General features: G+C 71.9%; 88 protein-coding genes and 4 pseudogenes (2 of these 92 only partly in view). 42 read left to right on the top strand and 50 right to left on the bottom strand.

Translation table 11 applies throughout. The features are described 5' to 3' along the window. The 5 genes and pseudogenes from F9278_RS03205 to F9278_RS03185 form a co-directional block, all read right to left on the bottom strand. Positions 1 to 2454, bottom strand: partial view of a DNA-binding protein gene (locus tag F9278_RS03205; protein WP_193241347.1) — the beginning only. 2511 nt of this gene lie to the left of the window's left edge; only the first 2454 of its 4965 coding nucleotides appear in the window; the start codon lies at positions 2452 to 2454; its stop codon lies off the left edge, out of view. Beyond that, complete coding sequence (locus F9278_RS03200; RefSeq protein WP_152166894.1) at positions 2451 to 3317, bottom strand: DUF4132 domain-containing protein; 867 nt, start codon at positions 3315 to 3317, stop codon at positions 2451 to 2453. Before F9278_RS03200 ends, F9278_RS03205 begins: the two co-directional genes overlap by 4 nt. A gap of 325 nt (positions 3318 to 3642) precedes the next feature. Then, positions 3643 to 5162, bottom strand: a pseudogene (locus F9278_RS03195) (aldehyde dehydrogenase family protein). A 108-nt stretch (positions 5163 to 5270) separates the two neighbouring features. Then, entirely contained in the window at positions 5271 to 6797 is a 1527-nt protein-coding gene (locus F9278_RS03190) for a carotenoid oxygenase family protein (protein WP_152166893.1), read from the bottom strand. A 220-nt stretch (positions 6798 to 7017) separates the two neighbouring features. Further along, entirely contained in the window at positions 7018 to 8376 is a 1359-nt protein-coding gene (locus F9278_RS03185) for a PucR family transcriptional regulator (protein ID WP_152166892.1), read from the bottom strand. A gap of 325 nt (positions 8377 to 8701) precedes the next feature. Here F9278_RS03185 and F9278_RS46805 point away from each other — a divergent pair. Continuing rightward, positions 8702 to 8920, top strand: a pseudogene (locus F9278_RS46805) (MFS transporter); the annotation flags it as partial. Here F9278_RS46805 and F9278_RS03175 read toward each other — a convergent pair. Next, entirely contained in the window at positions 8829 to 9296 is a 468-nt protein-coding gene (locus F9278_RS03175; protein WP_226966610.1) for a hypothetical protein, read from the bottom strand. The pseudogene F9278_RS46805 and the gene F9278_RS03175 sit on opposite strands and share 92 nt — an antisense overlap. A 536-nt stretch (positions 9297 to 9832) precedes the next feature. Between F9278_RS03175 and F9278_RS03170 the strand changes: the two genes are divergently transcribed. The 11 genes from F9278_RS03170 to F9278_RS03115 all read left to right on the top strand — a co-directional run bounded on the left by F9278_RS03170 (position 9833) and on the right by F9278_RS03115 (position 22460). Further along, complete coding sequence (locus F9278_RS03170) at positions 9833 to 10360, top strand: hypothetical protein (protein ID WP_152166890.1); 528 nt, start codon at positions 9833 to 9835, stop codon at positions 10358 to 10360. A gap of 613 nt (positions 10361 to 10973) precedes the next feature. Beyond that, a complete protein-coding gene (locus F9278_RS03160; RefSeq protein ID WP_152166889.1) occupies positions 10974 to 13127 on the top strand; it encodes a hypothetical protein in 2154 nt (717 codons plus the stop codon). A 106-nt stretch (positions 13128 to 13233) separates the two neighbouring features. Further along, positions 13234 to 14760 (top strand): GT4 family glycosyltransferase PelF, encoded by a 1527-nt coding sequence (gene pelF, locus F9278_RS03155; RefSeq protein ID WP_152166888.1) that lies wholly within the window; start codon positions 13234 to 13236, stop codon positions 14758 to 14760. Continuing rightward, positions 14757 to 16175, top strand: coding sequence for a hypothetical protein (locus F9278_RS03150; protein WP_152166887.1), 1419 nt, complete (start codon positions 14757 to 14759; stop codon positions 16173 to 16175). The genes pelF and F9278_RS03150 overlap by 4 nt, the downstream gene beginning before the upstream one ends. A gap of 70 nt (positions 16176 to 16245) precedes the next feature. Next, a complete protein-coding gene (locus F9278_RS03145; protein ID WP_152166886.1) occupies positions 16246 to 17247 on the top strand; it encodes a GDP-mannose 4,6-dehydratase in 1002 nt (333 codons plus the stop codon). A 59-nt stretch (positions 17248 to 17306) separates the two neighbouring features. After that, positions 17307 to 18020, top strand: coding sequence for a nucleotidyltransferase family protein (locus tag F9278_RS03140; RefSeq protein ID WP_152166885.1), 714 nt, complete (start codon positions 17307 to 17309; stop codon positions 18018 to 18020). Positions 18021 to 18027: 7 nt separating this feature from the next. Beyond that, positions 18028 to 19008: an NAD-dependent epimerase/dehydratase family protein gene (locus F9278_RS03135; RefSeq protein ID WP_152166884.1), complete on the top strand. Its 981-nt coding sequence runs from the start codon at positions 18028 to 18030 to the stop codon at positions 19006 to 19008. Then, positions 19005 to 19691 (top strand): spherulation-specific family 4 protein, encoded by a 687-nt coding sequence (locus F9278_RS03130; RefSeq protein WP_152166883.1) that lies wholly within the window; start codon positions 19005 to 19007, stop codon positions 19689 to 19691. Before F9278_RS03135 ends, F9278_RS03130 begins: the two co-directional genes overlap by 4 nt. Then, complete coding sequence (locus F9278_RS03125) at positions 19688 to 20500, top strand: endo alpha-1,4 polygalactosaminidase (protein WP_152166882.1); 813 nt, start codon at positions 19688 to 19690, stop codon at positions 20498 to 20500. The genes F9278_RS03130 and F9278_RS03125 overlap by 4 nt, the downstream gene beginning before the upstream one ends. Before the next feature lie 56 nt (positions 20501 to 20556). Then, a complete protein-coding gene (locus F9278_RS03120; RefSeq protein WP_226966609.1) occupies positions 20557 to 21075 on the top strand; it encodes a hypothetical protein in 519 nt (172 codons plus the stop codon). Between the two features lie 155 nt (positions 21076 to 21230). Further along, on the top strand, positions 21231 to 22460 hold the full coding sequence (locus F9278_RS03115) for a PP2C family protein-serine/threonine phosphatase (RefSeq protein WP_152166881.1): 1230 nt from the start codon (positions 21231 to 21233) through the stop codon (positions 22458 to 22460). Between the two features lie 27 nt (positions 22461 to 22487). Here the strand turns inward: F9278_RS03115 and ligA are convergent, their stop codons facing one another. Together ligA and F9278_RS03105 are read right to left on the bottom strand one after the other, a co-directional pair. Beyond that, positions 22488 to 24689: an NAD-dependent DNA ligase LigA gene (gene ligA / locus F9278_RS03110; RefSeq protein WP_152166880.1), complete on the bottom strand. Its 2202-nt coding sequence runs from the start codon at positions 24687 to 24689 to the stop codon at positions 22488 to 22490. A 173-nt stretch (positions 24690 to 24862) separates the two neighbouring features. Continuing rightward, complete coding sequence (locus F9278_RS03105; RefSeq protein ID WP_152166879.1) at positions 24863 to 26317, bottom strand: glyceraldehyde-3-phosphate dehydrogenase; 1455 nt, start codon at positions 26315 to 26317, stop codon at positions 24863 to 24865. 208 nt (positions 26318 to 26525) lie between these two features. Here F9278_RS03105 and F9278_RS03100 point away from each other — a divergent pair, with 208 nt between their 5' ends. After that, positions 26526 to 29174, top strand: coding sequence for a glycoside hydrolase family 2 TIM barrel-domain containing protein (locus F9278_RS03100; RefSeq protein ID WP_152166878.1), 2649 nt, complete (start codon positions 26526 to 26528; stop codon positions 29172 to 29174). Between the two features lie 56 nt (positions 29175 to 29230). Here F9278_RS03100 and F9278_RS03095 read toward each other — a convergent pair whose 3' ends face one another. Further along, positions 29231 to 32137, bottom strand: coding sequence for a helix-turn-helix transcriptional regulator (locus tag F9278_RS03095; RefSeq protein ID WP_226966608.1), 2907 nt, complete (start codon positions 32135 to 32137; stop codon positions 29231 to 29233). Between the two features lie 234 nt (positions 32138 to 32371). Here F9278_RS03095 and F9278_RS03090 point away from each other — a divergent pair, with 234 nt between their 5' ends. Both F9278_RS03090 and F9278_RS03085 read left to right on the top strand, forming a co-directional pair. Continuing rightward, the gene (locus F9278_RS03090) at positions 32372 to 33868 is read left to right on the top strand and encodes a purine-cytosine permease family protein (protein WP_226966607.1); all 1497 of its coding nucleotides are present in this window, start codon (positions 32372 to 32374) and stop codon (positions 33866 to 33868) included. Then, entirely contained in the window at positions 33865 to 34440 is a 576-nt protein-coding gene (locus F9278_RS03085; RefSeq protein WP_152166877.1) for a cysteine hydrolase family protein, read from the top strand. The genes F9278_RS03090 and F9278_RS03085 overlap by 4 nt, the downstream gene beginning before the upstream one ends. A gap of 61 nt (positions 34441 to 34501) precedes the next feature. On the opposite strand, the gene F9278_RS03080 is transcribed toward F9278_RS03085, so the two are convergent. After that, positions 34502 to 35791 carry an alpha-L-fucosidase gene (locus tag F9278_RS03080; protein WP_152166876.1) on the bottom strand — a complete coding sequence of 430 codons (1290 nt, stop codon included), beginning with the start codon at positions 35789 to 35791 and terminating at the stop codon, positions 34502 to 34504. Between the two features lie 250 nt (positions 35792 to 36041). Between F9278_RS03080 and F9278_RS03075 the strand changes: the two genes are divergently transcribed. Then, positions 36042 to 38990, top strand: a complete 2949-nt coding sequence (locus F9278_RS03075; protein WP_152166875.1) for a carbohydrate binding domain-containing protein — start codon at positions 36042 to 36044, stop codon at positions 38988 to 38990. A 148-nt stretch (positions 38991 to 39138) separates the two neighbouring features. Further along, complete coding sequence (locus F9278_RS03070) at positions 39139 to 39561, top strand: SseB family protein (protein ID WP_152166874.1); 423 nt, start codon at positions 39139 to 39141, stop codon at positions 39559 to 39561. Between the two features lie 39 nt (positions 39562 to 39600). Here the strand turns inward: F9278_RS03070 and F9278_RS03065 are convergent, their stop codons facing one another. The 9 genes from F9278_RS03065 to F9278_RS03025 form a co-directional block, all read right to left on the bottom strand. Next, positions 39601 to 40977 carry an FAD-binding oxidoreductase gene (locus F9278_RS03065; protein WP_152166873.1) on the bottom strand — a complete coding sequence of 459 codons (1377 nt, stop codon included), beginning with the start codon at positions 40975 to 40977 and terminating at the stop codon, positions 39601 to 39603. Continuing rightward, complete coding sequence (locus F9278_RS03060; RefSeq protein ID WP_226966606.1) at positions 40974 to 42098, bottom strand: acyl-CoA dehydrogenase family protein; 1125 nt, start codon at positions 42096 to 42098, stop codon at positions 40974 to 40976. Before F9278_RS03060 ends, F9278_RS03065 begins: the two co-directional genes overlap by 4 nt. Beyond that, a complete protein-coding gene (locus F9278_RS03055; RefSeq protein WP_152166872.1) occupies positions 42095 to 43114 on the bottom strand; it encodes an ABC transporter substrate-binding protein in 1020 nt (339 codons plus the stop codon). The genes F9278_RS03060 and F9278_RS03055 overlap by 4 nt, the downstream gene beginning before the upstream one ends. Positions 43115 to 43290: 176 nt before the next feature. Beyond that, entirely contained in the window at positions 43291 to 44439 is a 1149-nt protein-coding gene (locus F9278_RS03050; RefSeq protein WP_152166871.1) for an LLM class flavin-dependent oxidoreductase, read from the bottom strand. 47 nt (positions 44440 to 44486) lie between these two features. Continuing rightward, positions 44487 to 45470: an ABC transporter substrate-binding protein gene (locus tag F9278_RS03045; RefSeq protein WP_152166870.1), complete on the bottom strand. Its 984-nt coding sequence runs from the start codon at positions 45468 to 45470 to the stop codon at positions 44487 to 44489. After that, positions 45467 to 46219 carry an ABC transporter ATP-binding protein gene (locus tag F9278_RS03040; protein ID WP_152173660.1) on the bottom strand — a complete coding sequence of 251 codons (753 nt, stop codon included), beginning with the start codon at positions 46217 to 46219 and terminating at the stop codon, positions 45467 to 45469. Before F9278_RS03040 ends, F9278_RS03045 begins: the two co-directional genes overlap by 4 nt. Positions 46220 to 46224: 5 nt before the next feature. Next, positions 46225 to 47097 (bottom strand): ABC transporter permease, encoded by an 873-nt coding sequence (locus tag F9278_RS03035; protein WP_152166869.1) that lies wholly within the window; start codon positions 47095 to 47097, stop codon positions 46225 to 46227. Further along, entirely contained in the window at positions 47094 to 47999 is a 906-nt protein-coding gene (locus F9278_RS03030) for a sulfurtransferase (RefSeq protein WP_152166868.1), read from the bottom strand. The genes F9278_RS03035 and F9278_RS03030 overlap by 4 nt, the downstream gene beginning before the upstream one ends. After that, positions 47996 to 48742 carry an alpha/beta hydrolase gene (locus F9278_RS03025; protein WP_152166867.1) on the bottom strand — a complete coding sequence of 249 codons (747 nt, stop codon included), beginning with the start codon at positions 48740 to 48742 and terminating at the stop codon, positions 47996 to 47998. Before F9278_RS03025 ends, F9278_RS03030 begins: the two co-directional genes overlap by 4 nt. 330 nt (positions 48743 to 49072) lie before the next feature. Between F9278_RS03025 and F9278_RS03020 the strand changes: the two genes are divergently transcribed. Next, on the top strand, positions 49073 to 49921 hold the full coding sequence (locus F9278_RS03020; protein ID WP_152166866.1) for a LysR family transcriptional regulator: 849 nt from the start codon (positions 49073 to 49075) through the stop codon (positions 49919 to 49921). A gap of 21 nt (positions 49922 to 49942) precedes the next feature. Here the strand turns inward: F9278_RS03020 and F9278_RS03015 are convergent, their stop codons facing one another. The 7 genes from F9278_RS03015 to F9278_RS02985 all read right to left on the bottom strand — a co-directional run bounded on the left by F9278_RS03015 (position 49943) and on the right by F9278_RS02985 (position 58982). Beyond that, a complete protein-coding gene (locus F9278_RS03015; RefSeq protein ID WP_152166865.1) occupies positions 49943 to 50344 on the bottom strand; it encodes a MarR family winged helix-turn-helix transcriptional regulator in 402 nt (133 codons plus the stop codon). Positions 50345 to 50416: 72 nt separating this feature from the next. Continuing rightward, positions 50417 to 50770, bottom strand: coding sequence for a VOC family protein (locus F9278_RS03010; RefSeq protein WP_152166864.1), 354 nt, complete (start codon positions 50768 to 50770; stop codon positions 50417 to 50419). A 351-nt stretch (positions 50771 to 51121) separates the two neighbouring features. Then, a complete protein-coding gene (gene glgB / locus F9278_RS03005; protein WP_152166863.1) occupies positions 51122 to 53359 on the bottom strand; it encodes a 1,4-alpha-glucan branching enzyme in 2238 nt (745 codons plus the stop codon). A 15-nt stretch (positions 53360 to 53374) separates the two neighbouring features. Further along, positions 53375 to 54760, bottom strand: a complete 1386-nt coding sequence (locus F9278_RS03000; RefSeq protein WP_152166862.1) for a maltokinase N-terminal cap-like domain-containing protein — start codon at positions 54758 to 54760, stop codon at positions 53375 to 53377. 29 nt (positions 54761 to 54789) lie between these two features. Next, positions 54790 to 56526 (bottom strand): maltose alpha-D-glucosyltransferase, encoded by a 1737-nt coding sequence (gene treS, locus F9278_RS02995; RefSeq protein ID WP_152166861.1) that lies wholly within the window; start codon positions 56524 to 56526, stop codon positions 54790 to 54792. Next, complete coding sequence (locus tag F9278_RS02990; protein WP_152166860.1) at positions 56523 to 58550, bottom strand: alpha-1,4-glucan--maltose-1-phosphate maltosyltransferase; 2028 nt, start codon at positions 58548 to 58550, stop codon at positions 56523 to 56525. The genes treS and F9278_RS02990 overlap by 4 nt, the downstream gene beginning before the upstream one ends. Before the next feature lie 66 nt (positions 58551 to 58616). Then, on the bottom strand, positions 58617 to 58982 hold the full coding sequence (locus F9278_RS02985; RefSeq protein ID WP_152166859.1) for a DUF5133 domain-containing protein: 366 nt from the start codon (positions 58980 to 58982) through the stop codon (positions 58617 to 58619). Between the two features lie 268 nt (positions 58983 to 59250). Between F9278_RS02985 and F9278_RS02980 the strand changes: the two genes are divergently transcribed. Together F9278_RS02980 and glgX are read left to right on the top strand one after the other, a co-directional pair. Beyond that, the gene (locus F9278_RS02980; RefSeq protein ID WP_152166858.1) at positions 59251 to 59766 is read left to right on the top strand and encodes a pep a2; all 516 of its coding nucleotides are present in this window, start codon (positions 59251 to 59253) and stop codon (positions 59764 to 59766) included. After that, positions 59763 to 61889, top strand: coding sequence for a glycogen debranching protein GlgX (gene glgX / locus F9278_RS02975; protein WP_152166857.1), 2127 nt, complete (start codon positions 59763 to 59765; stop codon positions 61887 to 61889). Before F9278_RS02980 ends, glgX begins: the two co-directional genes overlap by 4 nt. Before the next feature lie 30 nt (positions 61890 to 61919). Here the strand turns inward: glgX and F9278_RS02970 are convergent, their stop codons facing one another. Continuing rightward, on the bottom strand, positions 61920 to 62744 hold the full coding sequence (locus tag F9278_RS02970; RefSeq protein WP_152166856.1) for a VOC family protein: 825 nt from the start codon (positions 62742 to 62744) through the stop codon (positions 61920 to 61922). A gap of 237 nt (positions 62745 to 62981) precedes the next feature. Here F9278_RS02970 and F9278_RS02965 point away from each other — a divergent pair, with 237 nt between their 5' ends. Next, positions 62982 to 64595, top strand: a complete 1614-nt coding sequence (locus tag F9278_RS02965; RefSeq protein ID WP_152166855.1) for an MFS transporter — start codon at positions 62982 to 62984, stop codon at positions 64593 to 64595. A 237-nt stretch (positions 64596 to 64832) separates the two neighbouring features. Here the strand turns inward: F9278_RS02965 and F9278_RS02960 are convergent, their stop codons facing one another. Genes F9278_RS02960 through F9278_RS02945 form a run of 4 tightly spaced genes read right to left on the bottom strand, consistent with a single transcriptional unit; the run spans position 64833 to position 69056 of the window. After that, on the bottom strand, positions 64833 to 65864 hold the full coding sequence (locus F9278_RS02960; protein ID WP_152166854.1) for a LacI family DNA-binding transcriptional regulator: 1032 nt from the start codon (positions 65862 to 65864) through the stop codon (positions 64833 to 64835). Beyond that, positions 65861 to 66766 carry a carbohydrate ABC transporter permease gene (locus F9278_RS02955; protein WP_152166853.1) on the bottom strand — a complete coding sequence of 302 codons (906 nt, stop codon included), beginning with the start codon at positions 66764 to 66766 and terminating at the stop codon, positions 65861 to 65863. Before F9278_RS02955 ends, F9278_RS02960 begins: the two co-directional genes overlap by 4 nt. Beyond that, positions 66763 to 67737 carry a carbohydrate ABC transporter permease gene (locus F9278_RS02950; RefSeq protein WP_152166852.1) on the bottom strand — a complete coding sequence of 325 codons (975 nt, stop codon included), beginning with the start codon at positions 67735 to 67737 and terminating at the stop codon, positions 66763 to 66765. The genes F9278_RS02955 and F9278_RS02950 overlap by 4 nt, the downstream gene beginning before the upstream one ends. After that, positions 67734 to 69056: an extracellular solute-binding protein gene (locus F9278_RS02945; protein ID WP_152166851.1), complete on the bottom strand. Its 1323-nt coding sequence runs from the start codon at positions 69054 to 69056 to the stop codon at positions 67734 to 67736. Before F9278_RS02945 ends, F9278_RS02950 begins: the two co-directional genes overlap by 4 nt. A gap of 185 nt (positions 69057 to 69241) precedes the next feature. Between F9278_RS02945 and F9278_RS02940 the strand changes: the two genes are divergently transcribed. Next, positions 69242 to 71263: a beta-galactosidase gene (locus tag F9278_RS02940; RefSeq protein ID WP_152166850.1), complete on the top strand. Its 2022-nt coding sequence runs from the start codon at positions 69242 to 69244 to the stop codon at positions 71261 to 71263. Between the two features lie 140 nt (positions 71264 to 71403). Further along, positions 71404 to 72972, top strand: coding sequence for a glycoside hydrolase family 53 protein (locus F9278_RS02935; RefSeq protein ID WP_152173659.1), 1569 nt, complete (start codon positions 71404 to 71406; stop codon positions 72970 to 72972). A 59-nt stretch (positions 72973 to 73031) separates the two neighbouring features. Here F9278_RS02935 and F9278_RS02930 read toward each other — a convergent pair whose 3' ends face one another. Beyond that, positions 73032 to 73859: an ATP-grasp domain-containing protein gene (locus F9278_RS02930; RefSeq protein ID WP_152166849.1), complete on the bottom strand. Its 828-nt coding sequence runs from the start codon at positions 73857 to 73859 to the stop codon at positions 73032 to 73034. Between the two features lie 113 nt (positions 73860 to 73972). On the opposite strand from F9278_RS02930, the gene F9278_RS02925 reads away from it, so the two are divergent. From F9278_RS02925 to F9278_RS46800, 11 genes and pseudogenes are all read left to right on the top strand, one after another. Further along, positions 73973 to 74962 (top strand): SMP-30/gluconolactonase/LRE family protein, encoded by a 990-nt coding sequence (locus F9278_RS02925; protein WP_152166848.1) that lies wholly within the window; start codon positions 73973 to 73975, stop codon positions 74960 to 74962. Between the two features lie 240 nt (positions 74963 to 75202). After that, on the top strand, positions 75203 to 75682 hold the full coding sequence (gene crcB, locus F9278_RS02920; protein ID WP_152173658.1) for a fluoride efflux transporter CrcB: 480 nt from the start codon (positions 75203 to 75205) through the stop codon (positions 75680 to 75682). Further along, positions 75679 to 76053 (top strand): fluoride efflux transporter CrcB, encoded by a 375-nt coding sequence (crcB, locus tag F9278_RS02915; protein WP_152166847.1) that lies wholly within the window; start codon positions 75679 to 75681, stop codon positions 76051 to 76053. Before crcB (F9278_RS02920) ends, crcB (F9278_RS02915) begins: the two co-directional genes overlap by 4 nt. A 65-nt stretch (positions 76054 to 76118) precedes the next feature. Continuing rightward, a complete protein-coding gene (locus F9278_RS02910) occupies positions 76119 to 76952 on the top strand; it encodes an undecaprenyl-diphosphate phosphatase (protein ID WP_152166846.1) in 834 nt (277 codons plus the stop codon). Positions 76953 to 77017: 65 nt separating this feature from the next. Next, positions 77018 to 77749, top strand: a complete 732-nt coding sequence (locus F9278_RS02905; protein ID WP_152166845.1) for a FadR/GntR family transcriptional regulator — start codon at positions 77018 to 77020, stop codon at positions 77747 to 77749. Beyond that, positions 77746 to 79194, top strand: coding sequence for an amino acid permease (locus F9278_RS02900; protein ID WP_152166844.1), 1449 nt, complete (start codon positions 77746 to 77748; stop codon positions 79192 to 79194). The genes F9278_RS02905 and F9278_RS02900 overlap by 4 nt, the downstream gene beginning before the upstream one ends. An 11-nt stretch (positions 79195 to 79205) precedes the next feature. Further along, positions 79206 to 80249 (top strand): asparaginase, encoded by a 1044-nt coding sequence (locus F9278_RS02895; RefSeq protein ID WP_193241956.1) that lies wholly within the window; start codon positions 79206 to 79208, stop codon positions 80247 to 80249. A gap of 236 nt (positions 80250 to 80485) precedes the next feature. Then, positions 80486 to 81898 (top strand): aspartate ammonia-lyase, encoded by a 1413-nt coding sequence (gene aspA, locus F9278_RS02885; protein WP_152166842.1) that lies wholly within the window; start codon positions 80486 to 80488, stop codon positions 81896 to 81898. Then, a complete protein-coding gene (locus tag F9278_RS02880) occupies positions 81898 to 82818 on the top strand; it encodes a glutaminase (RefSeq protein WP_152166841.1) in 921 nt (306 codons plus the stop codon). Before aspA ends, F9278_RS02880 begins: the two co-directional genes overlap by 1 nt. Positions 82819 to 82938: 120 nt before the next feature. Continuing rightward, entirely contained in the window at positions 82939 to 84327 is a 1389-nt protein-coding gene (mptB, locus tag F9278_RS02875; RefSeq protein ID WP_152173656.1) for a polyprenol phosphomannose-dependent alpha 1,6 mannosyltransferase MptB, read from the top strand. Next, positions 84324 to 85229, top strand: a pseudogene (locus F9278_RS46800) (glycosyltransferase 87 family protein); the annotation flags it as partial. The gene mptB and the pseudogene F9278_RS46800, both read left to right, overlap by 4 nt. 227 nt (positions 85230 to 85456) lie before the next feature. Here the strand turns inward: F9278_RS46800 and F9278_RS02865 are convergent. Both F9278_RS02865 and rho read right to left on the bottom strand, forming a co-directional pair. Then, complete coding sequence (locus F9278_RS02865) at positions 85457 to 86644, bottom strand: D-alanyl-D-alanine carboxypeptidase family protein (RefSeq protein WP_152166839.1); 1188 nt, start codon at positions 86642 to 86644, stop codon at positions 85457 to 85459. Between the two features lie 95 nt (positions 86645 to 86739). Then, the gene (rho, locus tag F9278_RS02860) at positions 86740 to 87882 is read right to left on the bottom strand and encodes a transcription termination factor Rho (protein ID WP_152166838.1); all 1143 of its coding nucleotides are present in this window, start codon (positions 87880 to 87882) and stop codon (positions 86740 to 86742) included. Positions 87883 to 88249: 367 nt separating this feature from the next. On the opposite strand from rho, the gene F9278_RS02855 reads away from it, so the two are divergent. After that, positions 88250 to 90067 carry a sulfatase-like hydrolase/transferase gene (locus tag F9278_RS02855; protein WP_152166837.1) on the top strand — a complete coding sequence of 606 codons (1818 nt, stop codon included), beginning with the start codon at positions 88250 to 88252 and terminating at the stop codon, positions 90065 to 90067. Here F9278_RS02855 and F9278_RS02850 read toward each other — a convergent pair. Continuing rightward, a complete protein-coding gene (locus F9278_RS02850) occupies positions 90056 to 91954 on the bottom strand; it encodes an ATP-binding SpoIIE family protein phosphatase (RefSeq protein ID WP_226967255.1) in 1899 nt (632 codons plus the stop codon). The two genes, F9278_RS02855 and F9278_RS02850, sit on opposite strands and share 12 nt — an antisense overlap. 1369 nt (positions 91955 to 93323) lie before the next feature. Then, positions 93324 to 94907 (bottom strand): annotated as a pseudogene (locus F9278_RS02840) (alpha-amylase family glycosyl hydrolase); the annotation flags it as partial. 203 nt (positions 94908 to 95110) lie between these two features. Here F9278_RS02840 and F9278_RS02835 point away from each other — a divergent pair. Then, entirely contained in the window at positions 95111 to 95854 is a 744-nt protein-coding gene (locus tag F9278_RS02835; protein ID WP_152166836.1) for a class I SAM-dependent methyltransferase, read from the top strand. Between the two features lie 104 nt (positions 95855 to 95958). Here F9278_RS02835 and F9278_RS02830 read toward each other — a convergent pair whose 3' ends face one another. From F9278_RS02830 to F9278_RS02790, 8 genes are all read right to left on the bottom strand, one after another. Further along, the gene (locus F9278_RS02830; RefSeq protein ID WP_152166835.1) at positions 95959 to 96765 is read right to left on the bottom strand and encodes an alpha/beta fold hydrolase; all 807 of its coding nucleotides are present in this window, start codon (positions 96763 to 96765) and stop codon (positions 95959 to 95961) included. A gap of 115 nt (positions 96766 to 96880) precedes the next feature. Continuing rightward, the gene (locus F9278_RS02825) at positions 96881 to 98041 is read right to left on the bottom strand and encodes a serine hydrolase domain-containing protein (protein ID WP_152166834.1); all 1161 of its coding nucleotides are present in this window, start codon (positions 98039 to 98041) and stop codon (positions 96881 to 96883) included. A 459-nt stretch (positions 98042 to 98500) separates the two neighbouring features. Continuing rightward, positions 98501 to 99469: an acetylxylan esterase gene (locus F9278_RS02815; protein WP_152166833.1), complete on the bottom strand. Its 969-nt coding sequence runs from the start codon at positions 99467 to 99469 to the stop codon at positions 98501 to 98503. A 160-nt stretch (positions 99470 to 99629) separates the two neighbouring features. Continuing rightward, entirely contained in the window at positions 99630 to 101228 is a 1599-nt protein-coding gene (locus tag F9278_RS02810) for a solute symporter family protein (RefSeq protein WP_152166832.1), read from the bottom strand. After that, positions 101222 to 101794: a DUF485 domain-containing protein gene (locus tag F9278_RS02805; protein ID WP_152166831.1), complete on the bottom strand. Its 573-nt coding sequence runs from the start codon at positions 101792 to 101794 to the stop codon at positions 101222 to 101224. The genes F9278_RS02810 and F9278_RS02805 overlap by 7 nt, the downstream gene beginning before the upstream one ends. After that, positions 101740 to 102324, bottom strand: coding sequence for an Rv1733c family protein (locus F9278_RS02800; protein ID WP_152166830.1), 585 nt, complete (start codon positions 102322 to 102324; stop codon positions 101740 to 101742). The genes F9278_RS02805 and F9278_RS02800 overlap by 55 nt, the downstream gene beginning before the upstream one ends. A gap of 190 nt (positions 102325 to 102514) precedes the next feature. Continuing rightward, on the bottom strand, positions 102515 to 103312 hold the full coding sequence (locus tag F9278_RS02795) for a ferredoxin reductase (RefSeq protein ID WP_152173653.1): 798 nt from the start codon (positions 103310 to 103312) through the stop codon (positions 102515 to 102517). A gap of 7 nt (positions 103313 to 103319) precedes the next feature. Then, entirely contained in the window at positions 103320 to 103925 is a 606-nt protein-coding gene (locus tag F9278_RS02790; protein WP_152166829.1) for a sulfite oxidase-like oxidoreductase, read from the bottom strand. A gap of 296 nt (positions 103926 to 104221) precedes the next feature. Between F9278_RS02790 and F9278_RS02785 the strand changes: the two genes are divergently transcribed. The 4 genes from F9278_RS02785 (at position 104222) to F9278_RS02765 (ending at position 109333) form a co-directional block, all read left to right on the top strand. Further along, on the top strand, positions 104222 to 104968 hold the full coding sequence (locus F9278_RS02785; protein WP_152166828.1) for a GNAT family N-acetyltransferase: 747 nt from the start codon (positions 104222 to 104224) through the stop codon (positions 104966 to 104968). Positions 104969 to 105738: 770 nt separating this feature from the next. Further along, a complete protein-coding gene (locus tag F9278_RS02775) occupies positions 105739 to 106515 on the top strand; it encodes a putative protein N(5)-glutamine methyltransferase (protein WP_152166827.1) in 777 nt (258 codons plus the stop codon). A 131-nt stretch (positions 106516 to 106646) separates the two neighbouring features. Next, a complete protein-coding gene (locus F9278_RS02770; protein ID WP_152166826.1) occupies positions 106647 to 108677 on the top strand; it encodes an NADPH-dependent 2,4-dienoyl-CoA reductase in 2031 nt (676 codons plus the stop codon). An 80-nt stretch (positions 108678 to 108757) separates the two neighbouring features. Beyond that, complete coding sequence (locus F9278_RS02765) at positions 108758 to 109333, top strand: PadR family transcriptional regulator (protein WP_152166825.1); 576 nt, start codon at positions 108758 to 108760, stop codon at positions 109331 to 109333. A gap of 6 nt (positions 109334 to 109339) precedes the next feature. Here the strand turns inward: F9278_RS02765 and F9278_RS02760 are convergent, their stop codons facing one another. Beyond that, complete coding sequence (locus F9278_RS02760; RefSeq protein WP_152166824.1) at positions 109340 to 109876, bottom strand: hypothetical protein; 537 nt, start codon at positions 109874 to 109876, stop codon at positions 109340 to 109342. 207 nt (positions 109877 to 110083) lie between these two features. Beyond that, positions 110084 to 111064, bottom strand: a complete 981-nt coding sequence (locus F9278_RS02755; RefSeq protein WP_152166823.1) for a fibronectin type III domain-containing protein — start codon at positions 111062 to 111064, stop codon at positions 110084 to 110086. Positions 111065 to 111547: 483 nt separating this feature from the next. On the opposite strand from F9278_RS02755, the gene F9278_RS02750 reads away from it, so the two are divergent. Continuing rightward, positions 111548 to 112276 carry a glycoside hydrolase family 75 protein gene (locus F9278_RS02750; RefSeq protein ID WP_193241346.1) on the top strand — a complete coding sequence of 243 codons (729 nt, stop codon included), beginning with the start codon at positions 111548 to 111550 and terminating at the stop codon, positions 112274 to 112276. Positions 112277 to 112361: 85 nt separating this feature from the next. On the opposite strand, the gene F9278_RS02745 is transcribed toward F9278_RS02750, so the two are convergent. The 3 genes from F9278_RS02745 to dhaK are packed head-to-tail and all read right to left on the bottom strand — an operon-like array spanning position 112362 to position 114435. Continuing rightward, positions 112362 to 112772, bottom strand: a complete 411-nt coding sequence (locus F9278_RS02745) for a PTS-dependent dihydroxyacetone kinase phosphotransferase subunit DhaM (RefSeq protein WP_152166822.1) — start codon at positions 112770 to 112772, stop codon at positions 112362 to 112364. Beyond that, entirely contained in the window at positions 112765 to 113382 is a 618-nt protein-coding gene (gene dhaL, locus F9278_RS02740; protein WP_152166821.1) for a dihydroxyacetone kinase subunit DhaL, read from the bottom strand. Before dhaL ends, F9278_RS02745 begins: the two co-directional genes overlap by 8 nt. A 60-nt stretch (positions 113383 to 113442) precedes the next feature. Beyond that, positions 113443 to 114435: a dihydroxyacetone kinase subunit DhaK gene (gene dhaK, locus F9278_RS02735; RefSeq protein WP_152166820.1), complete on the bottom strand. Its 993-nt coding sequence runs from the start codon at positions 114433 to 114435 to the stop codon at positions 113443 to 113445. 249 nt (positions 114436 to 114684) lie between these two features. Here dhaK and F9278_RS02730 point away from each other — a divergent pair, with 249 nt between their 5' ends. Then, on the top strand, positions 114685 to 115143 hold the full coding sequence (locus F9278_RS02730) for a response regulator transcription factor (protein ID WP_404818849.1): 459 nt from the start codon (positions 114685 to 114687) through the stop codon (positions 115141 to 115143). Between the two features lie 78 nt (positions 115144 to 115221). Here F9278_RS02730 and F9278_RS02725 read toward each other — a convergent pair whose 3' ends face one another. Further along, positions 115222 to 115343 carry the 3' portion of a hypothetical protein gene (locus F9278_RS02725; protein WP_152173651.1) on the bottom strand. The gene runs 739 nt beyond the window's last position, so 122 of the gene's 861 nt are visible here — the last part of the coding sequence; the start codon falls outside the window, past its right edge; it ends in the stop codon at positions 115222 to 115224.

The raw sequence follows: 115343 nt of genomic DNA, 5'->3' as shown, positions 1-115343 counted from the left end.
CCGGTCGTCACCGGGGAACACCACGAGCGCGGCCGGCCTGCCCCGCTCGGCGGGCAGGGTGACGGTGTGTCCGGCGAGGTCCTCGCTGTGCCAGGAGCCGTCGGGCAGCCGGATCGTGCGGACGCCGACCACACCGTCCACGGGCGCGGAGGCCGGCGCGCGGCCGACGGTCGGGGAGGGGCCGATCCGGCCGCCCGCGTAGGTGCTGCCCTCGGGCGCGTCGCGCAGCGCGTCGGCCAGGAAACCGGGCAGGCTCCGGCGCCCGTGCCGGTGCGTGGCCGGGTCGTACTCGTGGAAGCCGTGGGTGTCGGAGTCGTCGTCCTCCGTGTGCCACACCCAGTACGAGGCGCCGTCGAACAGCAGCCGCCGCTCGTCGGGGATCGTGGTGTCCCCGGGGTGCAGCACCCCCGCGCCGGTGGTCCGGCCGCCGCCCGGCAGGGGCAGGGTCCTGCGCAGGTTGCCCCGGTACCAGTCCATCTGTGTGCCCCGGGTACCGCCCGGACCCTCCATGGCCTGGGGCTGGTCGGCGCGGGTGTGCCAGTAGCCGCGCAGGCCGTCGCCCCGCGACCGCCAGTAGACGAGCAGTTCGCCGTCCACGTGGTGGAAGCCGGGGTCGCCCCACTTGTCGTTCGCCGGGATGCGCAGGTCGTGGGTGAGGAGGGTGCCCTCCGCGCCGATCACCCGGGCCTGCGCCTCGCCCGCGACGATGAGATGCGGCCAGGCGTCGGCGACGACGATGTCCTCGACGTCGTCCTTCGGGACGAGGGTGGCGGTCGCGTCCTCCCAGGCGGGCCAGCCCAGTTCGTCGAAGAGCCCGGCGCGCAGGGTGCGTGCCAGCACCGGCGCCAGGTCGGTGGAGACGGCCGCGCGGACCTCGTCCTCGGCGAGCGCCAGCGCCTCGGCGGGCAGCCACCTCAGCCGGCTCAGCGCCTCGGGCAGCTGCGGCAGGCCGACGGCGGCGAACCGCTGGACGACCCCGCGCACCCACTCCGCCAGCAGCGGGCGTCCGCCCGGTGACGCGGCCAGCACCCGGATCGCGCACAACCCGTCCTGGTCGTTGCCGAACCGGTCCGCGCCCCGCCCGAACGCCTCGTGGAAACGGGCGTCGGCGGACAGCGACAGCAGCTCGCGCCGCCCCTCGCCCCGGGCCCACTGCTCCAGCGGCAGCGAGGTGTTCCTCGCCGGGGCGGCCACGGGTACGTCCAGGGACAGCAGCAGGTCCATCAGGTCGATGTCGTGGGTGACCGGCAACTCGCGTCCGGCCGTGGTCAGTTCGGCGCGCAACACGTCCACCGCGCGCTCCGCCAGCGGGTACAGCTCCGGCATCCGGGTGGGGCCGTTCCAGGACCGGGCGCGCTCCCGGAAGGCAAGGAAACGCTCCAGCCAGCCCGCCGTGCCGTCGTGCGGACGCCGATCGGCGGGCAGCGAGGTGTCCCACAACCCGGCCGTGGCACCGCAGACCTCCAGCATGTCCAGCCACATCGCGGGCATGTCGTCGTCGTGGGCCGAGGGCAGCGTGTCCAGCAGGGTGCCCCGGACCTTCGGCTCACGCGTGGCGAGCGCCACCAGCGCCGTACGGTGGCTCTTCCACCAGCCCGCCGCCGCGCGCAGCGTGGACGGCAGGACCAGCAGCTCGGCCAGATAGTCCTGTTCGGTGAGGTCCGCGTCCCGGCCCGCGGCCCGTGCCAGCCGGCGCAGGTCGTTCGCCATCTGCGCCGACGGCGGCAGACCGCCCGCCGTGCGGCGCAGGCACAGCTTGGTGAAGCGCCGCAGCGCCTCCTCGGCCGGGACCCGCGCGGCCAGTTCCTTCGCGTACGCCGACAGCACCTTCACCGGGAGCGCGCCGGCCAGCGCGAACTCCAGGAACACGGCGTCGAGCCGGTCCTCCTCGACGATCAGGCCGTGCTCCGCCTCGGCCTTGCGGGCGCGGGTGAACAACTGGGCCGCGTAGGTGGCGTTCTCCTCGGCGAGGAACACCCGCCCGGCCTGCTCGAAGAAGGTCGGCAGGAAGTGCGGCACCGACGCCGCCAGCCGCGCGCCCAGCTCCAGATAGGCGTCCATGGCCGTCTTCGGCTTGGACTTCACCTGCCGGGCGGCCCGCTCCAGGTCCGGCACGATCCCCAGCGCGTGATGCCCGTCCGCCGGGTGGTGCACGAGCACCCACTCGGGGAAGCCCAGCGACTGCCGCAGCCCCAGCCCCACGACCGCGGGCTCCGCGTCCTGCTCCAGTCCCAGGTACCCGGCGGCGAGATCCTCCGCCGCGCCCAGCTCCCCGGCGACCAGCCGCACCACCACCCGGTCCTCCAGGCCCGGATGACGGTACGTCCGCGCGGTCAGCGGCACCGCACGCTCCCCGGCCCCCTCGGTGTCCGGTGGCAGCACCCCGCCCGCCGCCAGCAGTTCCCCGTACGACACCTCGGTCGCCCCGCTCGACACCTCTGTCCCCCCGCTCATGCGTCCTTGCCCTCCTCGATCACGCGCCCGGCGTACAGTGCCGCCGCCATCCGCATCCCCTCCGACCAGGCCACCGGTCCCACCTCGCCCAGTGGCAGGGCGTGGCCGTCCGGGTCCTGCCAGGTGAGGCTGCCGGTCTCCACCTCGTCGTCGTAGTACGGCTCCCCGATCCACACGGAGGCCTCGACGGTGCGCTCGCCGTCCCGGATCCGGGCGGTGGCGTACCCGCCGGAGACGCGGTACCCGAGGGAGGTGGCGCGGGCGGCGAGGGCGAAGCGGGAGCGGTACTGGCCGCCGGTGAAGTCCCGTACCTGGGTGGCCTTGGCGACGAGATCGTCCGGCCGTCGCCAGGTGGCCCGGTGTATCTGCTCGACGCGCTGGACGATGCCCAGCTCCGCCGCGAACTCCCGGATGTCGTCGAGGTCCGGCAGCAGCACCGGGTGCGGCAGGGTCACCGTGCGCGGGGAGAGGCGGACCGTCTCACCGTCCAGGTTGACGATCCGCAGTTCGCCGGAGTCGGTGGCGCCGCGCAGGAAGCCGACCTCGTCCGGGTCGTCGCCGACCACCGCGAGGTCGCGCAGCGCGGTCTGCCATGCCTCGTCCGGCCAGACCCGGGCCAGCAGTCCGGTGGGTACGGGCAGTGACGACACCATCCACGCGTCCACCTGGGTCACGCACGCCGTGGCGTGCCGATCCAGCCATTCGGCGAACCGGCGCAGCCGGTCCACCTCCGGGTGGTCCTTGAGCGCCTTCGGCAGTGATTTCAACTGCCGTCCCGCCGCCCGGCCCGAGGTGGCCCGCGCGGCCACCCGCCCCTCCACAAGAGCGACTTCATATCCGTCGCCCGCCGACAGCCAACCCACGAACCCCAGCCCTCCGCGTCAATTGCACAAGAAGAAAGCACAGTTCAGCCGGGGAATCCCGGCCCAAGTGCGACCTTGTGCGGAACGCTAGCGGCAGCCACTGACATTCGGTCCGGGCGCCTCCCCGTAAGCCCCCGTGACGCGCCGGGACACCCCGACGGCGGGCGGGCACGCGGGAGAGACCCCTCCGGCGTCCGGCAAGCCAATCGAAGCGGGAACCCCGGCGCATCCGTAGACCTACGTAACCCGAGTACGTACTACCGGCCAGTCACCGACGCCGGACGCCGTAGGGCCGATGTGCTCACCCTCCGCAGCGGCGCGCGGTTCAGAACGGGTGGCGCTCGATCCTCGACTGCGCGGTCACCCACTGGACCTCGGTGAAGGTGTCGAGGTTGGCGCCGCCGCCGAAGCGGCCCCCGGCGGCCGAGGACTTGACGCCGCCGAAGGGGGCCACGGCCTCGTCGTCGACGGTCTGGTCGTTGATGTGGACGGCGCCGGACTCGATGCGTCCGGCGAGTTCCAGGGCGCCGAAGACGTCCTGGGTGAGGAGGGCCACGGACAGGCCGTACTCGGAGGAGTTGACGAGGTCCACGGCCTCGTCGACGGTCTCGCAGACGGTGACGGGGGCGACCGGGCCGAAGATCTCCTCGGTGAACGCGGCGGAGTCGTGGGGCACGTCGGCGAGGACGGTGGGCCGGTAGAAGAGCCCGTCGTGGGTGCCGCCGGTCACCAGGGTGGCGCCCTGGACCACGCTGCGGGTGACGATGTCGTGAACCCGGTCGCGCTGCTGTGCGTCGATCAGGGGGCCGAGGGCGTGGTGCGGGTCGGTGGGGTCGCCGACGGTGATCGCGGCGGCCTTCTCGGCCAGCCTCGCCACATACCGCTCGGCCAGGGAGGCGTGCACGAGGTGCCGGCCGGTGGTCATGCGGATCTGCCCCTGGTGCAGGAACGATCCCCACGCCCCGGCGGAGGCCGCCGCGTCCGGGTCGGCGTCGGGCGGCACCACCAGGGCGTTGTTGCCGCCGAGTTCCAGATGCGGCTTCTTCAGCAGGGGACCGGCCGCCGCCGCGATCGCGCGTCCGGCGGCGGTGGAGCCCGTGAAGGAGACACAGGGCACGGCGGGGTGGGTGACGAGGGCGTGGCCGACGTCGGCGCCGCCGGGCAGTGCGTGCGGGAGTCCTTCCGGCAGCCCGGCCTCGGCGAGCAGTTCGGCGAGGGCGAACCCGCCCGAGACGGGGGTGCGCGGGTCGGGTTCGAGGACGACCGCGTTGCCGAGGGCGAGCGCGGGTGCCACCGAGCGGATGGACAGGATGGCGGGGAAGTTGAACGGCGAGACGACACCGACCACGCCGACCGGGACCCGGCGGGCGAGGGAGAGGCGTTGGGCGGGAGGTGCGCAGGAGTTCGCCGTAGGGCGCGGCGGCGAGCGCGGCGGCCTGGGCGAGTTCGGAGACCACCACACCGGTCTCGAAGGCGGCCTTGCCCCTGCCGGAGCCGGCCTCGGGGACGAGCCGGCGGGTCAGCCGGCCCGGGTCAGCCGGCCCGGGTCGGCTGACCCGGGCCGGCCTCCAGCAGGGCCGCCGCCCTGCGGAACACGTCCGCCCGTCGGTCGTAGGGCAGCCGGGCCCAGTCCCGCTGGGCCCGCGCCGCGCTCTCCACGGCCTGCCCGACATCGGCCGGGGAGGCGGCGCCGACCGTGGCGATCACCTCTCCGGTGGCCGGCGCGGTCACCTCCGGGGTCCCGCCGCGGCCCGGCCGCCAGGCGCCGTCGAAGAGGAGCCCGTGCCACGCGGCGAGGGCGTCGCCGGACGCGGGCACGGCTGTCGTGGGTGTGGTGGTGGTCATGGGGTTCTCCGGTGTTCGTGGGCGGCTCCGGGCGTACGCGATCGGGGCGTACGTGATCGGCGCGCGCCGGAGGAGGAGACCGGCGCGCGAAGGAATGGGGCGAGGAGGTCAGCGCGCGTCGCGCAGCGCGGCCACGCTCCGGTCGAGGACGGACTGGTCGGCCCAGCTGCCGTGGAAGCCGAACGGCACCCGCACGGGCAGCCGGACACGGGCCAGCGGCTGGGTGACGAGGTCGGAGGCGTCGTGGACCAGCAGCTCGCTCAGTCCCGTCTCCGGGTTCCACCACAGGGTCAGCAGATAGCCGTCGTCCTCGGCGCGCGCGTCGGCCCGGGGGACGAACACCGGTTCGCTGGGGCTGGTCAGCGGGTGCGGCCCCTCCAGGACGGTCGTGACGTCCTTGACGTAATCGTGGCGGGCCAGACCGTCGGACATCGTCTCCGGTGCCAGATCACGGGTGGTGACGAAGTAGCCGTACCGGTTCCGCACGCCCGTGTACACGTCGTTGATCTTCGGGAACTCGCCCGCGATGCCGGAGACCCGCCGGTCGGAGACCTTTCCCGTCGCCGTGTCGATCCGCCACTGCCAGGCGTAGCCCGGCGGGAACCACTCGTGGGAGCCGAGCGGGGTGAGGCTGTCGGCGGGGGTCCCGATGCGGGAGACCCGGTGCATGTCGATGACGACCTCGTCACCGATCTCGTAGGCGTTGTAGAAGTGCGTCGGCGCGAACATGCCGCCCGCCTCGTACCACTTCACCTCGTGCGTACGGCGATCCATCAGCACGATCTGGGTGCCGTGCGGCAGCGCGGACTCGTCCCAGACCACGCCGGGCCTGCCCTGGGCGATCAGGTCGAGGCGGAGCAGGTTGGGCGCGACGAAGAAGATCGCGTAGTTCTCGCTGACGACGAAGTCGTGCATGAGGACCGGGACGCCGACGTCGATGGTGTGCGAGTCGACGACCCGGCCGGTCTTCACCTCGGCGCGGTACCAGGTGATGACCGGCCCGGTCGCGGCGAAGAACAGCATGTCGCCCGTCACCGGGTCGATCTTGTGGTGGGCGGTGCACAGCACGTCGATGCCGCCGTGGAAGTCGTACGTGCCGAACGTCTCCAGGGTCTCCGGGTGCATCGCCGTGGGCAGACCGCCCTCGAAGTAGACCAGCAGATGGTCGTCGAAGACACCGACGTTGGTGTTGGCCACGTTCTTGGCCCGCGGGGCGCCCTTCGGCAGTCGGCCGGGTGTGCCGCCGTTGACGAATCCGCTGTAGACGGCCTCGCCCTGCTCCACCTCGAACCTCATCGAGTCGGTCGCCACCCAGCCGGTGCGGAAGGCGGCCCGGCCGTCGCGCAGATAGAGCGCGGCGACCATGCCGTCGCCCTCCCACCAGTGGTAGCGGTCCATGTTCCGGGGCTGGAAACGGGGGTTGGAGGAGATACGGAACAGGGCGCCCGCGAGATCCTCCGGGATCGCGCCCTCCACCGGCAGGTCGTAGCCCGCGCTCTCCTCGGCCCATGGGGCGAACGGTCCCCGCAGCCATTTGTTGCCGGTCGGCCAGCTCTGGTCGGGATCGACGGGCCGGGCCTGCGACGACACGGACAGGGGGGTGGTCGCGACGACCGGGGTGGGCGGCGTGTTCATGCGGGGCGCCTTTCGCGTACTGGGCGGCGGACGAGCGGCGCCGGGCGTACGGCGGCGGGCGTCGTCGGTCCCGCGACGCGTATGCCGCGTCCGGCGTCCCGCTGAGCACCGCCCTGTGCCCGGCCCGCTCATCGTCGGGCGCCGGTCGGCGGACGTCCTCGGCGCCGGACGACAGATTCATGGCGGGGTGTTGTCGTCCCGGCGCAAGGCCCGGCACCGCTCAGGGGGTGACGACCCGGCTGATCTCCAGCGCCAGCCGCAGCGGCAGATGGTCCTGCGGAAGGGTCCGGCCCAGCAGCTGTTCGGCCCGCTTGACGCGGTACGCGACGGTGTTGGGGGCGACGAACAGTTCCTCGGCGGCGAGGGTACGGCTGCGGCCGTGGGCCAGATACAGCCGCAGGGTCTCGCGCAGCTCGGCGGTCTTGGCGTCGGCCCCGGCCAGCGGGCCCAGCACCTCCCGCATATAGCGCTCGGCGTGGTCGGGCACGGCGGTCAGCAGCGACAGCACGGCCAGGTCGGCGTAGCTGTGGACGCCGGGCCGGCCGAGGGCCTGGGCGATGCGTTCCGTCTCCCGGGCGGCGAGATGGCTGCTCCGGAACCCCTCTCGGCCCGGCGCCGGGGGCCCCAGCGCCACGTACACACCGACGGGGGAGCGCGCGATCGTGCCCCGCAACTCCTCGCCGACCAGGGACGCGAGGTCGTCCGGCGGCCGGTGCGGCCACCCCGCCCACACCCACACCTCGCACGCCCCCGCCGGCAGCACGAGCGATCGGACGGCCCCCGAGGCCGCCACCAGATCGGCGGCCAGCCGGTGCGGCGGCGGCAAGAGGCCCTCCTCGTCGCGCTCGGCCGGGTCCGACCACAGCACGGCGGCGATGTGGTGGTGGTCCGGATCGAGACCCAGCGTGCGTTCCACGGCGGCCGGTGGGACACGCCGGCCGGCGACGAGATCGTCGACGAGCTGCCGGCGCGCGGCGAGCAGGCCCCCGGCCCAGTGCTCGCGCTCCGCCGCGTACTGGGAGGTGAACAGGGCGGTCAGCTCCTCGACATAGGCGAAGGAGAGCCGGGTGACCCGCTCGCTCTCCGCACCCCACCGCTCCGGCTCGACGAAGGTCCTGAGCGCGGCCAGCAGCCGCTCGTACGTATGGACGTGCGAGGTCCACACGGACCGCAGGATCAGGTCCAGCGCGACGCCCCGGTGCACCAGATCGCGGTTGCCGTCGACCGCCTCGGCCGGAGCCACGATGCGGTCGGCCGGTGTGTCGTGGAGCAGCCCCCGCAGGATCGCCAGGCAGCAGGCCTCCGCCGACCGGCGCGCCATCCGCAGCCCGACGGGGCCGTCCGCCACCTCGGGCGACTGCCGTGCCGCCCGCCCGGCCGCCCCGGCCGCCGTCTCCACCGCCCAGGCGACGGGCTCGGCCCCCAGATCGGCCACGGCCTCGGCGACCGTCGCGGGGGAGGAGGCCGGGACCGGCCGGTCCACGCCCTCGTCCGGCCGCAGCCGCAGCAGCCATGCGCCGCCGCCCGCCCCGGCCCGTACCTCGCCACCACTCACCGGCTCGTCCTCGCCACCACTCACCGGCCCGTCCTCTCCTCGACCACGGCCACGTCACGGAACGTTCGCGCGAAGCGTCGCGATCGCCCCTGCTCGGAGACCGCGACGACCTTCTCACAGGCGGACGGACATCGGTCCCCACCCGTCCCGCCCCCAGGCCGACCCCCGCCGCCCAAAACCGGTTGAGGCCCGAGCCGGGCCACGACTACCGTGCCCCGGGTGACGAGCCCCGAGTCGGACAGAGCGGAGCCGCCGGCCGGCGGCGGAGCGTCCCTGCCCGGGTGACCCCGTTCGACGGCCGGCGCCGCGGAAGTCCCTGCCCGCGTCCGTCACCTTCGGAGCCGATCCCGTGCCCCTGTTCCTCCATGTCCTGGGCCTTGCCGTGTTCGCGCAAGGCACCTCCGAGTTCATGCTGTCCGGCCTCGTACCGGGCATCGCCCGTGAGCTGTCCGTGTCGGTGGGAGCCGCCGCGAGCCTCACATCGGCGTACGCCGTCGGAATGATCGTCGGCGCGCCCGTGATGGCCGCGCTGAGCGCCCGCTGGCCACGCCGTCGCGCGCTTGCCGTTCGCCGTCCCGTCTCTCCATACGGACGACGTACTGCCCGCCGAGCACGGGCACACCCCGGTGCTCCTGCCGCAGCCGTACGACCTCGTGGCCGTCACCCGTGGTGAGCGTCCCCGCCGGCTCCAGGTCGCGCAGCGGGTGGGTGATCCGGTAGCGGTCGTCCCGTTCGGCGAGGTGGGCGCGGGCCGCGGACGCCGCGTCCGGGGCGTCCGGGGCGGGCTCGCCGATCCCCTCGACCAGTGCGGGAGTCGCCGTCCGCTGTCCCGGTATCAGCTCTCCCGGGCTCGGCGGCGGCGCGGTTCCCCCGGTCGCCGCGCCGGCGGGGACCGCCGGGACGACGAGTGCGGCGACGCCCAGCAGCGCCGCCGCACCGGACACACCGTGTCGCCGTACCCCCGACCACCCCGCCCGTCCTGTCCGTGCTGTTCGTCTCTCCGAACGCGCTCTGGACCGACCCACAGTCCCCCATTTCCCCGAGATCCCGAAGAACCGGCGGCGGTCGACCGCCGGGCAGGGCCATGCAACAGCTGATGTTCCGACTCATCAACGGGGCGCGGGTTTCCACAGATGACTTCCGGCCCCGCGACCCTGGGAGAAGAGACAGGGGCGCGGGGCGGGGCCGGAAATCGGCGGATGGCCGAGAAGCCGTGCCCCGCGCGGCGGCCCGGGAGCGCCCCGCGCGGTGCGATACGCGCCAATGCCGTCCCGTTCGCCGCGGAGACCGCCCCGGCGTCACCGACCCCCTTCGCACACCCCGTCACATCGCCGTTACGGTGCGCCAACGCGGGGACCCGGCGGTTCGTCACGAATCCCCCGCGTGGGCCGCACCCGACGCACACTTCCGGCCGGGCGGCGTCCGGCCGGTGTCCGCCGGGGCAGACGGCGCGCTCGCCGGATGCCTAGCCTCCCGGCCCATGCGATCACCACTGATGAGACGTTTCGGCCTCGGCGCCGTCCTGGCCCTCGCCCTCGCCGTGTTCGGTATGGCCCCCAGCGCGAGCGCGGTCGCCGCGGCACCCGCGGAGCTGACGTTCACCACCAGCAGTGCCACCACCACACCCGGCGGCACGGTCGACCTGTCGATGACGATCACGAACAACCACACCTACGACGTCTGGTTCGTCTACCAGACCATCGAGCCCACCTGGCTGACCAACCAGCGCCCCGACCTGAAGTACTCCTTCACCGGCTGCAGCCTCGCCACGGCCGCCGGCGCCACCCCCTGCTCCGGGACCGGCCCCGCCGACCTCGGCACCAACTACGGAGCCACCATCCCGCCCGGCCAGAGCCGTACGGTCACGCTGACGCTCCAGGTCGCCGCCGACTCCGGCTGCAACGGCAACATCGGCTTCTACTCGTACTTCTACACCGAGTTCAGCGACAGCACGAGCGTCAGCGGCGGCCCGGTGTTCACGCCCGAGACCCGGGTGCTCTGCGCCTGAGGGCAGCCGTTCCGCGTCCGAAGGAAGCCGTTGCGCGCCTGACGGCCGCCGAGAAAGTGGACCGCCGTGACGGGAGTGACCTGAAATGATCTGCGATCAGGCTTCCGTGAGGGTCTGGACCACTGGCGAACGATTTAGCGGGCCCCTGCGGTCCGCCGACGCGCCCCGCAGGGCCCGGACCAGCGCGCCGGGCCCTCGCGGTCGTCGGACGTCATGCTCACGGGCTGATGAGAAAGCGTCCAATTCGGTTCCGGATTCGCCCAGTTGGACACCTGCGCTTTTCCGTCATGTTTCGCGGCATGACCACGAAAGCCACACACAGACACCACTATGTGACGCGACGGATGCGTCGACGACTGGGTTCTGAGGGGGACGCCGGCGTCACGCAAGGGGGTGCGTCCGCTCTAGGGGGTGTTTCGAGGGTCCCGCACAGCACCCGCGGCGCCCGGCACGCGCTCTCGCCGCACCGGCCGAAAGCCCAAGTACGTCCAGTACGAGGACTTTCGTCCGGCGCGCCGAGAGCACACACCGGACACCGCGGGCACCGCACGGGACCCTCGAAACACCCCCTGAGAGGCGTACTCACCCCTGCCCGGGGAGGGGACTTCACCGCATGAAGCGGACCTTACGCACCGCCGTGCTCACGGTGGGCGCGCTCATCGCCGCGCTCGGCCTGCCGGCCGGCCCGGCGCAGGCCGACGACACCGCACCCCGCATCGACCTGCGGGTCCTGGTGGTGAGCGACGGCGGCCCGTCCACGGACGCGATAGCCGCCGAACTCACCGCGGCCGGCACGCCGTACACCGAGATCGATCTGACGAGCGCCGGCCGGCCCGTCATCGACGCCGGCTTCCTCGCCGACACCGTCGACGGCCGCCCACGCGCCAAGTACCAGGCCGTGGTGCTGCCCAACGACAACCCGTTCCCGGCCGGCTCCACCGAGATGACGGCGCTCGCGACCTACGAGCAGACGTACGCGATCCCCCAGGTCGACGCCTACACCTACGCGCGTCCAGAAGCCGGTTTGCAGTACCCGATCTACGGCGGTTACTCAGGCGGCCTCGACGGCGTCGAGGCCCAGGTGACCGACGCCGGGCAGGCGGGCCCCTTCGGCTATCTCGACGGCGCGGTGCCCTTCGAGGACAACGACCCGGCCGTCGGCGAGAGTTACGCCTACCTGTCGAGACCGGTGGCGGGCGCAGACTTCACGTCCTACGTCGACGCGGCGATCCCCGGCCAGTCCACCCGCGGCTCACTGGTCGGCGAGTACCGGCACGACGGGCGGCGCGAACTCGTCGTCACCTTCGTCTACAACCAGTACCAGCAGCAGTTCCGGCTGCTGGCCCGCGGCATCGTCGAGTGGATGACCGGCGGAGTCCATCTGGGCGCCTCACGGAACTACTTCGCCGTGCACGTCGACGACGTCTTCGCCGCCGACGACCGCTGGAACACCGAACTCAACTGCACACCGGGCGACGTCGACTGCACCGACCCGAACGTCGAACCCGACCCCATCCGGATGACCCCGGACGACGTCGACCACGCCACCGCCTGGCAGACCGCGAAGAACTTCACCCTCGACCTCGCGTACAACGGCGCCGGCAGCGTCGACCACCGCGAGGACAACAACGGCGACGACGCGCTCACCGACAAGTTCCTCGCGGACCGCAACCAGTTCCGCTGGATCAACCACACCTACTCGCACCCCTTCCTCGGCTGCGTCCAGGACACCAGCGTGGTCCCCTGGAGGTGCGCGACCAACGCCGACGGCTCGACCCAGTGGGTCAGCCGGAACGACATCTCCGACGAGATCGCCACCAACCGGGTCTGGGGTGAGAGTGCCGGACTCCCCCTGGAGAACGGCGAGTTGGTCACCGGTGAGCACTCCGGCATGAAGGTGCTGCCGCAACAGCCCGTGGACAACCCGAATCTGGCGCTCGCCCTCGACGACAACGACATCGCCTGGCTCGGCTCCGACAACTCCCGCGAGCCCGCCCAGCGTCAGGTCGGCCCCGCCACCACCGTCCCCCGCTACCCGATGAACGTCTTCTACAACGCCGGCCGGGCCGCCGAACAGGTCGACGAGTACAACTGGATCTACACCGGCCGCGCCCAGGGCGGCAGCGGCATCTGCGAGGACAACCCGGCCACCACCACCTGCCTCACGGCACCGCTGGACACGGCCACCGGCTACGACGAGGTCATCGTGCCGCTGGAGAAGCGGATCGCCCTCGGCCACGTCCTCGCAAACGACCCCAAACCGCACTTCATCCACCAGTCGAACCTGGCCGAGGACCGCATCGCCTATCCGGTGCTCGACGGCGTCCTCGACGGCTACGCGGCCCTGTTCGCCGAGAACACCCCCGTGGTCAACCTGCGGATGAAGGACATCGGCGCCGAACTGCGGCGCAGGGCCGCCTGGCAGGCCGCCCTCCAGGCCGGTGAGGTCACCGCCCACCGCATCGGCGACACCGTGACCGTCGAGGCACCGGACGGGCTGGCGGTCACCGTCACCGCGCCCACCGGCACCACACTCGCCGGCACCGCCTTCGGCGACGCCTACGCGGGCGCCGTCTCCGGCTGGACCCCCTCCTCGGGCGACACCCTCGACCTCGCCCTGCCGACGTCCGCCGCCACCACGGCCGGCGTCACCACCGGGTCCGCCGACACCGCCGGGACCACCGAACCCGCGCCGGACACCCGCGTCCCCGCGGGCGTGCGCGAGAGAGTGCCGTACACCACGGACACCGACACCGCGGACGACTGACCCGCGGCACCCGCCCACCAGCCGTCCCGGCCGCCGGACCGGCGGGCCGGGACCGGCAGGGAATCACCGGGAACCACCCCCCCCACCACGGCCGTGGAGCACACCGATGCCTGTTCCTCACGACGCGCGCCGACTCGGCGCGACGCGCGTCACCCTCCTCACCGAAGGCACCTATCCCCACAGTCACGGCGGCGTGAGCGTCTGGTGCGACCAGCTCGTCCAGGGCATGCCCGACCTCGACTTCGACGTCATCGCGGTCACCGGAACCGGACGCGAACCCGTCGTCTGGGACCTGCCCGCCCATGTCTCCCGGGTGCTGTCCGTCCCCATGTGGGGCGACCCCCCGGAGGGCCGCCCGCCCCGGGGCAGCGCCCGCCACCGGCTCACCACCGCCTACGAGCGGTTCCTCACCGCGCTGCTCGACCCGGGCGCCGAGAGCGGGTTCGGGCCCGCCCTGTACGAGCTGGCGGGGGCCGCGGCGGACGGCACACTCAGCCCGTTCCTGCGCTCGGACCGGGCGATCGCCCAGCTGACCGCCGTCTGGAACCGCCCCGGCCTCGCCGTACGCGAGGCCCGGCCCACCCTGCACGACGCGCTCACCGCGACCTCCCTGCTGGAACACGCCCTGCGCCCGCTGGCCGCGCCACCGCCCGAGACCGGTGTCGCGCACGCGGTCAGCGGCGGAGTCGCCGTCCTCCCGGGCCTCGCCGCCCTCCAACGGCACGGCGTACCCCTGCTGTTGACCGAACACGGCGTCTATCTGCGCGAGCGCTACCTCGGCTACCGCACCGCCCCCTACCGCTGGCCCGTCAAGGCGGTCGTCCTCGGCTTCTTCCGCCTCCTCGCCGAGGAGACCTACCGCAGGGCCGCCCTGATCACCCCGGGCAACCGCTACAACCGGCTCTGGGAGGAACAGGGCGGCGCCGACCCCGAGTCCATCCGCACCGTCTACAACGGCGTCGATCCCGCCGCGTTCCCGCCCGCCGGGCCCGAGCCGGAGGCGCTCACCCTCAGCTGGGCGGGCCGCGTCGACCCCATCAAGGACCTGGAGACCCTGATCCGGGCGTTCGCCCTCGTCAGGGCCCAACTCCCGGACGTACGGCTGCGGTTGTTCGGCGGCACCCCACGCGGCGGCGAGGCCTACCGGGAACGCTGCGAGGCCCTCGCCGCCGAACTCGGGCACGCCGACGCGGTCACCTTCGAGGGCCGTGTCGACGACATCAAGGACGCCTACGCCGCCGGGAACATCGTGATGCTCTCCAGCATCAGCGAGGGCTTCCCGTTCACCCTGATCGAGGCCATGTCGTGCGGGCGGGCCACCGTCTCCACCGATGTGGGCGGCGTCCGCGAGGCCGTCGGCGGCACCGGGCTCGTGGTGCCGCCGCGCGACCCGGAGGCCATGGCGAAGGCCGCGCTGGAACTCCTGGGCGACCCCGCGCGCCGCCGGGCGATGGGGGAGGCGGCACGGCTGCGGGTGATCGAGCAGTTCACCCTCCGCCGGACCATCGACACCTTCCGCTCCATCTACCTCGAACTGCCCACCCTGGAAAGGCAGTCGACGCTGTCGACGGCCACGGCGGTGGCGGCGGTCCCGGCGGCGACGCCGGCCCCGATCAGCACGGTGGCCGGATGAGCGGGCCCATGTCACTCGAACCCGGAGGCGTCGAACAGGACACCCTCGCCATCCGGCTGGCCGACCGGCGCCGCCCGCGCCGCCGCCCCAGCTGGGCCCTCGCCGACGACACCACCCTCACCATCCGGCTGCCGGGACAGGGTCCCGACGAGGAGGCCGTCAGCGAACTCGCCGCCGAACTCGCCGACCGCGTCGGCCCGGCCGTCCACCCCTACGAGGTCGCCGCCCTGCTGGAGGCGGAGGGCCTGTCCGCCGCCGCCATCAAGGAACGGTACGGCCACCCGAACCTGTTCTCGCTCGCCTCGGCACTCTACGAACGGGTGCCCAGGACCTTCCCGGAACCGGCCGCGACCGCCGATCCCTGGCGCCCGGACACCGTCCGCTGTCTGCTGCGGGGCGTGCTCTTCGCCCTGCCGGGCCTCGCCTATCTGCTGACCGCCCCGCTGTGGAACCCCGGCGTCCACGCCCCGGCCCTCATCGTCGCCGGACTCGTCTCCTGGGCCTGGGGCCAGGCCCTCGGCCACCGCGCCCATCTGCGGATGGCGACCGGGCGGCACGAGGCCGGCCGTACGCTCCTGACCGGCGCCCCCGTCGGAGCGGTGGTCGCCACGGCGATCTCCGCGCTGCCCGCCGAGGGCGGCCCGGTGACCCTGGTGGCCGCCGCGCAGTCCGCGTACCTCGCGGCGGCGGGAGTCCTGCTGGTCCTCGGCCGGGAACGCCAACTCCTCGCCGCACTCAGCCCGTTGGTCGTCGGAGCCGCCGTCCTGTCCTGGTGGGACCCCGGACCGTGGCCGCGCGCCGGGCTGCCCCTCCTCGCCCTGCTCGCCACCCTCGCCGTCACCGGCCGGACCCTGCGGACCGTCCTCGCCACCCCGGCCGTCCCGGACGCCCGCCGCCCGCGCCTGCTGTGGTCGCTGCCGTACGGCCTGTTCGGCCTGGCCGCCGGGGTGCTGGTGCTGCTGGAGGGCCGGCAGGAGCCGTACGCGGTGATCGTGCTGACGGTCAGCATGGGCCCGGCGGAATGGCTGCTCTACCGCTATCGAGGACTGTCCGTCGCCGCGCTGCGGGCCGCCGCGACACCCGCGGCGTTCCTGCTGCGCTCGGCCGGGATCCTCGGCCTCTGCCTGCTCGCCTATCTGCTGCCCCTGCTGCCCGCGGCCCGGCTCACCGGCGCCGACCCGGTACCCCTGCTCCTGCTCGCGGCCGTCCTGTGGACCGCGCTGCTGCTCCAGGCGTTCGGGGCGGCCTGGCCGTCGGCCGCGATCTGTCTCGCCGCGGCGGGCGCCGCCGGGGCGGTCACCCTGCTGCGCCCGCCACCGGCCGACTCGGCACTGCCACTGTGCTGCGCCGCCGCCGCGCTCTGTCTGTCGGCGTGCGTGCTGCGGCTGCTCGGCCGGCCCGCGCCGCACGCCTGAGCCCCCGGGGCTCGCCCACGACCTTCACCACACCACCCCCCACATCCAACTGACCGGAAGGACACACCAGTTGACCTCCGCACCGATCGCCGCCGTCACCGGAGCCGAGGGCTTCATCGGCTCCCATCTGACCGAGGCACTAGTCGCCGCCGGCCACCGGGTCCGGGCCATGGCCCAGTACAACTCGTTCTCCTCCTACGGCTGGCTGGAGACCCTGCACCCGGACGTCCTGGACCAGGTCGACATCGTCCTCGGCGACGTCCGCGACCCCGGCTCCGTGCGCGGCCTCCTCGACGGCGCCGACACCGCCTACCATCTGGCCGCCCTCATCGCGATCCCGTACTCCTACCAGGCACCGCACAGCTATGTGGACACCAACGTCACCGGCACCCTCAACGTCCTGGAGGCCGTCCGCGCCCTCGGCACGCCCCGCCTGGTCCACACCTCCACCAGCGAGACCTACGGCACCGCCCGGACCGTGCCGATCACCGAGGACCATCCCATCAACACCCAGTCCCCGTACGCCGCTTCGAAGGCCGGCGGGGACCGGCTCGCCGACAGCTACCACGCGAGCTTCGACACCCCCGTGGTGACCCTGAGACCGTTCAACACCTTCGGGCCCCGCCAGTCGATGCGCGCGGTGATCCCCACGGTCATCGGCCAGGTCGCGGCGGGGGAGCGGACCATCACCCTCGGCGATCTGCGCCCCACCCGGGACTTCACCTTCGTCAAGGACACCGCGCAGGCGTTCCTGACCGTCGGCACCGCGCCCGCCGCACAGGTCGTGGGCCGCACCTTCAACGCCGGCACCGGCGGCGAGATCTCCATCGGCGACCTCGTCGCGCTGATCGGCAAGGTCATGGACAGCGAACTCGACGTCCGTGAGGACGAGGCCCGCATCCGGCCCGCGGGCTCCGAGGTGATGCGGCTGGTCGCGGACGCGACCCGGCTCACCGCCGCCACCGGCTGGCGGCCCGCGCACACCCTGGAGGAAGGCCTCGCGCACACCGTGGAGTTCTTCCGCGACCCGGCCAACCTCGCCCGCTACAAGACCGCCATCTACAACATCTGACTCCCGTCCGGCACATCCGCGAAGCACATCCGTGAGCACCTCGACGAAGGAGGAGCACCATGCACGCAGTGATCCTGGCGGGAGGCAAGGGTGTCCGGCTGCGGCCCTACACGACCGCGCTGCCGAAGCCGCTCGTCCCCATCGGCGACCAGCACGCCATCCTGGAGATCGTGCTGCGCCAGCTCTCCGCCGCCGGCTTCACCCATGTCACCATCGCCATCGGCCACCTCGGCGAGATCATCCGCGCCTACGTCGGCGACGGCTCCCAGTGGGACCTGACCGTCGACTACGCCACCGAGGAGAGCCCCCTCGGCACCATGGGCCCCCTGCTCAACCTGCGCGAGCGGCTGCCCGAGTCGTTCCTCGTCATGAACGGCGACATCCTCACCGACCTCGACTACGCCGACGTCCTGCACCACCACCGCGAGTCCGGGGCACCGCTCACCATCGCCACCTACGCCCGCAAGGTCCACATCGACTTCGGGGTGCTGACCACCGACAACTCCAGGGTCGTCGCCTTCACCGAGAAGCCGAGCATGGACTACCGCGTCTCCATGGGCGTCTACGGCGTCTCCCGCTCCACCCTGAACGACTACACCCCCGGACTGCCGCTGGGCTTCGACGAGTTGGTCCTCGATCTGATCAGGGCTCAGAACCAGCCCCACGCCTACGACTTCGACGGATACTGGCTGGACATAGGGCGCCCCGACGACTACGACCGGGCCAACGCCGAGTTCACCACCCGCAAGTCGCTTCTGCTCAAGGGAGCCTGAGCACCACATGCGCATTCTCGTCCTGGGTCACACCGGCTATCTGGGCACCCATGTCGTCGAGGGGCTGCGTGCCCTGCCGGGCGCGCTGGTCCTCGGCGGCGGACGCGGACCCACCGCCGACCACACCGTGGACCTCGCCACCGTCACCGCACCGGAACTGGCGAAGATCCTGGCGACGGCCGCGCCCGACACCGTGGTCAACTGCGCGGGCGCGACCGGCGGCGATCCCGTGACCCTCGCCGAGGTCAACGCCCGCGGCCCCGCGGTCCTGTGCGCCGCGCTCCGCGAGGCCGTCCCCGGCGCCCGACTGGTGCATCTGGGCTCGGCCGCCGAGTACGGGCCCGGCGTCCCGAACGTCCGGGTGACGGAATCGGCGGCCACCCGCCCGCTCGCCCCCTACGGCGCGACCAAGCTCGCGGGCACGGTCGCCGTCACCACGTCCGGCCTGGACGCGGTGGTCCTGCGGGTCGGCAACCCGGTCGGCCCCGGCGCCCCGCCGACCGGCCTGCCCGGCCGCATCGCCGGCCTGCTCCGCACGGCGGGCCAGGACCCCGACGCCGTACTCCCGCTCGGCGACCTCTCCGCGTACCGCGACTTCGTCGACGTACGCGACGTCGCCCGAGCGGTCGCGCGCGCGGCCACGGCTCCCGGTCCGCTGCCCCCCGTCCTCAACATCGGCGCCGGCCGGGCCGTCCCGGTCCGCGAGCTGGTCCGGGGCCTGGCCGCCAAGGCGGGCTTCCGGGGCCGGATCGAGGAGAACGCGCTGGGCGCGGGGGCGCGCGGGGGGACGGGGGCGGTCGGTTCGGCGCACGTCCTCGGCTCGGTGCGGTCGGCCGATGTGTCCTGGCAGTGTTCCGACATCACCGCCGCCGAGGCGGCGCTCGGCTGGCGGCCGGTCCACACGCTCGACGACGCGCTCACCGCGCTGTGGGGGAGCGGACGGGAAGGGAGCGCCGGGCGCGGCGAGGCGGGTGACCGTACGCCGTGAGCCTGCTGATCCCGCTGTACGTCCACCCGGCCGAGGACCCGGGCGCCTGGCACCGGCTGATCCGGGCCGCGACCCGTACGTACGGCGTCGTCCTCAACCCCGCGAACGGCCCCGGCGACGGCCCCGACCCCGCCTTCACGGCGGCGGCCGGGGCCCTGCGCGCGGCCGGGGCCCGGCTGCTCGGCTATGTCGACACCGACTACGGGGTGCGCGACCGCGCCGAGATCGCCGACGACGTACGCCGTCACCAGGAGTGGTACGCGGCCGACGGCTGCTTCCTCGACCGGGTGACGGCCACCCCGGACGCCCTGCCCGCCTGCCGCCGGCTCGTCCGGGCCGTACGCCGACTCGGCGCCGGGACCGTCGTCCTCAACCCCGGGGTCCACCCGGCCCCGGGGTACGCGCGCCTCGCCGACCTGACCGTCACCTTCGAGGGTCACTGGTCGACGTACGTGTCGGCGTTCAGCAGACCCGCCTGGGCCGCCCGGCATCCACCCGAGCGGCTCTGTCACCTCGTCTACGGCGTCCCCGAGGCCCTCGTCCCGCTCGCCGTCCGCACCGCGCACGACCGGGGCGCCGCCGTCTGCGGCCCGGTCACCGGTGAACCCCCCAACCCCTGGGCCCAGTTGACCCCCGCCCTCACCGGAACGGATCGAGGTACGGACCGAGGGACTGAAGGATGAGGCGGCCGGCGTTCGTGTGTCTCGTGCTGCTGGCCGCGCTGGTGGGTTCGACGCTGACGGGCTGTACCGGTGACGGTGGCGGCGACGGCGACAAGGGGACGGACTCCAGGGCGCTGTGGCGGCCCCGGCCCGGTCTCGCCTGGCAGTGGCAGCTGGACGGCAAGGTCGACCCCTCGCCGGACGTACCGGTCTACGACATCGACGGCTTCGAGAACTCCGCGGCGGACGTGGCCCGGCTGCACCGCGACGGCCGCAAGGTCATCTGCTACATCAACGTCGGCGCCTGGGAGGACTTCCGCCCCGACAAGGACGACTTCCCGCGCGCCCTGCTCGGCGAGGAGAACGGCTGGGCGGGCGAACGATGGCTGGACATCCGGCGGTCGGACGTCCTGCGGCCCCTCATGGAACGCCGCTTCGACATGTGCCGCGACAAGGGCTTCGACGCGGTGGAGCCCGATCTGCTGGAGGGCTACGGCAACGACACCGGCTTCCCGCTCACCGCCCGGGACCAGCTGGCATACAACCGTATGATCGCCGACATCGCCCATGAGCGCGGCCTGTCGGTGGGCCTGAAGAACGACCTGCCGCAGATCCCCCAGCTGCTGGCCGACTTCGACTTCGCGGTCAACGAGGAGTGCGCCCAGTACGACGAATGCGCACGGCTCACCCCGTTCATCGAGGCGGGCAAGGCGGTGTTCCATGTGGAGTACACCGAACCCAGGAGCAGCTTCTGCGCCGAGTCCCGCAGACTGCGGCTGTCGTCGATGGTGAAGCGACTGGAACTCGGGGTGTGGCGACAGCCCTGCTGAGGGGGACGGTGTGCGGAACGGCGAGGGGGCAGCGTGGGGAACGGCGAGGGGGCAGCGTGGGGAACGGCGTGGAGTGGCTCGCCGGGATCGAGGCGCGGGTCGCGCTGCTGGACGCGGCCCTGCGGCCCATCGCCGAGGAGCCCGTGGACATCGGCGACCCCGGCTGGGAGGAGCGGATGCGGCAGCGGCCCTCCGCGATGGACGAGGCGGGCGTCCGGGCGGAGGCCGAGACCGTGCTGCGGGCCGTGCTCACCGCGTACGCGGACGGTGACGACGCGTCGCGGGTGGCCCCGCGCGGCCTCTTCGCGCGCCACACCGCGTTCCGCTGGGGCGTGAGTCTGGCCTTCGCACCCACTCCCGACGGCTTCCGGCTGCGCCTGCCGCACCTCTCCGCCGTCGACCAGGGCTCCGACACCCGTGACGAACTGCTCGCCCTGCGCGACCTGTGCGAGGACGCGCGCCGGGCCGGCATCGACCTCGGCCCCCTGCTGCGGGAGGCGGCGGCGCTGTCCAGCCGCGTGGACAAGTACGGCATGGGGTCGACGCGGGACATCCTGCTCCGCGCCGCGGGCTGACCGGCGCGCGAACCCCGCCCGCCGGCGACGCTGTGTCCTCCGGCGCACAACCGTGGGTGACCAGCACTTTTTCGTGGAAACAGGACCGCGCCCCGGCGGCCATCCGCTCCTATGGTGGAGATCACAGGAACGCGACGGACGCTGAGGCGGCGACCATGGCGGATACGGAGATCGACTACGCGGCGGTGTTCCAGGCGCTGCCGGGCATGGTGGCGCTGCTGACACCCGGGCTGGTGTACGCGGACGCGAACGAGGAGTTTCTGCGGATGTCGGGCCGCACCCGTGAGCAGGTCGTCGGCCGCTATCTCTTCGACGTCTTCCCGGACAACCCCGGCGACCCGACCGCGAACGGCATGCGCAATCTGGCGGCCTCCCTGAACCGCGTCGTCGAGACCGGTGAACGGGACGCCATGGCACTGCAGCGCTACGACGTGGAGTCGGTGCAGCGGCCGGGGGAGTGGGAGGAGCGGTACTGGAGCCCGGTGAACGCGCCCCTCCTCGACTCCGACGGGAAGGTGGTCCTGCTGATCCACAAGGTGGAGGAGGTCACCGAGCTGATCCGGGCCCGCGAGCGCGCCCCCGGCGACCGCGCCCGGGTGATGGAGGCCGAGCTGTACACGCGCGCCCGGGAACTCCAGGACGTCAACGAACGGCTGCGCGAGGCGCACGCCCATGAACGGGAGGTCGCGCTCGCCCTGCAGAAGGCGATGCTGCCCGCGCCCAACCCGCTCGGCCACCACCGGGCCGCCGTGCGCTACCAGCCGGCGACCGACGCGCTGAACGTGTGCGGCGACTGGTACGACCTCGTCGACCTCTCCGGTGTCGACCGCATCGGCATCGCCGTCGGTGACGTCGTCGGACACGGTCTGTCCGCCGCCTGTGTGATGGGCAAGCTGCGCAGCGCGCTGAGCGCCGCGTCCCTGGTGGCGGACGGCCCCGCCGAGGCGCTGGACGCGCTCGGTCTGTACGCCCGCTCCGTCGAGGGCGCCGAGAACACCACCGCCGTGCAGACCTGCGTCGACTGGGACACCCACACGATCACCTACAGCAGCGCCGGACATCTGCCGCCCGCCCTGCTGCGCCGCGACGGCACGGTCGTCCTCCTCGACCAGGCCACCGATCCACCGCTCGGCGCCCGTCCGGAACACACTCCCCGCCCCGAGGCGACCGTCGACTTCACCGAGGGCGACAGGCTCGTCCTCTACACGGACGGTCTGATCGAACGCCGGGACGAGGACATCGACGTCGGCCTCGTCCGTCTCGCCGAGGCGCTCGCCCGTCACCGCCGGGCCGGTCTCGAACCGCTGGCCGACGCCCTCCTCGTCGATCTCCTCCCCGCCGGCCGCGCCACCGACGACACGGCCCTCGTGATCGTCCGGCTGTGAGCCGGGCGCCGGTCCGGTCCGGTCCGGTCAGTCCAGGAAGTCGGCCACCAGGGCGGCGAACTCGTCCGGGGCGGCCAGCCGGATGCCGAGGGTCTCGGCCTTGGCGCGCTTGGAGCCGGCGTTCTCGCCCGCGACGACCAGGGAGGTCTTCTTGGAGACGCTGGAGGAGGCGCGTCCGCCGGCCCGTTCGATGAGTTCGTTCATCTGGTTGCGGCTGAGCTTCTCCAGGACGCCGGTCATCGCGCCCGTGACCACCACGGCCATCCCGGCGAGCGGCCCGCCGGGCTCCGAGGACGGCTGCGGAGCGTCGCCGCCGATGCTGTCGGTGCCGTCGGCGCCCTCGCCCGTGCCCTCGCCCGTGCCCGTGCCCGTGCCCGTGCCCGTGCCCGTGCCCGTGCCCGCGCCCGCGCCGGTGCCGGCGTCGGCGGACTCGGCGTCGGCCGGGGCGGGCGGTGTGGCGCCCGGCTCGGTCATGTTCACCCCGGCCGCCGTGAGCCTGTCGATGAGCGGGGCGAGTTCGGCGAGTTCGGCCACGATGGACGGGGCCTTCTCGGTGCCGATGCCCTCGACCCGCTGGATCGCCTCGGCGTCGGCGGCGCGGAGGTGGTCCATGGTGGCGAAGTACCGGGCGATCCGGCGGGACATGGAGCGTCCGGTACCCCGCACCCCCAGCGCGCACAGCACCCGCGACAGCGGCCGTCCCCTGGCGGTGTCCAGCGCGGCGAGGAGGTTGTCGGTGCTGGTCTCGCCCATGCGCTCCAGACCGAGAAGCTGCTCCCGGGTGAGGGCGAACAGATCGGCGAGATCGGCGACCAGGCCCGCCTCGACGAGCTGGACGACCCGGGTGTGGCCGAGCCCCTCCACATCGAGCTGGTCGCGGCCCACGGCGTAGGAGAGGGACGCCACCAGATGGCAGTTGCGGCCGTTCTCGCAGCGCCAGCGCTGCTCCCCGGTGTCGATGGCGGAGCCGCATCTCGGACACACCTCGGGGAAGACGATGGGCTGTTCGTCGCCGGTGCGCAGATGGGCGACGGGCGCTTCCACACGGGGGATGACATCACCGGCGCGGTGCACCATGACATGGTCGCCCAGCCGCAGATCGCGGCGGGTGATGTCGGCCGGGTTGTGCAGGGTGGCGTAGGTGATGGTGGAGCCGTCGATCTCGACCGGCTCCAGCACCCCGCGCGGGGCGATGATGCCGGTGCGGCCCACGTTCCACTGCACATCGAGGAGCCGGGTGATCTTCTCCACGGCGGGCAGCTTGTAGGCGATGGCCCAGCGCGGGGCGCGTGAGCCCGAACCGGCGGCCCGCTGGTCGGCGGCGAGGTCGGCCTTGATGACGATCCCGTCGATCCCGAACGGCAGCTCGGCCCGGAGCGCGGCGATCTCCTTGACCCGGTCCAGGACCTCCTCGGCCGTGGCCGCGGTGACACCGGGCACGGCCGTGCCGGCGGTGGTGTTCACCCCGAGTTCGGCGGCCCGCGCCATCAGTTCGCTGTGGGCCAGCTCGCCCAGCCGCGCGGCGGACCCGGCGTCCGTGTCCGGCAGCGCCAGCAGCCCGTACCCGAAGAACGTCATCGGCACGGTGTAGGCCCGCTCCTTGGCGCGCAGGGTGCCCGCCGCCGCGTTCCGAGGGTTCGCGAAGGGCTGTCCGCCGTGGTCGGTGCGCACCTCGTTGGCGTGCTCGAACTGGGCGTTCGTCATGAGGACTTCGCCCCGGACCTCCACGGTGACCGGCTCGGCCAGCTCGGCGGGCAGCCCCTCGATCGTGCCGATGGCGTGCGAGACGTCCTCCCCGGCCGTCCCGTCGCCCCGAGTGATCAGCCGGGTGAGCCGCCCCCGTGTGTAGCGGGCGGCGACCGCCAGCCCGTCGAGCTTCGGCTCCACCCCGAACCGCTCGACCTCATGCCCGATCCGCCGGGTCAGCGAAGCCGTCCACGCCGTGAACTCCTCACCCGAGAACACATTGTCCAGACTGAGCATCGCCACCGTGTGCGGCACGTCCCCCTCGACCGCCCCGCCGGCCACCTTCCCGGTCGGCGACTCCGGCAGCACCTGCTCGGGATGGTCCGCCTCCCACGCCGCGATCCCCCGCACGAGCCGGTCGTACGCGTCATCGTCCAGCACCGACGTCCCGCCCGTGTAGTACGCGGCAGAAGCCCGCACCGCGTCCTCGACGGCCTGCGCGTAGGCGGCGGCATCCACGATCACTGCAACTGATGTCGTCATGGCCCCATCCTGCCTCCCACCACTGACAACGCCCTCGGGACAGCAGGACGGCACAGTGAGGGCGGGGCGGCGGTCGGGCGGGCGCGAACGCGCCGCGGGCCGGACGAGCGGATCGCTCGTCCGGCCCGCGGCGCGTGGACCGTGCGGGGCGCGGCCCGGTGGCGGGGCGTGGCTCAGACCGCCGGGGACGGGTACGTCGGGTACTCCACGCCGGAGACGTGCTGGACGACCCGGATGACCTGGCAGGAGTAGCCGAACTCGTTGTCGTACCAGAGGTAGAGGATCGCGTTGTCGCCGTCGACCTTGGTGGCGCCCGCGTCGACGATCGAGGCGTGGCGGGAGCCGATGAAGTCGCTGGAGACCGAGTCGGGCGCGTTGGTGAAGTCGATCTGGCGCTTGAGCGGCGAGGTCAGGGAGACGTTGCGGAGGTAGTCGAGGACCTCCTCACGGTCGGTCTCCCGGCCGAGGCGCAGGCTGAGGATCGCGATCGAGACGTCCGGGACGGGGACGCGGATCGAGGAGCCGGTGATCGGCGCCTTCAGGTCGGGCAGCGCCTTGGCGACGGCCGAGGCGGCACCCGTCTCGGTGATCACCATGTTGAGCGGCGCGGAGCGGCCCCGACGGTCGGACTTGTGGTAATTGTCCAGCAGGTTCTGGTCGTTGGTGAACGAGTGGACGGTCTCCACGTGACCGCGCAGCACACCGAACTCGTCGGCCATCGCCTTCAGCGGCGGCACGATCGCGTTGGTGGTGCAGGAGGCGCAGGACAGGATCTGCTCGTCCGGCTTGATCGTGTGGTGGTTGACCCCGTGCACGATGTTCGGCACGTCGCCCCTGCCGGGCGCGGTCAGCACGACCTTGTCGATGCCGGGACGCAGATGCGTCGACAGGCCCTCGCGGTCACGCCACTTGCCGGTGTTGTCGATGAGGATGGCGTTCTTGATGCCGTACTCGGTGTAGTCCACCTCGGACGGGTCGCCGGCGTAGATGACCTTGATCTCGTTGCCGTTGGCGTTGATCGTGCTGGTCGCCTCGTCCACGGTGATCGTGCCCTGGAACTGGCCGTGGATGGAGTCCCGGCGCAGCAGCGAGGCGCGCTTGACGATATCTTCTGCGGCCCGCCCACCACCACCGCGCACCACGATGGCGCGCAGCCGCAGTCCGTTGCCCGAGCCGGCCTTCTCGATCAGCAGCCGGGCCACGAGGCGGCCGATGCGGCCGAAGCCGTAGAGGACGACATCGCGTCCCTCGCCGCCCTCGATCTTGTTGGCGCCCGTGGCGCCGGCGACGGCCTCGGCCGTGAACTCCTCGACCGACAGCCCTCGGTCGTCGGCCCGGTGGGCCTCGGCGAGCAGGCCGATGTCGATCTGGGAGGGGCCCAGGTCGAGCGTGGTGAGGGTCTGCAGGAACGGCAGGGTGTCGGTGACCGAGAGCTCCACACCGGCGATCTGGCGGGCGAACCGGTGGGTCTTCAGGATGCTGACCACCGACTTGTTCACCAAGGAGCGGCTGTGCAGCAGGACCGTCACGTCCCGCTCACGGTGCAGCTTCCCGATGATCGGGATCATCGACTCCGCGATCTCCTCGCGGTTCTTCCATTGGGTGAACGAGTCCTCGTTGACAGTCACAGATTTATCTTTCGAGCTAGGCGGCGCTCATATGCTAACCACCCCGCTCGGAGGAGACGCGCCGAGGGGGCGCACATCACACCCGATCACCCCCGGCTCTTGACGCCACAGCCGTGTCGCCCTATTCCTGGCATGTCTATGTCAGTTCAGCATTCTGCTCGATGTTCGACATACCGAATTCATCTGAGGCATGTGGAGGGTGAGAGGGATGACGACGAGGCGACGACGCGTCACACGCCGCAGGGCGCTCCAACTCGGCGCGGCGGCCACGGCGGCGGGCGCGGGCGCGGCGGCCACGGGCATCGGTGGATCCGCCGCCGTCGCGGCCGAGGCGCGGGACGGGAAACCCGTCGCACGCGAGCGGTCGTTCGACGAAGGGTGGCTCTTCTTGCGCGGCGACGCCCCCGGCGCCCAGGATCCCGCCTACGACGACGGCCCCTGGCGCCCGCTCGACCTCCCGCACGACTGGAGCATCGAGGACCTCCCGTACGCCGACTCCGACGACGGCGCCGCCACCAGCTTCCCGTCCCTCCTGGTGCCCAGGGAGCCCGACCCGCAGTGGCCCGCGCCCCCTCGGGCGATCGGCCCGTTCGACCCGGAGCGCAGCGAGAACGGGGGCTCGATCGGCTACACGGTCGGCGGGGTCGGCTGGTACCGCAAGCACTTCCGCGCCGGGCCGTCGACCGGCCGCCGCCGGTCACATATCGAGTTGCGGTTCGACGGGGTGTACCAGAACGCGGACGTCTGGCTGAACGGCGAACACCTGGGCTTCCACCCCCACGGCTACACGTCCTTCGCCCACGACCTCACCCCGCATCTCGATCCGACCGGTCGGAACGTGCTCGCCGTCCGTGTCGACAACACCGGCCGCAACAGCCGCTGGTACGCGGGCTCGGGGATCTACCGGCACACCTGGCTGACCGTGACCGGCCCCGTCCGCGTCCCCCTCTGGGGTGTGCACATCACGACCCCGGAGGTGGGCACCGGCCGGTCCCTCGCACGCGCCGAGGTGTCCGTCGCCAACCTCGGGACGGGGCCCGCGTCGGCGGCCGTACGCGTCACGGTCCTCGACCCGCGCGGCCGGACCGTCGCCGTACGCCGGGCCCCCGGCCGCGCCGTCGCACCCGGCGCCACGGACGTCGTCACCCTCGACCTCCCCGTCAAACGACCGGCGCTGTGGTCCATGGACGCACCCCACCTGCACACCGCGCGCACCGAGATCCTCGTCTCCGGCGAGGTCGTCGACACGGTCACCACCACCTTCGGGTTCCGCTCCCTGGCCTGGAACGGCGACGACGGCCTGCTCCTCAACGGCGCGCCGGTCAAGGTGATGGGCGGCAACGTCCACCACGACCACGGCCCGCTGGGCGCCGTCGCCCTCGACCGCTCCGAGGAACGCCGCGTCGAGATCCTCAAGGAGGCCGGCTTCAACTCCCTGCGCACGGCCCACAATCCACCGACCCCGGCCCTGCTCGACGTCTGCGACCGCCTCGGCATGCTGGTGATGGACGAGTTCTTCGACGTGTGGGACACCGGCAAGAACCCCGACGACTACTCCGCGCACTTCGCCGAGTGGTGGGAGCGCGACCTGACGAGCACGGTCCTGCGGGACCGCAACCACCCCAGCGTGGTCATGTGGTCGCTGGGCAACGAGATCACCGACCGCACCAACGGCCACCGGGGCGCCGAACTGGCGGCCCTGCTGCGCACCCTCGACACCACCCGGCCGATCACCCTGGGCGGCGGCTCCACCCACTCCCCGGACGACCCGTCCTGGAACTACGTCGACATCGGCGACGTCCACTACAACGCCAACGGCAAGGGCTACGCCCAGATGCACGCCGCCCACCCCGACAAGCCGCTGACGCACAACGAGACGTTCCCCGCGACGATCCACCAGGACCTCACCTTCGCCGACCGGCACGACTGGGCCATCGGCACCTGGGTCTGGGCCGCCTGGGACTACCTCGGCGAGGCCGGCATCGGCAAGACGGCGATCCCACCCGTGGGCACCGGCGCGACCATCGGCGACCAGAGTGTCATGCCCGGCTGGTCCCTCTCCCGCGAACTGCACCACACCTGGGGCGGGTTCGGCTATCCGTACCCCTACTTCCAGGCGAACTGCGGCGACTTCGACCTCATCGGACAGCGCAAACCGCAGAGCCACTGGCGGGCCGCCGTCACCGGACGCAGCCCCGTGGAACTCCTGGTGGAACGCCCGACCCCGCCCGGCACCGAGCAAGTGGCCCTGTGGTGGGGCTACTTCGACGAGCTGGCGAGCTGGACCTGGGAGGGCGTGGAGCACGGCCGTCCGATGACCGTGCACGTCTACACACCTGGCGACCGGGCGCGGCTGCTGCTCGACGGGGAGGAGTTCCCCGGCGGCGCCCCGACCGCTCCCGAGCGGGCCATGGCCACCTTCACGGTCCCCTACCGGCCGGGCACGCTGACGGCCGTCGCCGAGCGGGACGGCCGGGAGATCGGCCGCACGACCCTCACCACGGTCGGCGCCCCGGCCGCCCTGCGGCTCGTGTCCGACGTCCGGACCCTCACCACCGGCCGCGACGACCTCGCCCACGTCCTCGTCGAAGTGACCGACCGGCACGGCAGGGTCGTCCCCGACGCCACCCGTGAGGTCACCTTCGAGGTCGACGGCGCGGGGGAGTTGTTCGGCGTCGGCAACGGCAACCCGCACAACGTCGACAGCTTCCGACGCCCGTCCCGCCACACCTGGCACGGCAAGGCCCTCGCCGTCCTCCGCCCGGCGGGACGACCGGGCCGCCTCACCCTCACCGCCCGTTCCGCGGGCCTGCGCCCGGCGACCCTCGCGCTACCGGTCCGCCCCCGACACCCCTGAGGACCCGGGCCCACCCGGGCCCACCCGGGCCCACCCGGCCCGGACCGCCACTCCGACTACGCCCCGCCGTCGCCCAGTTCGCCCCGTACCTGCAGCGCGGCCAGTGCCGCCCGCGTGGTGACGCCCGTCTTGCGGTAGATCCGGGAGAGGTGGGTCTCGACCGTCCGAGGACTGAGGAAGAGCCGCTCGGCGATGGCGGGACTGGTCAGTCCCTCCGCGACCAGAGCGGCGATCTCCCGCTCGCGCGGGGACAGCACGGCCGCCTCCACGCGGGCCGTGCCGGTCGCCGTGGCCGCCGCCGTCCCGGTCCTCGCCGCCGCCTCCGCCGCCGTCCCGCTCTCCGCCGCCCTCCCGGTCCCGGTCCCCGTTCCCGTCCCCGTCTCGGCGAACACCGTCGGACGTATCGCCTCCGCGAGGCCGGTGAGCAGGTGGGCGTCGCCCTCGGTGCTCAGCCGTACGGCGCGTTCCCACATGGCGCGGGCGTGCGCCGGGCGGCCCGCCATCGCGGTCAGGGGTGCGCCCATCAGCAGGGTCTGGGCCTCCCACAGCCGGCCCTGGCCCCGGGCGGCCTCCTCGGCGGCCCGCTCGAACAGGTCGGCCGCGGCGGTCAGGTCGCCGGCGGCCAGCGGCACATGGGCCAGGCTGCGCAGCGCGGACGCCCGCTGCGTCACGAGACCGAGCCGCTCCGCCTCCTTGCGGGCGCGTTCCGCCCACCGCCGGGCCTCCTCGTGGTCCCCGGTGGCCACGGCGGCGCTGACGAGGACCTCGGTGAACAGGGGCCGCATGCTCGGCTGGAGCCCGGCGAGATCCTCCCCGCCCGCCCGGAGCAGGGCGGCCCGCGCCCGCACCGGATCACCGGCGTGCAGCGCCGCGTACCCGAGCACGCCCCAGGCGATGGACGCCCACCAGCGGGTTCCGGCACCGGCTCGGGCGACGGCCTCCTCTGCCACCGCCAGCGCACCGCCGTCACCCGGAGGGAGCGCCGGGATCAGCGCCTGGGCCTTGGACGCCAGCACGAACGCGAGCAACTCGTCGCTGCCGATGCCCCGGGCGATCGTCTCCGCCTCCTCGGCGAGTTCGACGGCCGACGCCGGACGCATCGTCATCACATGGAGGTGGGACCGGCACAGCAGCAGATGCGGCACCACATAGAGCAGACCGCCCCGGCGGGCGATCACGAGACCGCGCTCGGCGTGCCGTTCGGCGTCGGCGTACCGCTCCAGGAACGCCTCCGCCCAACCGAGCCGGGCCAACGGCTCGCACAGGCCCGCGAGATCCTGGTCGGTGAGGGAGTCGATGAGCGCGGCGGCCCGCTCGGTGGCCTCGGCGGCGGCCTCCGTATTGCCCTCGTACGCCTCCCCGAGCGCGGTGACGGCGAGCGCCCCCGCCTCCGCGACCTCGTCACCCAGCGACCGGGCCAGCTCCAGGGTGCGGAGCACGTCGTCGCGCACGTCCGGGTAGGAACTGGCGTGCGGCGCCGACGAGCCCAGTTCCAGGCCGAGTTGGACGGTCTCGGCGGGGGAGAGGTCGGCGCCCCGGGCCAGTTCGCGGCGGAGCAGGGCCACCGCCTCCGTGTACCGGCCGAGGTGACGCTCCATCACCGCGCACAGGGTGACGGCGGCGGCCCGTACGCCGTCGTCGGTGCCCGGCGGCGACAGGCTGATCACCTCGTGCAGCAGATCGCGGCTCTCCCGCAGCCCGCCGCAGGCACCGAGCGCCTCGGCCCGGCGCAGCATGAGCGCGCGACGCGAGGCGGCGTGCGCAGGCCGCTCCGGCAGATGGGCGAGGGCGACGCCCAGCCAGTGGGCGGCGCTCGCGGGCGCGGTCGCGGCGGCCTGCCGGGCGGCCTCGGTGAGGACCTCCACGGCGTCCGGGTCCCAGCCGGTCAGCGACCGCTCGACATGGTGCGCCCGCTCGGTCACCGGCGCCCCCACGCGGCCCAGTTCGGCCGCCGCGAGATGGTGCATGCGGGTCCGCAGCAGGGGATCGGTGGTGTCGTGGACGAGGGACCGCAGCACCGGATGGCGCAGCGCCCAGCGGCCGTCGGGCCCCGGCCGGGCCAGATCTCGGGCGGTCAACTCCCGGAGATCCGCGTCCAGTTCGCTTTCGGGACGGCCGGTGACGGCCGCCACCAACGCGGGTGCCGCGTGGTCGCCGAGCACGGCCACGGCCTGGAGCGTCCGGCGCCGGCCGTCGGTGAGGGGCGTCAGCTCGTCCAGGAGGAGCGAGCTGAGCCCCGCGGGTCTGCCCGCCTGGAGCAGGGCGAGGAAGTACAACGGGTTGCCCTCGCTGGCCGCGTACAACTCGGCGGCGAGAGCGGCCGGCCGGTCGGGGGCGAGCGCCGCGAGACAGGCGGCCCGGTCCAGCGGGCCGAGTTCGAGACGCAGCACCGTCCCGGCCTCCACGCCCCGGGTGAGGGAGGCGGCGAACCGGGGCGAGGTCTGCCGTTCCCGGCGCGCCACCACGATCACCACGGGCGCGCGGCGCGGCGGATGGCGGACGAGATGGTCGAGGAGTTCCAGGGACGCCGGGTCCGCCCAGTGCACGTCGTCGAGGGCCACCACCAGGCCGTCACCGGCCTTCGCGATCCGGGCGAGGAAGGCCGCCGCCGCGCGTTGCAGGGCGAAACGGTCCATGGTGTGGACGTCGGCGAACGGGGAGCGGATCCCGGTCTCGGTGTCGAGGTCGGCGAGGGCGTCCGCGAGCGGCTGGTACGGCAGCTCCTGCTCGTACTCGGTCGCCCGGCCCCGCAGCACCGTCATGCCCCGCTGCCGCGCCCGCGCGCAGAACTCCGACACCAGCCTGCTCTTGCCGATCCCCGCAGCGCCGGTGACATCGACGACGGTCGGCCCGCGGCCGATCCCGCCCGCCCCGTGCCCGGTTCCCGGCAGCCCGTCGAGCACGTCGGCGAGCCGTGCCAGCTCCGTCTCCCGGCCCACCAGCGGAGCCACGTCCCACGGCAATGCGATTCCCCCTGAAGACGGCCCGGGGACGACCCGGGTCGATCCGGGGGTTCCTGAACGCGAACCCTCCGGCCGATTCCCGAGGATTGTACGTAGGCCCCGCCATGTCGCGGGACCGCTCTCCGCGCCCGTACGGGTGCCACCTTGACGCCCCTGACCGGCGCACCTAGGTTCCCCTCGACGCGATCCGCATGATCGGACGGACAGGTCCGCGATCAGACAGGCAGGTCGACGATGACGGACTCCCGCGCCCCCGACGGCACCTCCCCCGACGGCACGGCCCCGAACGGCCCCGCCCCGGTCCGGCCGCTCCAGGTGGAGACCCACGGCCTGGACGTGATCGGCGACACCGAGCGCAAGGGCACCCCACGCACGCTCTTCTGGCTCTGGTTCGGCGCCAATGTGTCGATCCTCGGCATGAGCTACGGCGCGTTCGCGCTCGGCTTCGGCATCTCCTTCTGGCAGGCCCTGACCGCCGGAGTCGTCGGCATCGTCTTCTCGTTCCTGCTCTGCGGCTTCGTCGCCGTCGCCGGAAAACGCGGCTCGGCGCCGACGATGGTGCTCAGCCGGGCCGCGTACGGGGTGCGCGGCAACCGGCTGCCCGCGGTCGTCTCCTGGCTGCTGACCGTCGGCTGGGAGACCGTGCTCTGCGCGCTCGCCACCATGGCGACCGCCACCGTCTTCGGCCGGCTCGGCACGGGCGGCGGCACCGGGACCGAGGTGGTGGCACTCGTCCTTGTCGCCTCGCTGGTCGTGGTGGTCGGTGTGACGGGCTTCGACCTGATCATGCGCCTCCAGACCGTGATCACCGTGGTCACGGGCGTCCTGACCGTGGTCTACGTCGCCCTGGTCGCCGACCATGTCCACTGGTCCGCCGTCGCCGCCGTACCGGCCGGGTCCGCCCAGGAGTTCATCGGCGCCCTGGTGTTCCTGATGACCGGCTTCGGCCTCGGCTGGGTCAACGCGGCGGCCGACTACTCCCGTTATCTGCCGCGCGACTCCTCCGGCCGGGGCGTGGTCGGCTGGACCACCTTCGGCGCCTCGCTCGCCCCACTGCTCCTGCTGGTGTTCGGCCTGCTCCTCGCGGGCTCCTCCGCCGACCTGAACGAGGCCGTCGCGGCCGACCCGATCGGCGCGCTGACCACACTCCTGCCCACCTGGTTCCTGGTCCCGTTCGCCGCCGTCGCCGTCCTCGGCCTGGTCGGCGGCGCCGTCCTCGACATCTACTCCTCCGGACTCGCCCTCCTCGCCGCCGGCCTGCGCGTACCGCGCCCGCTGGCGGCCCTCGTCGACGGCGTCCTGATGATCGCGGGGGCCGTCTACATCGTCTTCCTCGCCGACGACTTCCTCGGCCCCTTCATCGGCTTCCTCACCACCCTCGGCGTCCCCGTCGCCGCCTGGTGCGGTGTCATGCTCGCCGACCTGCTGCTGCGCCGCCGCGACTACGCCGAGGCCGACCTGTTCCGCCCGGACGGCCGCTACGGCGACATCCCGCCCGGCCCCCTCCTGCTGACCGTCGCCGCCACCGCCCTCGGCTGGGGCCTGGTCACCAACTCCGCGGCGGGCTGGCTCGACTGGCAGGGCTATCTCCTCGGCCCCTTCGGGCTCGGCGGCAGATCCGGCGACTGGGCCTACGCCAACCTGGGCGTCCTGATCGCCCTGGCGACCGGCTTCCTCGGCACCCTGCTGCTCGCCCGAGGCCGGGTCCGCGCCCAGGAGGCCCGGTCATGAGCACGGACACACCCCGCGCCACCACGGCCCCGCCGCCCGGCCTGCTCGCCGTCATCGACATGCAGCGCGTGTTCGCCGAACCCGACAGCCCCTGGTGCACCCCGCGTTTCGCGGAGGCGGTGGCAGGCGTACGACGGCTGCTGCCGGCCTTCGCCGGGCGGGCCGTGTTCACGCGCTTCGTCGCGCCGGAGCGGCCCGAGGGCGCCTGGCGGGCGTACTACGACCGGTGGCCGTTCGCGCTGCGGGCGCCCGACGCGCGGCTGTGGCAGCTGGTCGACGAACTCACCGACGAGGAAAGGGACTTGGTGGACGCCCCGACCTTCGGCAAATGGGGCCCGGAGCTGGCCGCCCGCCTGGGAACGGACGGGCGGCTGGTCCTGGCCGGTGTCAGCACCGACTGCTGTGTGCTGTCCACGGCCCTCGCGGCGGCCGACGCGGGCGTCGAGGTGCTGGTGGCCGCCGACGCCTGCGCGGGAGCCGACGACGAGTCGCACGCCAAGGCCCTGCACGTACTGGACCTGTACCGGCCCCTCGTCCGGGTCGTGACCGTCGACGAGATCCTCGGGACCTGACCGCCGACGCTCGGGACCTGACCGCCGACGACCGGGCCCCGGCCGACGAGCGGGCCCCTCGTCAGTCGCGGCCCGACCCCCGGTAGAGGTCCAGCTCCCCGTCCAGCTCCACGGCGAGCACGGTCGCGTACGGGTCGAGGTCGGCCTCCGCCGGGGCGTCGATCCAGGTCACGCCGGGTACGGCGTCCAGCCCGCCGATCACCCGGTGGCCCAGTTCGGTGCCGGTGCCGAGGACGGTGACCTTCTTGACGGGGTTGCGCAGCCCCCGCACGGACACGGACTCGCGCGGCACGTCGAAGCACGTCAGATAGAGGGTGCGCCGGTCGGCGGAGAGGGTGCTCGGACCGTAGTGGTGCCCGGCGGGCAGCCCGGCGACCGTCCCGTACACGGCCTCGGAGTGCCGTCCGATCCACTCCCCGAGCCCTTCCAGCCGCTCGACCTGCTCGGCGGGGATCGACCCGTCGGCCCTCGGACCGACGTCCAGCAGCAGATTGCCGCCCATGCCGATCGTCTCCGCGAAGTAACGCACCAGCTGCCGCACCGACTTGTGGTTGTCGTCCTGGTGCTGGAAGCCCCAGGAGTCGTTGATGGTCAGGCACAACTCCCAGGGCCCGTCGGGCGCTTCGAGCGGCACGCCCTGCTCCGGGGTGGCGTAGTCGCCGCGGCCGAGCATGCGGGCGTTCAGGACGGTGTCGGGGTTCTCCGCGAGGATGAGATCCGCCAACTCCCGGATCCGCCACTGCTGTTCGGTGCGCTCCCACTCGCCGTCGAACCACAGCAGATCGGGGCGGAACCGCTCGACCAGCTCGCCCACCTGACCGTCCCGGTAGGCGAGATAGCGGTCCCAGGCCGCCGGGTCCTCCCCGCCGGGCGCGGCATGGGAGTAGGGGTTGGCGTCGTTGCCGCCCGGGTGCGTGTTCGACCACTGGTCGATCTCGGGGTGGCGGACGCTCGCGTAGTCGGGGTGGTTCCAGTCGGAGTGCGAGTAGTAGAGGCCGACCTTCAGGCCCCGCTCGCGCAGCGCGTCCACATAGCCGGCGATCAGGTCCCGGCCCGCCGGGGTGCGCCGGACGACGCCCAGATCGCCGTGGGCGGTGTCCCACAGGGCGACGCCGTCGTGGTGGCGTGCGGTGAGCACCGCGTACTTCGCGCCCACCCGGGCGAACAACTCGGCCCAGGCCGCCGGGTCGTAGGCGGACGCGGTGAAGCCGTCGAGCTGTTTCATGTACTGCTCGTGCGTCACCTCGCCCCAGTAGAAGGACCAGGACTCCGGCACTCCGTCCACGGCGTAGATGCCGTAGTGGATGAAGATGCCCAGCTTGGCATCGGGGAACCAGGGTTGCATCGGCATACGCCCACGCTAGGCACGGGCCCCCGGCGCGCGCGTGGGCGCCGGTCACCACTACTGGTCCGTTTTCACCATTGGCCCCGATCGCTGTGAGACCTCTTTACGTGAGTGTCATGTACCTGTAGCTTCCGCGCTGCAAGGGCTTTCAGGAATTTGCCGGTTCCCCTTGCAGTCGGAGTCCCGCAGTCCGGAGTCCCGCAGTCCGGAGTCCCCCATCCAGAGTCCCGCAGTCCAGGCCGTATTGGAGTCCCTCATGAGGCAACCCCTGGTGGCGCTGGTGGCGGCTGCCGTGCTGGTGGGAGCGGTCCCGCCGGACACGGGCCCCACGCCCCTTCGCGAGACGGCCGCCACCGCCGCCGACACCGCTACCGTCTTCTACTACACGAAGACCAAGAACTGGCCCGCCACCTACCTCCACTACGCCCCCGACGGAGGCTCCTGGACCACCGTCCCCGGCACCCCGATGGAGGCGGCGTGCACGGACTGGGTCAAGAAGACCGTCGACCTGGGCTCGGCCGCCGGACTCCAGGCCACCTTCAACAACGGCGGCGGCACCTGGGACAACAACGGCGGCGCCAACTACGCGCTCGGCACGGGGAACATCACCGTCAAGGACGGGGTGATCGCCCACAGCGACCCGTGCGCCGGCACCGATCCCGTCGAGGGGAACAAGGCCACCGTCTTCTACGCGACCGCGACGACCGGCTGGACCACCGCCAACATCCACTACCAGCCCGCCGGCGGCTCCTGGACGACCGCACCCGGTGTCGGCATGGAAGCGGCCTGCGCCGGCTGGTGGCGCAAGACCCTCGACATCGGCACCGCGACCTCCCTCAAGGCGGCCTTCAACAACGGCAACGGCGTCTGGGACAACAACAACAGCGCCGACTACACGATCCCGGCCGGCACCACGACGGTGCAGGACCGCACGGTCACCCGGGACGCCGCCGACCCGTGCGCGGCCGAGGTCCCCGACACCGAGGCACCGACCGCGCCCACCGAGGTCACCGCGACCGCCACCCACACCTCGATCGTGCTGAGCTGGCACGCCGCCACCGACAACAAGGGCGTCACCGGATATCAGGTCACCCGCACCGGCGGCACCAAGGGCACGACCGTCACCGACCTCGGCTCAACGGTCCTGTCCGACACCGGACTTGAGGAGAGGACCGCCTACACGTACACGGTGAAGGCGGTGGACGCGGCAGGCAACACCTCGCCCGCCTCCGCCGAGGCCAGGGCGACCACCGGGGAGAAGGCGGCCGAACCGGCCTCCGGCACCCCGCTCGGCACCGACCCGCGCAAGGACCCCATCTACTTCGTCCTCACCGCCCGCTTCTTCGACGGCGACACGGGCAACAACCGGGGCGGCAGCCAGCACACCAAGTCCGGCAACGCGGCGAACGGCGACCCCATGTTCCGGGGCGACTTCAAGGGCCTGGTCGACCGGCTCGACTACATCAAGGCGCTCGGCTTCTCAGCGGTGTGGATCACCCCGGTGGTCCTGAATCGCTCCGACTACGACTACCACGGCTATCACGGCTACGACTTCTACAAGGTCGACCCGCGCCTGGAGTCGGCCGGTGCCTCCTACCAGGACCTGATCAACGCGGCCCACGCCAAGGGCATGAAGATCTACCAGGACGTCGTCTACAACCACAGCTCCCGCTGGGGCGCCAAGGGCCTGTTCACGCCCACGGTGTACGGCGTCCGCGACTCCCAGTGGAGCTGGTACTACGACGAGAAGGCCGAGGGCTTCGAGTACGACGGCCTCACCGTCGAGCCCAAGTCCGGGAAGTCCTACTACAACGGCGACCTCTGGTCGACGGCCGAACCGACCGGCAACACCTGCCTCAACTGGGGCAAGCCCACCGGCGGCAAGAGCGCCGAGGGCTACACGCTCTACAACTGCCAGTGGCCGAGCCCCACTTCGGGCATGTTCCCCAAGGCCTACTACCACCGGTGCTGGATCGGCAACTGGGAGGGCGAGGACGCCCGTTCGTGCTGGCTGCACGAGGATCTCGCCGACTTCAACACCGAGAACACAGCCGTCCAGAACTACTTGATCGGCGCCTACGACAAGTACATCGACATGGGCGTCGACGGCTTCCGTGTGGACACGGCCGTGCACATCCCGCGCGTCACCTGGAACCGCCGTTTCCTGCCCGCCATTTACGACCGGGTCACCCAGAAGTTCGGCGCGGAGGCGGCGAAGAACTTCTTCGTCTTCGGCGAGGTCGCGGCCTTCGTCAACGACAAGTGGAACCGCGGTTCGGTCAACCACTCGGCGCAGTTCTACACCTGGAAGGAGCGCAAGGAGTACAGCGCCGACGACGAGACGGCGGCCATCGAGCAGTTCACCTACGAGAACAACCTCGGCACCGGCAACCAGCCGACCTCCACCAACGCCTTCCTGAACGGCAACAGCTACCACACGCCCGACCGCAGCCGGTTCTCCGGCATGCACATCATCGACATGCGCATGCACATGAACTTCGGTGACGCGCCCAACGCCTTCGGCAACGGCAAGGACTCCGACGACAGCGTCAACGACGCCACCTACAACGTCGTCTACGTCGACAGCCACGACTACGGCCCCAACAAGTCGAGCAACCGCTACAGCGGAGGCAGCGACGCCTGGGCCGAGAACATGGCCCTGATGTGGACCTTCCGCGGCATCCCCACGCTCTACTACGGCTCCGAGATCGAGTTCCAGAAGGGGCAGAAGATCGACTGCGGGCCCGGCTGCCCGCTCGCCACCACCGGACGCGCGTACTACGGCGACCATCTCGCCGGGTCCGTCACCGCCTCCGACTTCGGCAAGGCCGACTCGGCCGGCGGCCAGGTCGCCACGACGCTCGCCCAGCCGCTCGTCAAGCACCTCCAGCGGCTCAACCAGATCCGCCGGGCGATCCCCGCCCTCCAGGCGGGCCAGTACTCCACCGAGGGCATCAGCGGCCAGATGGCCTTCAAGCGCCGGTACACCAGTGGCTCGACCGACAGTTTCGCCCTGGTCACCGTCACCGGGGACGCCACCTTCACCGGCATCCCGAACGGCACCTACCGGGACGCCGTCACCGGCGACGTCAGGACCGTCTCCAACAGCACCCTGAGCGTCGGCGCCCCCGGCAAGGGCAACCTGCGGGTGTACGTCCTCGACGGCCCCGGCAGGATCGGCGCCGACGGCCCGTATCTGAAGTGACGAAGGTGACGACCCGCACCCGCGGTGACAGTCGGTACCTGAAGTGACGAAGAGGAATGCCCGCCTCCCTGTCGGGTACGCGAGGGGCGTCGCGCCCGGGACGGACGCCGTCCCGGGCGGCCTTTTCCATCACTACCTGGGATCTTCCATGGACATATCCTCCAACGGCCACCACGCGCCCCAGGCCGTCACACCGGCCCAGCGCGCGCTGACCGCGCTCGCCCTCGACACCCATGACACGGCCGCGCTGAACACGCTCGCCGACAGCGAGGTGCTGATTCCGGTGCCGGACGACGCCGACGAGGCGGCCGTGAACGATCCGACGGCCGTGGCGCTGCCCGTGCTGGAGCAGCCGGGCGGCGAACAGATCGTGCCGGTCTTCACCTCGGAGCCCGCGATGGCCGAACTCCTGCCGTACGTGTCGCGCTACCGCCTGGTTCCCCTGGGCGCCCTGGCCTCGCAGTGGCCGACCGACGCCGATCTCTCCCTGACCATCGACGCCGGTTCCCCGCACGGCCTCACCCTCGACGCCCACGACGTGGGCACCCTCCTGGGAGGACACGGCTTCTGACCGGCACGCACCGTCTACGAGGGAACGGCCCCACGGCCCTCACAGCCCCTTGCCGGGGTTGAGGATCCCGTGCGGGTCGAACACCTCCTTGATCCGCCGCTGCAATCCGTGCGCGGCGGGCCCCAGCTCCTCCGCCACCCACTGCCGCTTCAGCACCCCCACTCCGTGCTCCCCGGTCAGCGTGCCGCCCAGCCGCAACGCCAGCGCGAAGATCTCGCCCGCCGCCTCCCAGGCCGCGTCCGGCAGCTCCGGCAGGGCCGGGTCGACGACCACGATCGGGTGAAGATTGCCGTCGGCGGCGTGCGCGAGCGTGAACACCGGCACGTCGTGCCGCTCGGAGATCGCGCGGATCTCCCGGACCGCCTCCGCGAGACGGGAACGCGGCACCGCGATGTCCTCGATCAGGGGCCGCCCCAGCCGCTCCAGCGCGGGCAGTGCCAGTCGCCGCGCCGCGAGCAGCGCCTCCGCCTCGACCGGATCGGTGGTCGTCTCCACCGTCGCCGCCAGCGGCGCGACCACCCGGGCGACCGCCTCGGCCTCCGCCTCCGCGCCCGCCCCGTCGCACTGCACCACCAGCAGGGCCGCGCCCCGCGCCCGCAGCGCCGGATCGATCGCGTGCAGCACCGGCCCGTCCACCAGCTCCGCGAGCGCCGGGACGACACCGGCCCGCTGGATCGCGTACGAGGCCTCGGCGGCCGTCTCGAAGGAGTCGAAGTACGCGGCGAGCGTGGCCGTGGCCACCGGCACCGGCCGCAGCCGCAGCGTCGCCGACGTGATCACCGCGAGCGTGCCCTCCGAGCCCGTGAGCAGGGCCGTCAGGTCGTATCCGGTGACCCCCTTGACCGTACGGCGGCCCGTGCGCACCACCGTGCCGTCCGCGAGCACCGCCTCCAGCCCGAGCACGCTGTCCCGGGTCACCCCGTATTTGGCGCAACGCAGCCCGCCCGCGTTGGTGGCGATGTTCCCGCCGATGGTGGAGATCGCCGCGCTCGCCGGATCGGGCGCATACCGCAGCCCGTGCGCCCCGGCCGCCCGGTCCAGCTCGGCGGTGATCATACCCGGTTCGACGACCGCGAGCTGATCGTCCGCCGACAGCTCCAGAATCCGGTTCATCCCGGACAGGTCCAGCACGAGCGAGCCCTCGCCCGCGCCGGCCCCGCCCGACAGCCCGGTACCGGCGCCGCGCGGCACCACCGGCACCCGCAGGGTGTGCGCGTGCCGCAGGGTCACGGTCACGTCCTCGGTCCGCCGGGCGTGCACCACGGCCAGCGGACCCCCGTCCGGCCGTGCGCCCGAGCGGTCCGTGGCGTACGCGGCGAGCCGCGCCGGGTCGGTGGTGAGCCGGTCGAGCGGCAGATCACGGGCGAGCAGCCCCAGCAGCCGCGCCGACACGGTCGTCTCCGGTGCCGCCGTCACAGTCCCAGCGCCTTCGCCCCGATCGCCAGCAGCGCGATGTCGGCCTGCGGCGCGTGCACCGGCGCGCACTGGATGTCCCGGAAGTGCCGCTCCAGCGGATTGCCCCGCGCCAGCCCCGGATTCCCGAGCAGCCGCACGGCCACCTCCACCGCCCGCACCCCGTGCCGGTCCGCCAACACCCGTGCTCCCAAAGCCTGTTCGGGCGTGTACGCCACGTCTCCCGCGTCGACCCGCGCCGCACCCCCGAACACCAGCTCCTCGGCCGCCGTCAGCAGCACCTCGATCTCCCCGGCCGCCGCCCGGAACCGTTCCGTACGGGCCACCGGATGCCCGAGGTTGGCGGGCACCCGCTCCCGGGCGAAGGTGTGGAAGAACGCCTGCGCGGCCCGCGCCACCCCCAAGTACAGGGCGGCCAGCGGGAGATGGATCGCCGCGCCCGCCCGGTTGTCCTGTTCGGCACCGGGCCCGTACGCCGCCGGCCCGATCACCTGCTCGTACGGCACCTCCACCTCCCGGAAGGTGACGTCGTGGCTGCCGCTGGCTCGCAGCCCCAACTGGTCCCAGTTCCCGGCGATGTCGATGCCGGGCGAGCCCCCGGGCACCAGGAACGTGCCCACGCGCGGCTCGGCCTCGTCGGTGGTCGCCCACACCAGGAACCAGTCCAGCCCCTCCGCGCCCGTCACGAACCGCTTGGTGCCGCTGATCGCCCAGCCGCCGCCCGTCCGCCGCGCCCGGGTCGCGGGCAGCCCGCCCCGCGCGGGGGAGCCCAACTCGGGCTCCACCCGGGCGTGGTTGATGAGGACCGGCCGCTCCCCGGACTCCTTGAGGACCCGTGCGTAAAGCTCCTCCGGCCAGTGCGGTTGCGCGGCCTGGCGGGCGTGCGCGACGAGCGTCATCGCCGAGATCAGGGCGACGGACGGGTCACCCTGCCCGAGCGCGTGCAGGATGCGGGCCGTCTCCTCCACACCCGCGCCCCGGCCGCCGTACCGCTCCCCGACGGTGGCGGTGAGCAGCCCGGCCGTGTGCGCCACCCGGAGGGACTCGGCGGGGAAGTCCCCGGACCGGTCGTACCCCGGTGCCAGCTCGGCGAGGCGGTCGATCACCCGGCGTCGGTCGCTCACAGGGCCTTCCTCAGCTCGGCGTCGAGTGCGGTCGTCCAGAACGACTTCACGTCCAACTTCTCCTTCAGCGCGCCCAGTTCGGTGAACGCGTCGGCGACCTTCTGCTGCGAGGCGATCGTGTCGTCGCCGACCGGGCGGGCCTCGGTCGGCCGCTGGGCCTGCGCGTCGAGGAGATCCTTCCTCGCCTGGGCGAGCGGCTGGTGGGTGGCGTCGGCGGTGATCTTCGCGAAGCCGTCCTCGTGCCCGTCCCGTACATACGCGTACGCCCGGGTGATGCGGGCGATCAGATCGGCGACCGCCGCCTTCTGCGCGGGGCTTTTCAGCACACTGTCCCGGGCCGACCAGAGGAAGTTGCCCGACAGGATGTCCGCGCCGGAGCCGACCGTGGTGGCGCCCTGCTGGTGGGCGGTGGTGATCGAGGTGCCGTAGGAGGCGAAGGCGTCGATACCGCCACCGTTGAGGGCGGCGAGACCGTCGTTCGGCAGCAGCGGTTTGGCGTCGATGTCGGACCACTTGAGGCCCGCCTGCTTCAGCAGCTCGTACAGGAAGTAGTGCGCGGTGGTGTTCTGCACATAGCCGACCTTCCCGCCCTTCAGACCGGCGATGTCGGTGACCTTCGACCCCTTGGGGACGACGACCTCCTGGTTGAGCGTCGCGGCGCGCTGCACGGCCACGACCCTGAAGTTCGGCTCGCCGTCCGCCGCCGCGAAGACCGGCGGGATCTCACTGGAGGACGCCAGATCGAGCGCCCCGGCACGGATGGCCTGGAGTTGCAGGTCACCGCCCTGGAAGAGGTTCCACTTCACCTTGTAGGGGGTGTCGTCGAGGCCGGCGTACTGGAGGATCGCCTCCTCGCTCTTCCAGCCGGTGGCACCGACTCTCAGCGTCACCGACGACAGATCGGACGACGAGGACGACGAGGACGACGAGGACTCGGCCTCGGCGGAGGCGCCGCACGCCGCCGTGAGCAGCAGGAACAGGGCGGCGGCGGACGTGCGCAGGGTGCGCTGGAACACGGGCTCTCCATGAGGGTGTGGCGCCGACCGGCGGAGGTCAGGCGGTCTAGGGCCTGCCGTTTGGATCACGCCTGGGCCGCGGGGTGTGGTGCGCACATCTGCGGCGTTGTCGTCAGTTGCCGACGCTCCGCGTCGACGCCCTCCTCCGCCTTGCAGCCGCACGCACCAAGCCCCGCTCACCGGCACTCACCAGGCACCGTCGCCCGAAGCCGGCGTGATCCAAACGACAGGCCCTGGGCGCCGGTGGCGCGGTGGGCGAGTTCCTGCCGGACCAGCGGCAGGACATGGCGGGCGTAGTCGATGGCGTCGTTCAGCGGGTCGTAGCCCCGGATCGACAGCAGGTCGCAGCCGATGTCGACATAGTCGAGCAGCGCCTTCGCGACCGTCTCCGGCGTGCCGACCAGGGCGGTCGAGGCCCCGGCCGCGTTGGTGGCGACCGCCGGAGCGGTCCACAGGCAGCGGTCGTGCACCTCCCCGCGCTCGGCGATGTCCAGCAGCCGCTGCGAACCGACGTTCGCCGGACGCCCCTCGGCGCGGTAGTGGCGGAACGCGTCCGAGGCCGCCGACTCGGCCTTGAGCACCCCCAGCGTGCGGTGCGCCTTCTCCCAGGCCAGCTCCTCGGTGGGCGCGATGATCGGCCGGAACGACACCCAGATACGGGGATGGGGGCGCCCGGCGGCGTCCGCGACCGCGTTCACGGCGGCGATCTGCTCGGCCGTCTCCTTCAACGGCTCGCCCCACAGCCCGAAGATGTCGCCCTGCTGCCCGCCCACCCGATAGGCGTCCTGCGAGGACCCGCCCACCGAGACCGGGATCAGCCCGTTCACCGGCCGCACATCGGAGTGATAGCCCTCGAACGTGAAGTACCTGCCCTCGTGCGAGACCGGCCCGTCGGCCGTCCACACCTTCCGGAGCACCTGGATGTATTCGTCCGAACGCTCGTACCGCTCCGCCTTGTTGAGATAGTCGCCCTCCCGCCGCTGCTCCTCGTCACTGCCGCCGGAGATGATGTGCAGCGACAGTCGACCGTCGCTGATCCGATCCAGGGTCGCGAGGGCGCGGGCAGCGTGCGTGGGGAAGACGACACCCGGCCGGTGGGCCAGGATCGGGCGGATCCGCTCGGTGTGCGTGGCCACGAACTGGGCCAGCTGCAGCGCGTCCGGGGACGCCGAGTGATAGGCGACGAGGGTGTGGTCGAAGCCGCCGTCGTCCAGGGCGCGGGCGTACCTGCGGACGTAGTCGGGGTCGAAGCCGGTACGCGCGCTCGCCGCGGGCCCGTTGACACCGGGGGCGGTGTGGACGGCGCTGATGAATTCCACGGGCATGGTGAACTCCCTTCTGAGCTTTCGAGCTTCTGAGCCTCTGAGGGCGCTTACTTGAGGACGGAGGTGTCGGCGGTCCCGGCCACGTCCACGTTCGGTTCGAGGACCCCGATGCCGTTCATCAGGTCGGCGACACCCTGGACCGTCTTCGTCACCCCGGCGTCGATCGGCAGGACCTGGCTGTACGCGGCCGAGGCGAGGGTCTTCGCCACCGACTCGTCGGCGCCGTTGCGTTCCACGATGGCCTTCGCGTACTCGTCCTCGTGGGTGTCGGTCCACTTCAGGGCCGTACCGAGCCGCTTGAGGAAGTCGCCGAGCGCGGCCTTCTTGTTCTCGTCGGCGAGGGCCTTGTCGGAGGCGCCGATGAAGCCGTAGCCGCTGACCCGGCCGTCGGCGCCGTCGACGAGCAGCTTGCCGCCCTGCTCCAGACCGACGGCCTGGTAGACGCCGAAGGTCGCCCACGCCTTGATCTTCCCGGAGGCGAACGCGGCCTGCGCGTCCGTCGGCAGCAGGTACTGCACCTTCACGTCGGAGTACGTCAGCCCGTTCTGCCGCAGCACGTTGGCGAGCAGATACTCCGAGATGCTGCCCTTGGCCGAGGACACCACGACCTTCTGGCCCTTCAGATCCTTCACACTGTCGATGCCGGACCCGTCCCGGACGACGATCCCGACATGCCGCCCGTCGTTCTTCAGCGCGGCGACCGTCTTGAACCTCACCCCGCCGCTCAGCGCCTGGAGAGCGGGCAGATCGGCGGAGTACGTGGTGTCGGCGGCGTTCGCCTGCACCGCCTGGTAGAGCGGGGCCGCGCCCTCGAACTCGGCCCACTTCACCTTGTAGTCGGCGCCCTTGAGCGCGCCCGAGGCCGCGACGATGGTCTGCAGGGTCTTGGCCTGGTCGCCGATCGTCAGCGTGACCTGGCCCTCGTCCGAGGAAGTCCGCGCCGAGGAGTCCCCGCCGCAGCCGGTCAGCGCCAACAGGGCGGTGAGGCTCAGCGCGGCGGCGGCGATGGTGCGTACTGCTGGGGGTGTCACGAGGAGGTTCCTTCCAGGGTGCGGTGCACGCCGAGCCAGCTCAGCAGGCGGGCGCGCAGGGACACGAATTCCGGGGCCGTCAGATCGCGGGACCGGGGCAGGTCGACGGTCAACTCATGGGCGATACGGCCCTCGTCCATCACCAGCACCCGGTCGGCGAGCAGCAGCGCCTCCTCCACGTCATGGGTGACCAGGAGGATCGCGCAGCCGTGCCGCTGCCACAGCTCGGCGACCAACTGCTGCACCCGGCCTCGGGTGAGGGCGTCGAGGGCGCCGAACGGCTCGTCCAGCAGCAGGAGTTCGGGCTCCCGGACCAGGGCGCGGGCCAGCGATACCCGCTGGGCCTGACCGCCGGAGAGCGTCTTCGGCCAGACGGTCGCGCGGTCGGCGATCCCGACCTCGTCGAGCGCCTTGAGAGCCTTCTCCCGGTCCGCCCGGCCGGGCAGACCGAGGACCACATTGCGCCACACCTTCAGCCAGGGCAGCAGCCGGGGCGACTGGAAGGCCGCGCTGCGCCGGGCCGGCACGGTCACCTCGCCGTCGATGTCCTCGTCCAGCCCGGCGAGGATCCGCAGCAGCGTCGACTTGCCGCAGCCGCTGTGCCCGAGGAGGGCCACGAACTCGCCCTTGCCGATGTCGAGATCGAGTGCGTGCAGCACGGTGTGACCGTCGAAGGCCCGTGAGAGCCCGCGTATCTCCACACTGTGGGACGCGGCGGTGGTGGCCGTTCCGGACGCCGTGGCCGTCATGGCGCTCACGCCTCCCCTTCGAAGTTGGCCCGCCAGGTCAGCAGCCGACGGGACAGGACGCGTACGGCGAAGTCGCAGGCCAGCCCGAGCAGCGCGTACACGGCGAGGCAGAGCACGATGACGTCCGTGCGGAAGTACTGCTGGGCGTTGCTCATCAGATAGCCGAGCCCCGCGTCCGCGTTGATCTGCTCGGCGAACACCAGCGCCAGCCAGGCCGTCGACAGGGCGTACCGGAGCCCCACGAGTGCCCCGGGCAGCGCGCTCGGCAGGATCACGTACGCGATCAGCCCCAGCCGCCCGAGCCCCATCATCCGTGCGGCCTCGACGAGTTGGGCGTCCGTGGACCGGATGCCGCCGTAGATGTTGAAGTACAGCGGATACGTCACACCCAGCGCGACCAGCGCGATCTTCGGCGTCTCCTCGATGCCGAACCACACGATGAACAGCGGGATCAGACCCACCCAGGGGATCGCCCGGAACATGCCCATCGAGGAGTCGATGACGTCCTCGCCCAGCCGGAACAGCCCGGCCAGCAGCGACAGGCTCAGCGCGACGGCCGCCCCGATCAGGAACCCGGTGGCGGCCCGCCGCCCCGACGCGGCGATGGCGTCCGGGAGTTCGCCGCTCTTCGTCAGCTCCACGGCCTGCCGTACGACGTCCACGGGGGAGGCGAGCACCGACTCGGGGAGCAGCCCGGTCGCCGAGGTCAGGAACCACAGCAGCACCAGACCGACCGGGCCGGAGGCGCGCCGCACGGCACGGGGGACGGTGAACCGGCGGGACGTCCTCGCGGTCCCGCGGATGGTGACGCGGGCCGGAGCGGGCGCGGTGTCCTCGGCGGCCGGCCGCCGGGGGCGTGCCAGGGGTTTCGTCGTCATGGCCGGCCTCCCCGCACGGCCGGGCGGACCGGATCGGCGGACCACGCGGACCAGGAACCGGGGAAGAGCGTCGCCTCGAACCCGGCGAGGGCGAGCGCGGCGATCTGATGCGCGGCGGTGACCCCGGACCCGCAGTACACGCCGACGCGCTCCGCCTCGCCCGCGCCCTTCGCCGTGAATCGTTCCCGCAGCTCCTCGGGGGACCGGAACGTCCCGTCGGCCGTCAGGTTCTCCCCGGTCGGCGCGGACACCGCCCCCGGGATGTGCCCGGCCCGGGGATCCACCGGCTCGACCTCGCCCCGGTACCGCTCGGCGGCCCGCGCGTCCAACAGCAGTCCGGTCAGGGCGAGTTCGGCGGCCCCGTCGGCATCGGTCACCGGCAGCCCACCGGCCCGCAGAACGACGTCACCGGGCGCCGGAGCGCCGGGCACCCCCGACTCCAGCTCAAGACCGGCGGCCCTCCACGCCCCCAACGCCCCGTCCAGTAGCGTCACTTCGGCCACTCCGGCATATCGCAACAGCCACCAGGCGCGCGCCGCCGCCGTGTTGCCCAGATCGTCGTACACGACGACCGGCCGCCCCTCCCGGACCCCCCAACGCCGCGCGGCGGCCTGCAGATCCGTGAGGGCGGGCAGCGGATGCCGCCCGCCCTCCGCACTCGGCGGCGCGGCCAGCTCGGTGTCGAGGTCCACATACACCGCGCCCGGGATGTGCCCGGCCGCGTAGTGCGCACGCCCGTGCGGATCACCGAGCGCCCACCGCACATCGAGCAGCACGGGCGGGAGTTCGGACCGCAGCAGGGCGGCGAGTTCGACGACGGAGGTGGTCACCCGGGTACCGGTGGTGGTCACCGGGGTGCCGGTGGTGGTCGCACGGGTGGTGGCCGGGGTGTTCGGGCTCATGACAGACCCGCCGCGATGACGGGCAGCCCGGGGGAGAGCCGGAGCCGTTCGAGGAAGAGGACGACGGTGGCGGCGGCCGTGCGGTGCTGGGCGTCGTTCAGCACGTCGTGCCGCCCGCCCTCGAACGTCACCGTCCGTACGGTGGGGTGGCCGGCGTAGGTGGCGAGGGCCCGGTCGAGCGGGCTGACGACGTCGTCCGTGCCGTGCAGGGCGAGCACGGGGACGTCGACCAGGTCCAGCCGCAGGTCAGGCAGGTCCGGCAGGTCCGGCAGTTCGGCGGGGCTCGCGTCGAGGGCGCCCCGGCGGAAGTCGGGGTCGTTCGTGAGCCGCCCCTGATGCGTGGGGCAGGCGGTCCGGGCCGTCACCTCTTCCTCCCAACTCCCGGATTTCCAGGGCCCGATGGGCAGCCCGGCGAGGATCAGCGCGTCGAGGCCAGTGGTCCGCTCGGCGGCGAGCCGTACGGCGTACCGGGCGCCCGTGTCGGAGCCGACCAGCACCTTGGGGCCGGGCAGCGACTCGTCGGCGAGAAGCTTGGCCGCCGCGTCGAGGACCGAGGGGTCGGCGGACGGATCGCCGAGGGCACGGACACGGTAGGCGTCGAAGGCGAGACGGCGGCCGAACCGCTCGTACACGCCGCCGTGCTCACCTCGCCCGGCGAGCACGACGAGCGTGCCGCGGGCGGCGAGACCTTCGGGTTCGTCCCAGGAGGACGGTGCGGAGGAACAGGGCGCGGAGGAGGGCATGGGGAAGCAACTCCCGTTCGAGGGCAGGGGAAAGGAGCGGACCGGGCGGGAGGCCGCGCGGACACGTGTCGGTTCAGCGGGGGAACGCTCGACGAGCGCGGAGAGAGCGCCGCCGGACGGGCGGCCGGAGAATCAGCGGATCAACGACAACGCGCGCTGCACGCCACACCGAAGTCGATGACTCGGCGCTGCGTCAGAAAGGCAGCAGGGGCGGTCGCGGGAATCATGTGTTCATGATGACCGGCGGTGCCGCGTCACGTCCAACGACGATTCCGCATCGAAACCGATCAGGAATCGCGATCGATGCCGCGCAGCGGCTACGGTCGCCGCATGCACCGACCTGTCCTCGACATCGTGGCCCTGCGCAGCCTGACCGCGATAGCCGACTGCGGCGGCTTCCATCGCGCGGCCCGCTCCCTCGCCCTCAGCCAGTCCGCGGTGAGCCAGCATGTGCGCAGGCTGGAGAAGACGCTGGGTCGCGCGATCGTCGAACGCGAGGGGCGCGGCACCCGCTTCACCCCCGACGGACGGCTCCTCGTGGAGCAGGCGCGCCGTATCCTCGCCGTCCACGACGAGGCCGTCCGCGCCCTGCTCGACGTCGACGGCGACACCGTCACCATCGGCTCCACCGAACACGCCGCCGACCAGTTCCTGCCCCGGCTCACGGCGGCCGTGCAGGAGGTGCGCCCCGGCTGCCGGGTGCGGTTCCGCATCGACCGGTCGGCACGGCTCGTCGAGGCCGTGGAACGGGGGAGCGTCGATGTGGCGGTGTACGTCACCGAGGCGGCGGCCACCGAGGGCACCCCCGTCGGCGGACTGCCGCTGACCTGGCACGCCACCCCCGGCTGGGAGGCACCGGTCGCCCCCGTACCGGTGCCGCTGGTGGCCGTCGAGGACCCGTGCGCCATCCGCCGCCGGGCCATCTCGACACTCGCCGCGCACGGCGTCGCCGCCACGGTCGTCGGCGACGCCGGTTATCTCGCCGGTGTCCTCGACATCGCTCGCACCGGCCAGGGCGTCGCCCTCCTCGCCGCCGTCGGCCCCGCCCCCGACGGGCTCACCCCGTACGCCGGGCTGCCGCCCGTCACCCCCATCCCGATGAGCGCCCTCGCCCGCCCCGGCGCGGACCCGGCCACGGTGGAGGCGGCCTTCGAGGCCGTACGGGAGCTGCTGCGCTGACCCGGAGGAGAGAGCCGGTGGTCAGCCCTGCTGGAGCATCCGGGAGAGCACCTCGCGCTGGAGCGGCAGCACCTCGGTGTGCAGATCGCGCCCCTTGGCGGTCAGGGTGACCCACACGCCGCGCCGGTCCTCCGCGCACACGGACCGCTCCACCAGGCCGTCCTTCTCCAGCCGGCTGATCAGCCGGGACAGCGCGCTCTGGCTGAGGTGGACCTTCTCGGCGATGTTCTGCACCCTGCACAGGTCCCCGGCCGCCGTGGCCGCCGCCATCCCCGAGGCGAGGATGTCGAGCACCTCGAAGTCGCTGCCGCCGAGGCCGTGCGGATGCAGTACACGGTCGATCTCGCACATCGTGCGGGCATGCACGGACAGGATGTCCCGCCACTGGTCCTCGAGCCGGACCCCGGCCGTGTTCGCTGCCATATGTGCACGGTAACAGAGGGCGAGGCGGTCGTTGTCCGTGCAACTACTGCGGGTGCATCCACCGCCTCCGCGCTACTCCGCGACGGTGTCCTCCACCAGGCCGACGAGGTTCCCGTCCGTGTCCTTCACCGAGGCGATGAGCCGGCCGCCGCCCACGTCGTGGACGTCCTCCAGGGTCTCCGCGCCCGCCGCGAGCAGGGACGCGAGGGTCGACCGGATGTCGGCGACATGCCAGTACGGAACCGGCCCCGTCATCCCCTTCGCGTGCCCGTTCGGGTCCAGGCCCACGTCCTGGCCCGCGTCCTTGTACCCGACGTAGTACGGGGTGTCCGCATACGGCTCGACCCCCAGCAACGCCCCGAACAGCGCCTTCGCCCCGGCGAGGTCCTTGACGGGGTACACGATCGTCTTCAGCCCAGCAGTCATGACGTCCTCCTCAGTGATTGTCTCCGGCCCTCACGACCTGCGCCCCACGCTAGGCCGCGGGCCCCCGGAGAGGCTTCTCCGATCCTGACCGTTCGCTTGAGGCCCGCGTTGTCGGCCACCGGCCCGGTGGGGCTTCTCGCGCAGCTCCCCGCGCCCCTGGAACGGGCTGCGCCCTGCTTGTCGGCCCGAAGAGCCCGGGGCGCAGCCCCGGCTCTTCAGGGGCGCGGAGAACTGCGCGACCAGCCCCCACCGGGCCGGCAGCCGACAACCCACCCCGCGCGGAGCGCGAAAGCGGGTCGAAGGGGCGCAGCCCCTGGGGAGGGGACGGGTAGGGGCGGCGGGGGCGCAAGACTAGGCCGGGCGGAACCAGAGCGTGGCGAGCGGCGGCAAGGTCACCCGAACGCTGCCCGCCCGCCCGTGCCACCCAAGCACCTCACTCTCGACGGGCCGAGAGTTCCCCACACCGCTCCCCCCATAAGCAGCCGCATCCGTGTTCAACACCTCCCCCCACGCCCGCACACCCCCCGGCACCCCCAACCGATACCCCTCCCGCACCACCGGACCGAAGTGGGACACGGCCAGCAACGGCACCCCCGCCCCGTCGAACCGCAGAAACGCGAACACATTGTCCTCGGCGGCATCCCCACACACCCACTGGAACCCCGCCGGATCCGTGTCCCGCTGCCACAGAGCCGACGTCCCCCGATAGACCGTATTGAGATCCCGCACGAGATCCCGCACCCCCCGATGGTCCCCCTCCGCCCCGTACCCCGGATCGAGCAACCACCAGTCCGGCCCCGAGCCCTCCACCCACTCCGCCCCCTGCGCGAACTCCTGCCCCATGAACAGCAGTTGCTTACCGGGGTGGGCCCACATGAACCCCAGATACGCCCGGTGGTTCGCCCGCCGCTGCCACCAGTCGCCGGGCATCTTCGACACCAACGCCCGCTTCCCGTGCACGACTTCGTCGTGCGAGATGGGCAGCACATAGTTCTCGCTGTACGCGTACACCATCGAGAACGACATCTCGTCGTGGTGGTACTCACGATGCACCGGCTCATGCGCCATGTACTCCAGCGAGTCGTGCATCCACCCCATGTTCCACTTCAGCCCGAACCCCAGGCCCCCGCTGTCGGTCGCCCGGGTCACCCCGTCCCAGGCGGTGGACTCCTCCGCGATGGTCACCACCCCCGGCGCCCGCCGGTACACGGTGGCGTTCATCTCCTGGAGGAAGGCGACCGCGTCCAGATCCTCCCGCCCGCCGAACACATTGGGCGTCCACTGCCCCGAGTCCCGCGAGTAGTCGAGGTACAGCATCGACGCCACGGCATCCACCCGCAGCCCGTCGACATGGAACTCCTCGCACCAGTACACCGCGTTCGCCACCAGGAAGTTGCGTACCTCGACCCGCCCGAAGTCGAACTCGTACGTCCCCCAGTCGGGATGCTCGGCCCGCCGGCTGTCCCCGGGCTCGTACAGCGGCTCCCCGTCGAACCGTCCGAGCGCCCAGTCGTCCTTGGGGAAGTGCGCGGGCACCCAGTCCACGATCACCCCGATCCCGGCCCGGTGCAGGGCGTCGACCAGGTACTTGAAGTCGTCGGGGCTGCCGAGCCGGGACGAGGGCGCGTAGAAGCCGGTGACCTGATAGCCCCAGGACCCGCTGAACGGATGCTGTGCGACCGGCATCAGCTCGACATGGGTGAAGCCGAGATCGGAGACGTACTCCGGCAGCACATCGGCCAGTTGACGGTACGTCAGCCCAGGCCGCCAGGAGGGGAGATGGATCTCGTACACGGAGAACGGCGCCTCGTGCACCGGGACGTCCCCGCGTCGCGCCATCCACTCCGCGTCGCCCCACTCGTAGTGCGAGACGTGCACGACGGACGCCGTCGCGGGCGGCACCTCGGCGTATCTGGCCATCGGGTCGGCCTTGAGCAGCCGATGGCCGTGGCGCGAGACGATCTCGTACTTGTAGTGGGCGCCCTCGCCCACCCCCGGCAGGAACAGCTCCCAGACCCCGGACGCTCCGAGGGACCGCATCGGGAACGCCGTGCCGTTCCAGCAGGCGAAGTCCCCGACGACCCGCACCCCTTGCGCGTTCGGCGCCCACACGGCGAACCGGGTCCCGGCCACCCCCTGATGGGTCATCGGCTCCGACCCGAGCGCCTTCCACAACTGCTCGTGCCGCCCCTCACGGATCAGATGCAGATCCAGCTCCCCGAGCGCGGGCAGGAAACGGTAAGGGTCGTGGACCTCGTGGTCGGTGTCCTCGTACGACACGAGCAGCGTGTACTGCGGTACGGCGTCCAGCGGGAGCAGCACGGAGAACAGACCGTCGCCCTCCGAGGCGAGATAGGTACGCGCGCCGCCGATCACCACGCTCACCGCGTGCGCGTACGGACGCAGGGCCCGTACCGCGACCCCGCCCGGCACCGGACGGGCGCCGAGCAGGGCGTGCGGATCGTGGTGCGTGCCGGAGAGCAGCCGCGCACGGTCCTCGGGGGCCAGGGGAGGGGCGGGCACGGTCAGCCGGGGCCCGCGCGGGGGCGGGCCCGCCGCCTCGGGGGGAGTGGTGTCGCGCAGGGCCACGGTCTCAGTCTCCTCTCACGGTCTCACGGCGAGACGCTCGATCGCCGCCATCGGTACGGGAAGCCAGTCGGGGCGGTGCCGGGCCTCGTAGAGCACCTCGTACACGGCCCGGTCCGTCTCATAGGCGCGCAGCAGACCGTGTTTCTCGCGCGGGTCCCAGCCGGCGCGGGCCGCGTAGCCCGCGCAGTACGCCTCCCGGCAGCGGCTCGCCCACTCCGGGCGCCAGGGCCGGCGCTGGCGGGCCGCGTAGTCGAAGGAGCGCAGCATCCCGGCGATGTCCCGCACCGGCGACTGGGTGCCGCACCGCTCGGCCAGCGGACGGGACGGCTCGCCCTCGAAGTCGATCACGAACCACTCCCGGCCGGCCCGCAGCACCTGCCCCAGATGCAGATCGCCGTGGACGCGCTGCGCGGGCGGTCCGACATCGCAGGAGAGCAGGGCGCGGAAGGCGGTGCGCAGCCCGGGGACGTACGGCCGCAGCGCCGGGACGCAGCGCGCGGCGGCGTCCAGCCGCTCGGTCATCGCCGCCGCCGTCCGCCCGTTCTCGTCATGGGCCCCGGACGGGAACGCCGAGGCGAGTGCCAGATGCACGTCGGCCGTGGCCCGGCCCAGCTCACGGGCCTGTGCCGTGAAGTCGTGCCCGGCGGCGAGCGCGCCGAGCGCCAGCGTCCAGCCGTCGGACGCGTCGGGCAGGAAGGGCTGCAGCACCCCGAGCGTCGCCGGGAACGGATCGGTGGTCCGGAACCAGGCCACCGGCGCGGGCACCCGCCCGCATCCCTGCCCGGCCAGCGCGCCCGGCACCTCCAGATCGGGGTTCACCCCCGCCTGGATGTGCCGGAACACCTTCAGGATGTACGCGTCCCCGTACACCAGCGAGGAGTTGGACTGCTCGGCGTCCAGCAGCCGGGGCGCCAGCCCGGCCGGTACCCGGACGTCCGGGTCGGCCTCGAAGCGCAGCGGGCCCGCCGTCCCGGGGTGCCGCAGGCGTTCCAGGAGCAGTTGGGCCGAGCGGGGGTCGTACAGCGCGTCGTACACGGTCAGACCCGCGAGCGGGCCCTCGTGGGCCTGTCCGATGAGCGCCCGCCCGAGACGCGGGACCACGTGCTCGCGTACTCCGAGCAGCAGTTGGTAGCAGTCACCGGCCGGGGGAGTGCCGCCCGGCGCGGGTACCCCGCAGTGACCGGTGTGGTTCGGCTGACCGGTGTGCACCAGCAGATGCAGACAGCCCGGGTACAGCTCGGTCATCGACAGCAGGGCGAGGTCCGTGACCGGCCGGTCCTTGCCGGCGAACCAGCGCTGCCGCGGCAGCCACTCGCGCAGCAGCCCGGCCAGCGAGGTCATGAGGTCGGCGGCGACCTCCTCACCGCTCGGCCGGAGCAGTGCGGTTGCGGTCTTCGACATGGTGACGCGTCCTTTCGCCGGCCCGCGCTTCAACGCCCTCGGGCGGCGCGGGAGAGGACTCGGGAGAGCCGGAACCAGTAGAAGCCGTGGCCCGCGAGGGTGAGCAGATAGGGCAGTTCACCGATGGCGGGGAAACGGACGCCGCCGATGAGTTCGACGGGGTGGCGTCCTTCGTAGGCGCGCAGATCGAGTTCGGTCGGCTGCGGGAAGCGGGAGAAGTTGTTCACGCAGAGCACCAGGTCGTCCCCGTCCTCCTCGATCGAGGGGGCCTCCCTGAGATAGGCCAGCACCGCCGGGTTGGACGACTGGAGTTCGGTGTAGGTGCCGAGGCCGAACGCCGGGTTCTGCTTGCGGATCTCGATCATCCGGCGGGTCCAGTGCAGCAGCGAGGAAGGGGAGGACATCGACGCCTCGACGTTGGTCACCTGGTAGCCGTAGACCGGGTCCATGATCGTCGGAAGGTAGAGGCGCCCGGGATCGCTGGAGGAGAAGCCGGCGTTGCGGTCGGGGGTCCACTGCATGGGGGTGCGTACGGCGTCGCGGTCGCCGAGCCAGATGTTGTCGCCCATGCCGATCTCGTCGCCGTAGTAGAGGATCGGCGAGCCGGGGAGGGAGAGCAGGAGAGCGGTGAAGAGTTCGATCTGGTTGCGGTCGTTGTCGAGGAGGGGGGCGAGGCGGCGGCGGATGCCGATGTTGGCGCGCATGCGGGGGTCTTTGGCGTATTCCGCGTACATGTAGTCGCGTTCTTCGTCCGTGACCATTTCGAGGGTGAGTTCGTCGTGGTTGCGGAGGAAGATTCCCCATTGGCAGCGGGAGGGGATCGCGGGGGTCTTGGCGAGGATTTCCGAGACCGGGTAGCGGGATTCCCGCCGGACCGCCATGAAGATGCGGGGCATCACCGGGAAATGGAACGCCATATGGCACTCGTCGCCACCGCTCGGGAAGTCGCCGAAGTAGTCGACGACGTCCTCCGGCCACTGGTTCGCCTCCGCGAGGATGACCGTGTCCGGATACAGCGCGTCGATCTCCCGGCGCACATGCTTGAGGAAGGTGTGGGTGGCCGGGAGGTTCTCGCAGTTGGTGCCCTCCTCCTGGTAGAGGTAGGGGACGGCGTCGAGCCGGAAGCCGTCGATACCGAGATCCAGCCAGAACCGCAGCGCGGCCAGCATTTCCTCCCGGACCGCCGGGTTCTCGTAGTTGAGATCGGGTTGGTGGGAGAAGAAGCGGTGCCAGTAGTACTGCTTGCGGACGGGGTCGAAGGTCCAGTTGGAGGCTTCGGTGTCGACGAAGATGATGCGGGCGCCGGGGAACTGTTTGTCGTCGTCGGCCCATACGTAGTAGTCGCCGTAGGGGCCGTCGGGGTCATTTCTCGATTCCTGGAACCACGGGTGCTGGTCGCTGGTGTGGTTCATGACGAAGTCGATGATGACGCGCATGCCGCGCTGGTGGGCGGCGTCGACGAATTCCACGAAGTCGGCGAGGTCGCCGAATTCGGGGAGGACGGCCGTGTAGTCGGAGACATCGTAGCCGCCGTCGCGGAGGGGGGATTTGAAGAAGGGCGGCAGCCAGATGCAGTCGATGCCGAGCCACTGCAGATAGTCGAGTTTCGCGGTCAGGCCCTTGAGGTCGCCGATGCCGTCGCCGTCACTGTCCTGGAAGGAACGGACCAGGACCTCGTAGAACACGGCGCGTTTGAACCAGTCCGGGTCCCGGTCCCTCTGCGGAGTGTCCTCGAAGGTGTCCGGGATGGGTTTGTTCATGGTCATGGCGTGCCTGACGCTCCGATCTGCGACGAGTCCTGTGGCGAGGGGGACGTGCTCTCGGTCGGGAGCTGGACGTGGAGGATGTGCGCGGGTGCCCGCCCGGGTTCCAGGCGCACGTAGTTCGTCCTTCCCCAGTGGTAGGTCTCCCCCGTCAACTCGTCGCGCACTGGCACGTTCTCGTCCATGCCGAGGCCGAGTTCCGCCATGTCGAGCGTGACCGTGGCCTCCTGGACGCGATGCGGGTCGAGATTGACGACCACCACGACCGCGTCCTCGCCCGCCCGCTTGCTGTACGCGATCACCGCGTCGTTGCCGGTGTGGTGGAAGCGCAGGTTCCGGAGCCCGTGGAGCGCGGGGTGGCGCCTTCTGATCTCGTTGAGCGCGGTGATGAGGGGCGCGATGGTACGTCCGTCTCGTGCGGCTGTGTCCCAGTCGCGGGGGCGGAGTTGGTACTTCTCGGAGTCGAGGTATTCCTCGCTGCCGGGTTTGAGGGGGGTGTTCTCGCAGAGTTCGTAGCCGGAGTAGACGCCCCAGGTGGGGGAGAGGGTGGCGGCGAGGACGGCGCGGAGTTCGAAGGCGGGCCGGCCGCCTTCCTGGAGGAAGGCGTGGAGGATGTCGGGGGTGTTGACGAAGAGGTTGGGCCGCATGTAGCTCGCGGCTTCGCCGGCGAGTTCGGTGGCGTACTCGGTGAGTTCGGTTTTGGTGGTGCGCCAGGTGAAGTAGGTGTAGGACTGCTGGAAGCCGGTGGCGGCGAGGGTGTGCATCATCGCGGGGCGGGTGAAGGCCTCGGCGAGGAAGAGGACGTCGGGGTCGGTGGTGTTGATGTCGGCGATGACGTGTTCCCAGAAGACCACCGGTTTGGTGTGGGGGTTGTCGACGCGGAAGATGCGGACGCCGTGGTCCATCCAGTGCCGCAGGACGCGGGTGGTCTCGGCGATGAGGCCGGGCAGGTCGGCGTCGAAGGCGATGGGGTAGATGTCCTGGTACTTCTTCGGCGGGTTCTCCGCGTGGGCGATGGTGCCGTCGGGGCGGTGGTGGAACCACTCGGGGTGTTTGTGCACCCAGGGGTGGTCGGGGGAGCACTGGAGGGCGAAGTCCAGGGCGACTTCCAGGCCGAGTGCGCGGGCCTCGGTGACGAAGTGGTCGAAGTCGTCGAGGGTGCCGAGGCCGGGGTGGACGGCGTCGTGGCCGCCCTCGGGGGAGCCGATCGCCCAGGGCACGCCGACGTCGTCGGGGGTGGGGGAGAGGGTGTTGTTGCGGCCTTTGCGGAAGGTGGTCCCGATCGGGTGGATCGGGGGCAGGTAGACGACGTCGAAGCCCATCGCGGCGATGGCCGGGAGGCGGCGGGCGGCGGTGCGGAAGGTTCCGTGGGGCTGCTGGGGGGTGCCCTCGGAACGCGGGAAGAACTCGTACCAGGACCCGAACAGGGCCCTCTCCCGCTCCACCAGCAGCGGCAACGGCTCGGAGGACGTGACCAGCTCGCGCAGGGGGTGGCGGGTCAGGACCTCGTCCACCTCCGGGGCCAACGCCGCCGCCAACCGGTCGGCCACCGGGAGCGTGTCGTCGCGCAGACGCCCGACGGCCGTCAGCAGGACGGTGTGCCCGCCGCCCTCCGGCACCCCGGCGGCGGCGCGCGTGTGCAACTCGGCGCCCTCCTCCAGGACGAGCCCCGCGTCGATCCCGGCCGGGACCTTGATACGGGCGATGTGGCGCCAGGTGGCGATCGGGTCGCCCCAGGCCTCGACGCGGTACGTCCAGCGGCCCACCGAGGTGGGGGTGACACAGGCACCCCAGCGGTCGGTGCCGGGCACCAGTTCACGCATCGGGGTCCAAGGGGCCGGACGGCCCTCCGGGTCCTTGAGTACGACATTGGCGGCCACCACGCCGTGCCCCTCGCGGAAGAGCGTCGCCGTGACCTCGAAGGTCTCGCCGACCACCGCCTTCGCGGGACGCCTGCCGCACTCGACGAGCGGACGGACGTCCCTGACGGGGACGCGGCCGACGGCCGGGGCCGGGATCGGGCTCATGGGGTCTCACCTCCGCCGTGCTCGGGGATCGGCACTGGGCCGAACGGGTCGTGAACGAGGGCGGTCCTACCGCCCTGCCGTGAAACGCCGTCCGGAGGGCGTCTCCCGCCCCACGGCACGGGTCCTGCGGGGCTGCTCCTTGCGGGCCTTGCCGTTCTGGCCCTGCCCCAGGTGTCCGGTCTGCTCCAGCGGACCGGAGGGCGGGCCCGTCTGCTCCTGGAGATAGGCGGGCAGGCTCGTCTGGAGGTAGCGCTCGGCGGCCGTCACGGCCTCGCGGGCGCAGCGCTTGCCCATCAGCACGCACAGCGTGTAGCCCGAGTCCTCGAAGCTGTCCCGGGCCGCGCGGTCGGTCGGGGACGCGAGCATCACGCGTTCCCAGGTGCGGTAGCGCCGCAGATGTCTGGCCACCTCGTTCTTGGCGGGCAGCAGCATGTGGCTGGTCCCTCCCGGCACTCTCGGCGGAGCACGCTCCCCGGGGGAGGTCGTGCACGGAGGGGCATCGGCGCCTCACGGAGCCGATGCCTTCACTCATGGTGCACAGGTAACCACCGGGCGTCTTGTTGGATCTTCAACCACACCGGGAGTCGCTCGTGTTGCACGAATGGCGTAGCCCTCCCACTCTGGAGCTGACTCAGAAGTGATCGGTGCTCACGCCCCGTGCTCATGGGGCGTGGGCTTCGCCGGTGAGGAGCCCACCACGATGAAGACCGCAGTGCCTCGCTACTACCACCTCGACGTGGAAGTCAGTCCGGAACGGGTCGGACAGGTCAGCCGCATCCTGGCCGCTCACCTCCGGTTCTGGGACCTGGAAACCCTTGTCGGACCCGTCTGCCACAGCGCCGAACTGCTGCTGCGCGCGATCGAGGAGCACGCCACGGACAAACACACCTCGATCGAGATGTGGTGGAACGGCCAGCACCTCATCGCGGCGGTGGGAGAGACCGACCCGGAGATGCGCCCGGACCGGGAGCTGCGCCCCTGCCTCACCCGGATCGCCGCGCTCAGCGACGGCTGGGGCTGCTGCTCCACGGCCCGCGGCGGCACGGTCATCTGGTTCACCCAGCGCGCGCCGGTCGACCAGTGCGTACCCCTGGTGCCGACCGTGCCCGAACCGGCCCTGCGCGCGGTGCTCCAAGTGCCCCGTGAGACGTCCGTCGCCGTCCTCGCCGGCGCGCCCGGCGCCGATGCCGCGGACGAGTGCGAAGGCGCCCGGTGACCGTGCGGCCGGACCGGAAAGGGGTGCCCGTGTCCAGCGGGCACCCCTACCCGCTGGGCGCGTCCCACGACGGCACCGGCACCAACTTCGCCCTGTTCAGCGAGGTCGCCGAACGCGTCGACCTGGTCCTCGTCGACGACGACGGCACCCACCGATCCGTCCCGCTCACCGAGGTCGACGGCTTCGTCTGGCACGGCCGGCTGCCCGGCGTCGGACCCGGACAGCGCTACGGCTACCGCGTCCACGGCCCCTGGGCCCCCGCCGCCGGACACCGCTGCGATCCGGCGAAACTGCTCCTCGACCCGTACACCACGGCCGTCGACGGGCAGACGGACAACCACCCCTCCCTCTACGAACCGGGCGCCGACAGCGCCGGGCACACCATGCTCGGCGTGGTCACCGACCCGTACTTCGACTGGGGGGACGACCGCCCGCCCCGGCGGCCCTACGCCGACACCGTCATCTACGAGGCGCACGTCCGCGGACTCACCCGCACCCACCCCGACGTGCCCCCCGAACTCCGCGGCACCTACGCCGGGTTGGCGCACCCCGCCGTCGTCGAGCACCTCACCTCGCTGGGCGTGACCGCGATCGAACTGATGCCGGTCCACCAGTTCGTGCAGGACGGCGTCCTCCAGGACCGGGGCCTCACCAACCACTGGGGCTACAACACCATCGGCTTCCTCGCCCCGCACAACGCCTACGCCGCCCACGGCACCCGCGGCCAACAGGTCACCGAGTTCAAGTCGATGGTCAAGGCGCTGCACGCGGCCGGCCTCGAAGTGATCCTCGACGTGGTCTACAACCACACCGCCGAGGGGAACGAGCGGGGCCCCACCCTCTCCTTCCGGGGCATCGACAACTCCTCGTACTACCGGTTGGTGGACGGCGACTGGGCGCACTACTACGACACCACCGGCACCGGCAACAGCCTGCTGATGCGGCACCCGTACGTCCTTCAGCTGATCATGGACTCGCTGCGGTACTGGGTCACCGAGATGCGTGTCGACGGCTTCCGGTTCGACCTGGCGGCCACGCTGGCCCGGCAGTTCCACGAGGTGGACCGGCTGTCGGCGTTCTTCGACCTGATCCAGCAGGACCCCGTGATCAGCCGCGTCAAGCTCATCGCCGAACCGTGGGACGTGGGCGAGGGCGGCTACCAGGTCGGCAACTTCCCGCCGCTGTGGTCGGAGTGGAACGGCAAGTACCGGGACGCCGTACGGGACTTCTGGCGCGGCCGACCGCACACGCTCGGCGAGTTCGCGTCCCGGCTGACCGGCTCAGCCGACCTGTACGAGCACAGCAGGCGCCGCCCGCGCGCCAGCGTCAACTTCGTCACCGCGCACGACGGATTCACCCTGCGCGACCTGGTCTCGTACAACGACAAGCACAACGAGGCCAACGGCGAGGGCAATCGGGACGGCGAGAGCGTCAACCGGTCCTGGAACTGCGGCGTCGAAGGCCCCACCAAGGACCCGCGGGTCCGCGCGCTGCGCGCACGTCAGCAGCGCAATCTGCTGGCCACCCTGCTGTTGTCGCAGGGCATTCCGATGCTGAGCCACGGCGACGAGTCGGGCCGCACCCAGCGCGGCAACAACAACGCCTACTGCCAGGACAACGAGGTCTCCTGGGTCGACTGGCGGCTCGACGCCGAACGCCGCGCGCTCCTCGCGTTCACCCGCGACCTCATCGCCCTGCGCGCCGACCACCCCGTGCTGCGCCGCCGCCGCTTCTTCCGCGGCGACACCCCGACCCGCGCGGACCGGCCGCTGCCCGACCTGGTGTGGCTGCTGCCGGACGCCCGGGAGATGACCGCCGCCGACTGGGACCGCGCAGGCGCCCACGCCCTGGCCGTCTTCCTCAACGGCGACGCCCTCGCCGAACGCGACGCCCACGGGGAACCCGTCGTCGACGACTCCTTCCTGCTCCTGCTGAACAGCCACTGGGAGCCGAGGGAGTTCCGGCTGCCCGGCGCCGCGTACGGCGAGCGCTGGGCGACCCTCGTCGACACCGCCGCAGAACCGGACGGCGTCCCGGACGAGGCCGAGCACAAGGCGGGCGCCGAGATCACCGTCGAGGCGCGGGCGCTGGTGCTGCTGTCGCGGCCCTCCCGGGGCGGATGATCGGTGCCCGCCTGGCGACCGGGTGGGTGGTCAGCGCTCGCCGCGCGAGGTGATCGTGAACTGGGCGCCGTCCGGATCGCGGAGCACCGCCTCGTGCGGCTGGTGGGTGAGGATCGTGCCGCCGTGGTGCTGGGCGGAATCGACGCAGGCGGCCACATCGGAGACGGAGAAGTGGACCTGCCAGTGCGGCCGGATCGTGGGGTCGGGGGCGGCCTCCAGCGCGCCCGAGCTGATCCGGGCCACCACCTCGCCCTCGCTGCGCAGCACGACCTCGTTGCCCTCGTAGTGGACCTCGCAGCAGCCCGGTTTCTCGGTGGCCCACTCCAGGACCTCGCCGTAGAAGATCGCCGCGTCGAAGGCGTCCCGGGTGTGCAGCCGGATGAAGGCCGGGGCCGCCTTGCGCCAGGTCTCCCAGTCGGTGAACAGCGCGCCCTCCCAGATCCCGAAGGACGCCCCGTGCCGGTCCGCCAGCAGGGCCGCGCGGCCGGGCGGGAAGGAGAGCGGGCCGACCGCGACCGTGCCGCCGCGCTCCCTGGCCCGGGAGGCCGCCGCGTCCGCGTCGGAGACGGCGAAGTACGGGGTCCAGGCCACCGCCATCTGCCACAGGGACGCCACCCCGGCGATCCCGGCGACCGGCACGCCGTCCGCCAGCGCGATCCGGAAGTGGTCGCCGAGCTTGGCCGTACGCCAGCGCCAGCTCAGCACGGCGGAGTAGAAGTTCTCCGTGGCCGGCAGATCCCGGCTGGTGAGGCTCACCCAGCAGGGCGCGCCGAAGACGGAGTGGCTGGAGATGGCGTTCTCCGTGCCTCGGTGACGGGCGTTCTCCGTGCCCCGGTGATTGCTGTCGCTGTTCATGGCAGTCGCGTCCTGAGTCTCGTCCGCCGGCACACCCCGGCCGCACTCCAGTGTCCAACCGGATCCGGGGCCGGTGCCCGTCGAGTACCCCGCCTCGGGGTGCCGACCCCGGTGGCGCAGCGATCTTCCCGCCGTCTTCGGACGACCGTTCGGGTGATGACCGGGAGTCTCCGGCTCTTACCGTGTGCCACCGCCGAGCACATGCGCCCGGCAGTGGATCAAGGGAACATTCCACCCATGGCCGATATGAAGGAACGTTCCGGGCCGGGGCCTGCCGCATCCGGCCCCGCCGCGCCGCACCAGACCCTGGCTCTCGCGGCGATGTTGTTCGCCGTGTCGATGACCTTCATCGACCAGACGATCGTCGCCATCGCCGCCCCGAGCATCGTCGACGAACTCGACCTCTCCTCGTCGGGCATCCAGTGGGTGGTCAACGCCTATCTGCTCGCCCTGGCCGCGTTCTTCGCGCTCGGCGGCCGGCTCGCCGACATCCTCGGGCACCGCCGGATGATGGTGATCGGCACGCTGATCTTCGTCATCTCCTCCGTGCTCTGCGGCTGTGTCCCCGACGACAGCTTCGCCGTGAGCTGGCTGATCGTGTTCCGGGCCACCCAGGGCCTGGGCGCCGCGCTGATGTTCCCCGCCGCGCTCGCCGTCGTCGTCGCCGTCTTCCCGGTCGACAAGCGCGGCCGGGCGCTCGCCCTGTTCTTCGGGCTGTCCGGCGCCCTCACCGCGCTCGGCCCGCTGCTCGGCGGCTGGCTCACCGGCTGGACCTGGCGGGCGATCTTCTGGGTCAACGTGCCCGTCGCCATCATCGCCCTCGTCCTGACCGCCCTCGCCCACATCCCCCACCAGGCCCGCCGCGAACGTCTCGACCTGCCCGGCGCCGTCCTCGTCGCCCTCGGCATGGGCCTGAGCGTGCTCGGTCTGCAACAGGCCTCCGCCTGGGGCTGGAGCAGCTTCGCCACCTGGGCCTGCGTCATCGGCGGCCTCGCGGTCCTCGTGCTGTTCTGCGCCTACGAACTCCGTGTCGACGAACCGCTGATCAAGCTGCATGTCTTCCGTGACAAGGCGTTCGGCGTCGACGCGGCGGTCCTGTTCTTCGCGATGCTCGCCTTCGTCCCGCTGTTCTTCTTCGCCTCGGTGTACGCGCAGGTCTCGCTCAGCGCCTCGCCCAACCAGGCCGCGCTGTTCCTGCTGTACTTCTTCATCGGCTTCGCCATCGCCTCCCAGTGGGGCGGCCGGATCCTCGACAAACGCGGCGCCCGGCCGGCGCTGAAGCTGGGCACGGCCCTCGGCGCGGTCGGCTTCGCCCTGTGGGCCAACAAACTGACCGACCTCTCGATGCACGACCAGTGGCCCTACGTCGCCCTCGCCGGCGCCGGCATCGGCTTCCTGCTCGCGCCCGCCTCGACCGACGCGGTGAACCGCTCCCTCAACGCCTCGTACGGCGAGGTCACCGGCATCACCCAGACCGTGCGCAACTACGCGGCGGCCGTGGGCATGGCCGTGTACGGCACGATCCTGACGCATGTCACCACCGACAAGGTCGTCGAGACGCTGACGTCCAGGGGAGTGCCGGACGACGCGGCGCAGGACGCGGCCCGTGACATCTCCGAGGCGGTCACCGGCAACCCGGACAGCCAGGCACCGGGCGGGGACGGCCCCGTCGGCACGGTGGTGCGCGACTCGATGGACGCCATCCGCATGGACTTCGCCGAGGCCAACCAGTGGGTGTTCTACGGCATGGCCATCGCCCTCGGCATCGGCTTCCTGTGCGCCCTCCGCCACCCGGGCACCCGCGTCACCGAAGAGACCCACACCCCCGACCACCAACCCACCCACCACTGAGCCCCAGCGCCGCGCCCGGCGATGCCTCATCTGCCGCTGGGCCGGGATCCCCCACAGCCGGGGCGGCACCGCGCCGGGGCCGGGGCGGCGAGGCGGCCGACGCCGGCCAAGGTCGTGCCTGCGGCGGTGGCCGACTGCTCAGTCCCCTCAGCCGGTCCCGTGAGTCGGCCCCCGAGCCGGCTCAGGCCTCGTCGACCTCGGCCCCGCATCGGCTCAGGCCCCATGTCGCCCACCCGCTCACGTCGACTCGCGTCGTACCAGTTCCGTAGGCAGGATCACCGCTGCCGGGTCCTCGCCGCCGATCTGGGCCAGGAGGACGCGGACCATCTCGTTGCTGATGCGGTCGTAGGGCTGGCGGATGGTGGTGAGGGCGGGGACGGCCTCCGTCGCGGCGGCGGAGTCGTCGAAGCCGCCGACGGAGACGTCCTCGGGGATCCGGCGGCCCGCCCGGCGCAGCGCGGCGAGGGCGCCCTGTGCCATCAGGTCGGAGGCGACGAACACGGCGTCCATGTCGGGTGCCTGGGCGAGCAGCCGGTCGGTGCCCGCCTCGCCGCTGGCCCGGCTGTAGTCGCCGGAGACGATGAGCCGCTCGTCGATGTCGACGCCCGCCTCGGTGAGGACCTCCTTGTACCCGGCGAGCCGGTCGACACCGCCGGGGGTGTCCAGCGGACCGGTGACGACACCGATGCGGCGGCGGCCCAGCGACAGCAGATGGCGGACCATGTCCCGGGCGCCGTCCCGGTCGTCGGCGGCCACATAGCTCACCTTCGAGCCGGGCGCCATGGGCTTGCCGCACTGCACGAGCGGGATGCCCGCCTCCCGGAGTTCCTGGGCGACCGGGTTCCCGGAGTGGCTGGACACCAGCAGCACCCCGTCGACATGGCCCGCCGTGATGTACCGCGTGATCCGCCGCCGCTCGTCCTCCGTGCCGGCCACCATCAGCAGCAGCGGGATGTCGTGCGCGGCCAGCGCCTGCGTGCAACCCCGCAGCAGGACATTGAAGTTGGGGTCCTCGAACAGTTTCTCCTGCGGTTCCGTCAGCAGGAAACCGATCGAGTCCGAGCGGCCCGTGATCAGCGAGCGGGCGTGCCGGTTGACGACATAACCCGTTCTGCGGATCGCGGCGTTGACCGCCTCGGCGGCCGTCGGGCTGACGTAGTGACCGCCGTTGAGCACGCGCGAGACCGTCCCCCGGGAGACTCCCGCCTCGCGCGCCACGTCGTGAATGGTCGGCGGCTTGCGCCTGCCCCCCGTGTTGCTCATGGTCATGACTTTACGGCTCCGGAGAGGAGATCGAGGCTCCAGAACCGCTGGATGACCAGGAAGAGCGCGATCAGCGGGATCACCGCGAGCAGCGCGCCCGTGATCACCAGCGTGTAGAGCGCCGGCGTGTTCGCGCCCTGTTCGAGAAGCGTGAACAGGCCCAGGGTGATCGGGAACTTCTCGTCGTCGCTGAGCATGATGTACGGCAGCAGGAAGTTGTTCCAGACGGCCACGAACTGGAACAGGAACACCGTCACCAGACCCGGCACCATCATCGGCAGCGCGATCCGGGTGAAGATCCGCCACTCGCTCGCCCCGTCCATCCGCCCGGCCTCGACCACGTCGGAGGGGACGGCGGCAGCGGCGTAGATCCGGGACAGATAGACGCCGTACGGGGAGAGGACCAGCGGCAGCAGCACCGACCAGTAGGAGTCCGCCAGGTCGGCCTTCGCCATCAGCAGGTACTGCGGGATCGCGAGGATCACCGGTGGCATCAGCACGCCCGCCATCAGGATGTTGAAGACGGCCTCACGGCCCTTGAAGCGGTAGATCGCGAGCGCGTAGCCGCTGATCGCCGAGACGGCGGTGGACAGCAGGGCGCCGACGCCGGCGTAGAGGGCGGAGTTGCCCATCCACTGCCAGTAGATGCCGTCGCGGTAGGCGTTGAGGTCGGACAGGTTGTCCGCGAAGCCGGTGCCCGGCAGGAAGGTGAAGGTGGAGAACAGTTCGCTGCCCGACTTGGTGGCGGCGATCAGCACCCAGGCCACGGGCAGCAGACAGTAGATCGCGCCCAGCAGCAGGGTGAGCGTCGGAACGAGGGCGATCCGGCGGCGCAGCGGCGGGCCCTGGGCGGTGCCGGGCGTGGTCCCGGCCGCCGGGGCGGTCTTGCGGACGGCAGGAGAACTCATCGTGCTGCCTCCTGCTTCGTACGGGAGTTCGCGGCCCTCAGGAAGCCGAAGGAGAGGACCAGCGTGGCCACGGCGATGATCACCGCACCGGCCGCCGCCGAGTAGATGTCGCCCTCGCCGAAGGCGTCCCGGTGCACCTTCATCAGCGGACTCCACGTCGTGGAGACCGAGTTGGTGAGGGGCTTGAGGGTGGTGGGCTCGCTGAACACCTGGAGCGTGGCGATGATCGAGAAGAAGAAGGTCAGCACCAGCGAGGACGCCACCATCGGGATCTTGATCCGCAGGGCGATCTGCAACGGCGTCGCGCCGTCCAGCTTCGCGGCCTCGTACACCTCGGCGGGGATCGCCTGCAGCGAGGTGTAGATGACGATCATGTTGAAGCCGGTGCCGCCCCAGATCGCGATGTTCGACAGGGCCGCGTACAGACCGCCGCCGTCGAGCAGCTCCGGCTGGGGGAGACCCAGCTTCTCCAGCACGAAGTAGAAGGGGCTGACGTCCGGGAGGTAGAGGAAGCCCCAGAGCAGGGCGGCCACGACACCGGGAACCGCGTACGGCAGGAAGATCGCCAGCCGGGTGAAGGGGGCGAGGCGCACCTTGTCGCTGTCCAGCATGAGGGCGAAGACGAGCGCGAGTCCGAGCATGACCGGGACCACGATCGCGCCGTAGCCGAGGACGCGCAGCGCGCCGTCCAGCAACTCGGAGTCGGTCAGGGCGTCGGTGTGGTTCTCGAAGCCCGCCCACACCTCGCTCCGCGCACCCGAGCCGAGGCCCAGCCCCTTGACCTGCACCTTGTGCAGGCTGAGCCAGACCGCGTAGCCGATCGGGAGCGCGAAGAAGAGGGCGAACAGGATCGTCGCGGGGAGGAGGAAAAAATAGGGGGCGCTTCGCGCTCGTTTGAGGGTGGTGGTGGGAGACGGGTGGGCGTACGGGGCGCCCTTGACCCCGTACGACCTCCGGCGTGCGCTCGTCACTCCGCGACCTCGAAGCCCTGCTTCTTCATGTCGGCGACCGTGTCGTCCTGCATCGTCTTCAGGGCGGCGCCGAAGTCCGACTTGTTCTTGGCGGCGGCGCCGAACGCGTCCTTGAAGGTGGTGTAGGCGACGTTCACGTTCGGGCCCCACGCGGAGGGCGCCGTGGTCTTGGCGATCTCGGAGGCCACGGTGTAGAAGTCGGCCTGGTTGGAGAAGTAGGCCGGCGGCTCGGCGAACGCGTCACTGGTCTGCGCGGTGGTGGCGGCCGGGTAGATGCCGCCCTCCTTCGCCAGCGCGGTCAGCGCCTCGGGGTCCGTGTTCAGCCAGGTGGCGAACTTGGCGGCGGCCCCCTTGTTCTCGGAGTCGGTGGTGACGGCGGTCGAGGAACCGCCCCAGCTGCCGGTGGTGTTCTCGGAGGCCGACCACTGCGGCAGCGGCGCCACCTTCCACTTGCCCTCGGTGTCCGGCGCGGCCGTGGTCAGCGTGCCCGGCGCCCACACCGCGCTGACCCAGGCGATCTGCTTGCCGGTGTTGAGCGCCTTGTTCCAGGCCGGGGTGTACATCGGCTGGTTGTCGACGGCGCCCTCCTTGACGAGGCCGCCCCAGAAGTCGGCGACCCGCTGCGTCGCCGTGTCGTCGATGCCGACCTTCCACTTCTGGCCCTCGGTGGTCCACCACTCGGCGCCCGCCTGCTGGGCGAGACCGGCGAAGAGACCGGAGTCGTTCGCGGAGAAGGTGGTGAGGTCGACGTCCGCGTCCTCCTTCTTGAGCTTCCGCGCGGTGTCGGCGAACTCGTCCCAGGTCTTGGGGACTTCGAGGCCGTACTTCTTGAACAGGTCCTCGCGGTAGTAGAACATCATCGGCCCGATGTCCTGCGGTATCGCGTACACGGCGTCCGAGCCCAGCGTGGTCTGCTGCCAGACGCCGTCGGCGAACCTGCCCTTCGCGTCGCCCGCCTCGCCCGCGATGTCGGCGACCGCGTCATTGCTGACCAGCGTCGGCAGTGCCTGGTACTCGGCCTGCACCAGGTCCGGGCCCTTGCCCGCCTTGTGCGCGGTGAGGATCTTGGTGACGAGGGTGTCGCCGGAGGCCTGCTTCTTCACCGTGACGGTGATCTGCTGCTCCTTGCCGGGACCCTTGTTCCACAGGTCCACGACCTTGTCCATGCCCGGCGTCCAGGTCCAGTACGTCAGCTTCGCCGGCCCCGACTGGGCCTCGCCGTCGTCGTCGGACCCGCCACAGGCGGCGAGTGTGGTGGCGCCGAGCGTGACCGCGACGGCAGTGGCCACAAAGCGCCGGTGCTTCGTGATGTCGGACATGGATGTTTCTCCCCTGACCTGGGTCCTCGTCTGCTGCGAAGACCGTGCCATGCTTCTGTGAGCGTTCACAGTAGAGAAACATCCCGGACACTTGTCAATGGTTGTTGCTGTGCGGTTATGTTGGGCTCGCACCGCCACTGCTGTGTGTGCACGTTCCCAAATGATCGACTCAACGGGAGAGATCCATGCCGGAGACCACCCCCACGGGCCTCACCAGGCTCGCCTTCGGTGGGGACTACAACCCCGAGCAGTGGCCGGAATCCGTCTGGCACGAGGACGTCCGGCTGATGCGCGAGGCCGGCGTCACGATGGTGAGTGTCGGCATCTTCTCCTGGGCCCTGCTGGAGACCTCGCGCGGCGTGTACGACTTCGGCTGGCTCGACCGGCTGCTCGACCTGCTGCACGAGAACGGCATCCGCGTCGACCTCGGCACCCCCACCGTCGTCCCGCCCGTCTGGTTCTACCGCGAGCACCCCGAGGCGCTGCCCGTGACCGCCGACGGCACCCGCTACGAGTTCGGCTCACGCGGCGCCATCTGCCACAGCAACACCGACTACCGGGCCGCCGCCGCGCACATCACCACCAAGCTCGCCGAGCGCTACGCCGACCACCCGGCACTCGCCCTCTGGCACGTCCACAACGAGTACGGCGTCCCCGTCTCCGCCTGCTACTGCGACTCCTGCGCCGCGCACTTCCGCCGCTGGCTGGAGCGGACGTACGGCACGGTCGACGCGGTCAACGAGGCCTGGGGCACCGCCTTCTGGGGCCAGCACTACACCGACTTCGCGCAGATCAACCCGCCGCGCGTGGCCCCCACGGTCGGAAACCCCGGCCAGGCCCTCGACTACAAGCGGTTCGCCGACGAGACCGTCCGCGAGAACTTCGTCGCCGAGCGGGACATCCTGCACCGCCTCGCGCCCGGCATCCCGGTCACCACCAACTTCATGACCGCGCTCAGCCAGTGCGACTCCCTCGACTACTGGGCCTGGGGCCGCGAGGTCGACCTCGTCACCAACGACCACTACCTGATCACCGACGGCCGCCGCACCCACGTCAACCTCGCCATGGCCGCCGACCTCACCCGCTCGGTCGGCGGCGGCGCCCCCTGGCTGCTCCTGGAGCACTCCACCTCGGGCGTCAACTGGCAGGCCCGCAACCCCGCCAAGGCCCCCGGCCAGATGGCCCGCAACTCCCTCGCCCATGTGGCGCGCGGCTCCGACGGCGCCATGTTCTTCCAGTGGCGGCAGTCCCGGCGCGGCGCCGAGAAGTTCCACTCGGCGATGCTCCCGCAGGCCGGCACCGACTCGCGCGTGTGGCGCGAGGTCGTCGAACTGGGCACCTCCCTCGACTCGTTGAGCCGGATCCGGGGCAGCCGGACCGTCGCCGACGTGGCCGTCCTGTGGGACTGGCACTCCTGGTGGGCGCAGAACCTCGCCTGGCGCCCCAGCGAGGACCACGAGGCCCGCGAACGCGCCGACGCCTTCTACGAGGCCCTCTACGACGGCCACCTCACCGTCGACTTCGCCCACCCGGAAGCCGACTTGTCGGCCTATCCCCTGGTCGTCGTCCCCGCGCTGTATCTGATGACGCAGGCGGCGGGCGACAACCTCAAGGCGTACGTCGAGAACGGCGGCACCCTCGTCGTCTCCTACTTCTCCGGCATCGTCGACGAGCACGACGCCGTCCACGAGGGCCCCTACCCCGGCGCCCTGCGCGACGTGCTCGGCCTGACCGTCGAGGAGTTCTCACCCCTGCTCGGCGGCGAGAGCGTCCGCATCACCGGCCCCGACGGCTCCGAACTCACCGGTGACGTCTGGACCGAGTTCGTGGTGCCGCGCGGCGCCGAACCCGTGTGGACGTACGCCGACGGCCTCGCCGCCGACCGGCCCGCCGTCACCCGGCACCGGCTCGGCGAGGGCTCCGCCTGGTACGTGTCGACCCGGCTCGACGCGCACGGCCTGGACGCGCTGCTCGGCTGGGCCGCCGACGACGCCGGCATCGCGCCCCGCGCCGACCTGCCCCGCGACGTCGAAGTGGTGCGCCGCGCCGGGGAGTCGGGCGACTTCCTGTTCGTGATCAACCACACCGCGCTGGACGCGAAGGTGCCGCTGGACGCGGCCGGCACCGAACTCCTCACCGGCGAACGCGCGGCGGGCCGCCTCGCCGTACCCGCAGGGGGCGTCCGGGTCGTACGCCTCGACGCCTGAACACCCTCCCCACCCCCGAACACCGGCCGGATCTCTGGGGACATCCGGCCGGTACCGGCGGCGCCGTGCCCAAGGCCCTCGGGCGCGGCGCCGCCACAGCACCGCGCAACCGGTTCCCCACCTTCGTCGAAGGGACGACGATGTTCCACGCGAGACGCGCCCTCAGGGCCCTGCTGGTACCGCTGTTCGCAGGCCTGGCGCTCACCACCCTGCCCGCCACCTCGGCCTCGGCCGCCTCCACGCTCACCAACGGAGGCTTCGAGTCCGACGGCACCGGGACCGCGACGCCGGCCGGCTGGTCGACGTACTCGGCTGCCGGGCAGAACTCCGCCTCCTTCACCGAGTCCGGTGGCCACGGCGGCAGTTACCGCCTCTCCCACTACGCGGCCTCGGCCTACAAGGTGGAGACCTACCAGTACCTCTCCGGCCTCACCAACGGGAACTACAAGCTCACCGCGTGGGTGCGCTCCGGCGGCGGCCAGAACTCCGCGTACCTCGCGCTGAAGAACTGCGGCAGCGCCGAACAGCGCACCGACATCCCGGTGTCGTCCAGCGGCTGGATCCGGATCGTCACCTCCATCGCGGTGACCAACAACCAGTGCACCATCAGCGTCAACTCCGACGCCAACGCCGGGAACTGGATCAACGTCGACGACCTGACCTTCGCGTCCGGTACGACGGGCCTGTCCGTCAAGGGCTCCGACGTGTCCTCGCTCATCAAGAGCGAGGCCAAGGGCGGTGTCTACAAGAACAGTTCCGGTACGACGGGCGACGCGCTCGCCATCCTCAGGAGCGCCGGGCAGAACTACGCCCGAGTCAAGGTCTGGGTGAACCCGGCCGACGGCTACAACAACAAGACCCGCGTGCTCGCCGCCGCCAAGCGGATCAAGGCGCAGGGCATGAAGCTGCTGGTCGACTTCCACTACTCGGACACCTGGGCCGACCCGGGCGCCCAGACCGTGCCGTCCGCGTGGACCGGCCACAGCTACAGCCAGCTGCGGACGGACGTCTACAACCACACCTACGACGTCCTCAACGCCCTCAAGTCCCAGGGCACCACCGCCGACATGGTCCAGGTCGGCAACGAGATCAACGGCGGCATGCTGTGGTCGGCCGGCTCCACCTCCAACTGGTCGCAGCTCGCCGGACTGCTCAACTCCGGCTACGACGCGGTCAAGGCGGTCAACTCCGGCACCCAGGTCGCGCTGCACCTCGCCAAGGGCGGCGACCTGTCCGGCACCCGCTGGTGGTTCGACAACGCGGTTTCCAACGGTGTGAAGTTCGACGTCATCGGCCTGTCGTACTACGGCTACTGGCACGGCACGCTCGCCGACTTCCAGACCACGCTGGACGACGCGGCCTCCCGCTACGCCAAGCCGGTGTTCCTCGCCGAGACGGCCTACCCGTTCCGGCTGGACAGTAAGGACTCGCACGAGAACATCATCGATCTGAGCGGCGAGCTGGTGTCCGGTTACCCGGCCACGACCGCCGGTCAGACACGGTGGATGAAGGACGTCGCGAGCATCGTCGAGGCCGTGCCGAACGGCCGGGGCCTCGGCATCTTCTACTGGGAGTCGACGTGGACCGCCGTCTCGGGCAACGGGTGGGACCCGACCGACGCGGCCTCCGGCAACGGCTGGGAGAACCAGGCGCTGTTCGGGTACGACGACCGGGCGCTCCCGGCGGTGGCATGGTTCAGCCACCGCTAGCGAGCTGACACGAGGGGCCGTACGCCGTGGCGTGCGGCCCCTTCCGCTGTCCCGCTGTTTCAGCGGCCGATGAACGTGTGCAGCGAGGCGGCCATGGCGGCGACGAAGGCGTGCTGGACCGGCTCGGGGACGCGGTCCAGGGACAGATACGGGTTGAGGTCCTCCAGCTCGACCAGCAGGAGATCGCCCTCCCGGGTACGGCAGGCGTCCACCCGCTGGATGCCGTGGGCGAGGGTGTTCCAGTCGATGAAACGGCGGGCGAAGCCGAGGTCGGACTCCGTGGCCTCGTAGGGCTCCAGGACCCAGCGGCGGTCGGGGTCGGGCGCGTACAGGGCGTACTGGAAGGTGTCGTCGACGTAGTAGAAGGACACCTCGTGGCGGAAGTCGACACGCGGCTGGACCAGGACGTCGCCCCAGGTCAGGTCCGCCAGCTCGGGGCCGGTCAGGAAGCGCAGGCCGATGGAGTCCGCGCCCGCCTTCGGCTTGACCGCGTACGCGGCGGTGTCGGGCAGCCTGTCCCGGTCCTCGGGCCGGTCGACCGTGGGGATCACCGGATACCCGGCTTCGGTGAGGTCCAGCAGATACCGCTTGCCGGTCATGTCCGCACGGCCGGTCAGCGGGTTGTAGACGCGGGTGCCCAGCGCCTTCGCCCGCAGACGGAAGGCGTCGTACGCCTCCTGGTAGTGCAGAACGGGCCCGCTGTTGCGGACCACGACCGCGTCGAAGCCGTCCATCAGGGCCGCCGCGTCCAGGGGGTGGCACAGGGCGATGTCGAACTCCGCGCGCAGCCGGGAGGTCAGCAGGATGTCCTCGTCGCAGTAACGTCGGCCCCGGGCCGGATAGGCGAGGTCGGTGACGTACAGCAGGCTGGGGCGGGCGGCGGACACGGTGGTCTCCCTGGTCGGTGACGGACAACCTAACCCGAGGCCGTGAGGGACGGCCCGGCCCCCTGCCAGGATGGACCGGCGGGGCAGTCGGGCGGACGGATCGGGAGGCGCACATGACGGGCGTGGCGGGCAGGACGGGTGCGCGGGGCGCCGGACTCGTGGCGGAGGCGTTCGTCGGGATCGGCGGGCGCGGGCCCGAGGATGTGATCGCCGACGGGCGTGGGCGGGTGCTGACCGGTGTCGAGGACGGCCGGGTCCTGCGGGTGGACGGGCTGGAGGAGCCGGGGCGGGCCCGGGTCGAGACGCTCGCCGACACCGGTGGCAGGCCGCTGGGCCTTGAACTCCTTCCGGACGGCGACCTGTTGGTGGGTGACGCCAAGCGGGGGCTGCTGCGGGTCACGACCGGGGACGGGACCGTGCGGGTGCTCGCCGACGCGGTGGACGGTGAGCGGCTGCGGTTCTGCAGCAATGTCGTGGCGCTCTGCGACGGGACGGTCTGCTTCACCGTCTCCAGCCGCCGGTACCCCCTCGACCGGTGGATCGGCGACATCGTCGAACACACCGGCACCGGACGGCTGTTGCGCCTGGCGCCGGGGGAGGGTGCGCCCGAAGTCGTCCTGGAGGGGCTCCAGTTCGCCAACGGCCTCGCGCCCTCCGCCGACGAGTCGTTCCTCGTGGTCGCGGAGACCGGCGCCCGCCGCCTCACCCGCGTCCACCTCACCGGACCACTGGCCGGGACGAGCGAACCCTTCGTGGAGGATCTGCCGGGCACCCCCGACAACCTGTGGCGCGACCCCGACAGCGGTCTGATCTGGGTGGCGCTGGCCGGCCCGCGCATCGCCGCCCTCGACCGTCTCCACCGCGCGAGCCCGGCCGTACGGAGCGCCGCGAGCCGGGTGGCGGTACGGGCGCCCTTCCGGCCGCTCGGATTCGCCGGGGTGGTGGCGGTCGACGACGAGGGGCATGTCGTCCACACCCTCGTCGACCGCCGCTCCCGGTTCCGTATGGTCACGAGCGCCTGCGTCGCCGACGGCCGGCTGATCCTAGGGAGCCTGTGGGAGCGGGGCATCGCGGTGTGCGAGCTGCCGGGGAAGCCGGGCTGAGGTCCGGTCGGGTACGGGGCGCGTGCGGGGCGGTGGGCACCCGCGTTACGCTGTCGACCGGCCGCGTCACCTCTCGCGGCGCGGCGGTGGGGCCCGCCGTACCCGAACCGCGGCATCGGTGCCGACAACGGTCCCTGCTTGCGACGGAGTGCGCCCGGTGACACCCGGGTCCCGGCGAGTAGGAGATGTACGCCCGTGCCAGCCCCAGCCCCAGTCCCACAGCCCGGCGGGCCCGAAGGCCTGCCGTCGCCCGACGCCCCCGTCGCCGACCCGGTCCGCCCCACCCCCTGGCACGGTCAGGCGCCCGTCGTCGCGGTCGTCGCCGTCGGCGGGGGGATCGGCGCGGGGGCCCGCTACGCCGCCGCCCTGCTCTGGCCCACCGGCACGACCGGCTTCCCCTGGACCACGTTCTGGGTGAACGTCGTCGGCTGTTTCGTGATCGGCCTCTTCATGGTCGCGATCACGGAGCGATGGACGGCACACCGGCTGGTCCGGCCGTTCTTCGGGACCGGAGTCCTCGGCGGCTTCACCACCTTCTCCACCTACGCCGTCGACATCCAGCGCCTGATCGAGGAGGGCCGCCCCGCCACCGGCCTCGCCTACCTCGCCGCGACCCTCCTCGCCGCTCTCACGGCGGTCCGGCTCGCGGCGACGACGGCGGAGCGCGTCGTGCGCACCTCACCCGCCCCGAGGCGTGAGAAAGGTAAGAGGTCGTCGTGAACTGGGTGCTCGTCATCCTCGGCGGAATGATCGGCGCGCCCCTGCGCTATCTCACCGACCGCGCGGTGCGGTCCCGCCACGACACGGACTTCCCCTGGGGAACGTTCGCCGTCAACGCCGGCGGATCCTTCGTCCTCGGCACCCTCACCGGCGCCGTGACGGCCGGTGCCGCGGACTCCCACCTGCAACTCCTCCTCGGCACCGGCCTGTGCGGGGCGCTCACCACATACTCGACGTTCTCGTACGAGACGCTGCGGCTGGCGCAGGGCGGTGCCCGTTTCCTCGCCGCCGCCAACGCGGTCGCGAGCGTGACGGCGGGGCTGGGCGCGGTCTACGTGGGCCTGGCGGTGGCTCGGGCCCTGTGGTCCTGAGGGCGGCCCTTACCCGGCTGTAGTACGACTGCCTCCCTCGCCCTCGCCGAGCAGAACTGGACCCCATGAGCACCATCAGCGTCGGTCAGGCAGTCGTCCTCGGAGCGGTGGAGGGGGTGACGGAGTTTCTGCCGGTGTCCTCCACCGGGCATCTGAAGATCACCGAAGGTCTGATGGGGATCCAGGTCGAGGACAAAGCCGTCGTCGGGTTCTCGGCGGTCATCCAGGTGGGCGCCATCGCCGCGGTGTTCGTGTACTTCCGCGACGACATCGCGCGGATCGGCGCCGCCTGGTTCCGGGGGCTGTTCGACGCGGGGCGGCGCCAGGAACGCGACTACCGGTTCGCGTGGTGGGTGATCGCCGCGACCGTCCCGATCGTGGTCGTGGGGCTGGCCGCCCGCTCGCTCATCGAGGGGCCGCTCGCCTCGCTGTGGGTGGTGGCCGGTTCACTGATCGTCGGCAGCGGTGTGATGTGGGTCGCGGAACAGGTCGGCCGGCGCAGGCGCGCGGAGGAGGACACCCGGTTCCGGGACGCGATGCTCGTCGGCGGCTCGCAGATCCTCGCCCTGCTGTTCCCCGGCTTCTCCCGCTCCGGCGCCACCATGTCCACCGCGCTCCTGCTCGACCTCGACCGGCTCGCCGCCACCCGGCTCTCCTTCTTCCTCGGCATCCCGGCCCTGACCGGCGCCGGACTCTACGAACTGAAGGACGCCCTCGGCGCGGGGGTGGGCGCGGCCCCGCTGATCGCCGGAACCACCGTGTCCTTCGTGGTCGCGTACGCCTCGGTCGCCTGGCTGCTGAAGTTCGTGACCAGGCACTCCTTCCAGGTGTTCGTCTCCTACCGGATCGTCGTCGGCGTGCTCCTCTTCGGGCTGCTCGGCGCGGGCGGCCTCAGCTGACCAGCTCGAAGATCCTCTTCAGGGCCCCTTGACAGCCCCCTCCCGTCACCCGCAGGATCACCCCCGTGAACCTGTCAGACAGCCAGACAGGTGGTTCGGCACCCCGGCGCGTCAGCGCCATGGAAGCGGTGCTCACCCACCTCCGCGACGCCATCGAGCGCGGCAAGTACGCCATCGGGGACAAGCTCCCCTCGGAGGCGGAGCTGTGCCGGCAGCTCGAAGTGAGCCGTCCGGTGCTCCGTGAGGCGCTGCGCGCGCTCCAGGTGATGGGCCTGACCCAGTCCCGTACCGGCAAGGGCACCTTCGTGATCGCGAACGCCGTCGAGGACCCCACCTTCGGCGACTACGCGGCCAGTGATCTGCTGGAGGTCCGCCGCCATGTGGAGATCCCGGTCGCCGGGTACGCGGCGGCGCGCCGCACCCCGGAGAACCTGGACCACCTGGCCCATCTCCTGGACCGGATGGAGCGGGAGACCGACACCACCGCCTGGGTCGCGATGGACACCCTCTTCCACCTGGCCGTGGCCGAGGCCGCCCAGAACCCGGTGTTCCGCCGGGTGATCGAGGAGATCCGGGACGCGCTGGCCCGCCAGTCGGCCTTCCTCAACGAGCTGGGCGGCCGGCGCGAGCAGTCCAACCGCGAGCACCGGGCCATCGTCGAGGCGCTGATCGACGGTTCCGAACACGACGCGGTGGAGGCCATGTCCCACCACCTCGACCGCGTCGAGACCACCCTCACCGACATCGTGCGTTCCCCCCGCACGGAAAGCACCACGGAAGGCGGACGCGAGACGTGAGCGAGCAGTCCCTCGACAAAGACGTCGCACAGGCCGGGCAGCGCGCGGCCCACGTCGACGCCGGAGACGCCGGCTACAGCAAGTCCCTGAAGTCCCGCCACGTCAATATGATCGCCATCGGCGGCGCGATCGGCACCGGCCTCTTCCTCGGCGCCGGCGGCCGTCTCGTCGACGCCGGCCCGTCCCTGTTCATCGCGTACGCGGTCTGCGGAGTCTTCGCCTTCCTCGTCGTCCGCGCCCTCGGCGAACTGGTCCTCTACCGGCCCTCCTCCGGTGCCTTCGTGTCCTACGCCCGGGAGTTCCTCGGCGAGAAGGGCGCGTACACGGCCGGCTGGATGTACTTCCTGAACTGGGCCACCACCGGTATCGCCGACATCACCGCGGTCGCCCTCTACACCCACTACTGGGGCATGTTCTCCGACATCCCCCAGTGGGTGATCGCGCTCGTCGCGCTCGCCGTCGTCCTCGCCGTGAACCTGATCTCGGTGAAGATGTTCGGCGAACTGGAGTTCTGGTTCGCGATCATCAAGGTCAGCGCGCTCGTGATCTTCATGGTGATCGGCATCTTCCTGCTCGTCACCCAGCAGCCCGTCGACGGCCACACCCCCGGCCTGTCGCTGATCACCGACAACGGCGGCATCTTCCCCAACGGCCTGCTGCCCATGCTGCTGATCATCCAGGGCGTCGTCTTCGCCTACGCCTCCGTCGAACTCGTCGGCGTCGCGGCGGGAGAGACCGAGAACCCCGAGAAGATCATGCCGAAGGCGATCAACTCGATCATGTGGCGCGTCGGTCTGTTCTACGTCGGCTCCGTCCTGCTCCTCGCGATGCTGCTGCCCTGGTCCTCGTACAAGGCCGGCGAGAGCCCCTTCGTCACCGTGCTCTCCAACATCGGCGTCCCGGCGGCCGGCGGCATCATGAACCTGGTCGTGATGACCGCGGCCCTGTCCTCGCTCAACTCGGGTCTGTACTCCACCGGCCGCATCCTGCGCTCGATGGCGATGGCGGGCTCCGCCCCGAAGTTCACCGGAGTGATGAGCCGCAGCCAGGTCCCGTACGGCGGAATCCTGCTCACCAGCGGTATCTGTGTCCTGGGCGTCGGGCTGAACTTCGTGGTCCCGGCCGACGCGTTCGAGATCGTGCTCAACTTCGCCGCGATCGGCATCATCTGCACCTGGGGCATGATCATGATCTGTCACCTGGTCTTCTGGCAGAAGACCGAGAAGGGCGAGCTGACCCGGCCGAGCTACCGGCTGCCGGGCTCCCCGTGGACCGAGCTGGTGACGCTGTTCTTCCTGGCGTCGGTGCTGGTCCTGATGTACGCGGACGGCGGCGCGGGCCGCACGACCGTGCTGTGCCTCCCCCTGATCGTACTGGCGCTGGTGCTCGGCTGGTTCGGCGTACGTCGCCGGGTCGCCGAGCAGTCGGCCGGAGTCAAGAAGTGAAGCAGGCAGTGATGTACGACCCCACGACCACCGGCGCCGCGGCGATCCCTGCGTCTCCGGTGGCCGCGGCCCCCGCGATCCGGGAACCGCTGCACGCCCCCGTCGCCCACCTCGTACGCGGAGGTGTCATCGAGGGCATCCACTACGGCTCCGTCGTGGTGCTGGGGGCCGACGGGGAGGTGGAACTCCAACTCGGCGACATCGAGGCGGCGTTCTACCCCCGGTCGGCGCTCAAGCCGGTCCAGGCCGTGGCGATGCTGCGCGCCGGACTGCCCCTGGACGGCGACCTGCTGTCCCTGGCGGCGGCCAGTCACTCCGGCGAGGAACGCCACCTCGCCGGGGCCCGGCGGATCCTGGAACTGGCCGGGGCCGCCGAGGACGATCTGCGCAACGTCCCCGACCTGCCGTACGACCCGGCCGTCCGGGACGAGTGGATACGCGAGGGGAGGCAGCCCTCCCGTCTCGCGCAGAACTGCTCCGGCAAGCACGCGGCCATGCTGTACACCTGCAAGCTCAACGGCTGGTCCCTGGAGGACTATCTCGACCCGGCCCACCCCTTGCAGCAGGCCATCGCCGAGATCGTCGAGGACCTCACCGGGCAGGCCATCGCCCAGGTGACCGTCGACGGCTGCGGCGCCCCGCTCTTCTCCGTCTCCCTGCACGGTCTGGCCCGTGCCCTCGCCCGGATCACCACCGCCACCGTGGGCACGCCCGAGCGGACGGTCGCCGACGCGATGCGCGACCACGCCGAGATGGCGTCCGGCGCGGGGCGCGATGTGGCCGAGCTGATGCGGGCCGTGCCGGGGCTGCTCACCAAGGACGGCTTCGAGGGAGTCCAGGTCGCCGCGCTCCCCGACGGGCGGGCCGTCGCCGTGAAGATCGCGGACGGGGCGAACCGGGCGCGGGTGCCGGTCGCTGCCGCGGCGCTTGTGCGGGCGGGGGTCGAGCCCGAGGCTCTCGCCTCGTTCTCGGGTGAGGTGTTGCTCGGGGGAGGGCGGGAGGTCGGTCGGGTCAGCGCGGTGCGGGCGCTGGACCCGATGCCGCGGCTGCCCTGACGGGTGGGTGCGTTGTCGGGTGCGGGTCCGGTGGGGCTTCTCGCGCAGTTCCCCGCGCCCCTGAAAAAGCGGGCTGTGCCCTGCTTTTTCGGCCCGAAGAGCACGGGGCGCAGCCCCGGCTCTTCAGGGGCGCGGGGAACTGCGCGACCAGCCCCCACCCACCCGTACCCGACGACGCACCCTCCCGACCCACAACCACTCACCCCGCACCTCACCAACGAAGGGCTCACCCAGCCATGACCGCCGCAGCGACCCGCCGTGAACACGATCTGCTCGGGGACCGCGACGTCCCCGCCGACGCGTACTGGGGCGTCCACACCTTGCGCGCCACGGAGAACTTCCCCATCACCGGCACCCCCATCTCCGCGTACCCCCACCTGATCGACGCCCTGGCCGCCGTCAAGGAGGCCACCGCCCGAGCCAACGAGGAACTCGGCCTGCTCGCCCCGGAGAAGGCCGCCGCGATCATCGAGGCCTGCCGGGAGATCCGCGAAGGCAAGCTGCGCGACCAGTTCGTGGTGGACGTCGTCCAGGGCGGCGCCGGCACCTCGACCAACATGAACGCCAACGAGGTCGTCGCCAACCGGGCGCTGGAGCTGCTGGGTCACGCCAAGGGGCAGTACCGGTACCTGCACCCCAACGAGGACGTCAACCTCGGGCAGTCGACGAACGACGTCTACCCGACCGCCGTCAAGATCGCGACGGTCTTCGCGGTGCACGGCCTGCTCCGGGCCATGGCGGTGTTGCAGGACTCCTTCGCCCGCAAGGCCGTGGAGTTCCGTGAGGTGCTCAAGATGGGCCGCACCCAGCTGCAGGACGCGGTCCCCATGACGCTCGGCCAGGAGTTCTCCGCGTTCGCCGTCATGATCGACGAGGACCGCAGCCGGCTGGAGGAGGCCGTCGAGCTGATCCATGAGATCAACCTCGGCGCCACCGCCATCGGCACCGGCCTCAACGCCCCCGCCGGATACGCCGAGTCGGCGCGCCGCCACCTCTCGGAGATCACCGGACTGCCGCTGGTCACCGCCGCCAACCTGGTCGAGGCCACCCAGGACTGCGGCGCGTTCGTGCAGATGTCGGGCGTGCTCAAGCGCGTCGCCGTCAAGCTCTCCAAGAGCTGCAACGACCTGCGGCTGCTCTCCTCCGGGCCGCGCGCGGGCCTCAACGAGATCAACCTGCCGCCCGTGCAGGCCGGTTCGTCCATCATGCCCGGCAAGGTCAACCCGGTCATCCCCGAGGTCGTCAACCAGGTCGCCTTCGAGGTCATCGGCAACGACGTCACCATCACCATGGCGGCCGAGGCCGGACAGCTCCAGCTCAACGCCTTCGAGCCGATCATCCTGCACTCCCTGTCGGAGTCGCTCACCCATCTGCGGGCCGCCTGCCTGACCCTGGCCGAGCGGTGCGTCGACGGCATCACCGCCAACACCGAGGCGCTGCGCGCGAGCGTGGAGAACTCCATCGGCCTGGTCACCGCCCTCAACCCGCACATCGGCTACACGGCGGCCACCGACATCGCCAAGGAGGCCCTCGCCACCGGCCGGGGCGTCGCCGAACTCGTCCAGGAGAAGGGCCTGTTGCCCGCCGAACGACTCCGTGAACTGCTGCGGCCCGAGGTGCTCGCGGGCAGCGGCACCCCGCCGGTCTGATGGGCACCCCCACCTTCCAGCCGGTCCTGGAACGCATCGCCGAGGAGAGCGAACGGATCCCCGGCCGGGGCCGTCCCGCCAGCTACATCCCGGCGCTCGCGGCCCGCGACCCGCGCAGCTTCGGCATGGCCGTCGCGGAACTCGACGGCACGGTCTACGGCGTGGGCGACTGGCGGGAGCCGTTCTCCACGCAGTCCATCACCAAGGTCTTCACCCTCGCGCTCGATCTGGCGCGCGAGGGCGACGCCCTCTGGGAGCACGTGGGGCGCGAGCCGTCCGGCAACCCGTTCAACTCCCTGGTCCAGCTGGAGTACGAGGGCGGCATCCCGCGCAACCCGTTCATCAACGCGGGCGCCCTCGTCGTCACCGACCGCCTCCACACCCGTACCGGCGACGCGGCCGGTGAACTGCTCGCCTTCCTCCGGTCGGAGAGCGGCAACCCCGACCTGGACTTCGACCCGCAGATCGCCGCCTCCGAGTCGGCGCACGGCAACCGCAACGCGGCCCTCGCCCACTTCATGGCGTCCTACGGCAACATCGACAACCCCGTACCGGCCCTGCTGGACCAGTACTTCCGGCAGTGCTCCCTCACCGCGTCCTGCGCCGATCTCGCCCTGGCTGCCGGGTTCCTGGCCCGGCACGGTGTCCGCGCCGACGGCACCCGGCTGCTGACCCGCAGCCAGGCGAAGCAGGTCAACGCGGTGATGCTCACCTGCGGCACGTACGACGCGGCCGGCGAGTTCGCCTACCGCGTGGGCCTGCCCGGCAAGAGCGGGGTGGGCGGCGGCATCATCGCGGTCGTACCCGGCCGGTGCACGCTCTGTGTGTGGAGTCCGGGGCTGGACGAACGCGGCAACTCGGTCGCGGGGGTGGCGGCCCTGGACCGGTTCACGACCCTGACGGGGCTGTCCGTCTTCTGACCGTCGACGGTCCCGCCCGGGACGGCCGGGTTCGCTCATGGTCACGTCCCGGTACCCGCCCGGAGGGCGGTACGTCGCCTTCCCGCCACCCGGCGTCGACACGCTGACCGAGTGTTGGCCATCGCTTTCCCCGTCGACCTACGCCGCTGCCAGGCGCTCGGCCTGGCCGGATCCGCCTTTCTCGCCCTCGGAGGTGAAACCGCCGGTGCCCTGCCGGTCCAGGAACTGCTCTCGCCGACCTCGGGACGCGGTGCGCTGGGCCTGGTCGGTGTCTACTTCGGCGTCGTCCTGCTGATAGCCGCCTGGGTCCTGCTGGGGAAGGTGATACGCGGCCCGGAGCCCCCGACACCGCGCGCCCTGCTCCTCGTGCTGGCCGTCTGGGCGGCACCGCTGCTGCTCGCGCCCCCGCTGTTCAGCCGGGACGTCTACAGCTATCTCGCCCAGGGCGCCATGGTCGACGCGCACATGGACGTCTACCTGCACGGGCCCGCCCGGCTCGGCGGCCCGCTCGCCGACGAGGTCGCCCCGATGTGGCGGCACACGGCCACCCCGTACGGCCCGGTCTTCCTCGCCATGGCCTCCGGCCTGTCCGGTCTGACGGAGGGGCGGATACCGGCCGGCCTCATCGGGATGCGGCTGATCGCCCTGCTCGGGGTCGCCCTGATGGCCGTCGCGCTGCCCCGCCTCGCCCGGCACAGCGGCGCCGACCCGGCCGTCGCCCTCTGGCTCGGCGCCCTCAACCCGCTGGTGCTGCTGCATCTGGTGGCCGGGGCCCACAACGACGCGATGATGCTGGGCCTGCTGGGCGTCGGACTGGTCCTCGCCAAGAGCCGCCGGTACCTCCTCGGCGTCGTCCTCGTCACCCTCGCCGCCCTGGTCAAGGCACCCGCCGCGCTCGGTCTGCTGGCGGTGGTCGTCATGCGCGGCCGTACCGGACGGATCCGGACGAGCGCGGCCTGCCTCGCCGTCGCGGCGGCCACCACGGCCGTCGTCACCGCCCTGGCCGGCACCGGATACGGCTGGATCGCCGCCCTGCGCACCCCCGTGTCCCCGCAGAACTGGTCGCCCACCAGCGTCCTCGGCCGCGCCACCGGCACCCTTCTCCACGACCTCGGCAGCGACCTGGCCCCCCTCGCCCTCCCGGCCTGGCGCGCGGCCGGACTCCTGCTGACGCTCGCCGTCGTCCTGTACATATGGCTCCGGCTGAGACCCGGCCCGGTGTACGCGCTCGGCCTCAGCCTGGCCGTCGTCGCCGCGCTGGGCCCCGCGATCCGCCCCTGGTACGCCCTGTGGGGCCTGTTCCTCATCGCGGCAGCCGCCCGGGACACCTCCGTGCAGCGCAGGGTCGCCGCCGCCAGCGGGGTGCTCGCGCTCGCCGTCCTGCCGAGCGGCTACCCGGCGGACACCGAGCAGATCGTCCTCGCGGTGTGCGGGGGAGTGCTCGCGGTGGTCGTGCTGTGGCAGGCCGAACAGGCGTCCCGGGCACCGCTCCTGGAGCGCACGGCATGAGCGAACCGCGTCAGAGGCGGCTCCGCCCGCGCACCGACCGCGCCCGGCTTCTTCTCGTCCTCGGCCTGGCCACCGCCGTCACCGTCTTCACCGCGACCGTGCCGCTGCTGCGGGACTGGTTCGACCTGCGCGTCTACCACGGCACGATCGACACCTGGGTCCACCACGACGGCCGTATCTACGACTACCTGGTCCCCGGCACGACCTACGGCTTCACCTATCCGCCGTTCGCCGCCGTCGCCATGCTGCCGATGGCGCTGGTCGGGATGCGCACCGCGATCGTGCTCTGCCTGGCGCTCAACCTGGCGGCCCTCGCGGCCGTCCTGGACACGCTGGCCGGGCCGCTGCTGCGCCGCTACGGCTGGTTCGGCGTCTCCCTGGCCCTCTGCGCGCTCGCGCTGTTCGAGCCGCTGCGGGACACCTTCAGCTTCGGGCAGGTGAATCTGGTGCTGCTGGCCCTGGTGCTCGCCGACGCCCGGCTGCTGGCCACCGGCCGGGGCCGCTGGGCCGGGATGGGCATCGGGCTGGCGGCGGCGATCAAACTGACACCCGCGATCTTCATCGGGATGCTGCTGCTCGCCCGGCGGTGGCGGGCCGCCGGGCTCGCGACGGCCGTCGCCGCGGCCGCCACCGCGGCGGCGGCCCTGATCGCCCCGGCCGCCTCCCGCTTCTACTGGACCGAGGCCCTGTGGGACACCAGCCGCATCGGCCGCCTCGACTACGTCTCCAACCAGTCGCTGCAGGGCGTCCTGGCCCGGCTCGTGGCACCGCACGAACCGAGCCGCGCCGTCTGGGCGTTGTTCGTGCTGGCCGTGCTGTGCGTGTGGGCGTGGCGGGTCCGTACGGCGGTGCGCGGGGACGACTGGGCGGTGGCGTTCGCCCTCACCGGGCTGACCGCGTGTCTGGTCAGCCCGATCACCTGGGTGCACCATCTGGTCTGGCTGCTGCCGTCCTTCGCCGTCCTGCTGAGACATCGCAGGCTGCTGCCGCTCGCGGCGGCGCTGTACGTGCTGCTGTGCAGCAGCGTCGTCTGGCTGTGGTTCGACGGCGCGGCCGGCATCGGCGGCTTCGTCGGCAGCAACACCTATGTGTGGATCACGCTGGGCCTGCTGCTGTGGCTGCCGGTCGGTCAGCCGCGGACGATCCGGCCCCTCCTCGGCCGCAGCACCACCGCCACGACCACCGCGCCGACACCGGCCGCGCCCGCGATCACCCCCGCCACCGGCCAGCCGGGGCCGGTGTCCTCGTCCTTCTCGGCACGGGCGAGCGGCGCGGACCCGGGGCCCGCCTGAGGGGCCGCCGCCGGGCGCGGAGGCAGCAGCGAGCCCACGGGGTCGACGCGTCCGGCGGCACGGAAACCCCAGTCGAGCAGGGAGCGCGCCTCCTCGTACACGGCGTGGCCGCCGCCCGAGGGCCGCAGCACCGTCACGACGAGGGTGCGTCCGTCCCGCTTCGCGGCGGCGATCAGGGTGTTGCCCGCGTGGGTGGTGTAGCCGTTCTTCACCCCGATCAGCCCGGGATAGCGCTCGACCCCGGCGCCGGTCAGCAGCCGGTTGGTGTTCTGGATGCCGAACGACGGGCCCTCGGCCGGGAACTTCGCGGTGGCCGTGGCGCAGTACTCGGCGAACTCCGCGTTGCGCAGCCCGGCCCGTCCGAACACCGCCAGGTCGTACGCGGACGACACCTGGCCGGGCGCGTCGTAGCCGTCGGGCGAGACGACCCGGGTGTCCCGGGCGCCCAGGGCGCGGGCCTTGGCCTGCATCTGCTCGGTGGTGGCCTTCCAGCCGCCGTTGAGGGAGGCCAGGACGCGCACGGCGTCGTTGCCCGAGCTGAGGAAGACCCCGCGCCACAGGTCGGCGACGGTGTACGTGCGGTCCTCCTGCACCCCGACCAGGCTGCTTCCGGCACCGATACCGGCCAGTTCCTCGCGCTCGACGGTGTGCCTCAGTCCTGCGGGGAGCCCCGGCAGCACGGTGAGCGCGAACAGGGCCTTGAGGGTGCTGGCCGGCGGCAGCCTGCGGTGCGCGTCGTGCGCGGCGAGCACCGCGCCGCTGTCGGCGTCGGCCACCAGCCACGACACCGCCGAGAGGTCCTGCGGCACCCGGGGCGCGCCGGCCCGGGTCCGTACCTGCGTCCCCGGCCGGTACAGCGACGGCGACTGCCGCACCGCCTTGGCGTCCTGCGGGCCCCTGCCGACCCGGGGGCCGGTGTCTTCCGGGCCGGTCGCCACGGCCAGGGTCCCGAGCGCGCAGACGGCGGAGAGACAGACGGCGACACGGGCAACACGAGGGACGCGGGAAGTGAATCCGATGGTCATACCGCAAACGTAGGAACGGTCGCGCCGTGGACCGGGGTGCCAGGGCCGAGCGAGCGGATCGAGCACCCGGATGCCTCATGACATGCCGTCGGACGTCAGGCCGCCGGCAGGGTGGGCTGCACCTGCCGCAGGAAGGCGGCGTTGTCCGGGGTGGCGCGCAGCCGCTCCAGGAGCGTCTCCAGGTTCGCCTGCCCCTCGCGCGACCGCATTGCCCGCCGCAGCCCTCGTACGGCGGTCAACTCGCCCGGGGTCAGCAGGAGTTCCTCGCGGCGGGTGCCGGACGGGGTGATGTCGACGGCGGGGAAGACACGCCGGTCGGCGAGGGCGCGGTCCAGGCGGAGTTCCATGTTGCCGGTGCCCTTGAGCTCCTCGAAGAAGAAGTCGTCGGCCCGGGAGCCGGTCTCCACCAGGGCGGTGGCCAGGATGGTGAGGGAACCGGCCTCCTCGGTCAGCCGGGCGGCGCCGAAGAGCCGCTTGGGGCCCTGCAGCGCGGCGGCGTCGACCCCGCCGCTGAGGGTGCGGCCACCTGCGGCGGCGGCGTTGTTGTGGGCCCGGCACAGCCGGGTCAGGGAGTCCAGCAGGATCACGACGTCCTCGCCCTGTTCGACGAGCCGCTTGGCGCGCTCCACGACGAGTTCGGCGAGCGCGATGTGCTGCTTGGGGGACCGGTCGAACGTGGAGGCGTACACCTCGCCCCGCACGGAGCGCCGCATGTCGGTCACCTCCTCGGGCCGCTCGTCGAGCAGCACCACCATCAGGTGGGCCTCGGGGTGGTTGGCGGCGACCGCGGCGGCCACCTGCTGGAGCAGTACGGTCTTGCCGGTCTTGGGCGGGGCCACGATCAGCCCGCGCTGTCCCTTGCCGACGGGGGCCACGAGGTCGACCAGACGGCCCGTCAGTCCGCTGGCCCGGTGTTCGAGGCGCAGCCGCGCTCGCGGGTGCAGCGGGGTGAGGTCGTGGAAGTGCGGGCGTCCGCGCAGCTCTTGGGGTGTACGGCCGTTGATCCGCTCGACCTCGGTGAGGGCGCGCCGGCCGTCGCGTACGCCTTCGACGGTGTCGCCCTTGCGCAGGCCGTACCGGCGGATCAGCGCGGCGGGCACCTGCGGGTCGGAGGATTCGGGGCGGCCGAGTGCGGAGCGCAGGTGTCCCTGCCCGCTCTGCGCGATCTCCAGGACGCCGGTGACCCGGGCCGGAGGCTGCCGATCGGTGGAAGTGCGTTCGAGTGTGGTGGTGGTCATGGAGGGAGGTCCTTTCGAGGACGGGGGAAAACGCGTGAGGAAGGGAGGGGGAGGTGCACACCCGGGTACGGCCGAGCCGTTCACGGCCGCGTGTGAGAGGCGGCCCGTGTGTCGCGGGTGATGCGGGGAAACTGACGGCCGGTCGGGATCGACGGGCGGTTCAGCGGAAGAGATCTCGGAAGAAGAGAGCGGCACCGGCGCCCGAAAAGGGGCGATACACACGTGCCAAGGCGAGTGTACCACCATGTGCGGTCGGCTGTTGGGTGGTTCCTTACCGACGGCTTACCCGTGGTCGTTGAACTGATCTCGCGGGCCTCCCGTACAGAGGGGGGCACCGCCAGCGGTCTTCGCACGGAAGGAACGTCGCGTGTCGCTCTTCACGCGCTCCAGCACATCACCCGACACGCACGACAAGGACGGGACGGACCGGACGGACCGGACGGACGAGGCGCGCGAGCCGTCGTCGGAGGACACGACCGCCGGGACCGCCACCCCCGTTCGCCGATGGCGGCGCCACCGGACGGCGTTCCAGCGCCACCGGACGGCGTTCCGGGAGAAGTACCCGGTCGCCGCGCGGAGCGTGTCGTGGGGGATCACCGCGCTGGCCGCCGCCCTGGTGTTCTTCGCGCTGCTGATGCCGGGCCGGCCCGAGTACTTCGTGGTGCGGCAGTTCCTGCGGATACCCGTGGAGCCGATCCTCGCCGTCGCCCTGCTGATGGCGCTGCCCCGCCGGCCGCGGCTGATCGCGGCGGTCGTCATCGGCGTGGGCCTGGCCGCCCTGGTGGTCGTCAAGTCGCTGGACATCGGCTTCAACCAGTTCCTCGGCCGCGGCTTCAACGTGGTCCTCGACTGGGGCCTGCTGGACGACGCCGAGTCGTACGTCAAGGACACGCTCGGCGCCACGGGCGCCCGGGTCGCCGTGCTCGGCCTCGTGGCCTTCGTGCTGCTGCTGTTCGCCGTCATGTCCCTGGCGGTGGTACGGCTGGTGAACCTGCTGGCCCGGCACCGGGACCGGACGACCCGGGGCACGATCGTCGCAGGCGCCGTCTGGATCACCTGCGCGGCGCTCGGCCTCACCCCCCTGGGGAACACCGCGGTCGCCTCCCGCAACACCATCGGTTTCGTGCAGGACCGCTGGGGCCGGGTCCAGGAGACCCTGCGGGACGAGGCCGCGTTCGCCAAGGAGGCCAAGAAGGACAGGTTCGCCGACGTGCCCGCCGACCAGCTGCTGACCGGACTGCGCGGCAAGGACGTCATGTTCGCCTTCATCGAGAGCTACGGCCGCGCGGCCCTGGAGGACCCGGCCATCGAGCCCGGTGTGGACGCCGCGCTCGACGAGGAGGGCGAGGCGCTGACCGAGGCCGGGTTCGCGGCGAAGAGCGGCTGGCTGACCTCGGCGACGTACGGCGGCAGCAGCTGGCTCGGCCACTCCACGTTCCTGACCGGCCTGTGGATCGACAACCAGAGCCGCTACCGCACGGTCACCGCCGGCGAACGCCTCACCCTGCCCGGCGCCTTCGACAAGACCGGCGCCTGGCGGACGGTCGGGGTCGTGCCCGGCGTCCGGTACAACTGGCCGGAGGGCGACTTCTACGGCTTCGACAAGGTCTACGACTCCCGCGATGTCGGCTACCAGGGGCCGAAGTTCAGCTGGTCGACCATGCCCGACCAGTACGCCCTCACCGCGTATCAGCGCCTGGAGGCCGCCAAGAAGGGCGACAAGCCGCTGATGTCGGAGATCATCCTGACCTCCAGTCACCAGCCGTGGGCCCCGCTGCCCGAGATGGTCGACTGGGACGAGGTCGGCGACGGCTCGGTCTACAAGGACATCGAGAAGGCGGGCAAGGACCCGGCGGACGTGTTCACCGACCCCGTCAGGGTCAAGGAGGAGTACGGCAGGTCCGTCCAGTACTCCGTGCACAGCCTGCTGCAGTACGTGGAGAGGTACGGCGACGAGAACACCGTCCTCGTCTTCCTCGGCGACCACCAGCCCATGGCCAGCGTCAGCGGCAACGGCGCCAGTCACGACGTACCGGTCACCATCGTCGCCCACGACCCCGAGGTGCTCGACCGGATCGACGACTGGGGCTGGTCCGACGGACTGCGGCCCGGCGACGACGCCCCGGTCTGGCGCATGGACTCCTTCCGTGACCGCTTCCTCACCGCGTACGGCTCACGGCCGTGACGGATCGGTCCGCTCGGGGAGCGCCAGTTCGAACCAGACGACCTTGCTGTGACCCTGCGGCTGCACTCCCCACCGCAGGGCCAGCCGGTTCACTACATAGAGTCCCCTGCCTGCCTCGATTCCCCCGTGCACCCACCTGCGCCTGGGCATCAGCGAGGAGCCGTCCGTGACCTCACAGCGCAGGACACCGGTGTGCGTGAGACGCAGCGTGATGGGCCCGCGGGCGTGCCGTACGGCGTTGGTCACCACTTCGCTGACCAGTAGTTCGGCCGCGTCGGTGAGTTCCAGCAGATCCCAGTCGCCCAAAGCCTGTTTCGTGAGTCGGCGTGCCAGCCGGGGGCTCGAGTCGTCGGTCGCCAGGGTCCAGTCCACCGTGTCCGAGCGACGCAACCCGTCGAAGCGTGCCGCGAGCACAGCGATGTCGTCGTCCCGGTCCCCCGGCCCCAGCATGCCCAACAGGCCGTCGCACAGGGCCTCCAGCGAGGGCGGGCCGTCCGGGTCGGCCTCCAGCGCGAGCGCGGACAAGCGCCGGCGCAACTGCTCGATGCCGGTGTCGATGTCGCGGAGCCGGGACTCGACCAGACCGTCGGTGTAGAGCAGCAACGTGGCACCCGTCGGGGCGTCCCGCTCGATGGCCTCGTACTCCATCCAGCCCGTTCCGATCGGTGGGTTGGCCGGCACCTCCATCACCTCGGCACGGCCGTCCGCGTGGAGCAGCACCGGTGGCGGATGGCCCGCGTTCGCGAGTGTGATGCGGCGCGCGAGCGGGTCGTAGATCGCGCACAGGCAGGTGGCCATGCGATCGGAACCCAGGCTCTGAGCGGTCGTGTCAAGCCGCCGTAGGGTCTCCTCGGGTGGAAGTGCCATGCCCGCGAGGGTCTGGGCGGTCGTGCGCAGCTGCCCCATGATCGCCGCCGACGTCATCGAGTGCCCCATGACGTCTCCGATGACCAGGGCCACCCGACTGCCGGACAGGGGGATCGCGTCGTACCAGTCGCCGCCCACACTCGCTGTCTCCGCAGCGGGCAGGTAGCGAACGGCGAAGCGTACTCCGGGCGGGCTCGGCAGCCGCTCGGGAAGCATGGTGCGCTGGAGCTTATCCGCGATGTATGCCTCGCGGCCATACAGAACGGCCTTGTCGACGCCGAGCGCGGTGTGGGTCGCCAACTGCGCCGCCACCAGCAGATCGTCGCTGTCGAACGCGGGTCGCTCTGTCCAGCGGAGGAAGGCGGCGACACCCGTGACCCGGCGACGACCACGCAGCGGCGCCAGGATGACATGTCGACCGGCAGGTGCGGCCACACCGTTGCCGAGCAACTCGGTCAGGGCTGCTCGGGTGTGAGCGAGATCGCCGAACACGGGACGCACCCCGCGCAGTACCTCGGACAGGGCGCTGCCGGAACGGACTTCGAGTATCTCGGTCACCCGAGTGAGGAGCCCCATGTGGTCCGGTGTCGTCTGCTCGGGCTCCACCAGGAGATCGAAGCCTCCCACGTGCTCGTCTCGGAGTCCGTCGGTTCTGCGCAGCCGAAGCATCAGCGGCCCGGTCGGCCTTTCGTCCCCCACCGGAATCGGCTCTCGCAGGTACACCAGGATCGAGTCGGCGAACGTGGACACGGTCGCACGGCAGAGCCCGAGAACGATCTCGTCGAGGTCCAGTCCACGCGCGATACGTCGGGTGGCCGCACCCACGAAGCGGATCCGGTCACCGGACCGGAGCAACGCGAGCTCGGTGTCGGAGGGGTTGTTCTGCCCGGTGGAGGAGTTGTTCGCGGTTGTTTCGAACAACTCGGTCGAGGAGGCACCGAGCTGCGGGGCGTGCGCTTCGTCGCTGTCTGCGGACAGCGGTGCGTTCGTCTGCGACGGGCGAACCGTCTCACCGGGCACCACGGTGGGTTCGTCGACGACCCCCGGCGCGGCTCGCCACCCGACCTCCTGCGCGGCCTCTTGGACGGCCTCGTGCTCGCGGTCCAGGACGTCACGGGCCTTCCGCAGCGCCACGTCGACGTCGTCGAGCGCCTGTTCGTCTGTGAGCACGTCGGCGGCGCCGCGCAGTTGCTGGGGCAGAAGGGCTGTCGTCGTGTGGCCGGAAGAGACCAGACCTTTGAGGGCCTGAAGTTCCGCTTCAAGTCTGAGGACGTGCCGGGCGGCGTGATCGGCGACCTGCTGCGCCACGTCGCGCTCTCTTTGCGCACGTGCGAGCTGGACGGTCAGCTCGTGCTCTTGCCCCTGGGCACGTTGCAACTGCGGTTGCAGCGACCCCAGTTCCTGTAAGCGGGGCAGCGGCGCGAGGAGGAGGGCATCGATACGGCGGGTGAGTTCGGCAACCTTGGCCTGCGCCTGGCCCAGCAGCGCGAACAGGACGGTGGCCACTTGCAGAGCCTGCTGTCGGCCCTGCTCGCTCACCTCGAACGCCTGTCGGGAGCGGCTCATTTCCTCATAGACCCGGATCGTGCGCTCCTGCGCCTCGATCACCTCACGCGCGGACACCTGGGGTTGGCCGTCCGTGTCGAGCGCCGTCGGTTCAGTCTGTGCCTTGCCCCACAACGCCTTCGCCCGGCTCAGCCGGTCACGCGCCTCGTCACCACGTTCGTGGGGGAAGCACACATCGGCGACGGCTTCCACCACGTCCCAGGTCAACTCCTCGCCCGCGAGCATCGCGCGCAGCCGCCGCAGATCCGGCACCGTACGGTCGTTGAAGTGCTCCGCGGTGAGCCGGGCGTGTGCCTGCGGCACCGAGACGGAGCAGCCGTCGAGCCAGCTCCGCAGGATCTCCACCAGCTCATTGATCTCGACGCACGTACCTCTCGGCCGGGACCACGGTCGTCCCGGCCGCTTCGGGCTCTCGCCCACACCCACCCCCAAGTTGTTCCGGAAACAACCCCAGTTGTCACCGGAGAACATCCAACCGCTCGCGCGGGGTACGGCGCAAAAGCCAAGGTTCCATCCGACCGGGCAGGCAGTGCCTTCGGGGCTTCGGCGCCCTGGGCCTACGGCCGTCCGGTGCCCGGAAGTCGATCGAGAGGTGAACAGGAACGTGAACTCCACCCGCGCTCTGCTGTTGCTCATCGCCGTGGCGATCGCAGCGCTGGTGTCCCTGCTGGTGGCCGCCGTCGCCGGATTTCTCGCCCACTGGGACGGGCGTACCCTCCCCTCGGCCATCAGCCGCGGAGGCATCGCCTTCGCCGGAGCACTCACCGTGTGCACGGGGCTGATGGCACTGGCGATCCAGCTGGTGGAGTAGTCGATGGCCGTTTCGTAGCTCGAGAATCCCGTATCCGAAGCCCTCCGCGGCGATCACGCCGCCGTCGACGCGTACGCCCGAACCCTCCACCACCACGGCGCCGTCGGCCCACGCGTACGTCCAACGCGACGCGTTCCGGCGCGGGTTGACCACCACCAGATACCGCCCGCCCCGCACGTACGCGAACGGATGTCCCGCGTGCAGCACCTCCACCGAGCCGCCCGAGCCCAGTTCCGGAGTGCGCCGGCGCAGGGTGATCAGTCGGCGGACGAGGTGGAGGAGCGAGGTGTCGTCGGCGCGCTGGGCGGCGACGGTCGGGCGGTCGGGGGAGGGGTCCACGGGGAGGTAGAGCCGGTCGGCGGGGGCGGTGGAGAAGCCCGCGTTCGGGGTGTCGTCCCACTGCATCGGGGTGCGGGAGCCCGCGCGGTTGTAGCGGGGGCCGAGGACGCTGCCCTCCTTGTCGGGCAGGCCCGGGACGTACCGCATGCCGATCTCGTCGCCGTAGTAGATCGCCGGGAGCGTCGGCCAGGTCAGCTGGAAGGCGAAGGCGGCGGGCAGCTGATCGGCGGTGCGGGGGCCGCAGTTGAGGCGGGAGAAGTCGTGGTTGGCGGTGGGCAGGGAGACGGCTCCGGTGCCGCCGACGGCCGTGGACGCCCGCTGCCAGGCCTCGACGAAGGGGCGTGGTGAGCCCTGGCCGCTCGCGTCGAAGAAGCAGTCGAGGGGGTCCCAGTTCTCGTGGACCGTGCCTCCGCCGTTGTTCCAGAGCGAGCGCAGCGCGAGGCCGTCGGTGGGGCCGCCGAAGTGGAGGAAGAAGTCGGCGTGGAAACCGGCCGGGACCGACACCTCCGGCTCACCCCACTCGGCGAGCAGTACGGCGTCCGGGTGGGCGGAGTCCAGCCAGTGCCGCAGCTCCGTCCAGACCCGGGCGGTCTCCGCCCTGTCCGGGTCGTCCTTGACGAGCGACGCGGCCATGTCGACGCGGAAGCCGGAGAGCCCGAGGCGCAGCCAGTGGTCCATGACCGTGCGGAGGGCGTCGCGGTTGGCGCGCGGGCCGTCGGCGTCGACCGGCAGCCGCCACGGCTCGGCCGGATTCCGGCGCGCGTAGCCGAAGTTGAGGGCGGGCTGCGAGTCGAAGAAGTTGGGGAGGTACGCGCCCGGCCGGCTGCCGGGGGAGGCCACGAAGCCGTCGGGGCGGCCCTCTGCCGTCCAGATGTAGCGGTGGTCGTCCGGGTCGTCGGCCGAGGCCCGGAACCACGGGTGGTCGACGGACGTGTGCCCGGCCACGAGGTCCAGCAGAATCCGGATGTCCCGGCGGCCGGCCTCCTCGACGAGCTTCGCCAGGTCGTCGTTGGAGCCGTAGCGCGGGGCGACGTTCATATAGTCGGCGACGTCGTACCCGGCGTCACGGAACGGCGAGACGAAACAGGGGTTCAGCCAGACGGTGTCGACGCCCAGCCAGGACAGATGGTCGAGGCGCCCGGTGAGCCCGGCGAAATCCCCGATGCCGTCCCCGTCGGAGTCGGCGAACGACTGCGGATAGATCTGGTAGAAGACGGCGTCGGCCAGCCAGGTCGGGGCAGGACGGAACGAAGTCATGCCCTGGACGATAGGCGAGGGTCCGTCCCCACCGCTGCCCCGAGCCGGGTCCTGTCGTCAGATTCCCGTCGTCGCCCGGAGGGCGGCCTCGCGGCGTCGTGGGGGTACCTCCCGGTCGAGCGAAGCCGAGAGTGGGGGAGCGTGCATGGCGTCGCGAGGCAGACGGGAATCTGACGACAGGGCCCAGGGCCTAAGCTGACGTGATGTTCACCCCGCAAGGCCCCAGCCTCCGCGAACTCGCCGTTCAGGCACTCTCGTCCGTCGAACACGGCTACGACCTGCTCGCACCCAAGTTCGACCAGACCCCGTTCCGTACGCCGGACGCCATCCTGGAGGCGGTCGAGGCGGCCCTGTCGACGTTGGGCCCGTTCGAGCACGGCCTCGACCTCTGCTGCGGCACCGGCGCCGGGATGGAGGTGCTGCGCGAGGTCTGCCGGGACAGCGTCACCGGTGTGGACATCAGCGCCGGGATGCTGGCGGTGGGGCGTGAGCGGATGGGCGCCGGCCACACCGGCCGTGCCGCGGGCCCCCGTGTCTCCTGGGTGCGCGGTGACGCCCTCGCCCTGCCCTTCACCTCCGCCTTCGACCTTGCGGTCAGCTTCGGCGCGTTCGGGCACTTCCTGCCGGAGCAGTTGCCGGGTCTCTTCTCCGAGGTGCGTTCCGCGCTGCGGCCTGGTGGACGGTTCGCGTTCCCGCTGCCGGCGCCCGCGCCGCCCAACTCCCCTTGGTACTGGGCGGCGTGGGGCTTCGACGCGGCGATGCGGGTGCGCAACGCGGTCTGGCGCCCGCCGTTCGTCATGTACTACCGGCCGTTCCGCCTCGGCGTCGTACGGCGGGAGCTGGAACGGGCCGGATTCGAGGTGGAGTTGTTCGCGCTGCCCGAGTTCGGGCCACGGCCCGACGGCAGCCCGCGCTGCCGGATGGTGGTGGCCACTCGCAAGGGGTGACCGTGCCCCCGACTCCGACTCCGACTCCGATTCCGACTCCGAACCTGGTCCGCCGACGGCCGCCGGTGCCCGGAGAGTTCGGGCCCGGCGGCCGTCGGCCCACCTCAACGCGTGGACTTCGCCGCCGACTTGATCAACGAGGTCACCTTGTCCGGGTGGGACATCATGGCCACGTGCGAGGAGTTGATCTCGACCGTGGTCGAGCCCGCCCGCTTCGCCTGGAACCGCTCCAGCGCCGGGGAGATCGTCTTGTCCTGCTTGGCGACCAGGAACCACGACGGGATCGTGCGCCAGGCCGCCGCCTGGGCCGTGGAGCCGAACGCCGCGAGACTGACCGGGCGTTGGGACACCGCGAGCACCGAGGTCGTGGAACGCGGCAGATCACCCGCGAACACATCGTGGAACTTGTCGGGCTTGATCGCCACATCCGTGTGCCCGGCCCCGTCCGGCAGCCCCTCCAGCGCCGGGAGCAGCTCGGACCCCGGGAAGCGGTCCGCCAGTTCGCTCAGCAGCTCGCCCTTGTCGGGCATGAAGGCCGCCACGTACACCAGCGCCTTCACCTCGGGCACGGACGCGGCGGCCTCGGTGATGACGGCACCGCCGTACGAGTGCCCCACCAGGATCTTCGGACCGTCGATGGTGCCGAGGAGCGAGGAGATGTAACCGGCGTCCGACTGCAGGCCCCGCAGCGGGTTGGCCGGGGCGACGACCGGATAGCCCGCTTTCCTGAGTCGTGAGACCACCCCGGACCAGCCCGACGCGTCCGCGAACGCGCCGTGCACCAGGACGACGGTGGGCTTCGGTGTCGTCCGGTCGGCCGAGGGGGCGGCGGCCGACGGGATGACGGTGGCGGTGAGCACGCCCACCGTGACGGCGGCGCCGAGAATCAGAGGACGGTGATGTCTGCGCATGCGTGTGTCAGCTCCTGACGAAGTCGAGAAATCGGCATCGAAGGACCGCTGTTCGCTTCAGGGGCGATACTGACACCGGATGCGGTGCGGGAGTCGACTGAGAGTGCACTGTCGCTCACAACTCGCTGTACAACGCCTCCACCAGAGCCATCTTGCGCGGGTCGTCGGCGATGTGCGGCCCCATGCGGTTCATGACATAGCCGAGGGAGACACCGGCCTCCGGGTCGGCGAGGCCGCAGGAGCCGCCGTACCCGTCGTGACCGAAGGCCCTGGGGTTCGGCCCGTACGAGCCGTGCGGGCCGCTCAGCCACAGACCGAGCCCGACTTCCGTGTCCCGGCCGAACCCGGCGCCGAGCACCAGGTCACGGCAGGCGCCCTGGCCCTCGCGGACCCGTTCGGCGGCCTCCGGGGACAGCACCTCCCGGCCGCCCCAGTCGCCGCGCGGCGCGAGAACGCCGTACAGCGCGGCGACCGCCCGCGCGGTGCCGTGGCCGTTGGCGGCGGGCACCTCCGCGGCACGCCACTCGGGGGTGTTGGCCTCACCGGCGCCGACCAGGGGGTTGGCGAGGGCGGCCAGCGCGGTCGGCGTCAACTGGGCGAAGACGGCGGCCTGTTCACTGGACGTCGCGGCCGGCGGATGGACCAGCTCGGCCACCCGGCCCGTCTCCGCCTCCGGCAGCCCGATCGTGAAGTCGATGCCGAGCGGCCCGGTGACCTCGCGCGCCAGGAACGCGCCGGGCAGCAGCCCCGACACCCGCCGGACCACCTCGCCGACGAGAAAACCGAACGTCATCGCGTGATACCCGGACTGTGTGCCCGGCTCCCACCAGGGCTCCTGCGCCGCGAGCCGCTTGACGGTCAGCTCCCAGTCCAGGAGCTGTTCGAACGAGAGCGGCTCACGCGGTCCGGCGAGCCCCGACCGGTGCGACAGCAGATGCCGGACGAGGACGCCCTCCTTGCCGGCCGCCGCGAACTCCGGCCAGTACGCGGCCACCGGGGCGTCCAGGTCGAGCAGGCCCCGGTCGGCGAGCAGGTGCGCGCACAGCGCGGTCGGACCCTTGGTCGTCGACCACACATTGACCACGGTGTCCCGCTCCCAGGGCCGGGTCCGTGCCGCGTCGGCCCAGCCGCCCCACAGGTCCACCACGGTCTCCCCGCGCAGCGTCACGGTGACCGCCGCCCCCAGCTCGTCCCGCTCGTCGAAGTTGTCCTCGAAGGCGGTGCGCACGGCCTCGAACCGTGCCGCGCAGTGACCCCGCACCTGAGACTGAGACATGAACCCTCCGAGGTCCGCAGCCGTTCACCGGGACGAGGGCCGCCCGGCCTCCCCGAACGTACCGACTGGTCGGACAGGAGGGAAGCCGTGCGGCGGAATCGCGCCCACCGCCCCTGCGGGCGGTCGGCCCGAAGCAGGAACAGCGGCGGGGCGGGCTCCGTGCGGGCCGGGACGAAGTGCCGGTAGTCCCGGATCTCCACGGCCGGACCGGCCGCGTCGAACCGGACGAGGACGCAGCCCGCGAGGGGCTGCGGCTCCCCGCCGACCTCGGACAGCACCCGGAACTCGGCGACGGCCATCCCGTCCTGGCCGATCACCGGCTCCGAGAAGCGCACGTCGTGCACCCGCGTCGGCGAACGACCACCGCAGATACGCGGCGAGTTCGTCCCGTCCACGCCCGCCGCCACACCCGCGTGAACCGCCGCGCCGCCTCGGCCGTGTCCGTCCCCTCCGGCCCCGTCAGAGCCGTGCGGCGAGCCAGCGCAGCTTGACCGCCTCCTGGAAGGGGCCGCCGCCCTCGTGGTCGTTGAAGTCGTAGACCTCGATGCGCTTGTCGTCCTCGGCCCAGGCGTTGAAGGCCGCGAAGACCGTGGACGGCGGGCAGGTCTGGTCCTCCAGGGCCGCCGAGAACAGGGCGGGGGCCCGGCCGCGCGCGGCGAAGTGCACCCCGTCGAAGTAGGCGAGGGTCCGCCCGACCTGCTCGGTACGGCCGCGATGGGTCTTGAGGTACTTGCCGATCTCGCGGTACGGATCGCGGTCGGTGATCGTCGTGGAGCGCGGGAAGTCGCACAGGAACGGCACGTCCGGCGCGACCGCCACCAGATCGGGGACGAGTCCACCGACGGCGATGGAGATACCGCCGCCCTGGCTGGAGCCGACGACGGCGGTCCGCGCCGCGTCGGTGCGCGGATGCGCGCGGGCGGCCTCCACCGCGCGTACGGCGTCGGTGTACACGCGGCGGTAGTAGTAGTTCTCGGGGGCGTCGACGCCCCGGGTCATGAAGCCGGGGAAGGCGGGCGCGCCGGCCACCGGGTCGGGGGTGTCGCCGCCCCCGCCCCAGGCGCTGCCCTGGCCCCGGGTGTCCATCACGAAGTGCGCGTAGCCCGCCGAGGCCCACAGCAGATGGGTGTGGGGCAGGCCGCGACCGCCGCCGTAGCCGATGAACTCCACGACGGTGGGCAGCGGTTCGCTCACTCCGGCGGGGAGGGCCAGCCAGCCCTTGACCGGGTGGCCGCCGAACCCGGAGTAGGTGACGTCGTACACCTCGACCGTCTTCAGATGGGTCTCGACCGGCTCGAAACGGGCGTCGGGGTCGTGCTCGCGGGCCTCCTGGAGCGTCTTCGCCCAGAAGGCGTCGAAGTCCTCGGGCTCCGTCGAGGCGCTTCGATAACCGCGGAGCTCGTCCAACGGCAGGTCGAACAGGGCCATGAAGGACCACCTTTGAGTTCTGGCTCTTGAGTTCTGGGGTGCTGACAACTGGAGGTGTTGACGACCGGAGGTGCTGACGGCGGGGTGCGGATGATCACACCGTACGTGGGGCGTCGCGGACCCGCCAAGGGGCTTTTCCGGGCCCGCGACACCCCACGGCTCAACCCTGGTCGGCCCCGACCAGGGCCCGGACCTCGAAGTCCTCGTACACGCCCGCCTCCTCCCGGGGACCGAACCGGGAGCCCAGCCAGCCCAGCAGGAAGCCCGCCGGGATCGACACGATGCCCGGGTTCTGCAGCGGGAACCACGCGAAGTCGGCCCGTGGATAGACCGAGTCGGGGGTGGAGGAGACGACGGGCGAGAACACCACCAGCAGTACCGAGGTGACCAGTCCGCCGTACAGACTGAGGAGCGCGCCGCGGGCGGTGAACCCGCTCCAGAACAGGCTGTAGACGAGGGTCGGCAGGATGGCGGACGCGGCGATCGCGAAGGCCAGGAACGCCAGGGTGGCGGTATTGGTGCCCCAGGCGAGCAGGGCGAACATCATGCTGAGGACACCCAGGACCACGGCGGCGATCCGGGCGACGCCCAGCTCCTGGGTCTCCGTGGCCCGGCCCTTGCGGATCACCTCGCCGTAGAGGTCGTGGGCGACGGACGAGGCCGCGGCGAGCATCAGACCGGCGGCGACGGCGAGCAGGGTGACGAAGGCCAGGGCCGACACGATGGCCGTCAGCACCTCGCCGCCGAGTTCGTGGGCGAGCAGCAGCACCGCCGCGTCGCCCTTGTGGTCCATGCCGGAGATGGTGTCCCGGCCCACCAGGGCGGTGGCGCCGAGGCCCAGCACACCGGCCGTCAGACACACGAAACCGACCAGGCCCACGGCCCACACCACCGAGGCGCGCAGCACCCGGGTCCTGCGGGGCGCGAACATCCGCATCATCACGTGGGGGAGCGCGGCGAGGCCGAGCACGATGGCCAGTTGCAGACTGAAGAAGTCGATCTTGCTGATGGGGCCGGCCCCGTAGCGCAGGCCCGGCTGGAGGTACTCGTCGCCCAGTCCGCTGCCCTCGGTGGCGGAGGCCAGGAGTCCGTCGATGTTCCAGTCGAAGCGATTCAGCACCAGCACGGCGACCACCGTGACACCGGCGACGAGCATGACGGCCTTGACCACCTGGATGAAGGTGGCCCCGGGCATTCCGCCGATGGCCGCGTAGATGGTCACGATCGTCCCGATGATGATCACGACCATCGTCCGTGTGGTCGGGCCGGGTTCACCCACGAACTGGGTCATCAGCGCGATGCTGCCTACCAGTTGGGCCACCAGATAGAGGGTGCACACGGAGAGCGTGCAGACGGCGAGCGCCAGCCGGACCTGCCGCTGGCGCAGCGGCAGCCGCCGGGCCAGCGCGTCGCCGAGGGTGAACTTGCCCGCGTTGCGCAGGGGTTCGGCGATCAGCAGCAGCACCATCATCCACGCGACGACCGTGCCGCCGAGGTAGAGCAGCCCGTCGTACCCGGTGAGGGCGACGAGGCCGGTGCTGCCGAGCAGGGTCGCGGCCGAGAGGTAGTCGCCGCACATGGCGAGACCGTTGCGCAGCGGCGACATGTCACGGTTGCCGAGGTAGAACTCGCCGATCTCGTCCCGCTGCGGTGCCGTCAGCAGGGCGGTGAACAGGGTGATCACGACGACGGTCAGGAACAGGACGAAGGTGAGCCGCAGACTGAACGCGTCGGCCACGCTCGCGGAGTGGGTCACCATGCGCGGAACCGCCGTCCCGCCGGAACCCGACGCCGCTCGGCCTCCTGGTCCTCCAGCTGGGCGCGCAGCCGCCGGACGACCGGATCGATGTTCTGGCGCATGTGCCGGACGTACAGGAACGCGGTCACACCCATCACGGCGAACTGCGCGAGACCGAGAGCCAGTCCCAGGGTGAGATGTCCGGTCAATCGCTGATTCATTGTTCCCGGTACGAAACTCGAAAGGAGAACGTACGTCAGGAATCCGCCGACGGACAATGTCGTCGCCCATATCCCGAATCTTCGATATGCGGCGCTTATGGAACGGAATTCAGGGTGTGCGTGTAGGGACTGCCGGCCTGTCAACAAAGCACCCTCTTCGCTGCCTTGTGCCTGTGGGGGGGAGGAAGCGGAGTATGGCAGCAACACAATTGAAGTATCAACTGCGTCGGTGGGATGAATGTTGTGGACGTTCTGCGATTGGCCGACATGCGGTACACAGCTTTCGGCTGAACGATGTTCCGGTTCTCCGGTCAGGCCCAGCGATGTCCCCAATCGGGACCGGTCCGCGCCCACTCCCGCTCCCATTCGGCGAGCCGATGCCGAATGGCCACCCGGCGCACCACGACGTGCCCGAGCAGCACCAGACCGACGACACCGCCCGTGGCGCAGGTCCCCATGGCCAGCGCGTGCTGCCAGACGGCCGTGTCGGAGGGCGGCGGCTCGACGCTCCGCCCCGCCCGGTCCAGCCACACATCGGCGCGATCGCCGCGCTCGGTGCCCGCCGGCACCCGCGCCTCACCGGTCCGGGAGCCGCCGTCGGGCTCGGTCCAGCGCGCCGGCACCCAGTACGTGGGCTGCTTGCCGCCGTCGGCCGAGGGCGCGGCGGCCGGGGCCCTCTCGACGATCACGGCACTGACCCGGTCCAGCGCGGCCCGCTCGGCCGCGGCGTGCGCCCGCGCGTCCCCGTGGGCCCACCGGCCCACCGCGATTCCGGCGGCCGGGGCGCCGAGGACGAGCAGCAGCACCACGCACAGCACCGTCCACGCCTCGACGACGTCCGAGCGCCGGCGCAGCGCGTTGGAGCGCCAACGCCATCTGAACATCTGGCCTCGCATCTCGCCCTCCCTCACCGGCGCGGCCCTCGCACACGAGAGCCCCGGTTAGGACTGGTCCGCACTTCCGGTGTACCCGAAAGAAGCCGCGATGGCATGGTTTGCGCCAGGGATCATGAAAAGAAGATCACGAAAAGCAAGGGGAAGGGGAAGGGGGAACGGGAAACGGAGCGGGAAGGGCGGGCCGGGTGGGTCAGCCGAAGCGCTCGATGCGGATGCGGTCCACCGGCTGACCGGCCTCGACCAGCAGCCGGGACGCGTGCTCGGCGAACGCGTTGGAGCCGCACACATACGCCTCCCAGCCGCCCGCCGGCCGCTCGGCCAGCAGCGGCGCGACATGCGCCGCCGACAGCCGCCCCACCGGCACCCCCTCGGGCGCCCGCCGTGTGAACACGGCCGTGGTCTCCGCGCCGTACTCCGCCGCGTGGATCAGCTCCTCGGGCCCGCGCGCGGACACCAGCAGCCGCAGCGGTACGTCGAGCCCGGCCGCCCGGCGGTGGCGGATCATCGACATCAGCGGTACGACCCCGGAACCCGCGCCGACCAGCAGCGCGGGCCGGTCCCCGGGCCAGGCGAAGAAGCCGCTGAGCGGGCCGCGCACCTCGACCTCGTCGCCGGGCCGGGCCTCGGTGTGGAACCAGCCGGAGACCTCACCGCCCTCGACATGGTCCAGGGTCAGCTCGATGTGCCCGGCGTCGTCCGGCGGTGACGCCAGCGAGTAGTGGCGCTGCGCCGTGTAACCGTCCCCGGCGGTCAGCCGCAGCATCAGGTGCTGCCCCGGCAGATGTCCGGCCCAGCACGGCACCGCGAACCGGAACGTGGACACGGCCGGCGTCTCCCGGCGGATCTCCGTCAGCGTCGCCGTCTGCCAGAGCGCCGCCGCCCGGTTGCTCACGGCGATCCGGCCGGGCACGGCGAACCGCGTGGGCGGGGTGGAGGCCGGCCCGGCCGACGCCGACCCGGGCGCTGCCGTCGCCGCTGCCGTCGGCACCGTCGTCTCAGTCACCGGAGTACCGCTGTTCCTCCCACGGGTTGCCCCGCGCGTGATAGCCGTTCTGCTCCCAGAAGCCGGGCTCGTCGTGGTCGAGGAGGCGCAGGCCCGCGATCCACTTGGCGCTCTTCCAGAAGTACAGATGCGGCACCAGCAGCCGCGCCGGACCACCGTGCTCGGCGGGCAGCGGCTTGCCGTCGTACTCCCAGGCGATCCAGGCGCGCCCGTCGGTGAGGTCGGCCAGCGGGAGGTTCGTGGTGTAGCCGCTGTGCGAGTACGCGACCGCGTGCGTGGCGGACGCGTCGGGCCGGACCACGTCCAGGAACGCGTCCAGCGAGACACCCGCGAACCGCACCCCGAACTTCGACCAGCTCGTCACACAGTGGATGTCGCCCTCGTACGCGGACGCGGGCAGGGTGTGCGCCTCGTCCCAGTCCCAGGAGCGCGGCTCCGCCACCAGACCGTCGATCCGGAACGTCCAGTCGGCGGGCGTGAGGTCCGGGGTGACCTCGGCCGACAGGACGGGCCAGTCGTCGCCGGCGTCGTACTGGCCGGGCGGCAGCCCCGGATTGTGGACGCGGGGGCGCCCGGTAAAGCCTCGGGTGACGTTCATGGAGGTCCAACGTGACGGCGGTGATCGCGGCGATCGCGGCGACCGGGGTTGCTGAGTCATACAACCGTACGTGTTCGGGGGTAGTGCTCCGGCCCCGGGGCGGGCGCCGATCGTTGCGGCCGTATGAACACTTCGGCGGCCCGGGAATAAGGGCTCGGTGCTCTTCCTTGCCGACTTCAGCCGGACGCCGGCGGACCGCCGTCGGACCTGGTGGCATCGGCCGCCGGACGACAGCGGAACAGAGTGACAGTGGCACAGAGTGACAGAGTGACAGAGTGAACAGAGCGGGAGAGCACATGTCCGAGTACGTGAGTGGCAGCGAGGGCGCGGGCACGGTGCCGCACGTCCTCGACAACCCCGCCCTCGCCTCCCTCACCGGGCCGCACGCCCACTTCGCCGAGCGGCGCGGGCGGGTACTGCGCTATCCCCTCGACGTCTCGCCGTGGCTGGCCCTCCCCGACGATCCCGACGCGGACGACTGGGCCGACCTCGCGGCACTGGTCGGCCCCGGCGCCGAGGTCCCGGTCCCGGCCTACACCGGGGGCTTCCCGGCCGACTGGGAGGTGACGTTCGACCTGGAGGGCGTCCAGCTCGTGGACGACGGGATCGCCGCCGCGCCGGACAGCGAGGCCGTACGGCTGGGTCCCGCCGATGTGCCCGAGATGCTGGACCTCGTCGAGCGCACCCAGCCCGGTCCCTTCCTGCCCCGCACGATCGAGCTCGGCACGTACCTCGGGATACGGCGGGGCGGCGCCCTGGTCGCCATGGCCGGGGAGCGGCTGCACCCGCCGGGCTGGACCGAGATCAGCGCGGTCTGCACCGACCCGGCGTTCCGCGGCGCGGGCCTCGCCACCCGCCTCATCCACGCCGTCGCCCACGGCATCCGCGAACGCGGCGAAACCCCCTTCCTCCACACCTCCGCGCGCAACACCACCGCCATCCGCCTCTACGAATCCCTCGGCTTCCGCCTCCGCCGCACCACCCGCTTCATGGCGGCCCGCGTACCGGCGATCGAGACGGGGGAGGAGCGGGTGGGGGTGTAGGCCCCGCCGACCGCCGACCGCCGACCGCCGACCGCCGACCGCCGACCGCCGACCGCCGACCGCCGACCGCCGACCGCCGACCGCCGACCGCCGACCGCCGACCGCCGACCGCCGACCGCCGACCGCCGACCGCCGACGGGCCGGAGGGGAACCCACGCGGGGAGGCCCGGCCGCGCGCCGGGCCGTGCGCCGACGGGTGCGCCGGGGGCGACGGCATGTTCTGGCGGCGGCAAGCCGGGGACGCCCCGCCGCCCTGCCAAGCCGTGCCGGGAGGGGCGTCGGCCCTCCGCGCCGGGCCGTGCGCCGACGGGTGTGCCGGGGCGCCCCGTTCGGGCCGGGGCGCGCCGAGGTCGCCCCACAGCCCGTCCAAGTCCCGCCGGGAGCGTCGGCCGCGCGCGTCGGGTCGTGCGCCGCCGACGGGTGTGCCGGGGGCGGCTGCCCCTTCTGGCGGGGGCCCGTCGGGACGCCCCGGCGCCCTCCCCAAGCCCCGCCGGGCGCCTCGCCCGTGGTATTCGCGGTGGTGCCCCGCCGCGCTCGCGGCGCAGCGGGGCCGATGGTCGGAAAGCGCTCCTCGGGAGGCCGCTCGTGCCCGTGAAGTTCGGTCGTGACCATGGGGTAGGGTTGCCGGGCCAGTCAGCACGGGAGGCCGAGGAGGTGGGACCCATTACCGCTGTGTCAGGTCGGGTGCTCTCACCTCAACGCGGCGCGGTGCACGGCCGATAGGCCACCGCGGGAGCGCCCTTCGGCCCACCGAAAGGCTCTCGGCCCTCATGCCACTTCTCACCACCCCCTCTGTCGTCACGGCACTTCGCGCCGCCGGTTGCGTCTTCGCCGAGGACGAGGCGGAGTTGATCCTCACCACCGCGCGCACCCCCGACGAGGCCGCCACCATGGTCGACCGTCGCGTCGCGGGCCTCCCCCTCGAACTCGTCCTCGGCTGGGCCGAGTTCGCGGGCCTGCGCATCACCGTGGAACCCGGCGTGTTCGTCCCCCGCCGCCGCACCGAGTTCCTCGTCGAGCGGGCCCTCGCCGCCGTCCCCACCGCCTCGGTCGTCGTCGACCTCTGCTGCGGCTCGGGCGCGGTGGGCGCAGCCCTGGCCGCCTCGCTCGACGGCGCCGAACTGCACGCGGCGGACATCGACCCGGCGGCGGTCCACTGCGCCCGACGCAACCTCGCGCCGCACGGCGGCCACGCCCACGGGGGCGACCTCTTCGCCGCGCTGCCCGCCCACCTCCGGGGCCGTGTCGACATCCTCGCGGCGAACGTCCCCTACGTCCCCACCGGTGAGGTCCCGTTCCTGCCGAGCGAGGCCCGCGACCACGAACCCCTCGTCGCCCTGGACGGCGGCACGGACGGCCTGGACGTCCTGCGCAGAGTCGCCGCCGAGGCCCCCGAGTGGCTCGCCCCCGGCGGCTGCCTCCTCGTCGAGACGAGCGAACGCCAGGCACCGACGGCCCTCGCCACCTTCCGCCGCTCCGGCCTCACCGCCCGCACGGCCGTCTCGGCGGAGATGCACGCCCACGTGGTCCTCGGCACCCTCACCTGAGACCGCGGAGCGGCCCGCTGAAGGCTCCCCGCCCCCGATGTGGCCTTGCCCTCACCCATTGTGCAACTAGTTGCATAAACGGCGTGGCGTCGTCTACAACCTTCAGGACGACGCCACGCACGGAGGCCCCCATGAGCCGTACGACCCGCTACCCGCATCTGCTGAGCCCGCTCGACCTGGGCTTCACCACGCTCCCCAACCGTGTGCTCATGGGCTCCATGCACGTGGGCCTGGAGGAGGCCGAGCGCGGCTTCGAGCGGATGGCGGAGTTCTACGCGGCCCGCGCCCGAGGGGGAGTGGGCCTCATCGTCACCGGCGGCATCGCGCCCAACGACGCCGGACGCCCGTACGAGGGCGGCGCCAAGCTCACCACCGACGCCGAGGCCGACCAGCACCGCGAGATCACCGACGCCGTACACCGCGAGGGCGGCCGGATCGCGATGCAGATCCTGCACTTCGGCCGCTACGCCTACCACCGCGACCTGGTCGCCCCGAGCGCCCTCCAGGCCCCCATCAGCCCGTTCGTCCCGCACGCGCTCACCGACGCCGAGGTCGAGCGGACCGTCGACGACTACGCGAACACCGCCCGCCTCGCCCGCCGGGCCGGATACGACGGCGTGGAGATCATGGGCTCCGAGGGCTATCTGATCAACGAGTTCATCGCCGCCGGCACCAACCACCGCGACGACCGCTGGGGCGGCTCGTACGAGAACCGCACCCGCTTCCCCGTCGAGATCGTCCGCCGGGTCCGCGAGGCCGTCGGCGAGGACTTCATCGTCGTCTACCGGCTGTCGATGCTCGACCTCGTCCCCGGCGGGTCCACCTTCGACGAGGTGGTCACGCTGGCGAAGGCCGTCGAGGCGGCCGGCGCGACCATCATCAACACCGGCATCGGCTGGCACGAGGCCCGTATCCCCACCATCGCGACCTCCGTGCCGCGCGGCGCCTACACCTGGGTGACCAAGAAGCTCATGGGCGCGGTCTCCGTGCCGCTCGTCACCACCAACCGCATCAACACCCCCGAACTGGCCGAGGAGTTGCTCGCCGACGGCCACGCCGACATGGTGTCCATGGCCCGCCCGATGCTCGCCGACCCGGACTTCGTCAACAAGGCCCGCGACGGCCGCGCCGACGCCATCAACACCTGCATCGGCTGCAACCAGGCCTGCCTCGACCACACCTTCAACCTCCAGATCACCTCCTGCCTGGTCAACCCGCGCGCCTGCCACGAGACGGAACTCGTGCTCTCCCCGACCCGGCTGCGCAAACGCGTCGCGGTCGTCGGCGCGGGCCCCGCCGGACTCGCCTGCGCGGTGAGCGCCGCCGAACGCGGCCACGAGGTCACCCTGTTCGACGCCGCGAGCGAGATCGGCGGTCAGCTCAACGTCGCCCGCAAGGTCCCCGGCAAGCAGGAGTTCGACGAGACCCTGCGCTACTTCCGCACCCGACTCGACGAGCACGGCGTCGACGTACGCCTCAACACCCGGGTCGCGGCCGAGGACCTCACCGCCACGGCGTACGACGAGGTCGTCGTCGCCACCGGAGTCACCCCGCGCACCCCCGAACTCCCCGGCACCGACCACCCCAAGGTCCTCGGCTATCTGGACGTCCTGCGCGACAACGCCCCCGTCGGCGACCGCGTCGCGATCCTCGGCGCCGGCGGCATCGGCTTCGACGTCGCCGAGTTCCTCACCGACGGCGGCGAGAAGACGAGCGAGGACCCGGCCGCGTACTTCCGGCAGTGGGGCGTCGACATGGACTACCGCGCCCCCGGCGGCCTCGCCGCCCCCGAACGCCCCGCCCCGCCGCGCTCGGTCCACCTCCTCCAGCGCAAGACCTCCAAGGTCGGCGCCGGACTGGGGAAGACCACCGGCTGGATCCACCGCGCCGAACTCAACCACCGAGGCGTCACCATGGTCCCCGGCGTCCAGTACGACCTGATCGACGACGCCGGGCTGCATGTCACCGTCGACGGCGTCCGCCAGGTCCTGGAGGTCGACACGGTCGTCCTCTGCACCGGCCAGGACCCGCGCCGCGACCTCTACGACGCCCTGGTCGCCGCCGGACGGTCCCCGCACCTCATCGGCGGCGCCGACGTGGCGGCCGAACTGGACGCCAAGCGGGCGATCAAGCAGGGCACGGAACTGGCGGCGGCGCTGTAGGAGACCCGGCCGCGGGGCGGGCGCGTGCGGCCGTCCCCGCGCCCCCGCTTCCCGATCCCCGGGCTTCCTAGGATGAGCCCATGTCACTCCCGCACGCGATCCTCACCGCCCTGCTGGAAAAGCCCTCGTCGGGCCTTGAGCTGACCCGGCGGTTCGACCGGTCGATCGGCTACTTCTGGTCGGCGACGCACCAGCAGATCTATCGCGAGCTGGGAAAACTGGAGGGCGAGGGCCACATCCGCGCCCTGCCCTCCGAACGGCCCGCCCGGGGCCAGAAGAAGAGCTACGAGGTCCTCCCCGCCGGCCGCGCCGAACTGGCCCGCTGGACCTCCGCGCCCCAGGACCCCAAGCCGTGGCGCGACGCGCTCTTCGTCCGGCTGCGCGCCGCGGCCGTGGTCGGCACGGACGGTCTCGAGGACGATCTGCGGCGCCATCTCGTCCTGCATCGGCGGAAGTTGGCGGAGTACGAGGAGATCGAGAAGCGGGACTTCGGGCCCGGCCGGGACACGGCCCAGGACCGGCTCCAGCATCTGATCCTGCGGGCGGGCATCGACCTGCAGACCTTCTGGACCCAGTGGCTGACGAACGCCCTGGAGGAGTTCGAGACGCTGCCGGGTGACACCGGCGCCGGCGAGGGGAACGCGGGGCGGCTGTAGCCGGGGTCAGAGGCGGTGCGGCTTGGCCCGGCGGCGCAGATACCAGACGGCCGCCCCCGTGCCCAGCGCCACCAGCGCCCCGCCGCCCACGAGGGTGACGGTGCCGTACTCCCGGCTCGCCCCGCCGACGCCGCCCAGGACACCGCGCGCGGGCGAGGCCGTCGTGGCGATGGTGGGGGTGGCGGCGGTGACGATGACGGACTGGGTGCCCGCCGTGGTCCCGTCCTTGCAGACCACGATCACGGTGTACGTACCCGGGCCCACGTTCGACCAGGAGGCGGACTGGGTGGTGCTCGTGCCGGTGAGCGTCACCTGACGCCCCTGGGAGAAGTTCGCCTGCCCACTGGAGAGCAGCGAGGCGGTGCCGAACGTGCCGTTGGTGCTGGTCGGGCAATCGCTGGTGTTGACGGTGACCGAGGATCCCGTGGTGTTGACCGAGATTCCTCTGGGGGCGGCGGCGGCCGAGTGCGCGGTCAGGGCGATCGGCAGCGCCGCGGCGACCACCGTCAGGCCGGAGCGGAGGAGTAGCTGAGACGTACGCATGGTCTGCCCTCCAGCGGCACGGTGGCGGCACGTCCCGTGCGCCGCCGAGGATCGGGAGACCCGTGCTGCCTCAGGGTGAGCCAACGTGCCCCGCGCCCCGCCCGCATGCGGACGACACCCGGGCAGGTGACGGATACCGCCGAGCGGGGGAACCGGGCGTGTCGGCGCCGCCCGACCCCGGCGGACCTTCCGGGCGTCCGCTCCGGCTCACCCGCCGGTGGTCACCGCCCGCTCCGCCGAGAACCCGCCCCAGGTCCCGTCCGGCAGCTTCGCGCGGATCCGCACCCGGTACGTCACCCCGGCCTCCCGGCCCACGTAGAAGCCGTGGGTGGCCCGGTCCCGGGGCGGGGTCCCGCCCCAGACGAGCGTGGTCGCGGGCCGTCCGTCGAGCTGGATCTCGTACTCCGTGATCACCCCGTCGACCCGCGGCGGCAGCCAGGAAAGCTCGACGGAGTACGCCCCGTCGGTGCGGCGGACGGCCGCGCGGAACCCGGTGGGCGCGGTGCCCCGCCCGTCGCCGGCACCGGGCGCGGTGGTGAGCCGTGCCGTCCGGCTCACCGGCGAGACATTGTCCGCCGCGTCCCGCGCCCGCACGGTGAAGGAGTACCGGGTGCCGGGCCGCAGCCCCGTGACCACGGCCGCCGTCTGCTCCCCGCCCACACCGTGGATCTTCGAGCCGCCTTGCAGGATGTCGTACGACACCACGTCCCGGTCGTCGGTCGACGGCTCCCAGGACAGCTGCACCGCCCTGTTCCCGACGGCTTTCGCGGCGAGGCGCCCCGGCCGGGTCGGGGCCCGCCGGTCGAGCGTTCCGGCGGCGGGCGTCCTGGCCCGGACCTCCGCGCTGGGCGGCCCCAGGCCTCCGGCGGTGTCGCGGGCCCGCACGGTGAACACATAGGTGGTGGACGGCCGGAGCCGGGTGATGTCCACCATGTGCGTGCCGCCCGGCACGTCCTTCACCTTGGTACGGCCCCGGTACACCTCGTACCCGGCGATCTCGGTGTCCCCGGAGGCCCGGTTCCACATGACGTGCACGCTGGTGGCGCTGCCCGCGGCGGCGGTGACACCGGGCGGGGCCGGCGGCGGACGTCGGCCGGGGCTCTCCTCGCTCGCGCAGGCGGCCGTGAGGAGCAGCGGGCCGCAGAGCAGCGGCACCAGGAGGCGTGCCGGTAGGGGAACGCGTCGCACGATCCTGCCCCCTCGATCGTCGAGCCTCTCGGGATTGGTCTGTACCTATCTCTTCTCCATGTATGACACGACTGACGCGGTCACATCAAGGGGTGGGCGTGAGGCGAAGCGGAGCCGGGCCCGATGCTCCCGCCGGTCGGCCGTGATGGCCGCGACGCGGTTCACGGCACGGCACGCGGCTACGTATGCTGATGCTCCGACGCGACGTGAACTCGCCTGTCGTACAGGCCGGTTCGCGTCGTACGGCGCGGGCCGCTGTCGTCGCCGATCCCGCGCCGACCAGAGCGGCCGAGCGGCCGGGGCCGAGTCCGGTCCGGGCCCTCGGCCGCGCGCTCGTGTCCCGGACACCCCCGAGAGCGTCGTGTGTGCCGTGTGTGCCGTGGGCGCCGTGATCCGTCCGGCCCCCTCCCGGTGGCCGACCTCTCCGACCCGCACCACCTTTGGGTGAGTGTCCGTCATGTCCCCCAGGAGAGGGTTCCCATCGTGCGTGTCCGCTCATTGACGCTGGCCGCCGTCGGCGCCGCCCTGCTGGCCCCCGTCGCCCTGCCCGCCCTGGCCCATCCGCAGCGGCCGGTACACCGCGAGGGCGGTGTGACCGCCGCCGAACTGCTGGCGAAGGCGCGTGGCTGCGTCCGGGTCTCCGAGGGGCTCTACAGCAGTGACGCCGCCACCCCGGCCGTCATCCCGGTCTGCGGAGCCGACGGCGCGGTGTTCTGGAAGGCCGACATGGACATCGACTGCGACGGCCGGCCGAGCACGCACTGCAACCGCGACACCGACCCGTGGTTCCAGCCCGCCACGTCCTTCCTGCAGTCCGACGGCCGCTATCTCAGCTCCGAGACCCTGCCGTTCATCGTGGTCCCCGTCGCCAGCCGCATCTGGGACCACCGGGTCCACGGCATCAAGGGCGGCTCGGTCGCCGCCGTCATCCACGAGGACCGGGTCCAGTACGCCGTCGTGGGCGACACCGGCCCGCAGAACATCATCGGCGAGGCCTCCTACGCCACGGCCGAGGCCCTCGGCATCCGCCCCGACCCGCGCACCGGCGGGACCGCCTCCGGCGTCACCTACATCGTCTTCGAGGACTCCAAGGTGACGCCGATCGAGGACCATGAGGCGGCGGTGGAACTGGGGGAGGAGCTGGCACGGGAATGGGTCGGGGGCGCGTCGCTGCGCAGGGGAGCGGCGATGCGGGGCGGCGCGGCGAACTGACCGGCGCGGCGACCGACCGGGGTGGCGCGGTCAACCGACCGGCGCGGTCAACCGAGCGGGGGCGCTGGGCGGCTCACTACTTGGCTCACTCCTTCCGGTACGTGTACGCCTCCGAGGCCGCGGCGGCCACCGCCGCGAGGTCCGCGCCCGTCGAGGCCGTGACGACCGCGGCGACCGCGCCCTCGACGAACGGGGCGTCGACCAGACGGGTGTCGGCGGGGAGTTCGTCCCCCTCGGCGAGGAGGGCCTTCACGGTGAGGACCGCGCTGCCGAGGTCGGTGAGGACCGCGACCCCGGCGCCCCGGTCCACGGAGGCCGCCGCGGCCGAGATCAGCTCGGCGCTGGTGCCCAGCCCGCCGTCCTCGGTGCCGCCGGCCGGGGCGACGGGAACCCCGGCACCCGCACCGGCCAGCCCCCGCGCCAACTCGGCGACCGACGCGGCGACGGCGGCACTGTGCGAGACCAGCACGATGCCCACCCGCTTCCCGTCAGACATCGGCGGCCTCCCCGGCCTCGGCGGCGCCGGCGAGGGCCGTGATCAGCAGCGCGGCGGAGGTGGCACCGGGGTCCTGGTGCCCGATGCTCCGCTCGCCCAGGTAACTGGCCCTGCCCTTGCGGGCCTGCAACGGCATGGTCGCCAGGGCGCCCTCCTCGGCGGCGGCCCGCGCGGCGGCGAACGACTCGGGGAGCGCGTCGACCGCCGGCACCAGCGCGTCGATCATCGTCTTGTCGCCGGGCGCCGCCCCACCCAGCGCCATCACCGCATCGACCCCGGCGCGCAGCGCGTCCGTCAACTGGGCCTCGCTCACCTCCGCGGCCTCACCGAGCGCCTTTCCGGTGCGGCGCAGCAGGGTGCCGTACAACGGGCCGGACGCGCCGCCGACGGTCGAGATCAGCTGCCGCCCGGCGAGCACGAGGACGGCGCCGGGTGTGTCCGGGGCGTCCTTCTCCAGTACGGCCACCACGGCGGTGAACCCACGGCGCAGATTGCTGCCGTGGTCGGCGTCCCCGATCGGCGAGTCGAGCGCCGTGAGCCGCTCGGCCTCACGCTCCACCGAGGCCGCCGTGGCCGTCATCCAACGACGGAAGAAATCGGCGTCGAGCACGGAATCTCCTTGCGTGGTACGAGATATGACTGACCGTCAGAGGACGGTTCGATGCCGTCCTCACACACCCCAGCGCAGCCCCGGCGTGCGCACCGGCGCGTCGTACAGTCGCAGCAGTTCCTCGTCGACCTGGCACAGCGTCACCGACGCACCGGCCATGTCGAGCGAGGTGACGTAGTTGCCGACGAGGGTGCGGGCCACGGCGACCCCGCGCTCGGTGAGCACGCGCTGCACCTCCGCGTTGAAGCCGTACAGCTCCAGCAGGGGTGTGGCGCCCATGCCGTTGACGAGCAGCAGCACCGGGTTGCGGGGGTTCATGTCGTCGAGGATCGCGTTCACCGAGAAGTCGGCGATCTCGCGGGAGGTCATCATCGCCCGCCGCTCACGCCCCGGCTCCCCATGGATGCCGACGCCCAACTCCAGCTCTCCGGCGGGGAGATCGAAGGTCGGGCTGCCCTTGGCGGGTGTGCTGCAGGCGCTGAGCGCCACCCCGAAACTGCGGGAGTTCTCGTTCACCTGCCGGGCCAGCGCCTCGACCCGCTCCAACGGCTGCCCCTCCTCGGCGGCGGCCCCCGCGATCTTCTCCACGAAGAGGGTCGCGCCCGTACCGCGCCGGCCGGCGGTGTAGAGACTGTCCGTCACCGCCACGTCGTCGTTGACGAGCACCTTGGCGATCCGGATGCCCTCGTCCTCGGCGAGTTCGGCGGCCATGTCGAAGTTCAGTACGTCGCCGGTGTAGTTCTTCACGATGAACAGCACCCCGGCGCCGCTGTCCACGGCCGCGGCGGCCCGCACCATCTGGTCCGGCACGGGCGAGGTGAACACCTCACCGGGACAGGCCGCCGACAGCATCCCGGGCCCCACGAACCCACCGTGCAACGGCTCGTGCCCCGACCCGCCCCCGGAGACGAGCCCCACCTTCCCGTCCACCGGCGCGTCCCGCCGCACCACCACCCGGTTCTCCACATCCACGGTCAACTCGGGATGCGCGACCGCCATACCCCGCAACGCGTCCGCGACAACGCTCTCCGCGACGTTGATGAGCATCCGCATGGGTACCTCCTGGAGGGATTGTCAGACGAGCAGATAGCCTGCGTCTTTGCAGGTCAGCATAGGCTTGTTCGGTTGTCGATCGTGGCGGTTCGTGGCGGTCGTGAGCGCGCTCCGGCGGGGGCGCGCCCAGGGGGAAGTATCGACCTTGCGGCAGCGAAGGTCACGCGCATGGGCGCTCACCAGCGTGCCACGGTGCCCGAGGCTCCCGGCCGGTCGCACCACGGGCGGTCCAGAAGGAGAGGACGATGCGTGCGCGGCCGACCTGGCGCGGCAGTGATGGGGAGGGGGCTCTGTCATGAAGCTCTGGAAGCGGCGGCGGGCCGTGGCCGGGGCGGAACGCGCGCCTGGCTCAGGGGGCGCCGGCTCGCCGAGGCGGGCGGCAGCGGAATGCTGATCGGCCTCGCCGACGCCACCCGTCCGCCCGGTGGCGGCTCCGAGGCCCCGTACGGTTCCCCGGACCGCACCGAACTCACCGAACGGCTCGCCGCCCTGACCGCCCGGGAGTTGGAGACAGCCGAGTTGGTGGCGCAGGGGCTCACCAGCCAGGCCATCGCGGACCGGCTCTACGTCAGCCGGCGCACCGTCGAAACCCATGCCTACCGCGCATTCCGCAAGACAGGGGTCTCCTCGCGCACCGCCCTGGCCGCGCTGATGTCCCGCCGCCGCACCGGGAGCCGTTTCGGGGACGCCCGCGGGGAAGAGGACTGAGTGTGGTCCCGGTGCCCTCGGCGATGCTCAGTGAGCCTCCGCCGACCGGTCACCGCCCGGTCCCGGCCGGGAAGCTGCCTACCTGACGTCGACGAAGTCGCCGGGCGCCTTCGCGGAGCCGGTCGTGGTGGTTCCGGCGAAGACGAAGCGGTAGTAGCCGTCGGAGCCGGCCTTGGTGGTGGTGCTCAGGGTGCCGGTGC

It is taken from the genome of Streptomyces phaeolivaceus (assembly GCF_009184865.1).
GTDB lineage: Bacteria > Actinomycetota > Actinomycetes > Streptomycetales > Streptomycetaceae > Streptomyces > Streptomyces phaeolivaceus.
Note: the sequence above shows the minus strand (reverse complement) of the source record. Positions and strands in the feature narration are given on the sequence as shown.

Bases quoted from the DNA above. Each gene is read 5' to 3' on its own strand.
- rho (WP_152166838.1), bottom strand. From the start codon at position 87,882: ATGACCACCACCACACTCGAACGCACTTCCACCGATCGGCAGCCTCCG.
- F9278_RS03150 (WP_152166887.1), top strand. From the start codon at position 14,757: ATGAGCGGGCCCATGTCACTCGAACCCGGAGGCGTCGAACAGGACACC.
- F9278_RS03015 (WP_152166865.1), bottom strand. From the start codon at position 50,344: ATGGCAGCGAACACGGCCGGGGTCCGGCTCGAGGACCAGTGGCGGGAC.
- F9278_RS02745 (WP_152166822.1), bottom strand. From the start codon at position 112,772: ATGTCTGACGGGAAGCGGGTGGGCATCGTGCTGGTCTCGCACAGTGCC.
- F9278_RS02790 (WP_152166829.1), bottom strand. From the start codon at position 103,925: ATGAACGTCACCCGAGGCTTTACCGGGCGCCCCCGCGTCCACAATCCG.
- pelF (WP_152166888.1), top strand. From the start codon at position 13,234: ATGCCTGTTCCTCACGACGCGCGCCGACTCGGCGCGACGCGCGTCACC.
- F9278_RS03000 (WP_152166862.1), bottom strand. From the start codon at position 54,760: ATGTCGAAGACCGCAACCGCACTGCTCCGGCCGAGCGGTGAGGAGGTC.
- F9278_RS03170 (WP_152166890.1), top strand. From the start codon at position 9,833: ATGCGATCACCACTGATGAGACGTTTCGGCCTCGGCGCCGTCCTGGCC.
- F9278_RS02955 (WP_152166853.1), bottom strand. From the start codon at position 66,766: ATGAGTTCTCCTGCCGTCCGCAAGACCGCCCCGGCGGCCGGGACCACG.
- ligA (WP_152166880.1), bottom strand. From the start codon at position 24,689: ATGACGACATCAGTTGCAGTGATCGTGGATGCCGCCGCCTACGCGCAG.
- F9278_RS02765 (WP_152166825.1), top strand. From the start codon at position 108,758: ATGTCACTCCCGCACGCGATCCTCACCGCCCTGCTGGAAAAGCCCTCG.
- F9278_RS03050 (WP_152166871.1), bottom strand. From the start codon at position 44,439: ATGCCCGTGGAATTCATCAGCGCCGTCCACACCGCCCCCGGTGTCAAC.
- F9278_RS02990 (WP_152166860.1), bottom strand. From the start codon at position 58,550: ATGAGCCCGATCCCGGCCCCGGCCGTCGGCCGCGTCCCCGTCAGGGAC.
- F9278_RS02980 (WP_152166858.1), top strand. From the start codon at position 59,251: ATGAAGACCGCAGTGCCTCGCTACTACCACCTCGACGTGGAAGTCAGT.
- F9278_RS03080 (WP_152166876.1), bottom strand. From the start codon at position 35,791: ATGCCGATGCAACCCTGGTTCCCCGATGCCAAGCTGGGCATCTTCATC.
- F9278_RS02960 (WP_152166854.1), bottom strand. From the start codon at position 65,864: ATGACCATGAGCAACACGGGGGGCAGGCGCAAGCCGCCGACCATTCAC.
- F9278_RS02770 (WP_152166826.1), top strand. From the start codon at position 106,647: ATGAGCCGTACGACCCGCTACCCGCATCTGCTGAGCCCGCTCGACCTG.
- F9278_RS03140 (WP_152166885.1), top strand. From the start codon at position 17,307: ATGCACGCAGTGATCCTGGCGGGAGGCAAGGGTGTCCGGCTGCGGCCC.
- F9278_RS02830 (WP_152166835.1), bottom strand. From the start codon at position 96,765: ATGCGCAGACATCACCGTCCTCTGATTCTCGGCGCCGCCGTCACGGTG.
- F9278_RS02865 (WP_152166839.1), bottom strand. From the start codon at position 86,644: ATGACCATCGGATTCACTTCCCGCGTCCCTCGTGTTGCCCGTGTCGCC.
- F9278_RS02965 (WP_152166855.1), top strand. From the start codon at position 62,982: ATGGCCGATATGAAGGAACGTTCCGGGCCGGGGCCTGCCGCATCCGGC.
- F9278_RS02985 (WP_152166859.1), bottom strand. From the start codon at position 58,982: ATGCTGCTGCCCGCCAAGAACGAGGTGGCCAGACATCTGCGGCGCTAC.
- F9278_RS03160 (WP_152166889.1), top strand. From the start codon at position 10,974: ATGAAGCGGACCTTACGCACCGCCGTGCTCACGGTGGGCGCGCTCATC.
- F9278_RS03085 (WP_152166877.1), top strand. From the start codon at position 33,865: ATGAGCACGGACACACCCCGCGCCACCACGGCCCCGCCGCCCGGCCTG.
- F9278_RS03010 (WP_152166864.1), bottom strand. From the start codon at position 50,770: ATGACTGCTGGGCTGAAGACGATCGTGTACCCCGTCAAGGACCTCGCC.
- F9278_RS02785 (WP_152166828.1), top strand. From the start codon at position 104,222: ATGTCCGAGTACGTGAGTGGCAGCGAGGGCGCGGGCACGGTGCCGCAC.
- F9278_RS02925 (WP_152166848.1), top strand. From the start codon at position 73,973: ATGACGGGCGTGGCGGGCAGGACGGGTGCGCGGGGCGCCGGACTCGTG.
- F9278_RS03190 (WP_152166893.1), bottom strand. From the start codon at position 6,797: ATGAACACGCCGCCCACCCCGGTCGTCGCGACCACCCCCCTGTCCGTG.
- F9278_RS03040 (WP_152173660.1), bottom strand. From the start codon at position 46,219: ATGACGGCCACGGCGTCCGGAACGGCCACCACCGCCGCGTCCCACAGT.
- F9278_RS03035 (WP_152166869.1), bottom strand. From the start codon at position 47,097: ATGACGACGAAACCCCTGGCACGCCCCCGGCGGCCGGCCGCCGAGGAC.
- F9278_RS03135 (WP_152166884.1), top strand. From the start codon at position 18,028: ATGCGCATTCTCGTCCTGGGTCACACCGGCTATCTGGGCACCCATGTC.
- F9278_RS02775 (WP_152166827.1), top strand. From the start codon at position 105,739: ATGCCACTTCTCACCACCCCCTCTGTCGTCACGGCACTTCGCGCCGCC.
- F9278_RS02805 (WP_152166831.1), bottom strand. From the start codon at position 101,794: ATGGGAGCGGGAGTGGGCGCGGACCGGTCCCGATTGGGGACATCGCTG.
- F9278_RS02815 (WP_152166833.1), bottom strand. From the start codon at position 99,469: ATGGCCCTGTTCGACCTGCCGTTGGACGAGCTCCGCGGTTATCGAAGC.
- F9278_RS03100 (WP_152166878.1), top strand. From the start codon at position 26,526: ATGACGACGAGGCGACGACGCGTCACACGCCGCAGGGCGCTCCAACTC.
- F9278_RS03020 (WP_152166866.1), top strand. From the start codon at position 49,073: ATGCACCGACCTGTCCTCGACATCGTGGCCCTGCGCAGCCTGACCGCG.
- F9278_RS02970 (WP_152166856.1), bottom strand. From the start codon at position 62,744: ATGAACAGCGACAGCAATCACCGGGGCACGGAGAACGCCCGTCACCGA.
- F9278_RS02810 (WP_152166832.1), bottom strand. From the start codon at position 101,228: ATGGTGACCCACTCCGCGAGCGTGGCCGACGCGTTCAGTCTGCGGCTC.
- aspA (WP_152166842.1), top strand. From the start codon at position 80,486: ATGACCGCCGCAGCGACCCGCCGTGAACACGATCTGCTCGGGGACCGC.
- F9278_RS02880 (WP_152166841.1), top strand. From the start codon at position 81,898: ATGGGCACCCCCACCTTCCAGCCGGTCCTGGAACGCATCGCCGAGGAG.
- F9278_RS02945 (WP_152166851.1), bottom strand. From the start codon at position 69,056: ATGTCCGACATCACGAAGCACCGGCGCTTTGTGGCCACTGCCGTCGCG.
- F9278_RS03125 (WP_152166882.1), top strand. From the start codon at position 19,688: ATGAGGCGGCCGGCGTTCGTGTGTCTCGTGCTGCTGGCCGCGCTGGTG.
- F9278_RS02800 (WP_152166830.1), bottom strand. From the start codon at position 102,324: ATGCGAGGCCAGATGTTCAGATGGCGTTGGCGCTCCAACGCGCTGCGC.
- F9278_RS02895 (WP_193241956.1), top strand. From the start codon at position 79,206: ATGTACGACCCCACGACCACCGGCGCCGCGGCGATCCCTGCGTCTCCG.
- dhaK (WP_152166820.1), bottom strand. From the start codon at position 114,435: ATGCGGATGCTCATCAACGTCGCGGAGAGCGTTGTCGCGGACGCGTTG.
- treS (WP_152166861.1), bottom strand. From the start codon at position 56,526: ATGACCATGAACAAACCCATCCCGGACACCTTCGAGGACACTCCGCAG.
- F9278_RS02760 (WP_152166824.1), bottom strand. From the start codon at position 109,876: ATGCGTACGTCTCAGCTACTCCTCCGCTCCGGCCTGACGGTGGTCGCC.
- F9278_RS03030 (WP_152166868.1), bottom strand. From the start codon at position 47,999: ATGAGCCCGAACACCCCGGCCACCACCCGTGCGACCACCACCGGCACC.
- F9278_RS02835 (WP_152166836.1), top strand. From the start codon at position 95,111: ATGTTCACCCCGCAAGGCCCCAGCCTCCGCGAACTCGCCGTTCAGGCA.
- F9278_RS03075 (WP_152166875.1), top strand. From the start codon at position 36,042: ATGAGGCAACCCCTGGTGGCGCTGGTGGCGGCTGCCGTGCTGGTGGGA.
- F9278_RS02940 (WP_152166850.1), top strand. From the start codon at position 69,242: ATGCCGGAGACCACCCCCACGGGCCTCACCAGGCTCGCCTTCGGTGGG.
- F9278_RS02910 (WP_152166846.1), top strand. From the start codon at position 76,119: ATGAGCACCATCAGCGTCGGTCAGGCAGTCGTCCTCGGAGCGGTGGAG.
- F9278_RS03025 (WP_152166867.1), bottom strand. From the start codon at position 48,742: ATGCCCTCCTCCGCGCCCTGTTCCTCCGCACCGTCCTCCTGGGACGAA.
- F9278_RS02935 (WP_152173659.1), top strand. From the start codon at position 71,404: ATGTTCCACGCGAGACGCGCCCTCAGGGCCCTGCTGGTACCGCTGTTC.
- F9278_RS03070 (WP_152166874.1), top strand. From the start codon at position 39,139: ATGGACATATCCTCCAACGGCCACCACGCGCCCCAGGCCGTCACACCG.
- F9278_RS03115 (WP_152166881.1), top strand. From the start codon at position 21,231: ATGGCGGATACGGAGATCGACTACGCGGCGGTGTTCCAGGCGCTGCCG.
- F9278_RS03090 (WP_226966607.1), top strand. From the start codon at position 32,372: ATGACGGACTCCCGCGCCCCCGACGGCACCTCCCCCGACGGCACGGCC.
- F9278_RS02825 (WP_152166834.1), bottom strand. From the start codon at position 98,041: ATGTCTCAGTCTCAGGTGCGGGGTCACTGCGCGGCACGGTTCGAGGCC.